121 protein-coding genes and 2 pseudogenes (1 of these 123 running past the window's edge) are annotated in these 109,548 nt (G+C 56.9%); 71 read left to right on the top strand and 52 right to left on the bottom strand.

Annotation, left to right across the window (positions count from 1 at the left end):
- Window positions 1-41: 41 nt before the first annotated feature.
- Window positions 42-1,242 (bottom strand): annotated as a pseudogene (locus KHQ24_RS06550) (HD domain-containing phosphohydrolase).
- A gap of 303 nt (window positions 1,243-1,545) precedes the next feature.
- Here KHQ24_RS06550 and fraE point away from each other — a divergent pair.
- The 4 genes from fraE to KHQ24_RS06570 all read left to right on the top strand — a co-directional run bounded on the left by fraE (window position 1,546) and on the right by KHQ24_RS06570 (window position 5,299).
- Window positions 1,546-2,589, top strand: coding sequence for a fructose-asparagine asparaginase (fraE, locus tag KHQ24_RS06555; protein WP_135683072.1), 1,044 nt, complete (start codon window positions 1,546-1,548; stop codon window positions 2,587-2,589).
- A 673-nt stretch (window positions 2,590-3,262) separates the two neighbouring features.
- Window positions 3,263-4,177 (top strand): kdo(2)-lipid IV(A) palmitoleoyltransferase, encoded by a 915-nt coding sequence (gene lpxP, locus KHQ24_RS06560; protein WP_017898648.1) that lies wholly within the window; start codon window positions 3,263-3,265, stop codon window positions 4,175-4,177.
- An 89-nt stretch (window positions 4,178-4,266) separates the two neighbouring features.
- Window positions 4,267-4,905 carry a leucine efflux protein LeuE gene (leuE, locus tag KHQ24_RS06565; protein WP_004203730.1) on the top strand — a complete coding sequence of 213 codons (639 nt, stop codon included), beginning with the start codon at window positions 4,267-4,269 and terminating at the stop codon, window positions 4,903-4,905.
- Between the two features lie 130 nt (window positions 4,906-5,035).
- Window positions 5,036-5,299, top strand: a complete 264-nt coding sequence (locus tag KHQ24_RS06570) for a DUF2534 family protein (RefSeq protein WP_004203731.1) — start codon at window positions 5,036-5,038, stop codon at window positions 5,297-5,299.
- Window positions 5,300-5,358: 59 nt separating this feature from the next.
- On the opposite strand, the gene KHQ24_RS06575 is transcribed toward KHQ24_RS06570, so the two are convergent.
- From KHQ24_RS06575 to KHQ24_RS06600, 6 genes are all read right to left on the bottom strand, one after another.
- Complete coding sequence (locus tag KHQ24_RS06575; protein ID WP_004203733.1) at window positions 5,359-5,484, bottom strand: hypothetical protein; 126 nt, start codon at window positions 5,482-5,484, stop codon at window positions 5,359-5,361.
- Between the two features lie 118 nt (window positions 5,485-5,602).
- Window positions 5,603-5,677 carry a protein YoaJ gene (gene yoaJ, locus KHQ24_RS24540; protein WP_137910537.1) on the bottom strand — a complete coding sequence of 25 codons (75 nt, stop codon included), beginning with the start codon at window positions 5,675-5,677 and terminating at the stop codon, window positions 5,603-5,605.
- The gene (locus KHQ24_RS06585; protein WP_004150782.1) at window positions 5,677-5,778 is read right to left on the bottom strand and encodes a YoaK family small membrane protein; all 102 of its coding nucleotides are present in this window, start codon (window positions 5,776-5,778) and stop codon (window positions 5,677-5,679) included. The genes yoaJ and KHQ24_RS06585 overlap by 1 nt, the downstream gene beginning before the upstream one ends.
- Window positions 5,779-5,835: 57 nt before the next feature.
- A complete protein-coding gene (locus KHQ24_RS06590) occupies window positions 5,836-6,849 on the bottom strand; it encodes a sensor domain-containing diguanylate cyclase (RefSeq protein ID WP_017898645.1) in 1,014 nt (337 codons plus the stop codon).
- Window positions 6,850-7,082: 233 nt separating this feature from the next.
- Window positions 7,083-8,096 (bottom strand): tyrosine-type recombinase/integrase, encoded by a 1,014-nt coding sequence (locus KHQ24_RS06595; protein ID WP_032414463.1) that lies wholly within the window; start codon window positions 8,094-8,096, stop codon window positions 7,083-7,085.
- A gap of 115 nt (window positions 8,097-8,211) precedes the next feature.
- Window positions 8,212-8,511, bottom strand: a complete 300-nt coding sequence (locus KHQ24_RS06600) for a helix-turn-helix domain-containing protein (protein WP_038423230.1) — start codon at window positions 8,509-8,511, stop codon at window positions 8,212-8,214.
- A gap of 122 nt (window positions 8,512-8,633) precedes the next feature.
- Here KHQ24_RS06600 and KHQ24_RS06605 point away from each other — a divergent pair, with 122 nt between their 5' ends.
- From KHQ24_RS06605 to KHQ24_RS06650, 10 genes are all read left to right on the top strand, one after another.
- Window positions 8,634-8,912 (top strand): regulatory phage cox family protein, encoded by a 279-nt coding sequence (locus KHQ24_RS06605; RefSeq protein ID WP_020806130.1) that lies wholly within the window; start codon window positions 8,634-8,636, stop codon window positions 8,910-8,912.
- 20 nt (window positions 8,913-8,932) lie between these two features.
- A complete protein-coding gene (locus KHQ24_RS06610; protein ID WP_004131515.1) occupies window positions 8,933-9,151 on the top strand; it encodes a hypothetical protein in 219 nt (72 codons plus the stop codon).
- Window positions 9,152-9,166: 15 nt separating this feature from the next.
- Entirely contained in the window at window positions 9,167-9,544 is a 378-nt protein-coding gene (locus KHQ24_RS06615) for a hypothetical protein (RefSeq protein ID WP_124990248.1), read from the top strand.
- Between the two features lie 15 nt (window positions 9,545-9,559).
- Window positions 9,560-9,832, top strand: coding sequence for a hypothetical protein (locus KHQ24_RS06620; RefSeq protein ID WP_004213097.1), 273 nt, complete (start codon window positions 9,560-9,562; stop codon window positions 9,830-9,832).
- A 67-nt stretch (window positions 9,833-9,899) separates the two neighbouring features.
- On the top strand, window positions 9,900-10,124 hold the full coding sequence (locus KHQ24_RS06625; protein WP_004213098.1) for a hypothetical protein: 225 nt from the start codon (window positions 9,900-9,902) through the stop codon (window positions 10,122-10,124).
- An 8-nt stretch (window positions 10,125-10,132) separates the two neighbouring features.
- Window positions 10,133-10,687: a 3'-5' exonuclease gene (locus tag KHQ24_RS06630; RefSeq protein ID WP_228297970.1), complete on the top strand. Its 555-nt coding sequence runs from the start codon at window positions 10,133-10,135 to the stop codon at window positions 10,685-10,687.
- Between the two features lie 232 nt (window positions 10,688-10,919).
- A complete protein-coding gene (locus KHQ24_RS06635) occupies window positions 10,920-11,855 on the top strand; it encodes a DNA adenine methylase (protein WP_211777170.1) in 936 nt (311 codons plus the stop codon).
- 37 nt (window positions 11,856-11,892) lie between these two features.
- Window positions 11,893-14,442: a replication endonuclease gene (locus KHQ24_RS06640; protein ID WP_211777171.1), complete on the top strand. Its 2,550-nt coding sequence runs from the start codon at window positions 11,893-11,895 to the stop codon at window positions 14,440-14,442.
- A gap of 192 nt (window positions 14,443-14,634) precedes the next feature.
- Window positions 14,635-15,246: an ion channel gene (locus KHQ24_RS06645; RefSeq protein ID WP_211777172.1), complete on the top strand. Its 612-nt coding sequence runs from the start codon at window positions 14,635-14,637 to the stop codon at window positions 15,244-15,246.
- A 280-nt stretch (window positions 15,247-15,526) separates the two neighbouring features.
- A complete protein-coding gene (locus KHQ24_RS06650) occupies window positions 15,527-16,651 on the top strand; it encodes a DUF4238 domain-containing protein (protein WP_211777173.1) in 1,125 nt (374 codons plus the stop codon).
- 430 nt (window positions 16,652-17,081) lie between these two features.
- Here KHQ24_RS06650 and KHQ24_RS06655 read toward each other — a convergent pair whose 3' ends face one another.
- Entirely contained in the window at window positions 17,082-18,143 is a 1,062-nt protein-coding gene (locus KHQ24_RS06655; RefSeq protein ID WP_211777174.1) for a phage portal protein, read from the bottom strand.
- Entirely contained in the window at window positions 18,137-19,864 is a 1,728-nt protein-coding gene (locus KHQ24_RS06660; protein ID WP_211777175.1) for a terminase large subunit domain-containing protein, read from the bottom strand. Before KHQ24_RS06660 ends, KHQ24_RS06655 begins: the two co-directional genes overlap by 7 nt.
- Before the next feature lie 156 nt (window positions 19,865-20,020).
- On the opposite strand from KHQ24_RS06660, the gene KHQ24_RS06665 reads away from it, so the two are divergent.
- The 17 genes from KHQ24_RS06665 (at window position 20,021) to KHQ24_RS06745 (ending at window position 32,256) form a co-directional block, all read left to right on the top strand.
- Window positions 20,021-20,860 carry a GPO family capsid scaffolding protein gene (locus KHQ24_RS06665; RefSeq protein WP_004213106.1) on the top strand — a complete coding sequence of 280 codons (840 nt, stop codon included), beginning with the start codon at window positions 20,021-20,023 and terminating at the stop codon, window positions 20,858-20,860.
- A gap of 9 nt (window positions 20,861-20,869) precedes the next feature.
- Entirely contained in the window at window positions 20,870-21,904 is a 1,035-nt protein-coding gene (locus KHQ24_RS06670; protein WP_047694575.1) for a phage major capsid protein, P2 family, read from the top strand.
- 49 nt (window positions 21,905-21,953) lie between these two features.
- Window positions 21,954-22,811 (top strand): phage terminase small subunit, encoded by an 858-nt coding sequence (gene gpM, locus KHQ24_RS06675; protein ID WP_211777176.1) that lies wholly within the window; start codon window positions 21,954-21,956, stop codon window positions 22,809-22,811.
- A 112-nt stretch (window positions 22,812-22,923) separates the two neighbouring features.
- Window positions 22,924-23,439 carry a head completion/stabilization protein gene (locus tag KHQ24_RS06680; protein ID WP_048024509.1) on the top strand — a complete coding sequence of 172 codons (516 nt, stop codon included), beginning with the start codon at window positions 22,924-22,926 and terminating at the stop codon, window positions 23,437-23,439.
- Window positions 23,439-23,639, top strand: a complete 201-nt coding sequence (locus tag KHQ24_RS06685) for a tail protein X (protein ID WP_211777177.1) — start codon at window positions 23,439-23,441, stop codon at window positions 23,637-23,639. Before KHQ24_RS06680 ends, KHQ24_RS06685 begins: the two co-directional genes overlap by 1 nt.
- Entirely contained in the window at window positions 23,630-23,914 is a 285-nt protein-coding gene (locus tag KHQ24_RS06690; RefSeq protein WP_020324103.1) for a hypothetical protein, read from the top strand. The genes KHQ24_RS06685 and KHQ24_RS06690 overlap by 10 nt, the downstream gene beginning before the upstream one ends.
- Complete coding sequence (locus tag KHQ24_RS06695) at window positions 23,911-24,456, top strand: lysozyme (protein WP_032445027.1); 546 nt, start codon at window positions 23,911-23,913, stop codon at window positions 24,454-24,456. Before KHQ24_RS06690 ends, KHQ24_RS06695 begins: the two co-directional genes overlap by 4 nt.
- A 20-nt stretch (window positions 24,457-24,476) precedes the next feature.
- Complete coding sequence (locus KHQ24_RS06700) at window positions 24,477-24,797, top strand: DUF2570 domain-containing protein (RefSeq protein WP_223226889.1); 321 nt, start codon at window positions 24,477-24,479, stop codon at window positions 24,795-24,797.
- Window positions 24,787-24,978, top strand: a complete 192-nt coding sequence (locus tag KHQ24_RS06705; RefSeq protein WP_228297971.1) for a peptidase — start codon at window positions 24,787-24,789, stop codon at window positions 24,976-24,978. Before KHQ24_RS06700 ends, KHQ24_RS06705 begins: the two co-directional genes overlap by 11 nt.
- On the top strand, window positions 24,979-25,446 hold the full coding sequence (locus KHQ24_RS06710) for a phage tail protein (RefSeq protein WP_032411298.1): 468 nt from the start codon (window positions 24,979-24,981) through the stop codon (window positions 25,444-25,446).
- Complete coding sequence (locus KHQ24_RS06715) at window positions 25,443-26,078, top strand: phage virion morphogenesis protein (RefSeq protein ID WP_211777179.1); 636 nt, start codon at window positions 25,443-25,445, stop codon at window positions 26,076-26,078. Before KHQ24_RS06710 ends, KHQ24_RS06715 begins: the two co-directional genes overlap by 4 nt.
- Window positions 26,075-26,662 (top strand): phage baseplate assembly protein V, encoded by a 588-nt coding sequence (locus tag KHQ24_RS06720; protein ID WP_040228480.1) that lies wholly within the window; start codon window positions 26,075-26,077, stop codon window positions 26,660-26,662. Before KHQ24_RS06715 ends, KHQ24_RS06720 begins: the two co-directional genes overlap by 4 nt.
- Window positions 26,659-27,009, top strand: a complete 351-nt coding sequence (locus tag KHQ24_RS06725; protein ID WP_211777180.1) for a GPW/gp25 family protein — start codon at window positions 26,659-26,661, stop codon at window positions 27,007-27,009. The genes KHQ24_RS06720 and KHQ24_RS06725 overlap by 4 nt, the downstream gene beginning before the upstream one ends.
- Window position 27,010: 1 nt before the next feature.
- Window positions 27,011-27,934 (top strand): baseplate assembly protein, encoded by a 924-nt coding sequence (locus KHQ24_RS06730; protein WP_211777181.1) that lies wholly within the window; start codon window positions 27,011-27,013, stop codon window positions 27,932-27,934.
- Window positions 27,924-30,950 (top strand): phage tail protein I, encoded by a 3,027-nt coding sequence (locus tag KHQ24_RS06735; protein ID WP_211777182.1) that lies wholly within the window; start codon window positions 27,924-27,926, stop codon window positions 30,948-30,950. Before KHQ24_RS06730 ends, KHQ24_RS06735 begins: the two co-directional genes overlap by 11 nt.
- Window positions 30,947-31,159 carry a hypothetical protein gene (locus KHQ24_RS06740; protein ID WP_065520901.1) on the top strand — a complete coding sequence of 71 codons (213 nt, stop codon included), beginning with the start codon at window positions 30,947-30,949 and terminating at the stop codon, window positions 31,157-31,159. Before KHQ24_RS06735 ends, KHQ24_RS06740 begins: the two co-directional genes overlap by 4 nt.
- Window positions 31,159-32,256: a phage tail protein gene (locus KHQ24_RS06745; RefSeq protein ID WP_211777183.1), complete on the top strand. Its 1,098-nt coding sequence runs from the start codon at window positions 31,159-31,161 to the stop codon at window positions 32,254-32,256. The genes KHQ24_RS06740 and KHQ24_RS06745 overlap by 1 nt, the downstream gene beginning before the upstream one ends.
- 246 nt (window positions 32,257-32,502) lie before the next feature.
- Here the strand turns inward: KHQ24_RS06745 and KHQ24_RS06750 are convergent, their stop codons facing one another.
- The 8 genes from KHQ24_RS06750 to KHQ24_RS06785 all read right to left on the bottom strand — a co-directional run bounded on the left by KHQ24_RS06750 (window position 32,503) and on the right by KHQ24_RS06785 (window position 40,492).
- Window positions 32,503-33,189, bottom strand: coding sequence for a retron system putative HNH endonuclease (locus tag KHQ24_RS06750; RefSeq protein WP_228288882.1), 687 nt, complete (start codon window positions 33,187-33,189; stop codon window positions 32,503-32,505).
- A 64-nt stretch (window positions 33,190-33,253) separates the two neighbouring features.
- The gene (locus KHQ24_RS06755) at window positions 33,254-34,492 is read right to left on the bottom strand and encodes an AAA family ATPase (protein WP_211777184.1); all 1,239 of its coding nucleotides are present in this window, start codon (window positions 34,490-34,492) and stop codon (window positions 33,254-33,256) included.
- 322 nt (window positions 34,493-34,814) lie between these two features.
- Window positions 34,815-35,306, bottom strand: a complete 492-nt coding sequence (locus KHQ24_RS06760; RefSeq protein WP_211777185.1) for a phage tail protein — start codon at window positions 35,304-35,306, stop codon at window positions 34,815-34,817.
- Window positions 35,307-35,321: 15 nt separating this feature from the next.
- The gene (locus tag KHQ24_RS06765; RefSeq protein WP_211777186.1) at window positions 35,322-38,297 is read right to left on the bottom strand and encodes a phage tail tape measure protein; all 2,976 of its coding nucleotides are present in this window, start codon (window positions 38,295-38,297) and stop codon (window positions 35,322-35,324) included.
- Window positions 38,284-38,442, bottom strand: a complete 159-nt coding sequence (locus tag KHQ24_RS06770; protein WP_032440702.1) for a GpE family phage tail protein — start codon at window positions 38,440-38,442, stop codon at window positions 38,284-38,286. The genes KHQ24_RS06765 and KHQ24_RS06770 overlap by 14 nt, the downstream gene beginning before the upstream one ends.
- Window positions 38,442-38,759, bottom strand: a complete 318-nt coding sequence (locus KHQ24_RS06775; RefSeq protein ID WP_004131585.1) for a hypothetical protein — start codon at window positions 38,757-38,759, stop codon at window positions 38,442-38,444. Before KHQ24_RS06775 ends, KHQ24_RS06770 begins: the two co-directional genes overlap by 1 nt.
- Before the next feature lie 45 nt (window positions 38,760-38,804).
- Entirely contained in the window at window positions 38,805-39,320 is a 516-nt protein-coding gene (locus tag KHQ24_RS06780) for a phage major tail tube protein (protein WP_211777187.1), read from the bottom strand.
- Window positions 39,320-40,492, bottom strand: coding sequence for a phage tail sheath family protein (locus KHQ24_RS06785; protein ID WP_038989712.1), 1,173 nt, complete (start codon window positions 40,490-40,492; stop codon window positions 39,320-39,322). Before KHQ24_RS06785 ends, KHQ24_RS06780 begins: the two co-directional genes overlap by 1 nt.
- Before the next feature lie 154 nt (window positions 40,493-40,646).
- Here KHQ24_RS06785 and KHQ24_RS06790 point away from each other — a divergent pair, with 154 nt between their 5' ends.
- The 3 genes from KHQ24_RS06790 (at window position 40,647) to KHQ24_RS06800 (ending at window position 42,586) form a co-directional block, all read left to right on the top strand.
- Window positions 40,647-41,786 carry a phage late control D family protein gene (locus KHQ24_RS06790; RefSeq protein WP_040227680.1) on the top strand — a complete coding sequence of 380 codons (1,140 nt, stop codon included), beginning with the start codon at window positions 40,647-40,649 and terminating at the stop codon, window positions 41,784-41,786.
- A 43-nt stretch (window positions 41,787-41,829) separates the two neighbouring features.
- Window positions 41,830-42,081, top strand: a complete 252-nt coding sequence (locus KHQ24_RS06795; protein WP_004213128.1) for an ogr/Delta-like zinc finger family protein — start codon at window positions 41,830-41,832, stop codon at window positions 42,079-42,081.
- A 265-nt stretch (window positions 42,082-42,346) separates the two neighbouring features.
- The gene (locus tag KHQ24_RS06800; RefSeq protein WP_004203736.1) at window positions 42,347-42,586 is read left to right on the top strand and encodes a DUF333 domain-containing protein; all 240 of its coding nucleotides are present in this window, start codon (window positions 42,347-42,349) and stop codon (window positions 42,584-42,586) included.
- Here the strand turns inward: KHQ24_RS06800 and KHQ24_RS06805 are convergent.
- The gene (locus KHQ24_RS06805) at window positions 42,576-42,914 is read right to left on the bottom strand and encodes a DUF488 domain-containing protein (protein ID WP_075201758.1); all 339 of its coding nucleotides are present in this window, start codon (window positions 42,912-42,914) and stop codon (window positions 42,576-42,578) included. The two genes, KHQ24_RS06800 and KHQ24_RS06805, sit on opposite strands and share 11 nt — an antisense overlap.
- Before the next feature lie 4 nt (window positions 42,915-42,918).
- The gene (locus KHQ24_RS06810) at window positions 42,919-43,428 is read right to left on the bottom strand and encodes a DUF523 domain-containing protein (RefSeq protein ID WP_004203740.1); all 510 of its coding nucleotides are present in this window, start codon (window positions 43,426-43,428) and stop codon (window positions 42,919-42,921) included.
- A gap of 145 nt (window positions 43,429-43,573) precedes the next feature.
- Between KHQ24_RS06810 and KHQ24_RS06815 the strand changes: the two genes are divergently transcribed.
- Complete coding sequence (locus KHQ24_RS06815; protein WP_004203741.1) at window positions 43,574-44,266, top strand: CTP synthase; 693 nt, start codon at window positions 43,574-43,576, stop codon at window positions 44,264-44,266.
- Window positions 44,267-44,297: 31 nt separating this feature from the next.
- On the opposite strand, the gene KHQ24_RS06820 is transcribed toward KHQ24_RS06815, so the two are convergent.
- Window positions 44,298-45,473, bottom strand: coding sequence for a CynX/NimT family MFS transporter (locus tag KHQ24_RS06820; RefSeq protein WP_162921973.1), 1,176 nt, complete (start codon window positions 45,471-45,473; stop codon window positions 44,298-44,300).
- Between the two features lie 107 nt (window positions 45,474-45,580).
- On the opposite strand from KHQ24_RS06820, the gene KHQ24_RS06825 reads away from it, so the two are divergent.
- A complete protein-coding gene (locus KHQ24_RS06825) occupies window positions 45,581-46,375 on the top strand; it encodes an AraC family transcriptional regulator (protein WP_072140428.1) in 795 nt (264 codons plus the stop codon).
- Here the strand turns inward: KHQ24_RS06825 and KHQ24_RS06830 are convergent.
- From KHQ24_RS06830 to KHQ24_RS24395, 3 genes and pseudogenes are all read right to left on the bottom strand, one after another.
- Window positions 46,359-46,805, bottom strand: a complete 447-nt coding sequence (locus KHQ24_RS06830; RefSeq protein ID WP_004203746.1) for a DUF441 domain-containing protein — start codon at window positions 46,803-46,805, stop codon at window positions 46,359-46,361. The genes KHQ24_RS06825 and KHQ24_RS06830 overlap by 17 nt on opposite strands.
- 117 nt (window positions 46,806-46,922) lie before the next feature.
- On the bottom strand, window positions 46,923-47,423 hold the full coding sequence (locus KHQ24_RS06835; protein WP_048294505.1) for a YbaK/prolyl-tRNA synthetase associated domain-containing protein: 501 nt from the start codon (window positions 47,421-47,423) through the stop codon (window positions 46,923-46,925).
- Window positions 47,424-47,518: 95 nt separating this feature from the next.
- A pseudogene (locus KHQ24_RS24395) lies at window positions 47,519-47,675 on the bottom strand (hypothetical protein).
- On the opposite strand from KHQ24_RS24395, the gene KHQ24_RS06840 reads away from it, so the two are divergent.
- Window positions 47,670-48,806 (top strand): glycosyltransferase family 9 protein, encoded by a 1,137-nt coding sequence (locus KHQ24_RS06840; RefSeq protein ID WP_072500806.1) that lies wholly within the window; start codon window positions 47,670-47,672, stop codon window positions 48,804-48,806. The pseudogene KHQ24_RS24395 and the gene KHQ24_RS06840 sit on opposite strands and share 6 nt — an antisense overlap.
- 189 nt (window positions 48,807-48,995) lie before the next feature.
- Here the strand turns inward: KHQ24_RS06840 and KHQ24_RS06845 are convergent, their stop codons facing one another.
- Complete coding sequence (locus KHQ24_RS06845) at window positions 48,996-49,238, bottom strand: DinI family protein (RefSeq protein WP_004203750.1); 243 nt, start codon at window positions 49,236-49,238, stop codon at window positions 48,996-48,998.
- Window positions 49,239-49,508: 270 nt separating this feature from the next.
- On the opposite strand from KHQ24_RS06845, the gene KHQ24_RS06850 reads away from it, so the two are divergent.
- Together KHQ24_RS06850 and KHQ24_RS06855 are read left to right on the top strand one after the other, a co-directional pair.
- The gene (locus KHQ24_RS06850; protein WP_004203751.1) at window positions 49,509-49,928 is read left to right on the top strand and encodes a translesion error-prone DNA polymerase V autoproteolytic subunit; all 420 of its coding nucleotides are present in this window, start codon (window positions 49,509-49,511) and stop codon (window positions 49,926-49,928) included.
- A gap of 2 nt (window positions 49,929-49,930) precedes the next feature.
- On the top strand, window positions 49,931-51,196 hold the full coding sequence (locus tag KHQ24_RS06855; protein WP_004203752.1) for a Y-family DNA polymerase: 1,266 nt from the start codon (window positions 49,931-49,933) through the stop codon (window positions 51,194-51,196).
- Between the two features lie 6 nt (window positions 51,197-51,202).
- Here the strand turns inward: KHQ24_RS06855 and KHQ24_RS06860 are convergent, their stop codons facing one another.
- Window positions 51,203-52,108, bottom strand: coding sequence for a LysR family transcriptional regulator (locus KHQ24_RS06860; protein ID WP_017898609.1), 906 nt, complete (start codon window positions 52,106-52,108; stop codon window positions 51,203-51,205).
- Between the two features lie 166 nt (window positions 52,109-52,274).
- Here KHQ24_RS06860 and KHQ24_RS06865 point away from each other — a divergent pair, with 166 nt between their 5' ends.
- The gene (locus KHQ24_RS06865; RefSeq protein WP_023317977.1) at window positions 52,275-53,024 is read left to right on the top strand and encodes an SDR family oxidoreductase; all 750 of its coding nucleotides are present in this window, start codon (window positions 52,275-52,277) and stop codon (window positions 53,022-53,024) included.
- Window positions 53,025-53,112: 88 nt separating this feature from the next.
- Here the strand turns inward: KHQ24_RS06865 and KHQ24_RS06870 are convergent, their stop codons facing one another.
- Window positions 53,113-53,706 carry an ester cyclase gene (locus tag KHQ24_RS06870; protein WP_043522480.1) on the bottom strand — a complete coding sequence of 198 codons (594 nt, stop codon included), beginning with the start codon at window positions 53,704-53,706 and terminating at the stop codon, window positions 53,113-53,115.
- A gap of 2 nt (window positions 53,707-53,708) precedes the next feature.
- Entirely contained in the window at window positions 53,709-54,818 is a 1,110-nt protein-coding gene (locus KHQ24_RS06875) for an alkene reductase (RefSeq protein WP_094311584.1), read from the bottom strand.
- Window positions 54,819-54,919: 101 nt separating this feature from the next.
- Here KHQ24_RS06875 and KHQ24_RS06880 point away from each other — a divergent pair, with 101 nt between their 5' ends.
- The 8 genes from KHQ24_RS06880 (at window position 54,920) to KHQ24_RS06915 (ending at window position 62,168) form a co-directional block, all read left to right on the top strand.
- Window positions 54,920-55,828, top strand: coding sequence for a LysR family transcriptional regulator (locus KHQ24_RS06880; protein WP_004203758.1), 909 nt, complete (start codon window positions 54,920-54,922; stop codon window positions 55,826-55,828).
- 123 nt (window positions 55,829-55,951) lie between these two features.
- On the top strand, window positions 55,952-56,809 hold the full coding sequence (locus tag KHQ24_RS06885; RefSeq protein ID WP_004203760.1) for a MurR/RpiR family transcriptional regulator: 858 nt from the start codon (window positions 55,952-55,954) through the stop codon (window positions 56,807-56,809).
- A 128-nt stretch (window positions 56,810-56,937) separates the two neighbouring features.
- Window positions 56,938-58,266, top strand: coding sequence for an aspartate aminotransferase family protein (locus tag KHQ24_RS06890; RefSeq protein ID WP_135683077.1), 1,329 nt, complete (start codon window positions 56,938-56,940; stop codon window positions 58,264-58,266).
- Window positions 58,263-58,817 carry a carboxymuconolactone decarboxylase family protein gene (locus KHQ24_RS06895; RefSeq protein ID WP_023317981.1) on the top strand — a complete coding sequence of 185 codons (555 nt, stop codon included), beginning with the start codon at window positions 58,263-58,265 and terminating at the stop codon, window positions 58,815-58,817. The genes KHQ24_RS06890 and KHQ24_RS06895 overlap by 4 nt, the downstream gene beginning before the upstream one ends.
- A 127-nt stretch (window positions 58,818-58,944) precedes the next feature.
- Window positions 58,945-59,697, top strand: a complete 753-nt coding sequence (glnH, locus tag KHQ24_RS06900) for a glutamine ABC transporter substrate-binding protein GlnH (RefSeq protein ID WP_017898602.1) — start codon at window positions 58,945-58,947, stop codon at window positions 59,695-59,697.
- Between the two features lie 51 nt (window positions 59,698-59,748).
- Entirely contained in the window at window positions 59,749-60,405 is a 657-nt protein-coding gene (gene glnP / locus KHQ24_RS06905) for a glutamine ABC transporter permease GlnP (RefSeq protein WP_004203767.1), read from the top strand.
- A gap of 2 nt (window positions 60,406-60,407) precedes the next feature.
- Window positions 60,408-61,130 (top strand): glutamine ABC transporter ATP-binding protein GlnQ, encoded by a 723-nt coding sequence (gene glnQ / locus KHQ24_RS06910; protein ID WP_004203768.1) that lies wholly within the window; start codon window positions 60,408-60,410, stop codon window positions 61,128-61,130.
- Between the two features lie 21 nt (window positions 61,131-61,151).
- Entirely contained in the window at window positions 61,152-62,168 is a 1,017-nt protein-coding gene (locus tag KHQ24_RS06915) for an acyl-CoA--6-aminopenicillanic acid acyl-transferase (protein WP_043522477.1), read from the top strand.
- Here the strand turns inward: KHQ24_RS06915 and KHQ24_RS06920 are convergent.
- On the bottom strand, window positions 62,165-63,355 hold the full coding sequence (locus tag KHQ24_RS06920) for an MFS transporter (protein WP_135683078.1): 1,191 nt from the start codon (window positions 63,353-63,355) through the stop codon (window positions 62,165-62,167). The two genes, KHQ24_RS06915 and KHQ24_RS06920, sit on opposite strands and share 4 nt — an antisense overlap.
- Before the next feature lie 175 nt (window positions 63,356-63,530).
- Between KHQ24_RS06920 and KHQ24_RS06925 the strand changes: the two genes are divergently transcribed.
- A complete protein-coding gene (locus KHQ24_RS06925) occupies window positions 63,531-64,412 on the top strand; it encodes a LysR family transcriptional regulator (RefSeq protein ID WP_017898598.1) in 882 nt (293 codons plus the stop codon).
- A 70-nt stretch (window positions 64,413-64,482) separates the two neighbouring features.
- Here KHQ24_RS06925 and KHQ24_RS06930 read toward each other — a convergent pair whose 3' ends face one another.
- Window positions 64,483-64,602, bottom strand: coding sequence for a hypothetical protein (locus KHQ24_RS06930; RefSeq protein WP_032425956.1), 120 nt, complete (start codon window positions 64,600-64,602; stop codon window positions 64,483-64,485).
- A gap of 67 nt (window positions 64,603-64,669) precedes the next feature.
- On the opposite strand from KHQ24_RS06930, the gene KHQ24_RS06935 reads away from it, so the two are divergent.
- Both KHQ24_RS06935 and KHQ24_RS06940 read left to right on the top strand, forming a co-directional pair.
- Window positions 64,670-64,981: a hypothetical protein gene (locus tag KHQ24_RS06935; RefSeq protein WP_004203773.1), complete on the top strand. Its 312-nt coding sequence runs from the start codon at window positions 64,670-64,672 to the stop codon at window positions 64,979-64,981.
- Window positions 64,982-65,227: 246 nt separating this feature from the next.
- Window positions 65,228-65,668 carry a VOC family protein gene (locus KHQ24_RS06940; RefSeq protein WP_004203774.1) on the top strand — a complete coding sequence of 147 codons (441 nt, stop codon included), beginning with the start codon at window positions 65,228-65,230 and terminating at the stop codon, window positions 65,666-65,668.
- A 147-nt stretch (window positions 65,669-65,815) separates the two neighbouring features.
- On the opposite strand, the gene KHQ24_RS06945 is transcribed toward KHQ24_RS06940, so the two are convergent.
- The 3 genes from KHQ24_RS06945 to yeaG all read right to left on the bottom strand — a co-directional run bounded on the left by KHQ24_RS06945 (window position 65,816) and on the right by yeaG (window position 69,853).
- A complete protein-coding gene (locus KHQ24_RS06945; protein WP_136023027.1) occupies window positions 65,816-66,298 on the bottom strand; it encodes a glutathione peroxidase in 483 nt (160 codons plus the stop codon).
- Window positions 66,299-66,549: 251 nt separating this feature from the next.
- A complete protein-coding gene (locus tag KHQ24_RS06950; protein WP_012968476.1) occupies window positions 66,550-67,833 on the bottom strand; it encodes a YeaH/YhbH family protein in 1,284 nt (427 codons plus the stop codon).
- Window positions 67,834-67,918: 85 nt separating this feature from the next.
- A complete protein-coding gene (gene yeaG, locus KHQ24_RS06955; RefSeq protein WP_004203779.1) occupies window positions 67,919-69,853 on the bottom strand; it encodes a protein kinase YeaG in 1,935 nt (644 codons plus the stop codon).
- A gap of 416 nt (window positions 69,854-70,269) precedes the next feature.
- Between yeaG and KHQ24_RS06960 the strand changes: the two genes are divergently transcribed.
- Together KHQ24_RS06960 and KHQ24_RS06965 are read left to right on the top strand one after the other, a co-directional pair.
- Window positions 70,270-71,016, top strand: a complete 747-nt coding sequence (locus KHQ24_RS06960; RefSeq protein ID WP_004203780.1) for a MipA/OmpV family protein — start codon at window positions 70,270-70,272, stop codon at window positions 71,014-71,016.
- A 91-nt stretch (window positions 71,017-71,107) separates the two neighbouring features.
- Window positions 71,108-71,962 carry an aldo/keto reductase gene (locus KHQ24_RS06965; RefSeq protein ID WP_023317989.1) on the top strand — a complete coding sequence of 285 codons (855 nt, stop codon included), beginning with the start codon at window positions 71,108-71,110 and terminating at the stop codon, window positions 71,960-71,962.
- A 60-nt stretch (window positions 71,963-72,022) separates the two neighbouring features.
- Here KHQ24_RS06965 and KHQ24_RS06970 read toward each other — a convergent pair whose 3' ends face one another.
- Window positions 72,023-72,907, bottom strand: coding sequence for a D-hexose-6-phosphate mutarotase (locus tag KHQ24_RS06970; protein ID WP_004203783.1), 885 nt, complete (start codon window positions 72,905-72,907; stop codon window positions 72,023-72,025).
- Window positions 72,908-72,981: 74 nt separating this feature from the next.
- Window positions 72,982-73,977 carry a glyceraldehyde-3-phosphate dehydrogenase gene (gapA, locus tag KHQ24_RS06975; protein WP_004203784.1) on the bottom strand — a complete coding sequence of 332 codons (996 nt, stop codon included), beginning with the start codon at window positions 73,975-73,977 and terminating at the stop codon, window positions 72,982-72,984.
- A gap of 338 nt (window positions 73,978-74,315) precedes the next feature.
- Here gapA and msrB point away from each other — a divergent pair, with 338 nt between their 5' ends.
- On the top strand, window positions 74,316-74,729 hold the full coding sequence (gene msrB / locus KHQ24_RS06980; RefSeq protein WP_004203786.1) for a peptide-methionine (R)-S-oxide reductase MsrB: 414 nt from the start codon (window positions 74,316-74,318) through the stop codon (window positions 74,727-74,729).
- 43 nt (window positions 74,730-74,772) lie between these two features.
- Window positions 74,773-75,051: a YeaC family protein gene (locus tag KHQ24_RS06985; RefSeq protein ID WP_004203787.1), complete on the top strand. Its 279-nt coding sequence runs from the start codon at window positions 74,773-74,775 to the stop codon at window positions 75,049-75,051.
- Between the two features lie 93 nt (window positions 75,052-75,144).
- On the opposite strand, the gene yajD is transcribed toward KHQ24_RS06985, so the two are convergent.
- The 5 genes from yajD to sppA form a co-directional block, all read right to left on the bottom strand.
- Window positions 75,145-75,489: an HNH nuclease YajD gene (yajD, locus tag KHQ24_RS06990; protein ID WP_002901254.1), complete on the bottom strand. Its 345-nt coding sequence runs from the start codon at window positions 75,487-75,489 to the stop codon at window positions 75,145-75,147.
- Window positions 75,490-75,652: 163 nt separating this feature from the next.
- A complete protein-coding gene (locus tag KHQ24_RS06995; RefSeq protein WP_211777188.1) occupies window positions 75,653-76,906 on the bottom strand; it encodes a glycoside hydrolase family 18 protein in 1,254 nt (417 codons plus the stop codon).
- Window positions 76,907-77,076: 170 nt separating this feature from the next.
- Window positions 77,077-77,718, bottom strand: coding sequence for a bifunctional nicotinamidase/pyrazinamidase (pncA, locus tag KHQ24_RS07000; RefSeq protein ID WP_048323857.1), 642 nt, complete (start codon window positions 77,716-77,718; stop codon window positions 77,077-77,079).
- A 9-nt stretch (window positions 77,719-77,727) separates the two neighbouring features.
- A complete protein-coding gene (gene ansA, locus KHQ24_RS07005) occupies window positions 77,728-78,747 on the bottom strand; it encodes an asparaginase (protein WP_004203791.1) in 1,020 nt (339 codons plus the stop codon).
- 138 nt (window positions 78,748-78,885) lie between these two features.
- On the bottom strand, window positions 78,886-80,739 hold the full coding sequence (gene sppA / locus KHQ24_RS07010; protein WP_211777189.1) for a signal peptide peptidase SppA: 1,854 nt from the start codon (window positions 80,737-80,739) through the stop codon (window positions 78,886-78,888).
- 166 nt (window positions 80,740-80,905) lie between these two features.
- Here sppA and KHQ24_RS07015 point away from each other — a divergent pair, with 166 nt between their 5' ends.
- Window positions 80,906-81,457 (top strand): NAD(P)H nitroreductase, encoded by a 552-nt coding sequence (locus KHQ24_RS07015; protein WP_004176531.1) that lies wholly within the window; start codon window positions 80,906-80,908, stop codon window positions 81,455-81,457.
- Between the two features lie 736 nt (window positions 81,458-82,193).
- On the opposite strand, the gene phoC is transcribed toward KHQ24_RS07015, so the two are convergent.
- The gene (phoC, locus tag KHQ24_RS07020; RefSeq protein WP_211777190.1) at window positions 82,194-82,940 is read right to left on the bottom strand and encodes an acid phosphatase PhoC; all 747 of its coding nucleotides are present in this window, start codon (window positions 82,938-82,940) and stop codon (window positions 82,194-82,196) included.
- 225 nt (window positions 82,941-83,165) lie between these two features.
- Here phoC and selD point away from each other — a divergent pair, with 225 nt between their 5' ends.
- The 3 genes from selD to KHQ24_RS07035 all read left to right on the top strand — a co-directional run bounded on the left by selD (window position 83,166) and on the right by KHQ24_RS07035 (window position 87,310).
- Window positions 83,166-84,209 carry a selenide, water dikinase SelD gene (selD, locus tag KHQ24_RS07025; protein WP_004203794.1) on the top strand — a complete coding sequence of 348 codons (1,044 nt, stop codon included), beginning with the start codon at window positions 83,166-83,168 and terminating at the stop codon, window positions 84,207-84,209.
- Window positions 84,210-84,213: 4 nt separating this feature from the next.
- Window positions 84,214-86,154 carry a DNA topoisomerase III gene (locus tag KHQ24_RS07030; protein ID WP_004203795.1) on the top strand — a complete coding sequence of 647 codons (1,941 nt, stop codon included), beginning with the start codon at window positions 84,214-84,216 and terminating at the stop codon, window positions 86,152-86,154.
- Window positions 86,155-86,329: 175 nt separating this feature from the next.
- Window positions 86,330-87,310, top strand: a complete 981-nt coding sequence (locus KHQ24_RS07035) for an NAD(P)H-quinone oxidoreductase (RefSeq protein WP_100051321.1) — start codon at window positions 86,330-86,332, stop codon at window positions 87,308-87,310.
- A gap of 43 nt (window positions 87,311-87,353) precedes the next feature.
- Here KHQ24_RS07035 and gdhA read toward each other — a convergent pair whose 3' ends face one another.
- The gene (gene gdhA / locus KHQ24_RS07040) at window positions 87,354-88,697 is read right to left on the bottom strand and encodes an NADP-specific glutamate dehydrogenase (protein ID WP_004203797.1); all 1,344 of its coding nucleotides are present in this window, start codon (window positions 88,695-88,697) and stop codon (window positions 87,354-87,356) included.
- Window positions 88,698-88,879: 182 nt separating this feature from the next.
- A complete protein-coding gene (locus KHQ24_RS07045) occupies window positions 88,880-89,290 on the bottom strand; it encodes a pyrimidine (deoxy)nucleoside triphosphate diphosphatase (protein ID WP_025999077.1) in 411 nt (136 codons plus the stop codon).
- Between the two features lie 86 nt (window positions 89,291-89,376).
- Here KHQ24_RS07045 and KHQ24_RS07050 point away from each other — a divergent pair, with 86 nt between their 5' ends.
- On the top strand, window positions 89,377-89,991 hold the full coding sequence (locus tag KHQ24_RS07050) for a CDP-alcohol phosphatidyltransferase family protein (RefSeq protein ID WP_043521277.1): 615 nt from the start codon (window positions 89,377-89,379) through the stop codon (window positions 89,989-89,991).
- Between the two features lie 48 nt (window positions 89,992-90,039).
- Here the strand turns inward: KHQ24_RS07050 and KHQ24_RS07055 are convergent, their stop codons facing one another.
- From KHQ24_RS07055 to KHQ24_RS07085, 7 genes are all read right to left on the bottom strand, one after another.
- Window positions 90,040-91,347 (bottom strand): sulfurtransferase, encoded by a 1,308-nt coding sequence (locus tag KHQ24_RS07055; protein WP_004203802.1) that lies wholly within the window; start codon window positions 91,345-91,347, stop codon window positions 90,040-90,042.
- Between the two features lie 93 nt (window positions 91,348-91,440).
- The gene (locus KHQ24_RS07060; protein ID WP_004203804.1) at window positions 91,441-92,073 is read right to left on the bottom strand and encodes an ATP-binding cassette domain-containing protein; all 633 of its coding nucleotides are present in this window, start codon (window positions 92,071-92,073) and stop codon (window positions 91,441-91,443) included.
- The gene (locus KHQ24_RS07065; protein WP_065904699.1) at window positions 92,073-93,608 is read right to left on the bottom strand and encodes an ABC transporter permease subunit; all 1,536 of its coding nucleotides are present in this window, start codon (window positions 93,606-93,608) and stop codon (window positions 92,073-92,075) included. The genes KHQ24_RS07060 and KHQ24_RS07065 overlap by 1 nt, the downstream gene beginning before the upstream one ends.
- Complete coding sequence (locus KHQ24_RS07070) at window positions 93,581-94,759, bottom strand: ABC transporter substrate-binding protein (RefSeq protein WP_087832792.1); 1,179 nt, start codon at window positions 94,757-94,759, stop codon at window positions 93,581-93,583. Before KHQ24_RS07070 ends, KHQ24_RS07065 begins: the two co-directional genes overlap by 28 nt.
- Before the next feature lie 2 nt (window positions 94,760-94,761).
- Window positions 94,762-95,322, bottom strand: coding sequence for a carboxymuconolactone decarboxylase family protein (locus tag KHQ24_RS07075; protein ID WP_117130110.1), 561 nt, complete (start codon window positions 95,320-95,322; stop codon window positions 94,762-94,764).
- A complete protein-coding gene (locus KHQ24_RS07080; protein ID WP_065802431.1) occupies window positions 95,319-96,029 on the bottom strand; it encodes a TVP38/TMEM64 family protein in 711 nt (236 codons plus the stop codon). Before KHQ24_RS07080 ends, KHQ24_RS07075 begins: the two co-directional genes overlap by 4 nt.
- A complete protein-coding gene (locus KHQ24_RS07085; RefSeq protein ID WP_226680448.1) occupies window positions 96,016-96,654 on the bottom strand; it encodes a TVP38/TMEM64 family protein in 639 nt (212 codons plus the stop codon). Before KHQ24_RS07085 ends, KHQ24_RS07080 begins: the two co-directional genes overlap by 14 nt.
- Here KHQ24_RS07085 and KHQ24_RS24400 point away from each other — a divergent pair.
- Window positions 96,586-96,729 (top strand): hypothetical protein, encoded by a 144-nt coding sequence (locus KHQ24_RS24400; protein ID WP_224222643.1) that lies wholly within the window; start codon window positions 96,586-96,588, stop codon window positions 96,727-96,729. The two genes, KHQ24_RS07085 and KHQ24_RS24400, sit on opposite strands and share 69 nt — an antisense overlap.
- Before the next feature lie 156 nt (window positions 96,730-96,885).
- On the opposite strand, the gene xthA is transcribed toward KHQ24_RS24400, so the two are convergent.
- Window positions 96,886-97,692 carry an exodeoxyribonuclease III gene (gene xthA, locus KHQ24_RS07090; protein WP_004203811.1) on the bottom strand — a complete coding sequence of 269 codons (807 nt, stop codon included), beginning with the start codon at window positions 97,690-97,692 and terminating at the stop codon, window positions 96,886-96,888.
- A gap of 438 nt (window positions 97,693-98,130) precedes the next feature.
- On the opposite strand from xthA, the gene KHQ24_RS07095 reads away from it, so the two are divergent.
- The 6 genes from KHQ24_RS07095 (at window position 98,131) to spy (ending at window position 104,983) form a co-directional block, all read left to right on the top strand.
- Complete coding sequence (locus KHQ24_RS07095) at window positions 98,131-99,351, top strand: aspartate aminotransferase family protein (RefSeq protein WP_064183083.1); 1,221 nt, start codon at window positions 98,131-98,133, stop codon at window positions 99,349-99,351.
- Complete coding sequence (astA, locus tag KHQ24_RS07100) at window positions 99,348-100,382, top strand: arginine N-succinyltransferase (RefSeq protein WP_211777191.1); 1,035 nt, start codon at window positions 99,348-99,350, stop codon at window positions 100,380-100,382. Before KHQ24_RS07095 ends, astA begins: the two co-directional genes overlap by 4 nt.
- The gene (astD, locus tag KHQ24_RS07105; RefSeq protein ID WP_211777192.1) at window positions 100,379-101,857 is read left to right on the top strand and encodes a succinylglutamate-semialdehyde dehydrogenase; all 1,479 of its coding nucleotides are present in this window, start codon (window positions 100,379-100,381) and stop codon (window positions 101,855-101,857) included. The genes astA and astD overlap by 4 nt, the downstream gene beginning before the upstream one ends.
- Complete coding sequence (gene astB, locus KHQ24_RS07110) at window positions 101,854-103,179, top strand: N-succinylarginine dihydrolase (protein ID WP_049116283.1); 1,326 nt, start codon at window positions 101,854-101,856, stop codon at window positions 103,177-103,179. Before astD ends, astB begins: the two co-directional genes overlap by 4 nt.
- A gap of 9 nt (window positions 103,180-103,188) precedes the next feature.
- Window positions 103,189-104,154, top strand: coding sequence for a succinylglutamate desuccinylase (gene astE / locus KHQ24_RS07115; RefSeq protein WP_004203816.1), 966 nt, complete (start codon window positions 103,189-103,191; stop codon window positions 104,152-104,154).
- A 343-nt stretch (window positions 104,155-104,497) separates the two neighbouring features.
- Window positions 104,498-104,983, top strand: a complete 486-nt coding sequence (gene spy / locus KHQ24_RS07120; protein WP_075205488.1) for an ATP-independent periplasmic protein-refolding chaperone Spy — start codon at window positions 104,498-104,500, stop codon at window positions 104,981-104,983.
- An 87-nt stretch (window positions 104,984-105,070) separates the two neighbouring features.
- Here the strand turns inward: spy and cho are convergent, their stop codons facing one another.
- Both cho and nadE read right to left on the bottom strand, forming a co-directional pair.
- Window positions 105,071-105,934 carry an excinuclease Cho gene (gene cho, locus KHQ24_RS07125; RefSeq protein WP_017898663.1) on the bottom strand — a complete coding sequence of 288 codons (864 nt, stop codon included), beginning with the start codon at window positions 105,932-105,934 and terminating at the stop codon, window positions 105,071-105,073.
- 99 nt (window positions 105,935-106,033) lie between these two features.
- Entirely contained in the window at window positions 106,034-106,861 is an 828-nt protein-coding gene (gene nadE, locus KHQ24_RS07130; RefSeq protein WP_004203821.1) for an ammonia-dependent NAD(+) synthetase, read from the bottom strand.
- A 282-nt stretch (window positions 106,862-107,143) separates the two neighbouring features.
- On the opposite strand from nadE, the gene osmE reads away from it, so the two are divergent.
- The 4 genes from osmE to chbC form a co-directional block, all read left to right on the top strand.
- Window positions 107,144-107,482: an osmotically-inducible lipoprotein OsmE gene (gene osmE / locus KHQ24_RS07135; RefSeq protein ID WP_049116281.1), complete on the top strand. Its 339-nt coding sequence runs from the start codon at window positions 107,144-107,146 to the stop codon at window positions 107,480-107,482.
- A 278-nt stretch (window positions 107,483-107,760) separates the two neighbouring features.
- The gene (gene chbB, locus KHQ24_RS07140) at window positions 107,761-108,081 is read left to right on the top strand and encodes a PTS N,N'-diacetylchitobiose transporter subunit IIB (RefSeq protein ID WP_002901547.1); all 321 of its coding nucleotides are present in this window, start codon (window positions 107,761-107,763) and stop codon (window positions 108,079-108,081) included.
- A 19-nt stretch (window positions 108,082-108,100) separates the two neighbouring features.
- The gene (locus KHQ24_RS07145; protein WP_032425961.1) at window positions 108,101-108,217 is read left to right on the top strand and encodes a hypothetical protein; all 117 of its coding nucleotides are present in this window, start codon (window positions 108,101-108,103) and stop codon (window positions 108,215-108,217) included.
- Between the two features lie 11 nt (window positions 108,218-108,228).
- Window positions 108,229-109,548: the 5' portion of a PTS N,N'-diacetylchitobiose transporter subunit IIC gene (gene chbC, locus KHQ24_RS07150; RefSeq protein ID WP_004203823.1), read on the top strand. The gene runs 39 nt beyond the window's last position; the window shows 1,320 of its 1,359 coding nt (coding positions 1-1,320); it begins with the start codon at window positions 108,229-108,231; the stop codon falls past the right edge of the window.

Raw genomic sequence — 109,548 nt, forward strand, 5'->3', positions numbered from 1 at the left:
TTAATTATAGAACCCGCCCCCGGTTATGACGGCGGCCCGCTTCAGGGACGGTGCTCGCTGCGGGGGTGTTCAAGGGTCTGAAGAATGATGGCGTGTAGCGTTTCCGCATGGTGGCGTAAAACGAGAAAGACATCGCGATCCAGAGCGCCATTTATAACATCCGTTTCCATAATCTGTAAGGCCTCCTGCCAGGCCATCCCTTTACGATAAGGGCGATTTTCGGTCAGGGCGGTGAAAATATCGGCGATGGAGATAATCCGGTCGGCGAGGGTCAGGTGATCCTTTTCGAGATGCAGAGGGTAGCCGCTGCCGTCCAGTTTTTCATGATGATTCGAGGCCCAGTTGATAATGTCGCCAAGCTCGCTGTAGTCGCTCAGGAGATCTCCGGTCATGTAGCTGTGCTCGCGTACCTGACTCAGCTCGTCGTCATCCAGCTCCCCCTCTTTTTCCAGAATAGAAAGAGGGATATAAACCTTACCAATGTCATGCAGATAGCCGGCAACCTGTATTTGCTGGCAGGTGGGCTCTGGCAGCTGCATCCAATGGGCAAGCTGGCGGGCGATTTCCCCGACCATAATACTGTGGCTGGCGGTAAAGCTGCTGTAGGTGTCGACAATTTTGGCAATCAGCAGGCAGACATCTTTCAGACCGTCAATATCCAGATATAGCGTGTTGATGGGGGCAATAATTTCCAGCAGCCGTTGAATATGCCCGGGATGCAGGTGCTGCCAGAAGCTCGCATTTTCAGCGACCTCGCACAGGGTATCGCAGAGCAGCGGATCGATCTCCCGGTGCAGGGTGACGAACTGCTCCACCACTGCCCGCGTGGGCCACGCGGCTATCCGCCGGCAGCAGCCGTTCAAAGGCATCGGCGAAATAGACAATATGCTGTTCGCGGCTGCCGCGGTGCTCCGGGCTAAAGTGGTGGTCGCGAATAAAGGGGACGATGGGCTGGAAGGTTGCTAACCCCTCAAGCATCGCCGCCCCCTGGCGCTGATGCGGATCGTGGATATTATCGATGGCATCCAGCGAATGGATGGTGCGTCTATCACCCAGTACGCCGATATCGTGCAGCAGCGCGGCGCAAAAAATGGTCTGCTGACGCTCGGCAGGCAGCCCCAGCCTTTGCGCCAGCGTCAGCGCGATTAAGGCCGTTCGTTGCATATGCCGGTGCAGTTCAGGGTTAATGATCTGAATGACGTTGGTGGTCAGCATCAGGGCCGACTTCAGGGCAATGCGCATTTCTGTTCTCCGTTCGCGTCACCTGGCGGGCATAAATGACCTCGAGGGTGACGGAAGTGTCGATAATCTGATCGCAATGCGTGTTGTGTGTTGCTGAACGAGTAAAATCTCATAATGTATGGGGTCATGGCGCCTGCCCGGTTCAGATCCAGTCATGCACCAGATTTGGGCGATGTTGAGGCGAGAACCTTATTATTGTCTGATAGTTAACCATTTACCCCCCGTAAAAGATATCAATTCTGGCAAGCCCTTTGCATTAAGCAAGCGTAAGTTTGATTAATGTCTATGAAGGGAGTGACCTGTATGAATTTTAGAGCATTACTTGCCATTGCGTTACTGACGATAAGCAGCCTGGCGTTTAGCGAGACGCGTTTACCGCATATTGTCATTTTAGCCACCGGCGGGACGATTGCCGGCTCGGCGGCCAGCAATACCCAGACGACGGGCTATAAAGCCGGGGCAATTGGCGTGCAGACGCTGATTAACGCCGTGCCGGAAATCAGTAAAATTGCCCACGTCGAAGGTGAGCAGGTGGCGAATATCGGCAGTGAGAATATGACCAGCGATATTATTCTGCAGCTCTCGAAGCGGGTGAATGCGTTATTAGCCCGGGATGATGTCGATGGCGTGGTGATCACGCATGGCACCGACACCCTCGATGAAACCCCTTATTTCCTCAATCTGACGGTGAAAAGCAATAAACCGGTGGTCTTTACCGCCGCGATGCGTCCGGCGACGGCGATCAGCGCCGACGGGCCGATGAATCTGCTGGAAGCCGTCACCGTCGCCGCCGACCCGGATGCCCGCGGGCGCGGGGTAATGGTGGTGCTTAACGACCGCATCGGCGCGGCGCGCTTCGTCACCAAAACCAATGCCACCTCGCTGGATACTTTCCGGGCGTCGGAGGAGGGTTATCTTGGCGTCGTGGTGGGGGGAAAACCCCAGTTTGAAACGCGGGTGGATAAGATCCACACCCTGCGCTCGGTCTTCGATGTGCGTCAGCTGAAGGTCCTGCCGAAAGTGGTGATCATCTATGGTTACCAGGACGACCCGGAGTATATGTACGATGCGGCGATCGCCCATCATGCCGACGGTATTATTTACGCCGGCACGGGGGCAGGTTCGGTGTCGGTACGTAGCGCCGCCGGTATTAAAAAAGCGCAGCAAGCGGGCATCGTGGTGGTGCGCGCCTCCCGCACCGGCAGCGGCGTGGTGCCGCCGGACGACAGCCAGCCCGGGCTGGTGGCCGATTCCCTCAATCCAGCGAAAGCGCGTATTCTGCTGATGACGGCGCTGACGCAAACGAAAGATCCGCTGCTGATCCAGCAATATTTCCACACCTATTGATCCTCTACGGCCAGAGCATTGTTCGCGCCCTGGCCGTGCTGTTCTCGCAATGACCCGACGCGAGTGCATACCGGCGCCGGGTCATTGTCCGTCATTCATCCCGCCTATTTTTGCGCGCGGGAGGTAAAGAAATATTTTTTTATCAGCCGGCGAGGGCGGCATTAAAATGCCTGCGCAAGGGAAGACGATTATTTTTAAAGCAGGCTTAAATAAGCCTATTCTTAATTATTCTCTTAAGGCGAATTTAATCTTCCTTATGCTGATTGATTACACATGATGCATTCCGCGGCACACGCGCTTTATTTATCGCGTCCACAAACGACGACGCAACATGATGCGCCACGCCGCTGTCCGCGCGGTTTGGCGGACGACAACGCCCCGTAGACAGGGCGTCGCCGGCGAAGGATTCGGTTTTTTCTGCTAGTAACGCTGATGATTAGCGTGAAAATGATATGCACGATGAATATATTAAGAAGAGGATAAGATTTAAGTTTACATTTAGTAACATTTGTGCCGCAATTATGTTTTTTTGTCAGCACGTTGTTTTTTACTTGCCGGAGGGAATTTCAGCGGATTAGTATTGTCCTACTTGCTGTACGTACCGCCTAATGATGATAAATGGATTCTGTTTTCCTTAAGCGTTACCACATAATTAATGTTTACAGGAAAAATCATGGCCTGCGTATTTAATAAACAACTTTTACACCCGCGCAACTGGCTGACCTGGTTTGGGCTCGGCATCCTCTGGTTGATTGTACAACTGCCTTATCCGCTGCTGCATTTTATCGGCACCAGTGCGGGTCGTCTTTCCCGACGTTTTCTCAAACGCCGCGAACATATCGCCCGGCGCAATATTGAACTCTGCTTCCCGGAGATGTCGCCGGCGGCGCGCGAGACCCTGATCGATCAAAACTTTATGTCGCTGGGAATGGGGCTGATTGAAACCGGCATGGCCTGGTTCTGGAGCGACGAACGGGTCAAAAAATGGTTTGATGTCGAGGGCTTTGCCAATCTTAATCATGCGCTTAGCGGCGGGAAAGGGGTGATGGTCGTCGGCGTGCACTTTATGTCGCTGGAGCTGGGCGGGCGCGCCATGGGGCTGTGTCGTCCAATGATGGCCACCTATCGTCCGCATAACAGTCCGCTGATGGAGTGGGTGCAAACCCGCGGTCGCCTGCGCTCGAACAAAGCGATGATCGATCGTAACAACCTGACCGGCCTGGTACATGCCTTAAAATCAGGCGAAGCGGTATGGTTTGCTCCGGACCAGGATTACGGCCCCAAGGGCAGCGTGTTTGCGCCGTTTTTCTCCGTTCCGCAGGCGGCAACCACCAACGGCACCTATGTGCTTTCCCGCTTATCGGGGGCGAAAATGCTGAGCATCAGCATGGTGCGCAAGCTGGATCGCCAGGGCTACAGCTTGCACATTAGCGAAGTGATGAATGACTATCCGGGTGAGGATAAGCAGATCGCCGCCGGCTATATCAACAAGGTGATTGAGCGCGAGATCCTCCGCGCCCCTGAGCAGTATCTGTGGGTGCATCGCCGTTTTAAAACCCGCCCGCTGGGTGAACCTTCCGTCTATTAACCTTCCCGCACAGGCTGCGCTTTCAAAATCCCGACAGTTGGGGTAACGTGAGCCGGATCATGTTTTAGTCGTGCGCGAAGGAGTGCAGAGTGTTCGCTGAGTTTGGTGTTCTGAATTATTTGACTTACCTGGTCGGGGCGGTGTTTATCATCCTCGTCCCTGGTCCTAATACGTTTTTTGTGCTGAAGACGGGCATTGCCCACGGCGTGAAGAAAGGCTATCTGGCGGCGGCGGGCGTCTTTATTGGCGACGCGGTGCTGATGTTTCTGGCCTTTGCCGGCGTGGCGACGCTGATTAAGACCACGCCGGTGCTGTTTAACGTCGTCCGTTACCTCGGGGCGATTTACCTGCTGTGGCTGGGGGGCAAAATGCTCTATGCGGTGCTGACCCAGCGTGACGGCCAGGCCGACGCCAGCGCAGAGCCGGCGAGCGCGATCCTCAAGCGTTCCCTGACCCTGAGCCTGACCAACCCGAAAGCGATTCTGTTTTATGTGTCGTTTTTCGTGCAGTTTATCGATGTCAACGCCAAAGCCCCCGGGGTGGCGTTCTTTATTCTGGCGCTGACCCTTGAGGTGATTAGCTTCTGCTATATGAGCTTTTTGATCCTCTCCGGCTCGTTTGTCACCCGCTACGTCAAAACCCGCAAGAAGCTGGCTAAACTTGGCAACAGCCTGATTGGCCTGGTTTTCGTTGGGTTCGCCGCGCGCCTGGCTACCCTGCAGTCCTGATCCCCACGGGCCGGTTACCCACAGACCGGCCCGCCGCCTCTTATTCTGTCCTGTAACAAAAACCCTTCATTTTTTATTGCATTGGTGTTACATATACAGCCGTTTATCGCTCAGCAAAAAGGAAGCCCGGATGATTCTGCAAAAACTCCTCAGCAATAAAAACTGCAAAAAATACTGTCTGTCGCTCGCGGCGGTGTTTGCTATCGCGCTGGCGGTGGTGGGACGGGCGACCTTTGGCGGCGTGGTGAGCGAGTACAATATGCCGTACTCGGAGTGGACGACGTCTATGTTCTTCCTGCAGGGGGCGATGGTGACAGTTTACAGCATCGTCTTTACCGCGCTCTTCGCTATTCCGCTCGGCTTTATTTTCCTCGGCGACGAGCGTCAGGATTAAGCGTCAACGGGCGAACCGCGGTTCGCCCTGTCTTATCGGCTCATCAACAGCGTGAAGCATTAATCATCGTCATGATAGTGGTGATGGTGGTGGTGGCGATGGTGGTGATACCCATCGTCAACAATGCATCCCGATAACAGCGTGCACAGCGCGATAATCAACGGTAACACGATCGGCTTTTTCATCCTTACTTCTCCCGCTATTTTTCTTTCCCCGTGGCCGAGAATGCCGCGGCGGATAACGTGAGTGTAAAGCGTTAACTTATTGATGGGATAGGACAACTCCGCAATATCGTCGCGGCGATCACCACCAGCCGAACTGGGCGCCGGCCACCGCCACGATGGCGACAACCAGCATAATAATGGTGCTTTTTTTCATTATGCCCCGCCCGGCGCCGCATAGCCGCCGACAAAAAACCAGCCGAGAAAGACGACGGCGATGATAAAGATCGCCACCGGGAAAAGAATACCCAATTTCATGATAGTGTCCCTGTACCCACGAATGATGCCCTGCATGATACTGGATATCGCGTGACTTTAGTCAATATGAATAAAATTCTCCTGCCGGCGAGACTTCTTATCCTGATACATCGCCTCATCGGCAGCGCGTAAGGCCGCTTCAACATCGATACTCTGCGGATCGCAGATGACCACCCCGAAGCTGGCGCCCTCATAGTTGATACGCTGTTCGCCGAGGAAGTAGACCCCGCACAGGGCCTGGCGCAGGGTGGTGACATACGCCTGCTGCGCTGCAGGCGGCTGGGCGCTACCGACGATCAAAAACTCATCGCCGCCAAGGCGGCCAACGATATCTTCACGGCGCGCGACGGCGGTGAGTCGTTCACCGACCTGCACCAGAAAGCTGTCGCCGCACGGATGGCCGAACCGATCGTTAATGGCTTTGAAACCGTCGAGATCGATAAAAATGAGCGCGACCTGTTGCTGCTGAGCGCGGGCGGAGGCAAAGCGTAGCGCCAGCTGCTTAAACAGCGCGCGGCGATTAGGGAGCTGGGTGAGCTCATCGGTCGACGAATGCAGCTCCAGCGCGACGTTTGCCGCCTGCAGTTGTTGCACCAGGGTGTCTTTTTCCACGTAGTGGGAAATGAGCTTCGCGAACAGGCCCATGACCTGTTCACCTTCAAGGTTATAAGGCTGTTGTTGCCGGCTGGTGGCGCAGAGGGTACCGAACAGAGAGCCGTCGGCCAGGCGCACAGGAATGCTTAAAAAGGTGGCGATCCCCAGCTCCTGGGCGGCGATGCAGGAGTGCCAGCGACGGGCGACGTCATTGCTAAACGTACACTGATCCTCAAGGGCGCGTTTGCACAGAGATTCATCCCAGGGGACGGAAAATCCTTCCGGGATCTGCATTTCGCTGCTGTTGTGGGCGAACATGATCTGCTGCCGCTGGGCGTTAATATCGATGCGGGTAAGGTAGGTGGACTCCATTCGCGTCACCGCCTCCAGCATCTCCAGCAGCTGGCGCACCAGGGTTTCCAGGGACTGTTCCGTAGCGAGGGTTTGCGACACCCGGGCAAGAATAAAATCTGACATGAATAATACAGCTCCAGCACGCCAAACGTCACCCCAGCATATTGGGCTGCAAACGGACATCAGCGTCGAATAAACAGTGATATTTTTAAATTTATCACATCTTTCTGGGGAATACTTGTCGGCTCGCCGGGAAAAAAGCCCCGTCGGGTGCGTTAGCCATCCCAGATATAACGGCTTTCAACGGTGCAATGCGGGATTGCGCGGCACGCAAGACCGTTGAAAGCCATAACACATTACCCATCTGTGGACATTATGTGGACATTTCGCACATCAGCGCCACCTCGCAGCGGGTTAAGTGAGATCGCGTCCTGAAGGTATTCCGGCGCAAAATGAGCGTAGGCCATAGTTTGCTCAATTCGCGCATGCCCAAGGATCCTCTGTAACGTAATGATGCTTCCCCCATTAATCATAAAGTGCGTCGCGAAACTGTGGCGTAGTGCATGCGTCGCCTGGCCGGTCGGAAGATCAGGTTTTACTTCCCTGAGTATCTGCCTGAAGTCAGAATAAGACGCCTTACCAAATAACAACCCTCGCTTACCATCAGCTATGAGTTTTGCCACTTCCGCTGAAACAGGAACAGTCCGCTGCTTGTTACTCTTGGTTTTAACGAACGTCACACGGTTCTGTATGATGTGTTCCGCCTTGAGTCGAGCCGCTTCGCCCCAGCGAGCACCAGTACTTAAACAGAGAACAGCTATCTTCTTGTTGTCACCATCCAGTTTAAAGAGCAAGTGTTTGATTTCGTCCTCTGTCAGATAGCCAGTTTCGGGGACATCTTCTTTCAACTTCTTCCGCCCTCTGATCGGATGTTCACCTGAAAACAACTCGGCCTCGATAAGAGCTGTGAACATACCACTGATGCTGTTGAGATCACGGTTAATGGTGGAAGCTTTGATGCCCTGGCTTCTTCTTGCCGCGTAATACTGACTAATCAGCGCTTTTGTAATCTGAAAAGCACAAGGATCGTCGGTAATCCTGCAAAAAATATCTAACTTGTTGCGGTTTATCCGACCGTGCTCCTCATGCTTGCCTTTCAAATTCCACCAAAGCTGTATCAGTTCAGACAGATGCCGCTTATCCGTCGGTTTTGATAACCATTCTTTGGTGTGGTGGTTGAACTGGGTATGCTTCTCGAAAGCTACCGCTTCACTTTTCTTATCAAACTTCCTGCGGATACGCTTTCCATTGCGACCAGCAGGCCTGATGTCCACTTCATATCGACCATCATCGAGTTTCTTAATAGTCATAAGAAAACCCTCCGATGGGTGCGTTTGCCTTTCGGCCTCAACGCGTTGTAATTATGTGATGAATACTTTTCGACCAATAATAGACATTTGAAATGTATGTAATACCGGTTAATTGTTAACCAGTCTTTTGGTCTGAGTGCTGCGAGGTTGTTAAGTCTTGCCCAAAGTGTGCGAGGGCCGGTGCGATTTGACCGGATTCAGGCGAAACCTGATCGGTCATAAACCACAGTGTGTATTTGATAAAGCGGGGGTGCTGAAGGATTTTCATAATTGGTTCTATCCCTGGCTTTTTATCTCCAGCCTCGTAGCTACAAAATGAACCATATACAAGGCCTGTTAAGTCGCTGAATTGCCTTCTGTTTAACCTTTCTGACTCTCGAATGAGCTTTATCTTTTCATGGATCGGTGTTGACATGAAATCACCTATAGTAGAATATTAAACCTATCGATGATATTTTTAATCGATAGATGAATAACCAATAGGAGCAACTATTGCCCATTAAGAGCAATTAATTACCCCAAAGGAGAATGTAACAGATGAGCAAACAGCTTGTAAGTAGCACGGATGCTGTGCCTTATCAGGAGTTCGCCAGACTCATCGGGAAAACCCCTGCTGCGGTGAAGGGCATGATCGAAAAAGGGAAGCTTCCTGTAATCGAGATGACCGATCCCCAGTCTACTTCTGGCCGTGCCGGCGAATACTGGGTTTACCTTCCAGCCTGGAACAACGGCATGAAACTGGCCTACGAAAGTCGTCCAAAGGAGATCAGGGAAGGGTGGTTGATGTGGCTTGGTCTCGGTGAGCCAGGTCGATAGCCGGTTTCAGGAGAGGAAACATGAAGAACGGTAGCCGCGGATCAGTATCACAGCTCAATAGCAAAACCAGCCTCTACTGTGGTTTTACTATTCTGAAACTCCCACGCAAAAAACCGTACAACCGCCAGCGCTATCAAATTACGCACACAGGCCATTATTACGGCATTGACTTTGCTTTATCAGAAGCATGCCGAACGATTGACAGAATCATGAGTAAAAAGCGGTTTATTGCTTTTTAATCTCTGGGGGCGAAAATGAAACTCGAATATGCAGACAAAATTAACTCGCTTTTACAATGCTTCCATTTCAATAAAGAGTTTCTGGAATGGAATCATGATTACTCTCTCCAGCTTTTACGCCATGGCGTATCCCACCTTTATCATTTCGCAATGCTTCAAGGCGAGAATGATGAATGCACTCTTGAAGAACTCCGCAACATCATTATTTCCGTGACCGATGGTGATATCCCTAAACCATACGACCTTCTATCTCTGGACGCTGAGCAACTGAAGAAGGCTATGAAGTTTGTTCAGCCGCAGGCTGTAACCGTAGAGGTTACACCGAAGATCCTGGAACACCTGAAACTGGGAGCTAGAGCCTCCTGGCGGCTAGAGCCCCCTCGCTTTAACTGATCATCGGAGTACGCCATGTTCACCGAAGAAAAAACATCTTGGGAACAGGAAATGCTGATTCGAGAAGCAGTGGAAAGTGCCGAGCAGGGGTTCACTGTACATCTAAAAAATGGTGCTCGTATCACCATTAGTTCAAAAAGCCCGTCTAAAGATTTAATAATTTACGGGCTCGAAAAAGCAATTCGCGGTAATCACGATCGCGCGCGAATGACATTTATTGATTTCATGTATTACTGGCATGAAAGGATATTTAAGCAGATTAAAAGAAAATCGCGTCCAAACAATTAATTAACCCGCTTTAAAAATAACGGCATTCACTTTGCCGGGGATTCGTTTTGCTTTTTTAGGAGGTTGCATGTCGGTTACGTCAATAAAGCCGGAAGGCGGAATAAGCGATCCAGAGTTTATGGGAATCAGCACCAATGCGCGCAAAGGCGAGCGCGCCCACTTACTCGGATTGCTGCGCATCCGTATGGGCCTGCTGAAAGAGCAAGGCCTTACCCCCGAAGAGATTTATTCAGCACTTGAGCAGTGGATAGCCAACCACGAAACAATCACCAGCGAGGGCAGTAGACCATGAATCACTTAATGATCGATTTGATTAACGTTAATAAGAAACCGTCATCACCTCTGTGTGCCATTGAAGCTGTATTTTTTGAGCCCTCAACAGGGCAGATCGGAAAGGTTTTTTATTCTTCGATAGACATTCGTAAATCTGAAAGCTTGAAGGGCCGTATCAGCATTAGTACGGCATTCGATTGGATGAAAAAAGACTCTCACTGGCGCGCCGAAGTAATGAGCGCAACCGAAGCTGAAGATGATGCACTTTGCAGCCTTGCTGCTTTCATCGCCGACAATACCTGTCCCCGGAACGCGGCGTTATTCGTATGGTTCAAAGATGCCCCGGAAAAACTGGTTTCACTTCGTTATGCCGTGGATCGCTTAGAGGTGTCAGGCATTTTCCCTGAAGGCACAAAATACCGCTGCATTCGTTCACTTCTCGACCTTGCTGCTGCCACAGACTATGCGCCTCATGCGAGAAGCGCCCTGGCACGTTACACGCTCACTGACGCGCGATATCAAGCAGAGCAAGTCTGCGAAATCTGGCAGCGCTTGACCTCTCCACACACTGGATCGCTATGAGGGCCGCCATGCATTCGCATCTGTCTGTTGTTTGTAACGCGCCGTTGCCGATTTGTAAGAGGGCGCTTGCCGCCCTGAATTGCTTTGCTCGTGGACAGCGTAATTACACTCGCGTCAAGCCACACGCCTATCTCGTGATCCGCATTGGCCTCCGTTGGCGTTTGCTCAGCAAAAACGGTGGTAAGCAGTGGCGACTGATGACCCATGAAACCTATAACCAGGAATGCCGCAAATGATTAAGTCACCTCTTAAGTGGGCTGGCGGTAAAACCCGCGTGTTGCCGGAGTTGCTGAAGCACTTACCTAAAGCCGATTGTTTGATTGAGCCCTTTGTAGGCAGTGGCACAGTCTTTATGAATACGGAATACCGCCGCTATGTGCTTTGTGACAGCAATCGCGCATTGATCAATTTCTTCCTCGCGCTCAGGGAAGACCCTGAAAGATTGATACTGATCGCCAGGAACGTATTCAGAAATGGCAATAACGAAGATAGCTATTACGAAGAGCGCAAGTTGTTCAACCACCTGTCGTGGGATGACGAGTGTGCAGATGATTACGTTGTACGGTGGGCTGCATCATTTTTATACCTGAACCGCCACTGCTTTAACGGGCTTTATCGCACCAACAGTGATGGCGGTTTCAATGTTCCCTTTGGCAGCTATAAGGCGCCTTATTTTCCAGAAGCAGAAATGCGCCTATTTGCCGAAAAGGCGCGGGATACTCACGCGCTCTTTCTTTGTAATGATTTTCGTACTTCCATTCCGTACGTCGCCAGGAATCGCCTGGACTCCGTGATTTACTGCGATCCACCGTACATCCCGACTAGCAAAACAGCCAATTTTACCGCTTACGGCAAGCCATTTACCCTGGATGATCACCGCGCTTTGGTTACGGCGTTGCTGGACGTTAATCGCCAGCATGGAACGCGATCGGCTATCTCGAATAGCGAGACACCAGAAACACGCCAGATCTACTCCGCTTTCAATCTCCACGCCTTCAGAGTTCGACGTTCCGTTAGCGCCAAAACCCGCGATATGGCCGGTGAAGTGATTGGCGTTCTTCGCGTGTGTGGTGGTTGCGGTCGTTCTGGTGGTGGAGGTTGCCCGGACTGTGGGGCGGTGATGGGTGATGCGACATATGCCGAAATGTTTGGCGCGCCGGCTTGTTAAAGCGTTGGCTTTGCAAAATAAGATTCGAAGGTGAGTTATGCCTGACTCCACATCCCTGGCATGGAGCTGGAATGCCAGAAAGCAGCCAGTAAACCCTTATGCTGTTGATGTGCCTGCACGGAAACCCTCTGCGCTGGCCGTCTGGATTGCGCTTTATGAGCAGGATAAAAGCGATCAACGCGAGCAGGCTGAAGCAATGAGTCGTGCAGCAGAAGAGTACCTCTTTTCTGTTGCACATTGCGAGCCCTGGCACTATGACGAATTGAATGATGCGCTGATTGAGAAGGCTAAGCGACATGCAGAACTCCATCGTGTTGATCCTCTTACCCTGATTCGTGATGACGTCGCCAGCTTGCCTGGTTTCCTGCGCAAGCCGCTGGAAACAAGGATTAAGTATTTGGAAAAATCAGAAGATCCGCGCCATTTGCCTACCTATCTGAATGAGGTCATTACTCCCTCATTAGTGAGAATTGACAAGGTCCGTGCTAACCAGGCGTCGCTGTCATTCCAGGCCATGGCTGGCAGGGATAGCCTTGATCAACTCCTTCGACTTGCTGAACTGAATCAGCGGGAGGTTAAGCGGCTTTCAACGCTGGTCGCAGCGCACATTGATATGATTTTTATCCAGCTTTGCGGTGAGATGCTGACCGATGAATTAGCTTCTCCCATCGTAATACTGGAGCTCTATCGTCGTGTGGCAGCCGAAGTGTCACGCCTTGATGTTATCCCGCCGGGTTATGAAGCGCTCCGCAGCAAACATAATCGCCGCAACCCGATTAATTACGAGCTGATACCGGGCGCGCTTGCCCGTATGCGTTGTGCTGACTGGTGGCAACGTAGGCTGTGGCAACTCCGCAACGAATGGCGGGAAGAGTTACTTCGGGCTGCGTGCCTTGTTCATCGGCACGCATCACCTTATGTCAGCCATGACATTCTGTTGCAGAAGCGGGAACAACGCCGTAAGGCGATGGATTTTTTCCGCAACCATGATCTGATTAACGAAGATGGCGACACGCTCAGCATGGAGGATGTGGTGCTTGCAAGTGCCAGCAATCCAGCGCACCGTCGTAATGAGATGATGGCCTGTGTCAAAGGCCTGGAATTGATAGCTGAAATGCGTGGCGACTGCGCCATGTTCTATACCATCACCTGTCCTTCTAAGTACCACGCCACACTGATGAACGGGAAGCCTAATCCTACATGGGATCACTCGACAGTTAGGAAAAGCAGCGACTATCTGGTTGATACGTTTGCGGCATTCCGTAAGGCAATGCACAAAAAAGAGCTGCGCTGGTACGGCGTCCGCGTAGCCGAACCACATCACGATGGAACTGTGCACTGGCATTTATTGTGTTTTATGCGCAAAAAACATCGACGTGCAATCACAGAGCTGCTGCGTCGTTTCGCTATCCGAGAAGATCGCGCCGAACTTGGCAATAACACTGGCGCTCGTTTCAAGTCAAAGCTGATAGACCCGCGAAAGGGGACTCCGGCCAGTTATATTGCAAAGTACGTCAGTAAAAACATCGATGGGCGTGGGCTGGGTGACACCGTCAGCAAGGAGACGGGTAAATCACTACGTGATAGTGCCGAGTACGTCACTGCATGGGCATCGTTGCACCGTGTTCAACAATTTCGTTTTTTTGGGATTCCAGGCCGCCAGGCGTACCGCGAGTTACGATTGTTCGCATCGCAGGCAACTCGTGCAATGAAAACCAGCAAACCGGGTGCTCCGGTACTTATGGATCCAAAACTGGACGCTGTGCTCGCAGCTGCTGATGTTGGCTGTTTTGCCACTTACATCATGAAGCAGGGCGGTGTACTTGTTCCCCGCAAAAATTACCTCATTCATACCGCCTACGAGCCGACAGTCGAACCAGGAACCTATGGCGATCACGGGATTCGTATTTATGGCATTTGGTCGCCAATCACCGGTAAGGAAAACAAAATATGCACGCATGTCCATACCTGGAAGATGGTGAAGAAGGCTCCCGCTAACCCAGGCGCTGAAAGCGCCGCCCAGGGCGACACCGTCGCCCCTTGGACTCGTGGCAATAACTGTCCCCCATACCAAACAATCCGCAAAAAAGAGATGGTAACTGACGTTGCTATACCCGAGATAATGACCCCTGATGAAGGAACTGGATCGCTTGATGTGAGTAAACTATCCGCAAAAGAGCGCCGGGTTGTACTGAGAAGGATTACAGAGGAGATCTATGACAAGAAGAAAGCGCAGGGCCACGTAGAATCACGCAATTACTCTCCGCTTGAGGTCTTGTTGAGCGATTTTGCTTCATCTATTGGCATCGAACTTAGAGAATCCCAGGTTAATCATTTACTTAATGGTAAACGCATACGTTATGGTGATCGCATTTACTACGCGACTCACGATGGGGCGCTGCGCAGTATGGAACCAGAGAATTCATATGTTCAGATTCGGAACGTGTGGAAACTGTTGAAAAAACACAATAAAGTAGATGTAGGTCACATCACAGTTAATCCAGTAGGGCATTATTCCGACATGCTCAGGAAACTGGACCCTAGGGGATGGACGGTACTCTTTGGGGGAGATAAGAACGGGGGGTGAACATGTATGACGATTATGATCAGCGAGAGGCGAATATTGTATTTTTCAATGGTACTGTTAATATAAGATGCAGAACAGGTGAATTATGTAAAAATGGCCTCACCTGCTAGAAGCAAAGATACATAGCTCTGAGGAGTATCATGTGTATCTGGCTTTCGAAAAAACATACTCTGCTCAAAATGGATATATTTTATGCTATTCAATTCGATTTTTATTTTCGTTGCTGGAATATTATCTATTTTTTATCTTTTTATTCTACCACCTTTGGTAGCAACAGGAGTAATTGAATTATCTGCTTTAAGTATCGCTTTTGCAGCGTTCATGCTTTTTCAAGCATGGATATTGATTGCTGAATTTGCTTATGAATCAGCTGCTGCTGCTTTTGGATTTAAACGTAAGCAATTGATTAAATTTATGAGTATGCAAAGGTATACTAAAGAAAATGTTAAAGAGATGTCTGGTTTCTCAGCTCTTTTTACAGCATTTCTTTCATATTTTTTCATGATTTATGCGTACGGTGTAATCTATATGTTCATGTCAAGCATCTCTGTGGATGCCTTCTCTTCTAGTAAGCTTGGTATTGTAGATGGTTTATATTTTTCATTAGTAAATTCCTCTACGGTAGGGTTTGGAGATATTACACCCAAGAGTTCAGCTGCCAAACTAGTGGTAATGTCACAAATAATCATGAGTATGATGTATATGATCATGCTATTTTCTTCAGCTGTAAGTTATATTAGAGATGAAATTAATAACTCAAACAATTTAAATCAAGATGACATCAATAATCCCAATGATGATTAAATTAATAACACCTATAGAATGAGTATTACATAAAATGCTTTTAAATGAAAATCATTTCATATTTTCTTTGGGGAATAATTAACCCCGCGCTACGGTTTTTTTCTGATTGGCCAAGTTATCACAGACTCGAACTTGTATAAGCCGCAAACCAAGCTACTGTGTAAGATAATCTCTGCCACTTATTAATAATTTAGCTTTAGATAATTATTTGAATTCCATTATTCATGTCTTATGATAAAGTTAGTGAAAGAAATCGTGACTATTACTGAGAGTGTAAAACATGGCGATGAAAAAAAATCAACATTTAGTTCCAGTTTGTTACTTGAAAAATTTTCAATGCCGTATTACTAATGAGAGTGATAATAGGAAAGGGTCTGATGGTGCCATATATGTTAGCAATAATAAGCTGTCTTCAGGTTGGAGAATGAGAGGCTTAAAGCATAATTCGTTTGTCAAGTCTTATTTCTATAATATAGAAGGCGATGACCCAAATCATCCTCAAATAGAAGACTTCTTGGCAAAGGTGGAATTTAATTACCCGCGTAACTTTAAAGAAATCGAGAATGGTAAAATTGATAATGATAACATGTCATTCATGTCTTATTTTACTATGATTCAACTTATAAGAGTTGAAGTCTTTATCAAATCAATGCAGGATGCCTTTGATAAAGTGGCGATGTATATTGATGGTTTCCGTGGTAAGAACGAATATAGCTTGTTATTCAAGGATATTGTTAAAAAACAAATAGTCAGTCTGGATCTTGGTGGGATTATTCATCCGTATTCAACCATTGTATATAACGACACTAATTTTCCGTTTATTACATCTGACAACCCTGTTGTCAAGAGGGATGTCAATGTTAAAGACCTTTTAAAAGTGATTCCTAAAGAATACGTGGTGGATCATGGAAATAGTTCGGATGAATTTAATTTCATTTTTTTTCCATTGAGCCCGAAAGTTGCTTATGTATCATGCAAGTTACTATCCACAAAAGATAAAATAATTATAAGTGAAGCATCTATTGCTAATGTATTTTATCTTAATCTATTTTCAATTTATAATTCCCACAAGAATATATACTCACCCATTGATGAGCCGATAAAAGGTGAGCTAGAGTTGTCTATATATCTTTCATCCGAGAGGGGTTTTATTGTTAAAATTTTCACTGCCAATGAGAGGGTTATTTCAAAAGGGGTGATTTTAAGTGACACTGACATGACGTTAACTGTTAAGGTTGATGACTTAGATGCAATCGAAAATATAAAAAAAGACGACTTCATTAAACTTATTGAGATAATTAAAAATGGAGAATCTATTAGAGGGATAAAGAATAGTAGAGTTTCATCTGTAAGTCATAATAATGGAATAATAACATTTAAGTCTAATTTACCCTTTGGGATTTGATGTTTGTTTTGATTTTACTAATTATCATCTGCTCTAAATATGAATCGTTATATGGCACACTACGCGCGACAGTGCACCAATCTGCACAATTTTTTGATGCACTTTATCCCCTTTAAGCCTATGCGCGGCGCGGCCTGGGACCGGTTTTGTGCATGCACGAAAAACAACATGTTCACTGCGCGCAGGTGACGGGGGGCAAGCCCCCGCAAGCAGGTCAGGGTAGGGAAGGCGGCAGAATACGCAATTTCTCGGTTTCTGCGTCACGGTGAGTGGTCGTTTTGGGTGGAGGCATGCCCTTATGCAGGGAAAAGCAGCGACGCGCAGAGAGGCGCTGATGCGGGATTCTTTAAGCAGAAAAGTTGAGGCCCGCGAAAACGCTGGCCTGTTATACATGGCTGATGTTGTTTAAAGAAACTGAATTTTCTGGCGGTTATTTCTCAGGGGTAAGCAACGCGTAAGGGTTAAAGCGGATCACTTCTTCTCCGATCCACTCGTTCACCACCTTCAGCGCCTCCATCACGGGTGTCAGTTCGTTGATAGCGTACACCCGGGCGGCTTTCTCGATATCCCCAAATGATCCGTTTCCCTCTGGCATGGCGCCCATCAGCTGGGGCGGGATACGGTGCGCTGCGAGTATGTCGTCACGTGTGGCGTTCTTAATGTTGATAAACTCATCTTTCGCCGTGATCTGCTGGAAGGGGAGGATTTGAACGCCGTCTTTGCCGCCGCCTGGGGCATGCAGCAGCAGGTTTTTAAATGCGCCTTTACCGCGCGCACCGGTCAACGTCTCTTTGACTGCCTTCATGCTTTTATCGTCAACCTGTCCGGCGCCAATATAGACAATGCATCCAGCATGCGATCCGTTGTCGTAGTACAGCTTACGGAACATGTCAGCGGAGTGGGCCAGGCTGGCGGCCAGCAGTGCTGCCATATATTCCGGCATACCGTAGACCTCCTGATTAATATCAGGGTTGAGAACGTGACAAACCGTTCCTGATTTGAACGTGTGCTCTTCTTTCCAGCGACGGATGAACCAGTATTGATCGAGGTCCGTACTCCCGCGCCGGGTGTATTTCGCCAGTGAATGCCGGAAGGGAAGTGGCCCGCCCAGGCGATTGCGTGGGAGTTCAAGGTAGGCATTGCCAAACGTGAACCAGTCCAGCGCGAAGGCCGAGAAGGTCTGACGGTTGAGCAGCTTGTGTGGGATAAAACAGCCGGTGAGCACATTACGTTTGAAGTACAGGGCAGACTCATGCCAGGCGCTCTGGCGCGGAGCTTTAGCCAGCCCATAAAAATCTACCGGTGTTTCATAGTATCGCCCGTTATCCAGGCAATAGAGATTGTCAAGCAAATCGGCCATATCCCGCACGGGATAAGGACCGTCAAAGCTGAACGCTGTCAACGCGGGATCGGCCTTCAGTGACTCTGCAATGTCAGAACCGGCGGTGCTGGCTATCGGCTTTTTACCGTATTTCTTTTTCAAAGTTACCATCCCATTGCGAAACCACCACCGCCACTTTCCTGGCCCAATGGTTCATTAATAATCGAAAGCATGGTTGCCCATGCCATATCACCGTGACTCACGCCGCGCGAACGGTCCGTTTCGTAAGTGATGAAGCCGCCGGGCGTAACGACTTTGCGAACAGCATTAAAGGCTCTGACCAGACCCTGCTCGCTGCGGTCATATTCCCAGCGGCCAGCTCGTATGACCTGCAACATTTTGAGGACAAGGGCGCGCTTGGAAGAGAGGCTCATCTGGTAGCAAATAGCCGCCGGGAACAAGTTTTTAACAATCTGCCAGACCGCTTCCCCGACGCCTTGCCCGTCAATGGCGATGTGAGTGACGTTGTAGCGCTCGGCAGCCTCTTTGATGACCGCCGCCTGTTGTTCAAACTCAAGCCCTCGCAGTTGCTTCAATTCAACCGTGCGAAACCGACCGCCAGCCACAAGGGGAGGGACCGTCACGGACAGAGCACCGGCATCACCATTGCCGCTGCCGCCGTTGGCGTCGTAGCCCAGCCACACCTCACGTTGGCCCATAGGGCGACTGGCGAACGGTTTCCAGTCGGGCCAGTCGTCATACCCGTCAGCACCGCACCCCAGTAACTGGCTAAGATTGAACGCGCTTTCGCCGTCTTTGACGAACTCGCACATGTACAGGTTTTCAAATTCGTCAGGGCTGTTTTCTTCCCTGATTTCATCAATGTCGGTGTAGTCCCAGCCGTTGTTGATAGCGTCCTGAATAGTGACGATCTGCCGCCAGGTTTTGTCCGGATAAAGCACGCCGCTATGCGTTTTCTTCCATGAAACGTCAAAGTCAATGCGCTGCGCTTTAGGCCGTTTCGCATTCCACCGATCGCCGGTCCAGAACTGATAGGCTTCATGGCTTTCGCTGGATGGCGTGGAGAAGTACGTACGCGTTAAGCCTTTGAGGGTTGCCATGGCTCCGGCAACCTTGCGCAGGTTGATAAAGTTTCCTGTCCAGAAAAACTCATCAAATCGCAGGTGCCCCGTGTAGGACTGCGCGGTCGCCGCCGATGTCCCGAGAAAATGCAGCTCCGCGCCGTTTGACAGCGTGATTTGCTCGCCGCCTTTAAGTTCGACATCCACCTCTTCAGCCGCTTTGCGGATGAAGTTGCGGAACTGGAGCGCCTGCTTGCGGGACGCTGACAGAAAAATTTGGTTGCGCTGGTAGTCGTGCTTAACGTCCGTTCTTAGTGCGCCCAGCAATGCCTCGCGGGCAAAGTACCAGGTTGCCCCAATCTGCCGTGATTTGAGGATCATCCGGTTACGCTGATCTCGTTGTTCGTACCAGCCGCGCTGGTGCCATGCGAGAGAGTCGAGAATTTTTAAGCGCAACGCCTCGATCTGCTCCTCGGAGAAGTGATTTTTCTTCTTGCGACGACTGGTTTTTTTAACGCCTGTTGTAGTGGAGGCCTGCCCGGTATCCAGCTTTTTCAACTGCCGGGTTAACAGGTCAATCTCTTTGAAATCGCCACTAGTTTTATTGTCTTTCGCGCTCAGTTGGCAGAGACGGGTATCAATGGATTGCGTTACCCGTTTGATAGGCGTTGTGTCGTCCCACTCGTCACGTTTTTTCCAGGAATAAACCGTGTTTGAGTTGATACCCATGAGTCGCGAAATTTCGGCGGGCGGGTAACCCTGCCAGTAGAGCTGCTTTGCCCTTAATCGAATAAACGCATCCTGAATCATCACTTCCCCCTTTTGAGCAGGGAGATTACCTGCGCGCGATCCCCGCGGCTCGGGCTTTCAGGTCTGGCCGTTCTCCGACAACAAAACTGCGTGGCGCCGGGCTTTCAGGCTCTGCCATGATGCAGCGACTGACATTAATCAACAGGATAAAACGACATGGCCAGCACGACTAAACCCGCCCGCAAAAAGTTTCGCGTTGCGGTTTCCGGCGCCACCGTTGACGGGCGCGAGATCCAGCCGCAGCACCTCCGCGATGCGGCGGCGAGCTACAACCCGGCCGTTTACGGCGCCCGCGTGAATGTGGAGCATTATCTCTCCATGCTTCCTGATAGCAATTTTGGCGCCATGGGGGATGTTGTTGCTTTAAGCGCGGAGGATATCACCGAAGGGCCGCTGGCCGGTCGTACGGCGCTCTATGCCGAGATCGACGCTTCGGCACGAATGAAGCAGCTCACCGATGAAGGAAAAAAAATCTATTCCAGTATTGAGCTGCATCCGCAGTTTGCCCTTAACGGTAAGGCGTATGTGGTCGGCCTGGCGATGACGGACACCCCGGCAAGTCTGGGGACTGAGCGCCTTAAATTTGCCGCGCAGCAGCGCGCGCAGGTGATGGCCTTCAATAACCAGCAGATCGAGGCGCCGCTGTTCTCTGATGCGCTTGAAGCTGAAGTGATCGAACTGGCCGCTCATCGCAGCGAGGAGGGCGTCAACTGGTTCAACCGCGTGATGGGCATCCTTGGTAAAGGCCAGAAAACCGACGATCAGCGGTTCAGTCAGTTGCATCAGGTTGTTGAAGCCGTTGCTCAATCTCAGGCAGACCAGATTGACCGGTTCAGTGCCCTGGAACAGGACCGCCAACAGGATAAAGCCACCATTCAGCAACTGACCAGCGAACTTAACGAGCTGCGCGGTCAGCTTCAGCTCCAGCCCGCAGAAAATTACAGCGCACGACCGGCGGCAACCGGCAACAGCAGCGCGCAGCTTGCAGACTTCTAAGAGGTAACCATGGAAAACCAGACCCGCGAACTATTTGATAAGTACATTGTGCGCCAGGCACATCTGAACGGTGTCTCACCCTCAGCCGTTGCCAATCGTTTCAGCGTCGATCCGACTATCCAGCAAAAACTGGAACAGGCCGCCATGGAGTCGGATGACTTCATGAAGCTGGTTAACCACTTTGGGGTTAAAGAGCAGGAAGGGCAGAAAGTAAAAATTGGCAGTAAGGGACCGATGGCGAGCACCAATAACAGCTCGGACGGCACCAACCGCCGTAACCCTGCACCGAACCATAACAAAGAGCCGCAGAACTACCACTGCCGCAAAACCAACTATGACTATGCGCTTTCGTATGCGGAGCTGGACGCGTGGGCCGGTCACCCTGAATTTCAGTCATTAATCAGTAATGCGATGGCTCGTCAGCTGGGGTTGGATCGCCAGATGATTGGCTTTAATGGCACGCATTACTCTGAAAACTCCGACCGCACGACCTACCCGTTATTGCAGGATTGCGGCGTTGGCTGGCTGCAAAAAATCCGCAATGAAGCGCCGCAGCGCATTATGCCGGGTATCACGCTGACCTCCCGTGATGAGAATAACGCGATAATTGCGTCAGGCACCTACGGCAATATTGATGCCGCCGTGCTTGATGCGCGTCACAGCCTTATGGATCCCTGGTTCCGCCGCGCTCCCGGCCTGGTGACTGTGCTCTCGTCCGATCTGCTGCTGAAAGTGAACCTGCCGAAAGTGAACGCGCTCAGCCAGACCAATCCGAATACCGAACTACTGGCCGCGCAGCTCATTGTCAGCCAGGAAAAGATCGGCGGTCTGCCGACGGTCTTTGTCCCGGGCATTCCTGAAGATGTCGTGCTCATCACCAACCTGAAAAACCTCTCTGTGTACTACCAGAAAGGCTCCCTGCGTCGCTCTATCCGGGAAGAGCCGCACTACAACCGCGTGGCGACTTACCAGTCCAGCAATGATGACTATGTCATTGAAGAGTACGGCATGATTGCCATGATCGACGGCGTGACATTCGCCTGATAATCCCCATCACATGGCGGGCAGCAAGCCCGCCCAGGAGAATGAACCCATGTTGACACCGGCACAAAGACACTTTCAGAAGGTCATGGCAGAGAGGCGGGGCATCAGTGATGAGCGTGACGCGGAGACGCGCACCGCGCATGAGCAGATCCTCTTTCGCCTGCATATGCATAAATCTTCGCTAAGCCAAATCCAGTCCCGCCAGGCGAAGGCCGCTGTAAAGGCCAGCATCCTTCCTGAGTTTCAGGGATGGATTGACGGCACGATCGAGGGCGACAGCGGGCGCGCGGATCCGGTCATCACCACGCTGATGGTGTGGGCGGTGGACTGCTCCGACTATGCGCTGGCGCTGCGTATCGGGCGCTATGTCGTTAAGCATGGCCTGAGCATGCCGGATGACAACTATCGCCGCCCGGCACCCACGGTACTGGCCGAGGAAATCTGCAATCCCATTCTGAACCTCGCCACCACGGACGCCGGAGCCGATTTGTCAGGCTATATCCCCATGCTGGACGAGCTGGCCGAAATTGTGGCTGACAGTGATATGCCGGATGAGGTCCGCGCGAAGCTGTGCAAGGTGAGGGCGTTTTGCCGTCGCGGCACGGAAGACGCGGAAACCAAAGGCGAAGCGCTGAAACTCTTCCGGGAAGCCATGAGCCTGAACCCGGGGGCCGGTGTGAAACGGGAGATCGCTTCTCTGGTCAGCGCTTTGAAAAAGGCGCCGCAGACCAGCGCGGCAAGTGGTGATGCGGAAGATGAGATTTCATCCAGCGATACAGCAGCAACCGAAACACCCGCAACAGAAAAAGCAACACGAACGCGCAAGCAGACGAAAACGGCGGCCGGCACTCAAAAAGCCACCCGCAAAACGGCGGCAAAAAAGACAACGAAAACCGCCACAAAGTAAACGCCAAAGCGTAATGAACTGGCCCCGCGCCACAGGCGGCGCGCCCGGCGATCTGCCCGTAATGCGGTCTTTTTACCGGACGCCCACCGCCTGACCTACCGGAGAAACGACGATGAGTTTTATCGCACAGCGCCCCGTCAGACCTGCTGAAAGTGATGTGACAGACGTGGACGACGGCGGCGCTCAGATTGCCATCGGCACTTTCTGGCCGACGGTAAAACTCCACGATCTGCGCCTCGCTGCCCGCATCGCCGGTGACATTACAACATCCCGATTAATGCATATGGCAACGGAGGCCGCGCTGCATGTCGCGGATCAGCTGAAAGACTGGCGTAAGCAAAGAGAAGCGGAAGGCGCTGAATCGCTGGCTTCTGTACTGCTGACTTCCGCCGGTGAACCTGTCGAGCAGATTAACGGCGAAAGCGCAAAAGTTTATCGCTTCCGGCGCGCGGTCTACTCCTTCACGCGCGCCAGCGTACTGGAAGGTTACAGGGACGTCGGCACCACGCCAAAGGGCGACAAGGATGCGGAGGCCCTGGACAGGCAAATAGACGATCTCTGGCGGGACGGGCGCTGGAGTATTTCAGATATACGGGAAGAAGCCCGTATCTATGCGGAGTTGTTCTGATGAAAGTCAGGGCGCTGCAAAACGACACGGTTGATCAGCTCTGCTGGCGTCATTACGGCAAAACCGCAGGTGTCACGGAGAAGGTGCTCGAAGCCAATCCGGGACTGAGCAACCAGGTTTTTTTGAATGCCGGGCAGGAGATCGACATGCCCGTGATAACCAGCGAGGTGGAACGGGTAACCGTCCAGTTATGGGAATGACTCTGGATCGTATTAACGAATATTTTGCGTTTGCAACATCCGCCCTGGTGACCGGTGTGGGCGTGATGACCGTCAGCGAAAAGCTGGCGCTGGCTGGCCTTCTTCTGGGGATTGTTTCCGCCGTCCGGCTGGCGATTCATCGCCGCCGAATTGAGCAGGCCAGCCAGCGCCGCAACGACTTGATCGAGCAGATTCTCCGCCAGGCGGAAACCCGTAACCTGTCGGACCGCGAGCGGCAGCTGCTGGAGCAACTGCACGGGGACAACCCGGCATGAAGAACATCATCAAAAAATGTTCGATTGCGGTGATTGTGGCCTTGGGCATTTCGCTGGCGCCCGGGAGCGTCAGAACGTCGAAAGAAGGGCAGCAGAAAATTGCAGGTTGGGAAGACTGCCGCAGCACGCCTTATTACTGCACGGCGGGTGCTCTGACCATTGGTATCGGCTCCACGGGCGGCGTGGAAAACCGCGAATACAGCAACCAGGAAATAGCGCGGCGCTGGATCAACGATCTGCAACGGGCAGAAAACTGCATCAATAACAATTTCCACGGCGCCGACATGCCGCAGCTCACCTTTGAGGCCATGACGGATGCCGCCCTGAATCTGGGCTGCACCGGGCTGATGTGGTTCACCGATAAAAACGGACGCAAGCAGAGAACTACGATCTGGAAGCATGCTCAGGCCAGACAATGGCCGCAGATGTGCAACAGGCTGACTGATTTTGTCAATGCGGGCGGTAAGCGCTCCCCCGGACTGGTTAACCGGCGCAACGATTTTAAAGCTTGGTGCCTGTTGGGCCTGAGTACGCCGTCATGAGGGCGGGCAGCGTGATTGTGATGCTTGTCCTTTTGGCTGCTGTCTGGTGGCAGACCGACCAGCTGAGCGAGGCCCGGACCCGCAACAAGCTGCTGACCGAAACGGCGACCGGCTACGACCAGGTTATCCAGGAAGTGAAGGCGACCGCCATACAAACCCATAAGTTACTGGCAGAGGTAAAAGTCCGTGAGCAACAGCGTAATGCAGAAGGGGAGCGCCGACGTGAAGCAATGCAGGCCGCGTTCAATGGTGACACGTGCGCTGTTACTCCTGTGCCTGACGCTGTCAGCCGTAGCCTGCAAAAACGCACCGCCCGCGCCGATCATTCAGTTGGTCCGTGAACCCGTCCCGGAGAGCCTGACCGAAGAGACGCCACGTCCGGCGCTGGATAAGCCAGTGACCTGGGGCGCGGTGGCAATATTCAGCGACAGGCTGATGGATGCGCTTGATGCCTGCAATGCTGACAAAGCGGCGATCCGCCAGTGGGACAACCTGCGCCAGAACACCCGTAAGGAGCCATAAATGCTGAAGATAGACACCCTCCGTGCCGCCATTGAGAAAGCAAACACCTGGTGTCGGGCGAACCCGGAAGCCTGGACGGTGTTCGTTGAAGAGGGTGGCATTGAAACCACCGGTGAAACGCCGTCTTTCATGTATCGATATTCTCTGGTGCTGTTCGTCATGAACTACGCCGGGAGCATTGACGACTTCACGCTGCCGCTGATGGCCTGGCTCTGGTTTAATCAACCCGATCTGCTGCTGAACCCGGATAAAAACCAGCAGATTAAATTCACCACGCTGATTAACAACGATGACACCGCCGATCTGATGTTTGAGCTGCCGGTGAGTCAGCGTGTACTGGTTCAACTGGATGAAAACGGCGTGCCGTGCGCCGAGCATTTGCCGGAGCCTCGCCCGCGCGTGCTGGCCCCTCACGCCGCAGGCTGGGGGCTGGTATTTGAAGGCATGCTTCAGGAGGGCGGAGCGTGAGCGATCGCATGTTCAGCGAGCTGGATCAGGTCTTTCAGGACATCCTCGACGGCGTCAGCCCGGCGGGGCGCACCCGTACCGCGCGCAAAATTGGTCTGGCACTGCGCCGCAGTCAGCAGCGTCGCATCGCGTCACAGAAAAACCCGGACGGCAGCGGCTATGCCGTGCGCCGCCGTAAGGTTTACCGCACCCAGCAGGGGATCAAGTTCTTCTGGAATAACGAGGTGCGGGCGCTGAAAAACTGGCGCGGTGGGCGCGGTAAATATGGCCGGACAATCACGGGTTTTGACGAGAAGCGCCGGGATATCCGCACCTTCTACCGTGCCGATATCGAGCGGTATCTGGAAATCAAAACGCAATCAGCTACGCATTCAGAGACAAAAAAAGCACCGATGTTTACCCGCCTGCGCACCCTGCGTTTTATGAAGCTCAGGCCGGACGCGGGCGGCGTCACCGTAGGATTTGACGGCATCGCTGCGCGCATTGCCCGTATTCACCAGTGCGGCCTCCAGGATGAAGTTGGCCCGGGAGCTTACGCGCAGTATCCAGCGCGCGAACTGCTGGGCATGACTCCGGCAGACCTTATCGCTACGGAAAACGCCGTTATCAGCAGTTTGGGCGGTGCGTCATGAATGCCGAACTGATGCGCCTGCTGGAAAACATTCTGCGCCAGGGGGTGGTGGAGCAAATCAGCGCCGACAAGAAAGCGGTGCGCGTTCGCTCCGGCAGACTGCTGACCACCTGGATCCGATGGAACGTCACCCGCGCCGGGGCATTCAGCATCTGGCTGCCGCCATCGATAGGGGAGCAGGTCTGGATCGGTTGTCCGGGCGGCAACCCTGAAAACGCGTTTGTGATTGGCTCTGCATACAGCGCAGATAATCCGCCAACGGGCAGCAGCCTGCTGGAAATCATCATCACCGCACCGGATGGCGCTCGCCTGCATTACGACGCCACCGACGATGCCGGAGCACTGGCCGTGACCGGCATTAAAACCGCGCATATCCAGGCCGAAACCCGCGTCACGCTTGACACGCCGGAGGTGGAATGCACAAACCACCTCAAAACACGCACTTTCGAACTGACCCACGGCGGCACGATGGCCGGTGACGTGCTCCATTCCGGCGGCGTGTTGCAGTCAAACGGGATCACCGTACATGAACATAAACACGGTGGCGTGCAGTCTGGCGGGAGTACCACGGGAGGTCCGCAATGACAGCCAGTTATACCGGGATGAACCCGGAAGGCACCGGCGCGCTGACCGATCACGATCAGCTCTGGCAGTCCGTGACAAAAATCCTCACCACGCCAACAGGCTCCCGTGTGATGCGCCGGGACTTTGGCAGTGTGGTACCTGATTTACTCGATGCGCCACAGAACAACGTCACCCGCATGCAACTGATGGGCGCCACCGCTATTGCGCTGGCGCAGTGGGAGCCGCGGATCAGTCTGACCAGCGTCAATGTGGTGTTTTCAGAAACAGGCGCGGTGACTGCTGAACTGGCCGGCACTATCACGGAAACCATGACAGATACCAGCAACACCATCAGGTTAAGGAGCTAGCGTGCAAACGTCCGTCGATTTATCTCAGATCCCGCAGCCTGATATCGTCGAGGTGCCGGATTTTGAAACGGTGCTGGCTGATATCCGGGCGCTTATCGTGGCGGCCATGCCTGCGGAACTTAAGGCTTCTGTGTCTGCTGCGCTGTTGCTTGAATCTGAACCGATGGCCGCGCTGGCTCAGGCATTCACCTATCGCGAGATCAATCTGCTGCAACGTATCAATGAAGCCGTGCGCGCGGTGCTGCTTTCCAGCGCCCTGGGGGCGGATCTCGATCAGGTCGCGGGTAATTTTGACACTGAACGTCTGCTGATTACTGAAGCCACCGACGAGGCAGACGCTGTATACGAAAGCGACGAAGAGTTGCGCGCCCGCGCGCTGCTCTCATGGGCGCGCCTGAGCACGGCGGGCGCCCGTAATGCCTATCACTATTTTGCGCGCGGGGCTGATGCGGATGTGCTCGACGTGCGCGCCTATGGCCCTGAAACACATAACCAGGAGGGCCGCGTTTTCCTCTACGTGCTGTCACGCACCGGGGATGGAACCGCCCCGCAGGCTCTGCTCGATAAAGTCCTGGCAGCGGTGAACCCGGAGGACGTGCGCCCGATTACGGATTATGTGACTGATTATGTCCGTTCCGCCGTGATTGTGAATTATCAGGTGGTTGCTGACATTTACGTCCCTTACGGCGTGGACACCGCCACGGTGCTGGAAAAAGCCACCGCAGCACTGAACGAATACACCGCCTCTGTGCATCTTATCAACGCCACCGCTGCACGGTCGGGCATAGACGGGGCGCTGCATCAGGACGGCGTTGTTACCGTCGATTTGCATTCACCGGCCGCCGACGTCGTTGCGACGATGGGCGAAGCGCCTCATTGCACCTCTGTAAAAATCAATCTTGTGGTGATGGACTATGACCGCTAATTATCCCGCCAGCATTTTGCCACCCAACGCCACCGCCGTGGAACGGGCCATCGACAGGGCCAGCGCCGCCGCACTGGAGAGGTTGCCGGTATATCTGATCCGTTGGGTTAAAGATCCGGACAGTTGCCCGCTGGCGCTGCTGCCGTGGCTGGCGTGGGAATATCAGGTTGATACCTGGAATATTAACTGGTCAGAACAAAAGAAACGCGATGCGATCAAGCGCGCCCACTACATCCACCGCCATCGTGGTACGGTCGCCGCCGTCCGTCATGCCCTGGTGGACAGTCCTTTCGGGACGGATATTGTTGAATGGTTCAATCAGAACCCGAAAGGGGATCCGTATACCTTTCGCCTGAACGTGTATCAGAACGATTTGCCGGTGACGGAATACGACCAGCAGGATCTAAAACTGGCGGTGCTGCGCGCCAGGAATCTGCGCAGCTGGTTTTCCGTTCATGTATTTGGCCGACTTCAGGGAACCTCGTATGCGGCCGGTTACATGTACGCCACGGAGAAAATCACGCCGCGCTTTGTCCCGTTGCAGGTGATTTTATCCCGCTACGAGCTGAATCTGGCCCCTGGTGACGCGGAAACGGTCACGGTGACAATTCTCCCCGAATACGCGGAAGATAAAACCTTTACGGTAACTACATCGGATCAAACAATCGCGACCGCCCGGATAGTAAACGGCGATATTCTGGTTACGGGCATGAAGCGAGGTACCTGTTCGGTCACCGTTACGACGACTAATGGCGTCAGTGCGGTGATCAGCATAAAAGTGGTCGCGGTAATGAAGTTCATTACCCGCATCGACAGTGCAACCAGGCCAATATTCTTTGCTCATATGGACGAGGGTTTCACGGTTGACTATGGCGACGGCATTGACAGCCGGGACTACCGTTTCGATCCCGCCAGTGAAGCTTCAGGTTGGGTTATTCCTACACGTGAATTAGTACAGGGAAAGGAATACACCATCACGGTTAAGAACACGGAAACCGCCTGTCTGCGCAGCCGTTTATCTAACTATTCTTCGAAACTGAACCCTGTTGTGGAATTGATTAGTGTTACAGGGGAAAGAGGTCATCTTTCAGGGTTCGCTTTGGATACCACCGGATTAATGGCTATTCGTCCCGGAGCATTTGACGATTTGCCAAACGTGAATAACTGCAAAAATATTTTTACCAACTGCTCGTCGCTTGCAGGTATTCCGGCATCGTTGTTTTCTCGCATGAAGATAGAGGATTTTTCAGATGCATTCAGAGGGTGTACATCGATTACTGAGGTTCCATCGGGGCTATTTGCAAACCAGCCTGATGCGATCGACTTCTCATCGGTATTTGCAGGCTGCACCGGCCTGATCAGTATCGGCAATAATCTGTTCCACAGCTGTGTATCTGCGGTGAATTTCAGTTACGCGTTTGATGGTTGCTCAATGCTTGCAAATATCGGCACGGGAATATTTACAGGATGCGGTTCAGCAGGGACATTCTCTTATAGCTTCAGGGCGTGTAAAAATCTTCTTGCCTTGCCTGCTGATATGTTTGCGGATATTCCGGGCGGCGCATTCACCGGCGTATTCCAGAATTGCGCGGCACTGACAGCAATCCCCGCAAACCTGTTCAAAACATGTTCTGAAGCGAATCATTTTGGTGGTGCATTTACTGGCTGTTCGCAGCTTCTTTCTGTTCCTGCCGGCCTGTTTGCAGGTCTGGCGAAAGTCACCTATTTCGGGACAGTCTTTTCTGGTTGCAGTTCACTGAAAACGGTCGGCGCGGGTTTATTTGCCGGGTGTAGCCTGGCGCAGACATTCGCCTCTGCATTTTACAGCTGCCGCTCTCTTGAAACTGTAGCGAAAGATATTTTCAGCGGCTGCGGAGAGGTGACGACCTTTGCCAGTACGTTTTATGGGTGCAGCAGCCTGACGGCGCTCCCGTCTTTTACTGACTGCGCGAAAGTCACCACTTTCTCATACGCTTTTGCTAACTGTGGATCGCTCACGAAAATTGATGCTGACGCTTTTGCTGAGAAAGCGCTGATAACGACATTCACATACGCTTTTGTAAACTGTACTTCGCTGGTTTCTGTGGGGAACGGCGCATTTCGGGGATGTAGCGCGTTAACCAGCCTGGGCTATACGTTTTCAGGTTGCCGCTCTCTGGTTTCTCTCGCGGGAGATATGTTTGCCGGTTGCGCCAAAGTGACAGCCGTCGATTTCTTGTTCGAAAAGTGCTCCGCGCTGGCTGGACTGCCAAAACAACTATTCAGCGACATGGTGTCCCTGAAAGGCATGGGATCGACATTCCGGGATTGTACTGCACTCATCGCGCTACCATCCGGCCTGCTTGATGGTTGCATCAATCTCACTTCGTTAACGCTGACATTCTCGGGCTGCACCTCACTGGCGGTATTACCCGGCGATTTACTGAAAAACAACACCTTGCTGACCAGTGCCGGATCGACGTTCTACGGTTGCTCCTCACTGATAAATATTCCCCCGACGCTGTTCGCGTCCTGTTCGCTTATTACCTCTTTTGGCGCCACGTTCCAGAATACCGGCGTGGAGGAGATACCGGAAAACCTGTTCAGCGGCAACCCGCTGGTGACCTCTTACGGCCAGACTTTCAGGGGCTGTAAAAACCTGCGCTCAGTGCCAGCCGGTCTTTTTGCCGCCAGCATAAGTGCCACGGTATTCACGAATGTCTTTTCGGAATGTAGTGCGCTGGAAATCGTCGGGGCGGGATTACTCAACACCACGGCGGTCACGACGGTGGGGTATCTGTTTGACGGCTGCGCGTCATTACGCAGCGACGTTAACACGATATTTAATCTTGCGAGTTACCCGGAGATTGTCACCACAACGGCAATATTCAGGAGCTGCGCATTACTGACCGGCAAAGGCCTGGTATTTATGGGTAAGGTGCCGAACGTCACCGCGCACTATTACGCGTTTTATGCCTGTGCAGGTCTGGACGATTACGACGATTTACCCGGCAACTGGATAACGAACAAATTATGAAAACATTCAATCAATTAAAAAGCCTGATCGACTTTTGTCAGACCGATGCGTTTTTCCTGGAACACCTGAACCGACTTCAGATCGCTGGCGTGATTTATCTTGATGAAGGCGATATCGATGCTGACCGCAAGACCGTAAGTGATGATTTTTATGATCGACTTGCCAGCGTGTACGGCATTGAGCCAGAAACAAAAAGTGAGGAGGCATAATGGCCACGGGACTGACACTAACCACGGCGGGTGCCGCCGAAATCGAGGCCGCGTATCAGGCGGGGGAGGTTGTGCATATTACCTCCGTGCTGATCGGCGATGGTGGCGGCGTGACATTGCCGACTGATCCCGATGAGCTGGCGGCGGTGACGGCGCTTTTTGGTCAGTTTGGCCGTGAAACCTTTGACTCTGATTCAAGCTATGAGGGCTTTATCAGCGGTCAGATCGTTATCAACTGCCAGGATTATCCAGGTAAAACGCTCAGAGAAGCGGGGCTGGTTAGCGCTAAGGGGACGCTCATCGCTTACGGCACATACCCGGCGACATACCTCCCGGCGCAATCGGATTCCATTATCAAAGAGATCATTCTGACGCTGGTGTTGACGCTGACGCACAGCTCAAATGTGAATCTGGTTATTGATCCGGCGCTTGCCACCATCACGCAGGAAAAGGGCGATAAACGCTATCTGCGGCGAGCGCAAAACCTTTCTGATTTAAACGATACCGAAGAGGCCCGGGAGAATCTGGGGCTGGGGAATTCAGCCACGCGGGACGTGGGCACCGAGGTGGGAACGGTAGCCGCAGGAAATGACTCGCGCATCGACGGCGCACTGCAAAAAGAGAAAAACTTGTCCGATCTGAGCAATCCATCAGAGGCGCTAAAGTCGCTGGGGCTGGACAGAGATGGAGTCGGATACAAGGCTATTGTTGACGCCATTTTTTACGTCGGGATCATCATCTCTGGAGAACAAAGCCCGGCGACTCGCTTTCCCTGGCAGACATGGGTCGACTTAAGTGAAACCTTTGCTGACAGAGTGGTACGGATTGGTTCTCAGTATGGTAGGACCGGCGGCAATAACGAGGTAATACTGAAAGCCGATAACCTCCCCCCCCACTGGCATCGTTCAGGCGACAGATCACCCGGGGCCACGTGGGATCCTAATACTACCCACGGAACAGATAATCAAAAAAGCGGTCCACTCGCCCTCACTGAAGGGACTTATACCGATATGGATGGTCAGACAGAATCCTCGAACGAGTCGATTGATGTGACTAACGAATACGTTACCCTTTGTATGTGGAAGCGAACGGCATAAAAAAACAAGGTCAATAATGACCTTGTTTACTAGTATAGTGTATCGTCATATATTACTGCTTAAACTAGTGCTAACGGTCTCTTCCGTTGGCGCTCATCATTTTAACAACGATAATCGTTAGTAAAGCCTAAGTATTTCACTGCGTCTATACACCGTTATTATTTTTTTTACCTCTCTAATAAAAACGGAAACCGAGAAATCACTCTCCGCAATTCGGATCTACATCGTACTCGAACCTAGATATCTTCATAAGTTCTCTCTCGTGTATTCATGAAGACGTTGCTTGGCTTTTTGATATATTTCTGAATTAGCAAGCAGATAGGCACAAAAGCTTGAGAGTCTCGCTTTAGGTTGCGCCAGTTCTTCAATCGTGCGAAGCGCATCGTTTATCTTTCCTGCACGTTTCTGTTTATTTGACGAAGTACGTGCCAGGTCAAATTCTTCCATCGCCTCACGGATGTCAGCCTCAAAAATACGGAAGCTTACGAGAATGTCGCCTCTTGCTGAAAAAAGCCTTTTATCAGACAAGCCACATACTTCAATCGTTTTTTTTGCGATATCATGGTTAGCCCCCTCTTTGGGCTCAATCATGATATCTGTATATGTAAAGCAATCACTGGGATCAAGATCGTAAGGGTTTATTATGGGGTGCTGCTGAGTATCATGATTAAGTTTTTTGTTATTACAAGCCTTGCAACTATAAAGGAGATTTGTCCATTCAAAGGCTTTATTAGTATATATAGATTTCGGATGAAAATGTTCAACCTCAGCAAAGCCAGTCTCGGCTGGAATACCTTCACAGAAAGCGCATTTGTGAAAAGAACTTTCTTTCAGTGCGTTACGAATATCGTCATGACGATAATGCTTTAATGCGGCCTCTTTTTCAGAAGCAGGTATTTTTTTGTACTCATTGTACTTATCGACCAGTTCCATAATACACCGGGTCCACTCTGCACGATTATCGCATAAAACCTGGGGTTCAGGGGGGCGAGTTAATTTAATCATTTACTTTCGCCTCCATGCCTGCTATGCGCGTCTTGAGTATGATTAACACCGCATCACCCGGATGGCAGATAGATTCTAGACGGGCATAGTTTTCTTTGAGAGCATCAAGGTTATTATTCTTAATGTTTTCATAACAAGACTTTACCAGTGTTTCATAATCTTTGTTGTCAAGGCTTGTCACACCCATGAGCTCAGTCAAAATTAAATCTGTACTCCACCCTGAATATGCTTTATCCGAAGGTTGGAATTCATATTTTTCATCAGGGTATGATGATGGAAGCATGATGATCTCATTTTTTTTTGCCGAGGCTAAAAGGTGGGGGGAATGAGTTGTTACTATAAATTGTATATTAGGGAATATAGCTGCAATTCCCTCCCTTACAGTCAGCTGCCATTCCGGATGTAGGTGGTTGTCCAACTCATCGATCAACACAGTTCCGCACGCTGTTGTTACATTTCGCTCTCCTACGGGTAAACAAGCTTCCACCCATTCAAATATTGCAATAATAATATACAAAATAGCCTGAAACCCTGATGAAAGTTCCTCAAGGAAACAATTTTTATCATAAATTGAAAAAACAGGCTCAAGATCGCGCCCTGTTTCTATATACTGGAATTCACTATTGAATGGTCCAATTACTGGTAACGATTTGATCAAATGGTCCCAGTTTGTTTTCTCCTCTTTTGCCCATGGTTTATCTATTATAAAGTATCTGTTGATAAGCCATTGCTTTACATCTCGTGAGGAATTATTGTAAAGAGAGTGTAGAGCTTTGTTACAATATTCCCTAATACTTGCTTCGCTGTCTTGTTCTCTGGTAACACCGTTTATAGATTTATAACCTATTTTTCTCTGTGCACCAATAACTAAAGGGGGCAATTTGTATCTCGTTTTAACATCACTCAGATCAAATGAGTTACGACCCTCTTCAGAAGGAGGTGTGACAAACGTCTGTATTTGGTCTTGCCTATATTTTATTGTCCTTAAAAATCCCGGACCAGAACCGAATCTAAATTTTTCACCATATTCATTAACATCTATCCAGTACTCACTGTTATCTTGATGTCTAGAATATTCACCATTCCAGCTCAAACAGTGAGCAATTGCTGCAAGAATAGATGTCTTACCGCAACCATTGGGGCCTGTAATAAAGTTAAAATTGTCATTGAATTTAACGTTAACTTCCGGGAATCGTTTAATGTTTTTAACATGCAATCGTTCTATTGGCATTATTTTCTCCTTAGAGAAGGTAACATAATAAGTTTTAATAAAATTCTAAGGTACGATGTTTCTTAGATGTTAACTTAGAATATTTTACACTAAAACACTCCTTCATGCCTGTGCTGAAATGACTGAGAACACATATATACTATGTTGGTCTTTGTTACTCAAGAAGGTTGATATCAATCTGCTCCCTATTGATTAACAAGGCTAAAGTTATGATTGACCTCACCTTACATAAAACTACCTGTCAGGTTAAGTTCAGATCTGCGCAATAGATATGTTAGGTTGAATTTTAGGCAGCGCACATTAAAAATGACCGTTCTGTCGCTTAGAATGTAAGGCTACCTAGTGTCTTTTGGGTCGTATTTAAAGCAGTATCAACGCCGTCGTACAAAGTTTCCATCAGGCGGCTAGCAGAGGCACTTTGTAGTCGTTCCCTGATATCTTCATCAACCCGCTGCAACGAGAGTGTGAATTCTATTTTTTTTGCTTTGCCGTAGCGATCGAACTCCTGATGCGTCTCCTGCAAATCCGTGATGACATACATTCCGTAAATGGACCCGACGCCATCGATCAGCGGCCAGGCCAATCCTGTGTAGGCCATCGTTGAAACTGCACCCAAAGACAGGTTGCCGCCGGTAATTTCAGGGTACAGCAGCCCACCCAGCGTCAACTGGTTCTCGCCGGCGCCAACGTACTGCCATTTTGCGCTCCGGCCCACACGGTCATTCTTTACGTGCCGCCAGTTACGGGACAACTGTAATTGCTGATAGGGCAGTGTCCTGAGTTCAAATACAAAAAGTCCGAATACCATCATCATAGTTATTACTCCTTATTAATCGTTATCCCGGAACGAACCCCGGGCAGCACGTTGCCTTTTATCAATTTCCGCGCGGACAGCCTCGCCAACAAGTCGCGCCAGTTCGCGCGGATTGCTGCTCTGAATGTCATGCAAATGAACATGAATATCACCGGAAAAACTATCACCTGAAGCCGCAGCCGCCGTGTGGGCGCGTTGATTTCGGCGTACTGGTTGCCATGCCTGCGTCTGTTTGATCAATGGTTCGCCAGCGGCAATAACCGGGCGAGCGCTGACAGACTGGCGGACAAGCCTCGATTCCTGCCATTCACCACGCACCGCAAAGGCTGGGGGGAGATTTTTAAATACAATGTCACCCGGCCCGATACGTTTTCGCTTTTCCTCATCTAAAAGGCCTTTAGTGTTATCCGCGATTTGGCCCAGCCGCCGCTCTGTTCCAGAGTTTCCCCCCAGCACATTAGGCGGCGGGGCGCTGCCTTTGCTTGCAGGCTTTTCAGATGACCATTGCCACTCCCTTTTAACCATGCGCTCGGATTTTTCATCCCATTCCCACATAACCGGAATAGCCCTGAGTCTGGCTGCTTCCAGCCTGGCTCTTTCAATGCCATCGGGGATGAGATCGAGCTTCTCCAGTAACCAGCCGACGCCTTCCATTAACTTCTGAAGGGGCCAAAGCAGAACGCTAAGTGCGGTCCCCAGGACCTCGCCAAAGGTCTGCCCGGCGCTGGCGCACTTGTTTAGCTCTTCACGACTCTCCTCAACGGGCGTTAATACTTTTTTAAACCAGTTCCAGACGTTTTTGACGCCATCCCCAATGGCCCCGAAAACGGGCGCCAGCCGGGAAAATGCGTTATAAACAGGCGCTAACCCCTGGATGACACCTGTAAAAAAACCGCTAAAGAAGGCCTTAATTGGTCCCCAGTATTTCCAGATCAGTACCCCAGCAGCTACAAACGCAGCACCCACTAAACCGATTGGGCTCAAGAGCATTGATAATCCGCCGCCCAGTGTCGTAATTCCACCTTTCACAATACCGAGCAGAGCAGGGATCCCGGTTAGCCGCAGCGCCAGCCCGCCAACGCCTTTTGACAGGGCGCTTATCGCCGTCCCCGGAGAGGAAAAGGCGCCAAGTAACGCGCCGCGCAGGGTTACCATCAACCCGGTTAATACGCTGGCGCGTCCAGCCAGACCGCCGAGTAAGGCACGCCATCCGCTGATTTTTGCCAGTGAACTGCCGCCCACAGCACTCAATATGCGGAACGCGGATACCGTACCTCCGATGCCGCTCCCGCCGGACAGCAGCGCAAACCCCAGCCTGAGCTTTGCAAGCGGCCCTAAAAGTAGACCAGCAGCTAATGACATACCGCCAATTACTGCGGTTAATGCCAGTGCAGTACCACCGGCGAGTAACAACGTTTGTGAAAGTCTGGGGTTTTCTTCTACCCAGCTTTGAACAGTGCCAATAACCCGGCTAAGCCCCTGTGTCAGTCTGCGCAATGTGCCGTCTACTGTCTCAGCCACAGAAATGCGGAACGCCTCCCACGCGCTGTCCAGCTCCTTCAAATCGCCGCCAAGGTTGTCTTTCTTCTTGTTAGCGACGGCGAACGCCTCCTGATTTTTATGTGCTTCTGCAATTTGTTCATAGAGTGACTGGAGGTAGCCATCACCTGCGCCGTTGACCAAAGACTGGAGGCTCGTAAAACCCTCTTCTCCGGCGATATCTTTGAAAAATGAAACCTGATCCACCTCGCCAAAGCGGGAAACGCGTTTTTGTAGATCGAGAAGAATATCGAACGGACGTCGCATCTTTCCGCTCGCGTCGGCAGTCTCCACTCCCAGCTCTTTGAGTGCCTTTTTGGCTGCCGTAGTGGGGGAGGCCAGGCGGGAGAGGGAGCGACGCATTGCCGTACCGGCCTCGCTACCGCGAATACCCACGCGCGCCAGCGTGCCGGTCATCGCTGCGGCTTCTTCCAGGCTAATCCCAAGTCCCGCCGCTACCGGCCCGACAACTTTCATTGTCTCGCCGAGGCTGCTAAGCGTGGTATTGGTACGGGTAAATGTACCTGTCAGCACATCGCTGACGCGGTCCATTTCTCCGGCGTCGAGGGCGAACTGTGAAAGAATGTTTGAGCCGATGTCTGCCGTTTCACCCAGTTCCATGCTGCCTGCCAGCGCCATATTGAGCACGCCGGGCAGTGCGGCACGGATAGCATCTGGTGTGAAGCCCGCCATTGCCAGAAAGGCCTGGCCGCTGGCGGCGTCACGTGTGGTGAAGGCGGTTTCAGCACCGAGTTTTTTTGCCTGAGCACGCAGGGCGGCTAGTTGTGAATCGCTTTTATCGAGCCGCGTCAGCGCCTGGACGTTTGACATTTCCTCATCAAAACCAACAGCAGGCGACAGGAAGCGTCCTGCGCCATACCCGGTAGCGGTTGCTGTACCTAATGCTATGGCACCGCCAGAGCGCAACTTCCCGGCCATCTGCTGCGCACCCTCGTAACGTTTACGAGCTTGAGTGACCGCAGCAAGTTGCCGTTTTTCCCGTTCAAGGGATTGGTTGTATTGTTCTGTGCGGCGTATTGCGTTGCCTATGGTGGCGCTACTACCGGAAAGCATGACGCCATGCTGGCGCAGGGCTGATGCACTCTCACGGAGGCGGGCCACTTCCGTCACACGTTTTGCGGTCAACCGATCAAGCCGCTCACCCAGTCGTGACATTAGTATTTGCTGTTTTTCCGTCAGCGTCCCGTTTTTACGTTGCGCTTCTGACAAGCCATCAAAGCGGGCGCGGGCACGTGAGATGGAACGATCGGTTTTGCCGACGGCTGCGGTCATTCGCTGAAAAGTGGCACTGCTCTTATCGAGCCCTTTCAGGGTGGATTGTGTTTTTCTGAGGGAGTCGGAAAGGCCGCCCGCACTCTGGCGGGCAGCATTAACGGGGCGGGTAAATCTGTCGATCGCGCTGAAAGCAACGCGTATATCAAGACTCTTCATCACTGGCACCACTTCGAAGCGCCGCCCGCTTGCGCCAGGCTATCACCTCGCCAAGATCCATGCCGAAAACTTCAGAGGGCGGCCAGTTAAAAATAACGGCAATATCAGCAACCAGATCGTCGATCTGGTCAAACGCGACGGTGATTACTCGCTCTCCGTCTCCGCCACGTTCGACGCTCCAGGCTCCGGCGGATTCAAGAAAGGGACCAGAAGCTCTGCCAGCCCGATAAAGTCCAGGGTGTGCATTTCGTTGATTTCTTTTTGTGTCAGCGCAGGCGCGGTGACTCGCGTCAACAGCGTGGCAATTGAGTCTGCATCCATATTGGCAACGCGGATAAGATTCAGGCCGCGCAATGATCCGGCCTGACTGATGGCGCCAGTGATTTCCACCTGACCGATCTCACTGTCTTTACGAACTACCGGCTGCATCAGCGTGAACAGGTTTTTAGTTTTTTTAGCCATGTTTAAAATCTCCGGGCGGCATCTTTGCCACCCTCTTAAAGGTTATCAATTGCCCATGCCAAGGGCAGAGGTGATGCGGTCCGGGAACATGTTCTGACCGTTCTTTTTGTAGATGAAATTCAGCAGATCGATTTCGATAATGGGCTGATCATCAATGGAGAATTTGTAGTAGGTGGATTTAAAGGTGTAGCTTTCCTCCGTATCTTCCCCCTGTTTTGAATCTCCACCATCGAGTTCAGTAAATCGCCCGCGCAGCTCCACCTCGATAAGCTGGCTTTCGCCATCAGTGAAATATTCACCCGCAAAGCGCAGTCGCGTGCCGTCAATTTCTGCTCCGTATTCGAGAAACAGAGCCTTAATGACGCCGCCAAAAACAATGGTGGAATCCAGCGCGCCAGCCTCAAGGCCGAGATCAACACCGACCGCACCCAGCATGCCACCGCCCTGATAGTCCTCTACCTTTCGTGACAGTTTGGGGCGAGTGAAAGAGGTTACTTTTCCCAGATAGTTGTCGCCGTTAACAAAGCAGCTAAAAAGCCGCAGTTTGTGAGGAATAGCCATTATTCACCCCCGAGCGACGCGAACGCCGGTTCGTAAAAATCATCAGTAAAGGTCTGGTATAGCGTCAGATCTTCAAGCGGTGGGACCGGGCTGTAGCTATAGCGCACAATCAGTTTTCCCTGGCGCAAATCCGTGGTGCCGTTGTCCAGCGTGTCATACCAGCAGTCAGCGCCGATAAGCTGGCCGGCAGTGACTTTTTTGCTGAGAGCAGAGCGGATGCCGCTTACCACATCTTTCACGTTGGCCGGATTGAGCGGGCTGTCAACAGAGGTAAATTGCGCCTCCGCAATACTGTCCGCCAGGATCTGCGCGGTACGGGTAAACACCTCAAAAGTGTAGGTTTCGGTGTCCGTGGTGCGGTTACCCCAGAAGCGGAAACCGTCACGCTTGATAAGCGTCGTGATTTCGTTGTTGTTCAGCTCGTTAGCGTCGCTGTCTTCTGCTTGCAATGCCCAGAACACATCTTTCGAAATACCCAGAACGTTATTCACCACAACATTCGACAGCGATTTGTGCCAGCCCTGGCTGTTATCAATAGCGGCGCGCAGGCCGCAGGCGTAAGCCGGGGCGGGAAACGTTTCGTTATCATCCGTCAGGGGGTTGTAAGCGATGAAGTCCGGCCAGATCAGCATCAGCTCGCGGTAAGCGAAGGTTTTGCGATAAGCAATAGCCTCCGCCATGGTCGCGCAGCCGTTACAACCGGCATAAACAAAAGCCCGAAGATTCTGGGCAATCACGCAAAGCTGTGACGTTACCTCCTCGGTGTCGTAGTCCGGTACCGCCAGGATGCGCGGACGATAGCCGGTTTTGGCTTCCGCCGTCAGCAGGGCATACATTCCCGTATAGCTGTCGCCATCTGTTCCGCCAATAACGGCCTGGGATTGGCTGGCGCCGTTACCGGAAGCCTCTTCCACCCGGACAATCACAACGCGCGGGCTGCACTGATCGGAAATGGCTTTGAGGGCTTTGTAAAGTGACCCGGTTTTACCTGCCTTGCCGAGGACGTTACGTACCCGTGTCAGCAGAACCGGCGTATTGAGCGGGAAGGTTTCCGGATCGGCGTCATCAGCAACCGCAACAATACCGATCACGCTGGAATCAATGTCATTGATTGCCTGCTGTAGGTCGGTATTTTCGCGAGAGCGGACGCCGTGAAAACGAGTTTCAGACATAAGTTCACCATCATGTTGCTCTTTGAGTTCAGGGCAATATTCAACGTTAAGTCTGCTGGCGTCGCCTGGTTGCCGGTCTGCCCGTTCGCTGACAACAAAAAGGGATTCAGCCCCGCGCGCGAGCATGGAATCATCAGCAAAAAACGGGGGAGTTATGTCGATAGCAGACACGCTGACAACAGCAGCCGAAGCGTATGTAGAAAAATTAAGTGAGGTCGTAAAGACACCTGATTTTAGTATCACGCTGGGTGGGGTTGCCCTGACCGAACTGGCCGACCGCATCACCTCGCTATCTGTTACAGATAACAACGGTTTTGATGCTGATCAGCTAACTCTGTCAGTAGATGACTCTGACGGAGTAACGGATTTACCCCCACGCGGTGCGGAGCTGGCGGTGTCCATCGGCTGGCTGGGTGAGGCGTTGATCTACAAAGGTCTCTACACCGTTGACGAGGTGGGGCATAGCGGGCCGCCGGATGTAATCGACATCACCGCGCACAGCGCTGATTTTCGCGAAGAGATGAACGTCAGGCGGGAGGTGTCCTGGCATGATGTGACGGTAGAGCGGGTGGTATCGGCCATAGCCCGGCGTTATGACCTGAAGCCGATGATTAGCGAGGCCCTGATCGACATTGAGATCGACCATGCGGATCAGACCGAAGAGAGCGACATGTCGTTTTTAACGCGCATGGCGGAGATGTTGGGGGCCATTGCCACCGTGAAAAATGGCTGTCTGCTGTTTATCCTGCCTGGGGGCGGCGTCAGTGCATCCGGTAGGGCGCTGCCATCGGCTGAGATAACCCGTGCCAGCGGAGATCGTCACAGGTTCCGCATTGCCGATCGTGATGCTTACACTGGTGTGCGGGCGTACTGGCTGGATCTTAATTTCGGCAAGAAAAAACCGGTCAAGGTCACTAAGCGCAAAACAAATACTGCCAGAAAAAAGGCTGAGGAGAAAAGCAGCCGGCCGGAGGGGGATTACATGGAAGGCGCTGAAGGTAACGTGTATGTTTTGCGTAAAACCTATCAGAACGAAACGGCGGCCAGGCGCGCAGCTGCGGCAAAATGGATACAACTCCAGAAAGGCGCAGCACAGTTTTCGATAACCCTGGCGCGCGGCCGCGCCGATTTATACCCGGGTATGCATCTGACCGTGTCGGGCTTTAAGCCTGAAATCGATACTCAGGATTGGATCATTGCCAGAGCGGAACATGTAATCGGTGATAACGGATTTACCACGAAAATGGAGCTTGAAGCGAAAATAAGCGACTGGATTGCAGAAACTGAACAGTAGCGGCCATAATAGCCGTGAGTTCAACTCCCTATGGGAGATCATCATGTTTGTTTGTCCCTACTGCGGCGCAAACGCCCGCACCCGCACCAGCCGCCGGTTAAGCGAGTTCACCATCCGGCAATATCATCAATGCCAGAATCTTGAATGCAGCGAGTCATTCACGACACTTAACACCGTAGAGCGCAGAGTAACGAAGCGCTCAACCAGCGCAGATCCTTTGCCGCCAGGATTTATCCCCGGCGATGCTTTCCCGGCTTCTCATTACGGGAACAGTCAACTTAGTCTTGCAGTATAAAAATAGCCCCCTGGAAAGGGGGCTATTCTTGTCAATGTGGTCGATATGTGGACACTCTTGAAATAAATCCTTTTATTTCAATTTATTAAATCCCCAAAAAAAGCCCCGTCGGGGGCGACGGGGAAAAACTCATTGATTATGGAATGATCTGTTCTCTGGTCAGTTCGAGAACAGGGGCTACTCTACGGGGGAAAAGTGCAGGCAAGATGGAGAAACCATGGAGATTCAGGCTAAAATCCCCGGGAATTGGAGAAAGGGAGAAAAGATGAAAAAGTTACTGGCTATTTTGCCCCTGGCGCTGGCCGGCTGTGCCCAGCCGCAGCCCACCGCGCCGACGAAAACCATCGGCATGCCCAATCCCGCGGCGGTCTACTGCCAGCAATCCGGCGGCACCCGGGTGCCGGTGCAAACGCCGCAGGGCGTCAGCACCCAGTGCAAGCTGCCCAGCGGCGAAACCCTCGATGAGTGGGCGCTATGGCGCCGGGACCATCCGGCTAAATCGTAACCGGCAGGGCCGCCAGCCAGGCGGCCAGCACCCGGGCATGATTCTGCTCGGTGTTCTTCGCGGCGTACAGCAGCGTCAGCGTCTGGCGCTGCGCCAGCGCCGCCAGCCGCAGGCCCGTGTCGCGATGGGCGTCGAGCTCCTGAAGATAGCGCTGGCTGAAGTGGTCGAAATCGATCGCCTCGCCGTGAAAGGCTTTTCGCAGCTCAGCGGACGGCGTTAACTCTTTACACCACTCATCACAGGCCAGCGCCTCTTTTTTAATCCCCCGCGGCCAGAGACGGTCGACCAGCACCCGGTAGCCGTCGCTGTTTTCCTGCGGATCGTACACCCGTTTACATTGAATCATCATCCTGCTCCCTCTGTGCCATCCAGGCGAGCAACTGCGGGATCTGCCCGTCGGAAAATACCGTGATGCCGTGGGCGCGCAGCAGCTCGGCGGCCACGCCGGCGCCCGCTTTGCGCCGCCCGCGAAAGGAACCGTCATAGATAAACTGACTGCCGCAGGTGGGGCTGCCGTCGGTGAGTAACGCCGCCTGACAGCCCGCTTCCCGGGCGGCGCTGAGCGCCAGCCAGGCAGCCAGCTGATAATGTCCCGTGACGTCGCGGCCGTCGCTTTCCACGATCCGCGCCCGCCCGGCAAGCACATCGCCGCCGGCGCCGTCGACGATCTCCGCCGGCAGGCGGGGCGTCGGCAGACCGGCCGCCAGCTCCGGGCAGTGGATCACCAGACGATCCGCCTGCTGCCAGCGGGACAGGGTCGCCGCCAGCTGCGCTTTCTCGCTACCGTTATATCGCACCTGGAATCCCATCAGGCAGGCGCTGACCAAAAGCTTACTTTTCATCCTCTCTCCCTTTTGCGCTTGCTCCAGTATACCTCACCCGCCGGCCACGGCGGTGGGGTGAAAATAAGGATTGTGTTCCACAGAGGGGATCGCTATCCTGACGTGCCTTGTGCTGCTCGTCTCGTCCAGACATAAGGAACCTGCTATGAAAACCCCTTTACGCCTCGCCCTTGTCGGCGATTATCACCCCGATATTGTTGCCCATCAGGCCATTCCCCTGGCAATAGACGATGCTGCCGCCGTGCTGGAGCAGCCGGTGAAATATGACTGGCTCGCCACCCCGTCGATCGCCTCCGGCGACGCGCTGGCGGAGTACGATGCCGTCTGGGTCGTTCCCGGCAGCCCGTATCGTCACCCGGAAGGCGCGTTTACCGCTATCCGCTATGCCCGTGAAAACAGCATTCCTTTCCTCGGCACCTGCGGCGGCTTTCAGCACGCGGTGATTGAATACGCCCGTAACGTGCTCGGCTGGCAGGATGCCGGTCATGCAGAAACCGACAGCGAAGGGCGGATGGTGATCGCGCCCCTCAGCTGCTCGCTGGTGGAGGCTTCTGCCGTCGTCGAGCTGCGGGCGAATACGCTGATTGCCCGCGCCTATGGTCGGGAGAGCATTGAAGAGGGCTACCACTGCCGCTACGGTGTGGACAGCGCGTTTGCCGCGGAGCTGGAGCAGGGCGATCTGCGCGTCACCGGCTGGGATGAAGAGGGTGAGATCCGCGCCGTCGAGCTGGTGACGCACCCGTTTTTTGTCGCCACCTTGTTCCAGCATGAGCGCCACGCGCTGGACGGGCGTCCTGCGCCGCTGGTGCAGGCGTTGCTGCGCGCCGCGGCACAATAACCCTACCGGCAGCGCCCGCTGCCGGTCATCTTCAGGGATGAATCTCCCGGTCGCGCCCGGCGAGGGCGCCGCAGATCGCCATCACCAGCGAAATCAGCGCCACCGCCAGCAGCGGAATATGCCAGTCGCCATTGGCATCGTGGATCCTGCCCATCAGCGGCGGCCCGCAGGCGGCCAGCAGATAGCCGACGCTCTGCGCCATCCCCGACAGCGCCGCGGCCTGGTGCGCCGAGCTGGCGCGCAGGCCGATAAACGTCAGGCCGAGGATCATCGTGGCTCCGGAGCCAAAGCCGAACAGCAGCGTCCAGCCGATCGCCAGCCCTGGCTGTAGCCACAGCCCGGCGGCGCTGATGGCGCACATCAGGGCGACCAGCACCGCGATCCCGCGCTGGTCGCGCAGCCGATGCAGGATCAGCGGTATCGCCAGGCCGGGCGCAGCGGTTGCCAGCTGCAGCAGGCCATGCAGCGAGCCGGCCTGCGCTTCGCTATAGCCCATACTCTGCAGAATCGACGGCAGCCAGCCGATAATCACGTAATAGACCAGCGAGTTGATGCCGAGGAACAGCGTCACCTGCCAGGCCAGCGCCGACCGCCAGATCCCCCGGTTATGCATGGCGCCTGAGCCGGTCAGCGGGGCCTCCGCTTGACGCCGGGACTGCGGCAGCCAGCTGAGGAGCGCCAGCAGCGGAAAGATCATCAGCAGCAGCAGCGCCCCGCGCCAGCCGAATCCGGCCATCGCCACGGGGACCACCAGCGCCGAGCCTAGCGCCGCTGCGCCGCCCATCGTCAGGGAATAGGCGCCGGTCATCCGCGCGACATGCTGCGAGAAATCCCGTTTAATCAGCCCGGGCAGCAGCACGTTTCCCAGCGCAATGCCGCAACCGATCACCGCCGTGCCGATAAACAGCCATGCAGCGGAGGGCAGGGAGCGCAGGGCAATGCCGGCGCAGATCAGCAGCATCGCCAGCAACAGGCTGCGCTCCATGCCGAACCGGCGGGCAACCCCTGCCGCCAGCGGCGAGACAAGGCCAAAGGCCAGCAGCGGCAGGGTGGTGAGCAGCCCGGTCTGCGCGGTGGTCAGGCCATAGTCGCTACGAATCGCGTCCAGCAGCGGCGCCGCGCCGGTAAAGACCACGCGCAGGGTGGTGGCGATGAGCAGGATACCGGCAATCAGCAGCGCGGAGCGGCGGCCGGTGGAGGAGGTCACAGAAGACATATCATTCTCAAAGTAACTAAAGAGGGGGGTTACGATAGCGACTTTGTCCTCTGTTTAAATCAAGCTAAAATGACAGATTATCGCTAATATCGGACAACATGATGATCGGACTGGGTCTGGATGGTTATGAACCGGACAGTGGCCACGAATCGGCCATTGCCTTTCGTATTCGGGTGGTGGAGGCGGAGCAGTATATTCCGGCGCATTCCCACCGTAAGGGGCAGCTGATCCTCGCCCTGCACGGCGCCTTAACCTGCGAGGTGGAGAACGCGATGTGGATGGTGCCGCCGCAGTATGCGGTGTGGGTCCCGGGGCAGCTTTCCCACAGTAACCGCGCCACCCCCGGCGCCCAGGTGTGCTTCCTGTTCATCGAGCCGGGCGCCGCGCCGATGCCGGACCGCTGCTGTACGTTAAAGATTTCCCCGCTGGTGCGGGAGCTGATCCTCGCCCTGGCGGAACGCGGCGGGGAGTCGCTGGCCGCCCCCGCCACGGCCCGGCTGGTGCAGGTTCTGTTTGATGAGCTGCCCCGTCAGCCGCAGGAGCACCTGCAGCTGCCGGTATCGAACCACCCGAAAATTCGCCAGATGGTGACGATGATGGCTGAGGATCCGGCGCGCTGGCAGACCCTGAACCAGTGGGCGGCGGAGTTCGCGATGAGCGAGCGCAATCTGGCGCGGCTGGTGGTGCGTGAAACGGGGCTGAGCTTTCGCCGCTGGCGCCATCAGCTGCAGCTGATCCTTGCACTGCAGCTGCTGATCCGCGGGCAGACGGTACAGCAGACGGCCCAGGCGCTGGGCTACGATTCCACCACCGCCTTCATCACCATGTTTAAGAAAGGGCTTGGGCAGACGCCGGGCCGCTATCACGGCAGCCTGGCTACGACTTCCCAATAAACAGCGAGATGATCCCGGCGGCAATCAGCGGCCCGACCGGGACGCCGCGAAACAGGGCGACGCCGAGCACCGTACCGACCAACAGCCCGGCCACCAGATGCGGCTGGGAGCCCATCAGCGAGACGCCGCGTCCGCCAAGCCACGAGACAAACACCCCGACCGCAATCGCCAGCAGCGATTTCCAGTTCATAAAGGAGTGGATCAGCGTCGATGGCGGCAGCGTGCCGCTGGCGATGGGCGCCATCACGCCGATAGTCAGAATGATGATCCCGACGGTCAGGCCCTGCTTCTCAATCCAGGGAAAGAAGGCGTTCAGCGGCGTGACGCGCACGATAATCAGCACGAGGATGGAGATTGCTACGGTGGTGTTATGACTGATAAAGCCGAGCGCCGCCAGACCCAGCAGGATCAACAGGGTGGTATCAAACATGTACAGAGGTCCTTGCCAAAAAAAGAATGCCAAAAAATATCCTGCTGACTCTACGCATCGTGGCGTGAATAAACAGGATTTTTACGCCATGCGGCGGAAATCAGGGCCGATGCCCGGTTAGCTAAGACGGCGAAAGGTCGCGATCTCCGGTCGGGCGATATGTAAATAGTCTTCGGTATCGAGAATGATCGATCGGTCCAGGCGCCCGGCGTTAAAGGCGATTTGTGGGAAGCGCTCAAACAGCAGCGGGTCGGCCACCAGCCGCAGCGCCGGATGGAAACTGAAGGGGGGAATGGCGCCGAACGCGCAGGCGGTGAGCGCTTCCACTTCCGCCGGGCTGGCCAGCGAGGCTTTGCTGCCGCCGATATGCCGGGCCAGGCTGGTGAGGTCGGCCTGCCGATCGGCGGCGAGGATCGCCAGCACATGCTGGTTGACGCCGTTTCCTTTGACTTTACAGACTAACGCTTTCGCGCCCTGGCCAAGCGCGGTGCCGCGGATCGCCGAGACGGCTTCGCACTGGCCGACCGCCTCGTGCGCCATCACCCGATAGCGCGCCTGATGTTCGTCGAGCAGCGCGCACAGCCGCTGATGGATATTACCTTCTACTGCTTCAAGCATAGCGTCCTCCTGACTTCATAAAGCAGCCAGCTTAGCGCTGTTGCGCCGGCCTGCCAACGGTGGGCCGGCAAATTCACTATTCACTCATTATTGCTTCACAGTGCTGTGGTGCAATCCCGCAGGGCTGGATGAGTTTTGTAAATAAAAAAAAGAATGATTTTCATTTTCAATCGAACTTTTTTTATTTCGCTCAGTCTCTATCGGACGACACAGAATATTAATGATTGCCGTAATGAGGTTAGGATGATGCACGATGCAACCATGCAGGGCTCCCCACGCAAGAAGTTTAATAAAATAAGGGAGCTCAACAGACGGCGAAATTACTTTACTAAGAAAGTACGTAATGCCCTGCGGGTGGGCGTGGCGAAAGCGCTCTGGGATCGCCGACGCCGTCAGCCGGTGGATTTGTCGTCCGCGAAAACCGTCTTACTGATGCGCAATGAGGGGGCGGTCGGCGATGTGGTGGTGGATTCCGCGCTGGTGAAATGCCTGCATCAGTCAGGCTATATCGTTGATTTCCTGCTGACGACCTCTAATAGCCAGGTGATGCGTTATAACCCGCGGATCCGCTATATTTATGAAGCTGAACCGGTTACGTCCGCCGATTTTTTGCGAAAATTTAATCATAACGTTCCCCGCGATGTTATTAATGAACTGGCTAATAATAAGTACGATATTATTATTGACCCTTCGCTGTTCGATATTCCCGTGCATCGCCTGCGGCTTTTCCGACAAATAAAAGCGAAATCGGTGCTCGGGTTTAATAAATGGCCGTCGATTAAGCATTATTCCCACTCTTTTGATTTTGACTGCCAGCGCTGGCACGTGACGAAAACGTTCGAGCTGATCGCCGATTATCTCAAACTGGACACCCGCGGGCTGGACGCTTACGACCTGGCGGTGCCCGGGCCGATTATGCAGGAGGTGGCGCAGTATCTGGCGTCGCTGAGCAGAAAAGCGGTAGTGATTAATATTTTTGCCGGCCATGGCGACCGCAGTCTCTCGCAGACGCAGTTGGCCGAACTGCTCGACAAGCTGCTGGCTCGCCATCCGGGGATCGCGGTTATTCTGCTCGATCACCGGCGTGAGATCCGCATCCCGCTGCCGCCGGAGGTGGTGATTAACCCATTTAACACGTTACACCATGCGATGGCGCTGATCGCCCTGGCGGAGCTGATTATCTCCCCGGACACCTCGGTGGTGCACATGGCGGCGGCGTGGAACAAACCGCTGATCGCGGTCTACAAGGACGTTCTGCTTAATAATCGGCTGTGGGCCCCGGGCTATGACAACGCCAGACAGATTATTGTTAAATGCGGGAAGGTGCATGAGCATCGCGAACTGGCGGATAGAATTATAGCGGCGCTACCGGAGACGCTGTGAGGGCGATGAGGAAAGGCCGGCAGGCATGCCCGGGAAGCTCACCTGCTGGCCGTATGCAAGAGCCAGCAGGTGAGCGAAGGTTGCATTGCCAGTCTGCAACCGCCGCTATTGTACTGTTGCCCGTGGCTCTGCCACATCCGGGAAAGCTCTTAAAGAGGGGGGGGGGGGCGCCGCGACTAACGGGCGGCATTACTCTTCAGTGAGCCACATGTCCGCCTCTTCAAACATCTCCTGCACCGTGCGGCTGATCAGCTCTTTTTCATGCTTGCTGGCGTCGGTGTTGATCGCCGGCAGCGTCATCATCGGCTTCACGCGCACTTCCGCCTCCGGGAAAATGCGCTGCATGCGTTTGGTCAGCTCGTTAAGAATGGTCTCTCTGGCGCCCGGCAGCCCGGCAAAATTGCGCTTGTCATAAATCAGTTCCACAAACATCTTCTGTCCTCTGTATGCTGATCGCGGGCGTTAGTTTTACTGTATTAATGTACAGTATCAAGCGAATGCCGCGGCGCGGCGCATCTACCCCCTCGCGCGGCGGGCGGGCTGCGCGCAAAAGCAGCAAACGGTTCGCGGGCGCTGAAGAGGACCCCCATTGACATCAAGGAGTTATTTCAGTGCTGGCGATTGATAGCTGGAGCCGATATTGACCGGCAAAACAGGCAAAACTACTGTATATATATTCAGTATTATGTGGTGGGTTAAAAAATGAACTTTTACACGCCGGTTGAGCTACGTCAGATTGTCTCCTTTCCCTTTTTTGCCGACCTGGTGCAGTGCGGCTTTCCCAGCCCGGCCCAGGACTATGTCGAGAAGCGAATCGACCTCAACGAGCTGCTGGTGCAGCATCCCAGCGCGACCTATTTTGTCAAAGCCGCAGGCGACAGCATGATCAATGCCGGCATTGACGAAGGCGATCTGCTGGTGGTGGACAGCGCGCGTAAAGCGGAGCATGGCGATATCGTCATTGCCGCCGTCGGCGGCGAATTTACGGTAAAAAAGCTGCAACTTCTGCCCCGGGTGCAGCTTAACCCGATGAACCCGGCCTATTCGCCCATCGTGGTCGGCCGCGAGGAGACGCTCGATATTTTCGGCGTGGTGACCTACATCATCAAGGCGGCGGGTTGATCATGTTCGCGCACTGTGATGTGAACGCCTTTTATGCGAGCTGCCAGACTGCATTCCGGCCAGACCTGAAGGGGCGGCCGGTGGTGGTGCTGTCGAACAACGATGGCTGTGTGATCGCCCGCTCGGCGGAGGCGAAGCCGTTTGTGAAAATGGGCGAACCCTACTTTAAGCAGAAGGCGGCGTTTCTTCGCCACGGCGTCGTGGCGTTCAGCAGCAACTATGAGCTGTACGCCGACATGTCCAACCGGGTAATGACCACCCTGGAAGAGCTCGCCCCGCGCTGCGAAATTTACAGTATCGATGAAGCCTTTTGCGATGTCAGCGGCGTGCGCCACTGCAAAGATCTGACCGACTTTGGCCGGGAAATCCGCGCCACGGTGCAGCAGCGCACCCATCTGACGCTGGGCGTCGGGATCGCCCCGACCAAAACCCTGGCGAAGCTGGCCAACCACGCGGCGAAGCAGTGGCAGCGGCAGACGGGCGGGGTGGTGGATTTATCCTGCCCGCAGCGGCAGCGGAAGCTGATGGCGCTGTTGCCGGTGAGTGAGGTCTGGGGCATCGGGCGGCGGATCGGTAAAAAGCTCGAGGCAATGGGGATCGGCACGGTACTCCAGCTGGCGGAGAGCGATATCCGCTTTATCCGCAAGCACTTCACGGTGGTGCTTGAGCGAACGGTACGGGAGCTGCGCGGCGAGCCTTGCCTGGCGCTGGAGGAGTTTGCTCCCGCTAAGCAGGAAATTATCTGCAGCCGCTCGTTCGGGGATCGCATTACGGCCTATGAGGATATGCGCCAGGCGATCTGCAGCTATGCCGCGCGGGCAGCAGAAAAGCTGCGCGGTGAGCATCAGTACTGCCGGTTCGTCTCCGCCTTTGTCAAAACCAGCCCCTTCGCGCTGAATGAACCCTATTACGGCAACAGCGCCTCACTGAAGCTGCTGACGCCGACGCAGGATTCCCGGGATATTATCGCCGCGGCGACAAACTGCCTGGACGCCATCTGGAAAGCGGGGCATCGCTATCAGAAGGCCGGGGTGATGCTCGGCGATTTCTACAGCCAGGGCGTCGCCCAGCTGAACCTGTTCGACGAGCTTGCCCCGCGGCAGAACAGCGCCAGGCTGATGCAGGTGCTCGACCAGCTGAATGCGAAAAACGGCAGGGGGGCGCTCTATTTTGCCGGCCAGGGGGTCCAGCAGCAGTGGCAGATGAAGCGAGAGATGCTATCGCCGCGCTACACCACGCGATACGGCGACCTGCTCCGCGTCAGATAACGCGCGCTATCCCTGCACCGCAGACGGAAAAACCGCCGCCAGCCAGTCAATAAAGACGCGGAGCCGGGGCGGGACGTGCCGGTGCCGGGCATAGACAACGTGAAAAGGATAGGGGGCCGGGCGCCAGGCGCTGAGGATCTCCACCAGCTTGCCGCTCGCCAGCGCCGGTTTCAGCGAATAGGTAAAGGTCTGCACAATGCCTAAGCCCGCCTCGCCGGCGGCAATATGCGCGTTGCTCTCATTGATGCCGAGATGGTGCTCCGTCTTCAGCTCGGTGCTGACGCCGTGACGGGCAAAACGAAACGGAAACGCTCTGCCGCTGGCCGGCGACAGGTAGCTGATGAGCCGGTGGCCATGGTTCAGTTCATTCGGTGAGGCGGGCGTACCATAGCGCTGAAGATAGCCCGGGGTGGCGCAGGTAACCAGCGCCGCCTCGCCGATTTTACGGGCGATCAGCGTCGAGTCTTCCATCGGTCCGCCGCGGATGGCGCAGTCAATATTGCCGCCGATCAGGTCCGAGGGCTTATCGGCCACTTGCAAATCGATACGGATATCCGGCCAGGTGGTCATAAAGTCCGCCAGCAGCGGGATCAGCACATCGCGCGCGGTCGACCCGCCGATGGCGATCCGCAGATGGCCCTTTGGCTTATTGCGGGCGGTATTGAAGGCGGCGTCGATCTCTTCCAGGTCTTCCAGCAGGCGCCGGGCCTTTTCATAGTATTCCCGTCCTTCCGGCGTCACGGTGATACGCCGCGTAGTGCGCTGCAGGAGAGAAACCCCAAGATGCGCCTCCAGTTGCTGAATGGTTTTGCTGAGGGTGGCGTTGGGCATATTCAGCGAGTCCGCGGCGCGGGTAAAGCTGCCGGCTTCGACAACGCGGGTGAAGGCTTTAAGAGCTGAAAACCGGTCCATTATTCGCTTTATCCTGGTTACTGGAGGTCATTATCCACCGAGGGGAAGAGTGTTTTTCAGATTAGGCCATTTTTCCGCCTCGCCGGGACGATTACAGTGCTTTCCATACCCGGCGGGGCGCTTTCGCGAGCCTGGCCTGTTTATACTCTAACCAAGGAAATGCACCATGAGCAAAAAACTTGCGGATAAAGTGGCGTTAGTCACCGGCGGCAGCGCCGGGATTGGCCTGGCGTCGGCGAAAGCGCTGGCGGAGCAGGGCGCGAAGGTGTACATCACCGGCCGCCGTCAGGAGGAGCTGGATGCGGCGGTAAGATTCATCGGACCCGCCGCCCGCGGGATCCGCGCTGATGCCGGCGTGTTAAGCGACCTTGACGCGGTATTTGCGACCATTGCCGACGAGTCCGGCCGGCTGGATGTACTGTTCGCCAATGCCGGCGGCGGAGACATGCTGCCGCTCAGCGCCGTTACCGAAGCGCACGTTGACCGGATTTTTGCCACTAACGTGCGCGGGGTGGTGTTCACCGTGCAGAAAGCGCTGCCGCTGCTCACCGACGGCGCCTCGGTGATTTTGACCGGCTCTACGGCGGCGGTAAAAGGGACGGCTAACTTCAGCATCTATAGCGCCAGTAAGGCCGCAGTACGCAGCCTGGCGCGCTCCTGGGCGCTGGAGGTTAGCGACCGCGGGATCCGCATTAATGTGGTCAGCCCGGGGCCGGTACGTACCCCGGGTCTGGGAGGGCTGGTGGCGGAGGCGGACCGCCAGGGCTTGTTCGATGCTCTGGCCGCCGGCGTACCGCTCGGGCGGCTGGGCGAGCCGGAGGAGATTGGCCGGACGGTGGTGTTTTTAGCGTCGGATGAGTCGAGCTTTATTAACGCCGCAGAGATCTATGTCGACGGCGGGCTGGCGCAAATCTAAGCGCCGGCTGACGCCAGGCGAGCCGTCCCAGCGGAGACCGGGGCGGCTCGCCGTGTTGGCGATCGCTGACGCACCCTCCGGGGGCGGCTTATTGCGCGCCCAGCTGTTTCATCAGCGTCAGGTTATCTTCAATATGCCAGTTGGCGGTAATTTTACCGCCGCGGATCTGATAGATATCGGTGGCGATAAAATCGATATTTTGTCCCTTACCCTGCCGGGTGCCGAAGGTCCCGGTAAAGTGGCCATGAAAATGTAAGTGTGAGACCACCCGGTCACCGGCCACGATCATTTGTTCGACATCACAGCGTAAATCCGGCACCGCCTGGCGAAACGCTCTGGAGGCGAGGATCGCTCCTTCCGGCCCCTGTCGGCGGCCTTCCGGGGGCGTTTTATCGATAAAATTCTTCGCCAGCGCCGCCCGGGCCAGCGCGGCATCACCGGTATTCCAGAACGTGGCATACTGCCTGGCGACATATTCATTGGCGGCGCGAGTGGCCGCGGGAAGGCTGCCGTCAGCGATGAGTTGCGCCGGCTTCAGCAGATCCTGTTGGGCTGCATACGCGGAGCCGGACATTGCGACAAGCAGCAGCGCGGTGGCGCAGCGACGGCGAATGAGGCCGCGTCTGGCCAGCGTGCGGGCAACCGCGACACCACGGCCGGCAGGTAACATTTTGCGGGTCATTTTCACTCTTTATGCTCCGTATAGAAGGGATAGTCGGTATAGCCCGCCGCCGTGCCGCCAAACAGCGTGCCGGGATCGCTGACGGTCGCCAGCGGCCAGCGGTGCAGAAGCCGCTGCGGCAGGTCGGGATTGGCAATAAACGGCCGGCCGAAAGCCACGAGGTCGGCGAGACCGGCGTCAAGAATGCGCTCCGCCTTCTGCTGATCGTAATTCCCGGCCACGATCAGCGTGCCGCTGAAGGTCGCGCGCAGCGTGTCGCGGAAGCGTCGGGGAACGACTGGGGCATCGTCCCAGTCCGCCTCCGCCAGATGGATAAAGGCGATGCCCTGCTGTTCGCACCAGGCCGCCAGGGCAAGGATGGCATCGATCACCTGCGGGTCATTCATCCCGCGCTGGGTAATGAAGGGGGAAAGGCGGATGCCCGTCCGCTCGCGGCCGATTGCGTCGCCGATGGCGGTCAGCACCTCCTGGGCAAAACGGATCCGGTTGTTCAGGCTGCCGCCGTACTCATCGGTACGCTGGTTGGCGGTCCGCCGCAGGAACTGGTCGATCAGATAGCCATTGCCGCCGTGTACTTCCACGCCGTCAAACCCCGCCGCGATCGCATTGCGCGCCGCCTGACGGTAATCGGCGACAATACGCTGGATATCCGACCGGGAGAGCGCCCGCGGCGGTGAACAGTCCACCATCTGGCCCCGGCCCTGCTCATCCACCACCCAGACCTGGGCGTCCGGCGCCAGCGCCGAGGGGGCCACGGGTTGACCATCCGCATGAAAACGGGCGTGCGACATGCGTCCCACGTGCCAGAGCTGAGAAAAAATAACGCCGCCGGCCTGATGTACGGCTCGGGTCGTCAACTGCCAGCCGGCAATCTGGTCTGCGGAATGCAGGCCGGGCGTCCAGGAATATCCCTGTCCCTCGGGAGAGATTTGCGTCGCTTCCGTAACGATCAATCCCGCGCTGGCGCGCTGGCGGTAATACTCCGCCATCAGCGCGGAGGGGATATTTCCCGGCTGCAGCGCGCGCGCCCGGGTCATGGGAGCCATGACGATACGGTTTTTCAGCGGCAGCGTACCGATGCGATGACGATCAAAAAGTGAGAGCGTGTTCATAGTGGTGTCCCTTGCGAAGTGGAATGGAAATCACTTTACAGTCGGGAGCTGATTTTGATAATTAGACGAAAAATAGATTCACTTTTCGGGATATGCGAAAAATGGGCAAGCTGGAAGATATGGCGCTGCTGGTGGCAGTCGCCGAAGCGGGGGGACTCTCCGCCGCCGGCAGACGGTTGTCACTTTCGCCGGCCACCATGACGGCCCGCCTGAAGGCGATGGAAGAGCGTTACCAGACCCGCCTGTTCCATCGCTCCACGCGCGCTATCACCCTGACCAACGCGGGGGAAGATTTTTATCATGCCGCGCGGCGCGTACTGGAGGAGGCGCGCCACGCCGAGTCGTTGCTGACGCAAAAAGAGGGCGTCCTGAGCGGCGATATTCGCCTTTCCGCCCCCTCCGACTTTGGCCGACAATACCTTAGCCCGGCCATCGTCGACTTTACCCGCCGTCACCCGGAAGTGACCTTTTCCGTCTACTTAGGCGAGCGCGTGGAGGATCTGGTCGCCAACCGGCTGGATATGAGCATTCGCGTCGGTAATCTGCCGGACAGCAGCCTGGCCATCCGCCACATCCGTCCTAACCACCGGGTGCTGGTGGCCTCGACGGCTTACCTTGCCGCCCGTGGAACGCCGGCTTCGCCCGAGGCGCTGCATCATCACCGCTGCCTGGCGCTGGAGCGGCATGGTGTGGTGATGAACGAGTGGCGCTTTGAGGAGGCGGGAAAAGAGCAGATCATCCGGGTGACGCCGGCGATGGTCTGCGACGATGGGGCGCTGCTGCGGCAGTGGGCGCTCAGCGGGTCGGGGATCGCCGGTAAATCATGGTGGGATGTGAAGAGGGATGTCGAGGAGGGGCGGCTTCAGGTGCTGTTTGCCGATCGCTTCACCGGATTTAGCCCTTTAGACCGCAAGGAGGTTGGGCTGCAGTTTGTCTTTCCCCAGCGAAAGCTGCAACCGCCGCAGGTGTCGGCGTTTATGGCGTTTTTTATCGACTGGCTGGAGAAGTGACGGGCAGGCGGTTCGCCATGCTCAGGAGCGCAAAGGATGGCCCCCGGGTGTTAGACCAGCCTATAGAGTCTTGATCTCAAATATGATTAGATAGCTTTCACTTAAAACCAGTCAGTGGCTGCCATGAATCTCAGGGAAAAAATCATTAATGAATTCGGCGGGTTGTCGCCCGAGCTGCAACGCGCCGCCGAGTTCTCACTGCAAAATGCCAGTCAGCTGGTGGTGTTATCAATGCGTGCCTTCGCGGCGGAAGCCGGGGTAAAACCGGCGACGCTGCTGCGTCTGGCGCAGCGACTGGGCTACCGCGGCTGGAGCGAGCTGAAAAGTGATTTCATTGACGATCTGGGGCTGCGCAATGATACATACGTATCAAAAGCGGAAAAAATGATGGCCCGCGGAACGCAAACGCAGCTGTATAAAGAGGTTTTTCAGGCGCATCAGGCGAATCTGACCTTTACGCAAAATGAAAATGCCCAGGAGATGGAGCAGGCGGTGACCTTGCTCGATAGCGCGGAGAATGTCTATATCTGCGGATTCCGCGCCAGCTTTCCGATCGCGTGGTCGCTGTTCTATGTCTATCGACTGTTTAACCGCCAGGTGTCATTGATCGATGGCCTGGCCAGCAATATCGAAGTCTTTACCCGCGAACTAACCGCCCGGGACTGCGTCTTACTCACCAGCTTTGCTCCCTATTCACGCGAATCACTGGATGTTTTACAGGCAGCCCGGCAGGCCGGGGCGAAGATCCTCGCCATTACCGACTCGCCGGTTTCCCCCTTAGCGCAGGCGGCAGACTGCACGCTGCTGTTCTCCATCGACAGTCCGTCATTTTTCCCTTCCGTGGTCTCCGGCATGGGCCTGGCGGAGTGCCTGCTGGCGATGCTGGTGGTGCGCCACGGCCGGGAGGCGGTGAGTAAAATTGAAAATGCCGAACGCTATCTTATTGAGTCTGGCGCCTACGTGATCCCCGGTAAGTCCTGATAAATGATTCAAATGTATCAATTATAAGAATAACGGATGCATTTATATCTTTAATTCGTTGACGTGATCCAAATGGATCCTGCAAGATACGCTCAATTCATGTAGCGGATTCAGGAGCAGAACCCAGTATGAGTCATGTCATTCACCGCAGCCTGCGTGGCACGCCGATGGTGGCTTCACGTGCGCAAGGGGCCTATATCTTTGATGCCCAGGGAAAACCGTATCTTGATGCCTGCGGCGGGGCGGCGGTTTCCTGCCTCGGACACGCGCATCCTGATGTGCTGGCGGCGATGCACCGCCAGATCGATCGGCTGGCCTATGCGCATACCAGCTTTTTCACCAGCGATGCCGTCGAGCAGCTTGCCGAACATCTCACCCGCACGGCGCCCGGCGAGCTTAACTACGCCTACTTTGTCTCGGGCGGTTCTGAGGCGGTTGAGACGGCGCTGAAGATGGCGCGGCAGTACTTTGTGGAGATCGGCCAGCCATCGCGCACCCGCTTTATCGCCCGTAAACAGAGCTATCACGGTAATACGCTGGGCGCGCTGGCGGTGGGGGGGAACGAATGGCGCCGTCGTCAGTTTGCTCCCTTATTAATGGATGTTATCCGCGTCTCCGCCTGCAATGAGTACCGCGATCGTCGGGCTGACGAGACCCAACAGCAATATACCGAGCGCCTGCTCAATGAGCTGGAGCAAGCCATCCTTGAGGCCGGCCCGGAAACGATCATCGGTTTCTGTGCCGAAACCGTGGTGGGGGCGACGACGGGAGCCACGCCGCCGACGCCGGGCTATCTGCAAGGGGTCCGCCGCCTGTGCGACAAATACGGCATCCTGTACATCGCGGATGAGGTGATGTGCGGTATGGGGCGGACCGGGACGCTGCATGCGTTTGAACAGGATGACGTGGTGCCCGATTTAGTGACCATCGCCAAAGGACTCGGCGGAGGCTATCAGCCGATTGGGGCGGTGCTGGCGAGTGAGACTATCGTCTCCGCGCTAAAGGCGGGCAGCGGGTTGTTCCAGCATGGTCACACTTACATTTGTCATGCCACCGCCGCGTCGGCAGCCCTGGCGGTGCAGCAAGTGATCGCGCGGGATAATTTGCTGGACGCCGTCAAACAGCAGGGCGCCTATCTGCACAAGGCGCTGCGCGAGGTGCTGGGGGAGTTACCGCATGTCGGTGATACGCGCGGACGCGGCCTGTTTGCGGGGGTCGAGCTGGTGCGTGATAAAGACGACAAAACGCCGTTCGATCCTTCCCTGAAGCTGCACGCTGCGATCAAAGCAAACTGCATGGCGCGTGGACTGATGGTCTATCCCATGGGCGGCACCATCGATGGCCAGTCTGGCGACCACATTCTGATTGCACCGCCGTTTATCATCACCCCGGCGCAGCTCGATTTTGTGGTCGATACCCTGAACTGCGTGATCCGTGAAGAGACGGGGAAATTATGAGCAATCGTTTACCGCCCCTGGCGGAACAGGAATGGGACGTTCAGCAGCGTCAGTTAGCGGAAGAGATTATCAACGGACCGCGCGGCGCCTTGCTGCCGCCCTTTGAACCGCTGCTGCGGAGCCCCGAGCTGATGGCCCATGCCCAGCGTATGGGGGAGTACCTGCGCTATCGCAGCGCGCTGGGCCAGCGTCTTTCTGAACTGGCGATTTTGCTGACCGCGCGGCACTGGTCGCAGCCGGTTGAGTGGGCGATCCATGCGCCGATAGCACGCGAGAAGGGGATTGCTGCCGCGGCGGTGCAGGCGATTAAGGAAAGGCGCCGGCCCGTGGATCTCCGGCCCGATGAGCAGACGGTCTATGACTTCTGTCAGCAGCTGCATCAACAGCAAAAGGTCAGCGATGAGACCTGGCAACAAGCCATTGAGTTATGGGGCGAGAAGGGCGTGGTGGATCTGATTGGAATAAACGGTTATTACAGTTTTCTCTCCATGGTGATGAACAGCGCCCAGACGCCAGCACCGGCTACCTCTGACTCTCTGTTTTCTGCATAAGTTATCGTTTTTATTCGGGCGCATAAAACTGCGCCCGGTATATCAGCTCTTGTTATTGATTCTTCCGGCGAGATATTTCGCAGGGTGACGTTCGTTGTAGGCTATTTCACTGACGCTGAGGGTAATTATGAGTGGATTATTTAAGAAATTAAAGCTGACGCTGGCATTAGTTATTTGTTCAGCCAGTTTTGTTACAGCAGCAGAAGATAAAATAACGGTGGGTGTCGATACTGCCTTTGTTCCATTTGAATTTAAACAAGGCGATAAATATGTCGGCTTTGATATCGATCTGTGGGACGCGATTGCGAAGAAAATGCATATCAGCTACGAATTAAGGCCGATGGATTTCGGCGGCCTGATCCCCGGTCTGCAGTCGCGTAATCTGGACGTGGCGATGGCGGGAATAACGATTACCGATGCGCGCAAGCAGGTCGTGGACTTCAGTGAAGGATATTATAATGCTGACCTGTTAATAGCCGTGAAAAGTACCGACAATTCCATTGTTAAATTCAGTGATTTGACCGGGAAAAAAGTCGGCCTTAAGCAGGGGACGGCGGCAGCCAGCTTTATGAAAAGCAAATATAAAGCGAATTACATCGAGTTCCCGAATATCGATAACGCTTACCTTGACCTGCAGGCCGGTAATCTCGATGCCGTCGTTCATGATTCGCCGAATGTCCTTTACTACGTGAAGACGGCGGGTAATGGCAAGGTCAAATCCACTGGTGAGACGGACAGCATTCTGCCACAGCAGTATGGCTTTGCGATGCAGAAAAACAGCAGCCTGACGCCAAAAGTCAACCAGGCCCTGCAGGCCCTGCGCGCCGATGGTACCTACGACAAGATTTACGTAAAGTGGTTTGCTAAACAGCCGAAATAACCCTGCCAGGTCGGAGCGATCCGACCTCATATTTTCTTTACGGGTAGAAGCATGAATTTTGACAGTCGCTATATTTGGGATGCATTGCCGCTGCTGATGCAAGGCTTGCAGCTGACGCTAATTATTTCGTTATCAGGTTTGTTAGGTGGATTAATCATTGGTTTGCTGGCCGGGACCTGCCGCGCATTAGGTGGGACAATATCCAAAACGGTATCGCTGGTGTTTGTGGAATTAATCCGCGGGACGCCAATTATGGTGCAGGTGATGTTTATTTACTTCGCCCTGCCGATGGTGTTGCCGGTGCGTATTGACCCGGTTCCTGCCGCCATTATCACCATTGTGATTAACTCCGGGGCTTATATAGCGGAGATCACCCGGGGCGCGATTCTGTCGATCAATAAAGGATTTAAAGAAGCCAGCCTGGCGATGGGATTATCGCCGCGCAGCACCCTGTGGCATGTCATTATGCCGCTGGCTTTTCGGCGGATGATCCCGGCATTAGGCAATCAATGGATTATCAGTATTAAAGATACGTCGCTGTTTATTGTGATTGGCGTGGCAGAATTAACCCGTCAGGGACAAGAGATTATTGCCGGCAACTTTCGGGCGCTGGAGGTGTGGACGGCGGTGGCGATGATTTATCTGTTTTTGACATTGTGCCTGAGCTTCCTGCTAAAACAAGTTGAGAAAAGGATCCATATTTTATGAGCATGGTTGAATTTAGCGCGGTGGCGAAAAACTTCGGCGCCACTCAGGTGCTGCACGATATCAATTTAAAGATTGAAGCGGGCGAGGTGGTGGTGATCATCGGTCCTTCCGGCTCGGGAAAATCGACCCTGCTGCGTTGTATTAACAAACTGGAAGAGATCTCCTCGGGCACGCTGCTGGTGGCGGGCATGCATATTACGGATCCGCACGCGAATGAGTGTGATATTCGCCGCGAAGCCGGTATGGTGTTTCAACAGTTTCATTTGTTCCCGCATCTGACCGCCCTGGAGAATGTCATGTTCGGTCCGCTTCGCGTGCGCAAGCAGAGCAAGGCCACAGCGCGGGAGCAGGCGCTGGCGTTGCTGGATCGCGTGGGGCTGCGTGAACGCGCTAACCACTATCCTGCCGAGCTCTCGGGCGGTCAGCAGCAGCGTGTGGCGATAGCTCGCGCCCTGGCGGTGAAACCCAAAATGATGTTATTTGATGAGCCAACATCCGCCCTCGATCCTGAACTGCGGCATGAGGTGTTAAAGGTCATGCGCTCGCTGGCCGAAGAGGGCATGACGATGGTGATTGTGACCCATGAGATTGGCTTTGCCAGAGAGGTGGCTTCCCGGTTGATCTTTATTGATGGCGGCACTATTGCCGAAGATGGTTCACCTGAGGCGCTGCTCACGGCCAGCAGCAATCCGCGTCTGCAAGAGTTTTTGCAACACGTATCCTGAACATAAGTGAATAATGACAATATGAAAACAATCGCAATCCGTGGTTCCGCCTTTGCGGTCGGTCAGCAGCTTGGCGCGTTTGGTCGTGAGGCCTGGCAGACAAAAATCAGGCAAACGGCGCTGTGGCAAACGGTGGCCGCCCTGAAAACGACGGAACAGACCCAGCGCATGCGCGCAGCCGTGCAGGCTCAGTTCCCGCTGATCTGGCAGGAGCTGGAGGGCATGGCGGAGGGGCTGCAGGCGCCGGTGGATGAGGTGTTCGCCTGGAACTGTCGCGGCGATCTGGTACGTTCGACGTCGGATGGCTGCACCACTCTGGCGGGGAGAAGCGCAGAGGGCGAGTTGATCATTGCGCACAATGAAGACGGCTTCCCGCAGCTGCGTGAAGACTGCGCCATCGTCAGCATAACCCCGGACGTGGGCCTCGCCTTTACCAGCTTCGCCTATCCCGGCTCCCTGTGCGGACATACCTTCGCAGTGAATGAGAAGGGGATAGTCAATACGGTCAACAATATTCGCGCCGTGCATCGTCCGGACGGGATGCCGCGCCAGATTCTGGCCCGCGCCTCGCTGAACGCCACCACCTTAGAGGAAGCCGTCACTCTGCTGAGCGCCACGCCTCGCGCGGGCGCGTTTCACCACACCCTGGGCCAGATGGGCGATAGCCGTCTGTTTAGCGTGGAAGCCACCGGCTCCGGCAGCTCGGTGCTCGCGTTGTCCGCCACCAGCGGGCATGCCAACCATCTGATCCATCCCCAGCTTGCGGCTATTGAACAGATCGTGACCGGCAGCTCCGGCTCGCGCCAGCGGCGCCTGGACGCGTGGCTGGCGACGAACCCGCCGCTGGATGGCGTGACAGCGAAAGCGATGCTCTCCGACCAGCAGGATCCGTTGTTACCGATTTACCGGCTTTCTCCCGACGATCCTGATGAGGAAAATACGCTGGCGACGGCCATTTTTACCTTGAGCGCGACCCGCGTCGTGTGGCAGGTCTTCACGCTGGACCGTGAAAACGCGGTTTTACAGGGCAGCGTTTAGCGGCCCGAGGGCGCTTTCAGCAGAGCGATCAGCAGCGTACTGCCCACCATGGTCCCCGCCGCCAGCCACACCATTCCCGACAGGCCAGCTGAGGCGATCAGCTGGCCGCCGACAAGCGCCCCGGTGCCGATGGCGGCATTAAAAATGGCCACGTAAATGGCTGACGCTGGCTGGGCGACCGCGCCCGCGCTGCGCAGTAGCCAGGTCTGTAAGCCGACGAACACAATCGCGATGCCGGCGCCCCACAGGGCTAACAGTAGCCCGCTAAAACAGAATGGCAGTGGCGCAAAACGGGCGGAGCCAAGGATCGCCAGCGCGCCCCCGCTCAGCATCAGCGCAGCGAAAATCAGCCCCTTCAGATGACGATCGATGAGCTTCCCCGCGATAACGTTACCCAGCAGCCCGGAAACCCCTGACAGCAGCAGCAGGCCGGAAAGGGCGGTCGTCGGGACTCCCTGCAGATTTATCAGCAGCGGTTCAATGTAGGTGAAGGCGGCAAAGTGAGCGGTAATGATGCATGCCGTGGCGCCATACAGGCCACCGAGCAGCGGATTGCGGAAAATATCACGATAAACGCGCAGCCTGACGGGGGCTGGGGCGGCCAGCGCGGGCAGCGTCGAGCACAGCACCGCAGCGGCGGCCAGTGACAGCAAGGCCATCGCCATAAACGCGTATCGCCAGCCCGCCAGGGTGGCGATAAAGCTCGCCAGCGGCACCCCCACTACGCTTGCCGCCGACACGCCGCCAAAAATGATCGCCGTGGCCAGCCCCAGCCGGTGCGGCGGCACCATCTGCGCGGCGACGATGCCAATTAAGGCCCAGAAGGCGCCATGCGCCAGGGCGCCAATCATGCGGGCGCTCATCAGGGCGAACATCGAATAAGACCGGGTTGCGGCGAGGCAGGAAAGCGCGAGGATCAGCATCAGCCCGACCAGCAGCGCCTTGCGGGAAATACGCGCCGGCATTGCGCCGGAAAGCAGAGCCGCCAGGGCGCCCACCCAGCCATAGGCGGTGACGGCGAGACCCATGCCAGATTCAGTCTGGTGAAAATCCGCCGCCAGGGCGCTGAGCATGCCCACCGGCGCCAGTTCGCTGGTGACGATTGAAAAGGCGCAGATCCCGAGTGCAACGACGGCTATCCAGACGCGCGCCGGCGCCGGGTGGAGGGGTAAAGCAATCTCTTTCATATCAGGCGTATCCTTAGGAAAGGAGCGTTCCGCGCGGTACACGGACGTTCAGGTGAGGAGAGAGCAGGCGACCGGATGGCCTGGTTGTCTCCGCGAGTGGCGTGCAGTATCATCCCTGCGAAACTGATAAAAAATAGCGGAAAACGGAGAGTCGTTTTCCATAAATGGAAAACAGATGACCGCAGAATTTAACTGGGATGATGCGCGCATATTCCTCGCCATCGCCCGGGCGGGAACGCTGAGCGGCGCCGCCGACAAGATGAACATGGGGATAGCCACGGTCTCCCGCCGGCTGGATCGGCTGGAGCAGGCGTTGAACGTTCCGCTCTTCAGCCGCCATCAGAGCGGCTATCGCCTGACCGATGATGGCGAAGCCCTGCTCGCGCGGGCCGAGGCGCTGGAATACGCAGGCCTGGCGTTTGGCGAAGCGGCGCAACTGCAGGGGCATGTCGCCGGGGTTGTCCGCCTGGCCACCTCGGATAACCTGGCCACGCATTTTATTCTGCCCTCCCTGAAAGGGCTCCTGGACCATTATCCCGAGCTGCGGGTGGAGGTGCTGAGCGGCGTGCAGCCGGTGAACCTGCACCGTCGGGATGCCGATCTGGCGATCCGCATGGTCAAGCCTGAGGCCGGGCATTTGACGTTAAAGCGACTGGGGACGGTGGGGTTTGGCGTCTATGGCGCCGCCGGCTATCTGGCCGGTGCGGACGGCCTGTCGCTGAGCGAGGCGGACTTTGTGGGGTGGCCGGAAACTCACCAGCACCTGCCGGCCGCCCAATGGATCGCGCGCACCCTGAGAGGGCGGCCGTGTAAAGTCGAAGCCAATACGCTCGTGGCCCAGGTTTCCGCGGTATCCGCGGGCCTCGGACTGGGCGTTCTGCCGCACTTTATGGCCCGGGCCAGCGGCCTGCAGTGCCTGCAGCCGGAGATCGGCGCGGATCAGACTCTCTGGCTGGTGATGCATTCCGACCTGGCCGGGTCCAGACGCGTGCGGGTTATCGCCGACCATCTCATCACCCTCTTTGCGGCCCATCAAGATCGGCTGGCGATGCCCTGAAGGGGCGCGGCTTGGGCGTGTAACGATACGACTGCCCGAGGCTGACGAGCCACGATTTTTTCCGCGCCAGCTAACAGCGATACTCGCCGCGCAATATTCGGCCCAATGCTGCTCCGCAGTCAAAAATAGTGCAGAGTGAGAGGATATCCCCGTCCGGCAAAATAATTTTGTGTTGTGGCCAGCGCCGCATTGTTGCGCTCCCCCAGAAATGCCTGTCGATGTTAGGGTGAGATGTTTATCACCACAGGAGAATGCAAATGATTGTCAGGACCTGGCACGGCTGTGTGCCATTGCAGCATGCTGAGGGGTTTGCCCGCCACCTCGAGCGGACCGGCGTGGAACACGCTCAGAGCATCGCCGGCAACAGAGGCGCCCTGGTGCGCCGGGAAAACCAGGGCGAATGGGCGCATTTCTTTCTCGCCACCTACTGGCAGGATCTCGCGGCGGTCAAAGCCTTCGCAGGCGAAGACTATCACGTCGCGGTCACCTATCCGGACGATGAAGTATTCGAACTCCTCTCCGACCCCTACGTGTTTCAGCATGAAGTTGAGGCCGTGTCGCCGCTGTAGACTGATGACCGGGCAGGTGGAAGATCGGCCAGCAACAGACGGTTGCTGGCCGCGTGAGATCGACTGACGTCACCGGTTAATTAACCCTGGACCGCTCAACTGCGCCAGCGTTTAACAGGTCGGGCTATGTCGAAACCGCCGATGCTCAGACGGCAAACGGCGTCAGGCGCATCAGAGGAAATCGTTTATTGTTACGTTAAGAGGTATCCTGCCTGTTCTGGGAAACGGCAAAGAGGATGTCATAAGATGCTGGCTTATATCACGATAGGTACCAATGATTTTCAGCGCTCAGTAGATTTTTATGACGCTATTTTTAATGTTCTTGGCTACTCACGTCTGCCTGCCTGGACAGACAGCTGGGCAATGTGGGGAGATAAAAATAATCCGGATAAGGCGTTCAGCTTTTGTATTTGCCCTCCTTTTGACGGACATTCCGCAACGGCGGGAAACGGGACAATGTTTGCATTCCAGGCTGATAACGCAGAGATTGTCAGACAGTTCCATGCCGCAGGCCTTCTTGCAGGAGGGCAAAATGAAGGCGCACCGGGCACACGCCCCGCCTATGGCCCCGACTTTTATGTGGCCTACCTGCGCGATCCTGACGGGAATAAGCTGGCATGCGTTTGTCAGCATTATTCTCCCGCAACTGATAAGTTCGTCAACCAGAAACAGGCGCTTCGCATATAGCATCTTACGGTTTTGCGCGTTTACAGCCCCTGACGTGAAATAGGGCGTTCCGGCGACAGCTGGCGCGGTCGGCTACAGGCCAGGAACCAACATCTATCTTGTATGGGCAGACAGCCACCGTTGGGTGAACGTGGAATGACTGCACACTCAGCGCTTGAGGGCGGCAACAATGGAAGCCTCCATTTTCTCCGGCGTCGTGAACGGCGCAAAACGCGTGAGGGGTGTGCCGTCGCGACCGATGAGGAACTTGGTGAAATTCCACTTGATCCGTCCGCCTAGCACGCCGGGCAACGCTTGTTTCAGATAACGAAACAGCGGGTGTGCAGCGGGGCCGTTGACGTCCACTTTCGCAAACATTGGGAAGCTCACACCGTAGTTAACGTGACAGGTCTGCTCGATTTCATCCGCACCGCCGGGTTCCTGCTTGCCAAACTGGTTGCACGGAAAACCAAGCACCACCAGCCCCTGAGCCGCGTACTTTTTGTAGAGCGCTTCCAGGCCAGCATACTGTGACGTGAAGCCACAATGGCTGGCCGTATTCACCACCAGAACCACCTTGCCAGCATAGTCAGCCATGGAGAGAGGTTGGCCGCGCAGGCGGGTGGCGGTCAATTGATAAAAACGGGTCATAGCAGGCTCCTGAGAGTGGAAACAGTGCAACGCTGACGATCGCGTGAATGTTTGAAGCAGATTAGGCAGTTATAATACACAGGGTTAGGGATTTGTACCTGGAATGTACAACATGGGGGAAAGAAGCATTTTGCGATGAGGCAGCTGCATCTATTCTGCACAAAAAATGGGCGTATTGATTAATAGAGAAATAACAGCATTTAAAAAATAAATCAGCCAGCAGGTGACGCTAACTGGCTGATTTTATTTAACTACGCTTCACTTTTAGAGGACTGCTTGTGAAACAGTTCGCGGAATACCGGGTAGATATCCTCCTGGTCGCGAATATGCTGCATGGCGAAATTATCAAAGGTCGCCTGCAGGTGTTCATACTCGCGCCACAGGGTCTGGTGCGCCCGGCGGGTAATTTCGATATAGCTGTAATAACGCACCACCGGCAGAATTTTCTTCGCCAGCAGTTCGTGGCACAGTGGGGAGTCATCGGCCCAGTTGTCGCCATCCGACGCCTGGGCGGCGTAGATGTTCCACTGCGCCGGGTCATAACGCGCCTGCACCACCTCATCCATCAGCTTGAGGGCGCTGGAAACGATGGTGCCGCCGGTTTCCTGAGAATAGAAGAATTCGTGTTCATCCACCTCTTTCGCCTGGGTATGGTGGCGGATATAGACCACATCGACGTTTTTATAGGTCCGGCTGAGGAACAGATACAGCAGGATATAAAAGCGCTTGGCCATGTCTTTGGTGGCCTGGTCCATCGAGCCTGAGACGTCCATCAGGCAGAACATTACCGCCTGGCTGGAGGGCTCCGGCCGTTTTTCGTAATTTTTGTAGCGTAAGTCAAAGGTGTCGATAAACGGCACCCGTTCAATTTTAGCCCGCAGCTCGGCAATCTCTTTGCGCAGGCGCTCCTCCTCCAGCAGCTGCACCGGCTCGCTGCGGCTGATGGTCTCCAGATCCTCCTCCAGAGCGCGCAGTTCACGGCGCTTGCCGGCGGTCATCGCAGTCCGACGGGCCAGCGAGTTCTGCAGCGAACGCACCACGCTGATGTTGGCCGGCACCCCGTTAGAGGTAAAACCCGCGCGATGGGTTTTAAACTCGTTTAGCTGCCGGTGCTGATTTTTCTTCAGGTTCGGCAGGGCGAGATCTTCAAACAGCAGATCCAGGTACTCATCTTTTGAAATCTGGAAGACAAACTCATCCTTCCCTTCGCCATCGGCGCTGGCTTGCCCCTGACCGCCGCCACCGCCGCCGCCGCCCCCTTGCGGGCGTTCGATCCGATCGTTTTGCACGAAATGGTCATTGCCCGGGTGGACGCGGTTGCGTAGTCCGCCGCGACCCTGATGAAACATCGGCTCGTTGATATCGTCCGTCGGGATCGAGACGGATTCTCCGCTCTCAATATCGGTCACCGAGCGCTTGTTGATGGCCTCGGAGATTGATTGTTTAATCTGCGCCTTATAACGGCGCAAAAAGCGCTGACGATTGACGGCGCTTTTGTTTTTCCCGTTCAGGCGTCGGTCTATGAACCAGGTCATATGCCCTCCTGTACTGCATTAGCCAACTTTACTTATCATCATTCAGCTGCAGTTGACCCGGCGGCGCACCGCCGGGCTGGACGCATCAGGACGATTTACGAACCCGCAGGTACCACTCGCACAGCAGGCGAACCTGTTTGCGGGTGTAGCCTTTCTCCATCATGCGGTCGACAAAGTCGTCGTGTTTTTTCTGCTCATCGGTTGAGGTTTTGGCGTTAAACGAAATGACCGGCAACAGCTCTTCGGTATTGGAGAACATTTTCTTCTCAATAACCGTGCGCAGTTTCTCATAGCTGGTCCAGTTCGGATTACGTCCGCTGTTGTTGGCTCTGGCGCGCAGCACAAAGTTGACGATTTCATTACGGAAGTCTTTCGGGTTGCTGATCCCGGCCGGCTTCTCAATTTTCTCCAGCTCGGCATTCAATGATTCACGGTCAAACAGCTGGCCGGTGTCCGGATCGCGGTATTCCTGATCCTGGATCCAGAAGTCAGCGTAGGTGACATAGCGATCGAAAATGTTCTGCCCATACTCGGAGTAGGATTCCAGATAGGCGGTCTGGATCTCTTTGCCGATAAACTCGGCGTATTTCGGGATCAGATAGCCTTTGAGGAACTCCAGATAGCGCTCGGCCTGCTCCTGCGGGAACTGTTCGCGCTCAATCTGCTGCTCCAGGACATAGAACAGATGCACCGGGTTGGCCGCCACTTCAACATGGTCGAAGTTAAACACCCTTGAGAGGATCTTAAAGGCAAAGCGGGTGGAGAGCCCGTTCATCCCTTCATCCACCCCGGCGTAGTCGCGATACTCCTGATAGGACTTCGCTTTCGGGTCGGTATCTTTCAGGCTCTCGCCGTCATAGACCCGCATTTTCGAGTAGATACTCGAGTTTTCCGGCTCTTTCAGGCGCGACAGAATCGAGAAGCGCGCCAGCGTTTCCAGAGTGCCCGGGGCGCATGGCGCATGAGTCAACTCGCTGCTGTTGAGCAGTTTTTCATAGATACGGATCTCTTCGGAGATCCGCAGGCAATAAGGCACTTTGACGATATAGACGCGGTCGAGGAAGGCCTCATTGTTTTTGTTATTACGGAAGGTCACCCATTCCGATTCGTTAGAGTGGGCAAGGATGATCCCGTTAAACGGCAGGGCGGAGATCCCTTCGGTCCCGTTGTAGTTACCTTCCTGAGTCGCGGTCAGCAGCGGATGCAGCACCTTGATCGGCGCTTTAAACATCTCGACGAACTCCATGATCCCCTGGTTGGCGCGGCACAGCGCACCGGAGTAGCCGTAGGCGTCCGGGTCGTTCTGCGCATAGTGTTCCAGCTTGCGGATATCCACTTTACCCACCAGCGCCGAAATATCCTGGTTGTTTTCATCGCCCGGTTCGGTTTTGGCGATGGCGACCTGTTCGAGAATCGATGGCCAGACTTTGACCACGCGGAATTTCGTGATATCGCCGCCAAACTCATGCAGGCGTTTGGCCGCCCATGGCGACATAATAGTGCCGAGATAGCGGGTAGGGACGCCATACTCTTTCTGAAGGATCTGCGCATCCTCCTGCGGATTGAACAGGCACAGCGGGTGATCGTTAACCGGGCTGCGCTCGCCGTTGGCGCTCAGCACATAGATAGGCACGCGCTGCATCAGGGCTTTCAGCCGTTCAGCCAGCGATGATTTACCCCCGCCCACCGGTCCCAGCAGATAGAGGATCTGTTTCTTCTCTTCCAGCCCCTGGGCGGCATGCTTGAGGTAGGAAACGATCTGCTCAATGGCGTCTTCCATACCGTAAAACTCTTCAAACGCCGGATAGCGTGCGATAACCCGGTTTGAAAAGAGACGGGATAGCCGCGGCTCGAGAGCCGTATCAACCATGACGGGTTCACCAATGGCCATCAACAGACGTTCTGCCGCATTGGCATAGGCACTGCGATCTTGCCGGCAGATGGTAAGAAACTCCTGCAGTGTGAACTCTTCGTCCTTGGCAGCTTCATAGCGCTGGCGATAGTGATCGAATATATTCATGGCATGCCGTCCTTTCGTTTTTTAGCACAGGTTGAGAGCCGTTCATATGAATAGTGGGGGCCCCCGGAAGACATAAGCTGAACATCGCTCTCCTGGTATCCAGCAACCCTTATGCCAGGTTGCGGGTGGGGTAGCGTGAATGTGCCCTGCAATTACACCTTCTAAATTTAAGCGTAGATGCATTTAGAAATCTTGCATGACGCAGAAAATCAATTTCAATGACATATCAATAACTCATCCTGAAAAAGACGCTTTTTGCTTCGCCGGGACGTGAAGCTGTCATCGGGCTGTCACCAGATGGTAAGAGAAGGGTGGGAAAGTGAACGATTTGTGTCATATCGGGTAAAGAATTTGAGGCATGAGACCTACGACGGTAAACTGCACGGGCTGATTATTTGACAACGGGAATATGGATTGTGACTAAAATCAAACTTCTGGCACTCGGCGTGCTGATTGCGACCTCCGCCAGCGCGGCGCATGCCGATGGGAAGTTCACGCTTGGCGCTGGCGTCGGCATCGTTGAGCATCCGTACAAGCAGTATGATGCGGATGTTTATCCGGTGCCGGTCATTAGTTATGAGAGCGATAACTTCTGGTTCCACGGTCTGGGTGGGGGTTACTACCTGTGGAATGACACCAATGATAAGCTGTCGATAACGGCTTACTGGTCGCCGATGTACTTCAAGCCGGGCGACAGCGATAGCGAACAAATGCGTCGCCTGGATAAACGTAAATCAACCGTGATGGCCGGTCTTTCTTATGTCCACAACACGCCCTATGGTTTCCTGCGCACGACGATTGCCGGCGATACGCTGGATAACAGCAACGGCATCAACTGGGATCTCGCCTGGCTGTACCGCTACACCAACGGGAACCTGACGCTGACACCGGGCATCGGCGTGGAGTGGAACAGCGACAATCAGAACGAATACTATTATGGCGTCTCGCAGCACGAGTCCCGTCGTAGCGGCATGCGCAGCTACGATCCGGACAGCAGCTGGAACCCGTATCTGGAGCTGTCGGCCAACTATCGCTTCCTCGGCGACTGGAGCGTATACGGTATTGCGCGCTACACCCGTCTGTCGGATGAAATTACCGATAGCCCGATGGTGGACAAATCCTGGAGCGGTCTGATCTCAACCGGGATCACTTACACCTTCTGATTGTGCATTATTACAGTGCGCTTTATGCATCAAAACAGGGCTTCGTGCCCTGTTTTGCTTTATGGTGGTGCAGGGCGCTAAGTAGGAGACGATGGTGAAAAAAACAGTATGCTTTGGCGAGCAGGCGGCAGTTCCGGCCATCGGGCTGGGGACCTGGTATATGGGCGAGAACGCGGCGCAGCGTCAGCAGGAGGTGGCTGCACTGCGCGCGGGCATCGACCATGGCCTGACGGTAATCGATACCGCTGAGATGTATGCCGACGGCGGGGCGGAGGAGGTGGTGGGCCAGGCGGTCCGCGGCCTGCGCGACCGGGTGGTGCTGGTCTCCAAAGTCTATCCCTGGCACGCCGGCGGCGCGGCGATGCGCCGCGCCTGTGAAAACAGTCTGCGCCGGCTGCAGACCGACTATCTGGATATGTATCTCCTGCACTGGCGGGGCGATATCCCGCTAGAGGAGACGGTCGAGGCGATGGAAAGGCTGGTGGCCGAGGGTAAAATCCGCCGCTGGGGCGTCTCCAATCTGGACACCGACGATATGCAGGCGCTGTGGCGCACGGCGGGTGGCGAACGCTGCGCCACCAATCAGGTGCTCTATCATCTCGCGTCGCGGGGCATTGAATACGATCTCCTGCCCTGGTGCCAGCAGCACACCCTGCCGGTGATGGCCTATTGTCCGCTGGCGCAGGCGGGGCGCTTACGCGATGGACTTTTTCAGCATACCGATATCATCAAAATGGCTAACGAGCGGGGCGTGACGGTGGCGCAGCTGCTGCTGGCCTGGGTGATTCGTCATCCGGGAATGCTGGCGATCCCGAAAGCGGCCAGTATTGAACATGTGGTGCAGAATGCCGCCGCGCTTGATCTCGTTCTCAGCCCGCAAGAGCTTGCGCAGCTGGACCGCCTCTATCCACCGCCGCCGCGGAAAACCCGGTTGGATATGGTTTAACCCACAGCGCATCCTGGTGGAGAAGAGAAAAAGCCCCGTGATAAACGGGGCTTTTTGCGCTTAGCGTTTTTTCACGCTGATGGTTTGCGCCAGGCGAGACGGGGTCTCTTCACTGGCTTTCTGCGGCTGGGTCACGCAGCAGGTTTCGACGCACACGAAGGTTTTGTAGCCATCGTCCGGCATGTCGCCCATGCTGACGGACAGCGCCGGGCCCGGGTTCCAGGCCACCACGTTGTGCTGATGATGATGCACCACGTCGATAGTGCGGCTGAGCGCGTCGTCGTGGATCACGCTGCAGCCTTCGGCGTCGAGATAGACGCGGTCGGTACGATCCGGGAAGGTCTGCACGCCGTTGCTCAGAACGCCTTCTTCGGCATTTTTCACTTTATCGATATAGCGCTCGCCAAGACCGCTCACTTTCACCGCCGCGATATCGCCGACGTTGAAGTAGCTGTGCAGGGCAGAGGTGGTCTCAAATTCGCCGTGGGCTTCCAGTTCGATTTCGCAGGTCTTGCCCAGCTTGAAGCGGGCATAGAGGGTGAACTCATGCGGCCACAGCTTCATGGTTTCGGCGCTGTTCTGCAGCGCAAAGGTCAACATCACGCCGCCGTCGTCTTCATCATGGCCTTCCAGGGTCCACGGCAGGTTGCGGGCAAAGCCGTGCGACGGCAGGCCCTGCTGCGCCGATGGGCCAAACCAGGGCCAGCAAATCGGCACGCCGCCGCGCAGGGCGACGCCCTGTTTAAACGGGGTGTTGTTGCTCAGCCACAGGACTTCTTCTTCACCGGCGGGTTTCCAGGAGAGCAGATGCGCCCCCTGCAGCGCCACAGAGGCTTTCACCTGCGGATGGTCGATGACAATCAGCTCCAGGTCGTCCAGCTGGCGACGGGAGATAACGGGCGAAATGGTTTCATTCACCGGGAGAGCAAAAATTTTATTTATCATTGTGCAATCCTATCTCTGCAGACAAAAAAAAGAGCGACCGAAGTCGCTCTTACAGATTACTTTTTCATCTCAACTTATTTGGAGATGTGGGCAATCAGGTCCAGAACTTTGTTGGAGTAGCCAGTTTCGTTGTCGTACCAGGAAACCAGTTTAACGAAGTTGTCGTTCAGTGCGATACCCGCTTTAGCATCGAATACGGAAGTGCAAACTTCGCCGTTGAAGTCGGTAGAAACAACGTCGTCTTCGGTGTAACCCAGAACGCCTTTCATTGCGCCTTCAGAAGCGGCTTTGATAGCTTTCTTGATTTCTTCGTAGGACGCTGCTTTTTCCAGACGAACGGTCAGGTCAACAACGGATACGTTCGGAGTCGGAACGCGGAACGCCATACCGGTCAGTTTGCCGTTCAGTTCTGGCAGTACTTTACCTACTGCTTTAGCAGCGCCGGTAGAGGACGGGATGATGTTCTGAGCTGCGCCGCGGCCGCCGCGCCAGTCTTTGTGAGACGGGCCATCAACGGTTTTCTGGGTAGCGGTGGTAGCGTGGACGGTGGTCATCAGGCCTTCAACGATACCGAAGTTGTCGTTGATGACTTTAGCCAGCGGCGCCAGGCAGTTGGTGGTGCAGGATGCGTTGGAAACGATGTCCTGGCCAGCGTAAGTGTCGAAGTTAGCGCCGCGAACGAACATCGGGGTGTTGTCTTTGGACGGGCCAGTCAGAACGACTTTTTTCGCGCCAGCGGTGATGTGTTTACGAGCGGTTTCGTCGGTCAGGAAGATACCGGTTGCTTCAGCAACAACGTCAACACCAACTTCGTCCCACTTCAGGTTAGCCGGGTCACGTTCAGCGGTAACACGGATTTTTTTACCGTTAACGACCAGATGACCGTCTTTCACTTCAACGGTGCCGTCGAAACGACCGTGAGTGGAGTCATACTTCAGCATGTAAGCCATGTACTCTGCGTCTAACAGGTCGTTGATTGCAACGATCTCGATGTCAGAACGTTTCTGAGCAGCACGGAAAACAATGCGACCGATACGGCCAAAACCGTTGATACCTACTTTGATAGTCATATATTCCACCAGCTATTTGTTAGTGAATAAAAGGTTGCCTGTAAAATTACAAAAACCTTACGCAGCGTCAAGCGGAATCGTGTCAATCATTGCGACAAATCAATCCTGAGCAGACCTTTGCGCGATTGATTTGCCTCACTCTCCCTTTGAGCCCAATTCCATATGGGGGCTGCGCGCGGAATTTTAAAGGGCATTTAAGATAAAAACGTGATTTAAGTCACAATTATCTGGCTGCCTGTGGGCACCGGATAAGTTTAGAACAAAAGTGTACGCTTCATTGTTAATGTTTTGTTAGAATTGGGGCGAAAGTTGTCCATTGCAAAGCGAGATGTAAGCCCATGGCAAATAAACCCTCCCCGGAAGAGCTGAAAAACGGCTTGAGCGAAATGCAGTTTTACGTGACCCAACATCATGGTACCGAACCGCCTTTCACCGGACGGCTGCTGCACAACAAGAAAAATGGCGTGTATCACTGCCTGGTGTGCGATGCGCCGCTGTTCAACTCCCAGACCAAGTACGACTCCGGCTGCGGCTGGCCGAGCTTCTACGAGCCGGTAAGCGAAGAGGCCATTCGTTATCTGGACGACAGCTCCCACGGCATGCAGCGCATAGAGATCCGCTGCGGAAATTGTGATGCCCACCTCGGTCACGTGTTTCCGGATGGCCCGCAGCCGACCGGCGAGCGCTATTGTGTGAATTCGGCGTCGCTCAGCTTCACCGATGAGCAGAACGGCGAGCAGATCAAGGGTTGAAGAAACGATTCAGCAAATTATTCCAGGTGGAGATGAGCAGAAGATGGATATTGAGCAAATTATCGACAGCATGACCCCGGAAGTGTATCAGCGTCTGGCGACGGCGGTGGAGCTGGGAAAATGGCCGGATGGCGTGGCGCTGACGCCGGAGCAGAAGGAAAATAGCCTGCAGCTGGTGATGCTGTGGCAGGCCCGGTATAACACCGACGCCCAGCATATGACCATCGATACTCGCGGGCAGATGGTGATGAAGAGCAAACAGCAGCTGAAGGAAGATTTCGGTATCGTGCCGAAGCCGATCGCCACCGTGAAGCTGCAATAAACCGCCGGCCGGCGGGGAGAGGTTCCGGCGTCGGGTGATCCGGCGCCGGAAGGGTTAGCGTCTACGACCGCGCTCGACGGTCAGCCGCTTTGCTTACTTTTTGTTCATCATCGCTTTCAGGTCGGCAAACGGATTGTAGGTGGCCTCGCCGACGCTCTTTTGCGCATCTTCGCCGGCCACCACCGTGGAGCCATACTGATCGGCTTCGGTGTACTTGGAGTGTTCGTGATCGTGACAGTAGAGGCACAACATCTCCCAGTTACTGCCATCTTCCGGGTTATTGGAGTGGTCGTGATCGATATGGTGCACCGTCAGCTCGCGCAGATTGGAGTAGACAAACTCCCGCGAGCAGCGTCCGCATACCCAGGGAAAGAGCTTGAGCGCCTTTTCGCGATAACCCACTTCCAGACGTGCGTAATTTTTGGGGATATAGGCCATGGCCCCCTGCCTCCTGTCAAACGGTTAAGCTGCGCCAGCCCCTGGCGCAGCGGATAACAGGCATCATAACCTATCCCGGGCGGCGCGATATACCTGCATTGCAGGCGATGCTGCCTGCGTCACGCCGCCCGGCGGAGACGATGCGGCGGAGGAACAGCCGCGATTAGTGTTTGATCCCCAGGGATTCCGCCAGCTGGCGGGCCAACTGGTTCTGGTCATCGGCGCCATACTCCCAGAACATCGCCCCGGCGAGGCCCTTCGCCTTGATGTAGTCCGCCTTAATGGCTACCGAGCGCGGGTTCTCATAGGAGAGGGCGAACAGCGGCTTGCCCTCTGCGGACTGCACCGACAGCCACGGGACTTTCGCCTCATCGTCCCAGTGCTCGGTAAAGCGTTTCTGCGGATCGTTGAGCAATTTGCCCACGATATCATTGTATTTCACGTAGGTGTCTTTGCTCAGGTCATAGCCCAGCGAGGCAAACAGCGCGATCTGCTGTGGACCAAAATAGGGCTGGGTGACCGGGTTCTTTTGCGCATCCGCTTTACTCCAGTCAATCCCCGGCTCGACCGCCCGTTTCGGTACCCGGCCATAAAAACCAATCCCGAGGTTCATCTGGCTGGGTTTAAGCCCGGCGGCCAGGTAATTGTTGACCACAAAATCGGCGCTGTATTTATCCGCCGCGGCGACCGTCGGCCAGTGGCTGGAGTCATACAGGTTCGAGTTGAAGTACTGCGTGCCGTAGGCCATGTCGTAGGTCATCAGGTTGATGTAGTTCAGCACCGGGGCCACCGCTTTGACATCCACCCAGCTTTTCGGGCTCTCGGCGTTGGCGCCCACGGCAATAGTAACCAGTTTCTTCGTACCAAACGCTGCGCGCAGCTCTTTTAACAGCGCGGTGAAGTTATCGCGATCGGTCGGTTGACTGGCAACCAGCCCCCACGCGCCGTTGACCGGAAACTCCCAGTCGAGGTCAATCCCATCCAGACCATATTTTTCAACAATTTCCTGCGCAGACTGAATAAACACCTTACGGGTTTCTTTGCTTGCCGCCGCGCCGGAGAAACCGCGCGCCCCCCAGCCGCCGACCGACAGCAGGACCTTGAGGTCCGGGTTCTGTTTACGCAGGGCAGGGAGCTTTTGCAGATCCGCCTGCACCTTTGGCGACAGCCAGATCTCGTGCAGATGGTCAGGATCCTTCAGGGCCGCATTGGTCTCGTCTTTTTCATCGTTATAGATAAGGCCAAACGAGTAGTTGAGATGGGTGATCTGCCGGACGTCCAGCTTGTCGATATCCCCGCCCGGCCCGGCAGTGACGTCGCCGCCGCCGTTGAAATAGCCGACGGACATCAGCGGTTGGGCAGAGAGCGCGGAAGCGCAAAGCAGGGGCAAGGCTGCCAGCAAGGGCAAACATTTCATAGTGGTTCCTCTTTGACATAAAAAAATAACCGCGCCACGGAAATGGCGTGGCGAAAAAACAGCCTTGCCAGACTACCAGCAATAACTTGTTGAAACTGCGAGAGAGTTCAATTTATGGACGATAACGAAGCGGCAGAAGAAGACCCGGCGCGGAAGCGCCGGGTGAAGGATCAGGCGTGGGTTTCCCGCCAGTCATCAAGGGTATAGAGCGTGGCGCCTGCGGCGGCCATCTCCATAAACGCCTGGCTGCTGTCCTGCGGCTGAAGGTTCACCCCGCGGCAGCCGTCGGTGATGACGTTGACCGCGTAGCCGAGCGCCAGAGCATCCAGCACGGTGAACTTGACGCAGTAATCGGTGGCGAGGCCGAGAACGGTCAGCTCCACGATCCCCTGACCACGCAGCCAGCCGTCCAGTTCGGTTTTCTGCCGGTGACCGTTGTCAAAAAAAGCGCTGTAGCTGTCGATGACCCGGTTTTGCCCTTTGTGGAACACGGCGGCGATCGCCTGCTGCTTGAGCAGGGGATGCAGCGCCGCGCCTTCGCTGTGCTGAACGCAGTGATCCGGCCAGAAAGTTTGCGCCAGGCCGTCCAGGTCGCCCACGGTGTAGGGCTCCACCTGGTGCTGGCTGGCGAAGCTGCCGTGATCCGCCGGATGCCAGTCCTGACTGGCGACGATGGGCTCGCCGCGCGCCAGGCTCCAGTCGATAAGCGCGTTGGCTACGTCGACGGTGCTGTCGCCTTCGGGAACCGCCAGCGCGCCGCCGGCGCAGAAGTCGTTCTGCAAATCAACCAGTAACAGCGCTCGATGTGCCATACGTCCTCCTTAAGCTTCGTCAGGGGTCAGTTCGCCACGCAGATTCTGCTGCATCGCCGCGCGAATGGCGTCAACGTCCAGCTGCTGGCTCAGCAGATAGTGTAGCTTGGTCAGCGTCGCTTCCACCGTCATATCGAAACCACTGATGACTCCCGCCTGGGCGAGGGCGTTGCCGGTGGCATAGCCGCCCATGTTCACTTTGCCGGACATACACTGCGTCAGATTGACCACCACAATGCCGCGCTGGCTGGCTTCCGCCAGCACCTGAATAAACTCGCCATTCTGCGGGGCATTGCCGACGCCGTAGGAGCGGAGGATCAGCGCTTTCACCGGCTGGCGCAGGAAATTACGCACCACGTCGGCGGAGATGCCGGGGTAAATCGTCACCACGCCAATCGGCTGCGGGGTGATGGGGTGGACAATCAGCTCCCCACGGCCCTGCGGCGCCGGCGGGGTACCGAGACGGCGAATATGGATCCCGGCCTCCAGCAGCGGCGCGAGGTTGGGCGAGGCGAAGGCGTCAAAGCCGTCGGCATGGGCTTTAGTGGTACGGTTGCCGCGGAACAGTCGATTGTTGAAGAACAGCGCCACTTCGTTAATCGGATAGTTGGCGGCGACGTACAGGGCATTGAGCAGGTTGATCTGGCCGTCGGAACGCAGCTCGGCCAGCGGAATTTGTGACCCTGTCACAATCACCGGTTTGCCGAGATTTTCCAGCATGAACGACAGCGCTGAGGCGGTAAACGCCATGGTGTCGGTACCGTGGAGGATCACAAAGCCATCATACTCCGCGTAATGGCTGCGGATATCGTCGGCGATGTGCTGCCAGTCCTCAGGGGTCATATCGGATGAATCCATCAGCGGATGGTATTCATGGATCGTGAAGTCCGGCATCTCCGGACGATGGAACTCAGGCATCAGCGCCAGCTGACGCTGCAGATGGCCGGAAACGGGTACATAGCCGTGTTCTGAGCGCTGCATACCGATGGTCCCACCGGTGTAGGCAACGTAAATCGATTTTTTTTGCATAGCATCGCTTAGGTTGGTCGTAGACAGGCGCAGTATAAAGAGACGGAGGAAAAAATACAGTGTTGGCCGCTCGCTTTGTGGCGGCGCTGGCAGGTGCGGAAAAAAGGCTGCCCCGTGAGACGGGGCAGCCGCTGCGTATTAACGAATGTTGGCGCAGGTCAGGCAGAAGGCATAGCGGTTCTGCGGGTCGTTGAACGCCGCCAGCTTGTCGCTTTCCGCTTTCACCGTCTCGGCCGCCGCGGCCACCGGCGCAGGCAGCCAGGCCTGAATGGCGGCCGGCAGCGAGGCGCGTACCGAGCCGGTCAGGCTGTCCAGCACCATCGAGAAGAAGGTTGGCTCTTCCTGATAGTAGTTAAGGTGCCAGGTTTTCAGCTTCGCCAGCTCGGCGGCCTTGGCCACCGCGTCGTCAAAATCGCCGAGGCTGTCGACAAGACCGTTGGCTTTGGCATCTTCCCCGGTCCAGACGTGGCCCTGGGCTATCTGGTCGATTTTCTCCGGCGTGCTCTTACGGGCGTTAGCCACCAGGGTGATAAAGCGCTGATAGCCGTTCTCAATACTCAACTGCATCAGCTGCTGCACTTCCGGCGGCAGCGCTTTGGTGCTGGAGATATCCGCCAGCGGCGACGTGGCGACGCCGTCGGTGTGGACGCCAATCGACCCGAGGGTATTTTCCACGGTGTTGATCACCCCAAAGATGCCAATGGAGCCGGTGAGGGTGCTTGGGTTCGCCACGATGTAATCCGCGGGGGTGGAGATCCAGTAGCCGCCGGACGCCGCCATGCCGCCCATTGAAACGACCACCGGTTTACCCGCGGCTTTGGCTGCCGCCAGCTCTTCACGAATGATTTCCGAGGCGGTCACGCTGCCGCCAGGGCTGTTCACGCGAAGAACGATGGCCTTAATTTTCGGGTCGAGGCGCGCATCGCGAATTTGCGATGCGGTGGTGTCACCGCCGACGTTGCCCGGGGTCTCCTCGCCGTCCATGATGGCGCCGTTGGCGAAGATCACCGCGATAGCGGAACCCTGGTCAGACGGCGTCTTCACGTTGTAGTCGTAATAGCTAATCGCCCGATAATTGTTATCCGCTTTGCTCCAGCCAAACTGTTTGGTCAGCGCTTTTTCCACTTCCGTGGAGGTCGCCAGCTCATCCACCAGCTTATTGTCCAGCGCATATTTCGCCGTATCGCCGCCCACTTTACGCAGGCCATCGATAATGCCCTGGGCGCCCGGGAAGAGCTGCTGGGCGGTGATCTGCCGGTTGGCGGCAATGGTGTTGAGGTAGTTCTGCCACAGTTCGCCAATCCAGCGGCTGTCCGCTTCGCGGGCGGCAGGGGACATGTCATCGCGAATGAAAGGCTCGACGGCGGATTTATAGGTGCCGACGCGGAAGACATGGGTGGAGACTTTCAGCTTATCCAGCAGCGACTTGTAATACAGCCCGTTGGTGGCGAAGCCGTGGAGGTCTACCTCGCCCTGCGGCGAGAGCCAGATTTTGTTGGCAAAGCTCGCCAGGTAGTACTGGCCCTGGCTGTAGCTGCTGCCGACGGCATAGACCGGTTTGCCGCTGTCGCGGAATTCGCGCAGCGCTTTACCGATGTACTGCATGGACGGCTGATCGCCGCCGACGAAGTTTTTCAGATCCAGCACAATACCGGTGATATTACGATCATCCTTCGCCTGACGGATGGTCTGCACGATATCGAACAGAGAATTCTCCTGCAAACGGTCTGAGCTGGCGCCAAACAGCTGGCGGCCTATCACGCCGAGTTTGCTGCTGGCGGAAGGTTTATCCACCACCACGCCGGTAATATCCAGGAGCAGCGCGCCGCGCGCGGCATGTTCGCTGGTGGTGCTGCTGAACTGGCTCCAGATGCCGATACACACCAGCACCAGTACCAGGAAGATCGCATTGAGGGCCAGTTTGCGAATAAAGTTGAGTATCCGCCACGTCCATTTAAAAAAGCTGGCAATCAGTCGCCAAAGGGTTCGCATGTCTTCTCCCTAACGTTATCTAAAAATGGGCAGGCCGCAGGGGCCGCCGCGTCTGGCTATCCTAAAGAGTGAGCCGTCGGTTGTCAGCAGGAATCACCGACCGCGCTGTAACAAAATCCTTGTGCATGTTAATTTTATGAAAAATGACATCACAGGAGTTATACAGATGGATGCTCTCGACCTACTGCTTAATCGCCGCAGCGCTTCCCGCCTGGCGGAACCGGCCCCGGCCGGCGAACAGCTGGAAAACATTCTGCGCGCCGGGCTGCGCGCCCCGGATCATGGCACCCTGCAGCCGTGGCGCTTTTTCATTATCGCCGATGACGGCCGCGAACGCTTCAGTCAGCTGCTGGAAAAGGGGGCCAGGGAGGCCGGTCAGGATGAGAAGGGCATAGAGAAAGCCCGAAATGCGCCGTTCCGCGCGCCGCTAATCATTACCGTCGTGGCGCGTTGTGAAGACCACCCGAAGGTGCCGCGCTGGGAGCAGGAGATGTCCGCTGGCTGCGCGGTGATGGCGATGCAGATGGCGGCCCTGGCTCAGGGATTCAACGGCATCTGGCGCAGCGGAGCATTGACCGAGAGCCCGGTGGTGCGCGCCGGTTTCGAGTGCCGCGAACAGGATAAAATCGTCGGTTTCCTCTATCTGGGCACGCCGCAGCTGAAAGCCTCAACCACCATTGCCCTGCCGGATACCGCGCCGTTTGTGACGCGATTCTGAGTCAGCGGGTGTTATGCCGGGCTGCGGCTTGCGCCTTACCCGGCCAACGCATCCGGCTCTGACTGTCTGTAGGCCCGCGCAAGCGCAGCGCCGCCGGGCAAGGACAGCGGGTACGGAGCCGATTTTGTGCCGGGTGGCGGCTGTCGCCTTACCCGGCCTACGTTCGTACGACCTGTCGTTAATTTATTCACTTTTCTTGCTGAAACTGCCGGTGCTGGCGGCCTCAAAATCGCTGAGACGTTCCCGGCAGGCCGGGGCAGCCCGCATGGATGCGGGCTGAGGGCCGTGTTTTGCATGGACGCTGCCTCGGCCCGACCCGAAGCCTGCAGGGATAAGTCGAAGGGACCGCGCAGCGGCGATTTTGCTGGCCGGAGCCCGGGGGTACAGGGGGCGGCGGCGACTGGCCGCCCCCTGTGCGCTCCCGGCGCCATGAGTGACATAACGCAGACGATTAACCGGGAGCGCAAACTACGCTGAAGCCACCGATAACATAAACAACCACACTGCAGTGCTTCCCCTCACCCTGGCCCTCTCCCGGAGGGAGAGGGAACCGTCCTGCTGGCCGCGCAAGCGCAGCGCCGCCGGGCGACGGCAGCAAGCTCGGAGCCGCATCTATGCCGGGCGGCGGCTGGCGCCTGACCCGGCCTTCAAACCCTACCCTTCGAATCAATCGCGGTTTTTGTCGCCCGGACAAGGCGCGCCAGGCGCCGTATCCGGGAGTTCAACGGTGATGACGTTACTTCTGCGTTTTGGCGAATTCGTCTTTGGCTTTCTGCAACTGCTGCTGGAAGGCCGGGTTGGTGTGCAGCGTGGCGACCACCGCGGAGCCGACGATGCGCGCCGCATCGACATCGCTCTGCCAGTGATAGCCGCAGATCACCCGGCTCTCGCCAAGCTCATAGCCGCGCTTCAAAATTTCGTTCTGCCGCTGCGGGTTGATCTCCGCCAGCACCAGGGCGGTGGCCCAGCCGATGGAGGTATGCCCGGACGGGTAAGAGCCGTTTTTCGCCAGCTTGTCCTGCTCGGTGGTGTTGCAGGTGGAGACGCCGTAGAAGGCAAACGGGCGAATGCGCATATACTTCTCTTTCGCGCCGCGGGTCGCCAGATCGCCGGCGTCTTCAATCATATTGGTCAGCAGCTTATGGAGCTGCGGCGCGTCTTTTTCGGTGATCGGCGAACCAAAGGCGCTGGAGAAGGCGTTAGCCACGCCGCCCGCGCTGAGGTTGGCATCCTCTGCCGCCAGCTTCCCGCGCTCGGAGTTGCGCAGCAGGCGCCCCTGCTCATACATCGCCTGATCGTTTAAGAACGCGATACTGCCCACCGCCGGCGGCGGCGGCAACAGCGCCAGGCTGTCGATGGCCTGGGCATTGGTCAGATAGTAGAGATCGGGCTTGGTGGTGACATCGTTACCGGGGGGAACCAGTGCGAAGGCGTTAACGGAGAAGAAACTGGCCAGGCAAAGGGCAAGAACACGCTTTTTCATTAGAATTTCCTTACGTCATAATCATTCCAGAGAAGACAGTCCTGTGTTGTCACATTTCTGTCATCTTTAAGTAAAAGTGAAAATGGTCGGGAAAAAATTGCCGCGTCTCGCAAAAACGGCTTTTTGTCTGCTTAATGAGCAACCATACGCGATTTCAGACTGTCGTACTTACCACCCTGGCGTTTGGGCGCTAACATAGCGGGATTGCAATGACAGGAGATGTCCATGAGCGAGCAAGCCATTCGTTTAACGCAATACAGCCACGGAGCCGGTTGTGGTTGTAAAATTTCCCCGAAAGTGCTGGAAACCATCCTGCATAGCGAGCAGGCGAAGTTCGTCGACCCGAACCTGCTTGTCGGCAACGAAACCAGCGATGATGCCGCCGTTTACGATCTCGGTAATGGCACGTCAATCGTCAGCACCACCGACTTTTTTATGCCGATTGTCGATAATCCGTTCGACTTTGGCCGCATTGCCGCCACCAACGCCATCAGCGATATTTTCGCCATGGGCGGGAAACCGATTATGGCGATTGCCATTCTCGGCTGGCCGATCAACACCCTGGCGCCGGAAATCGCCCGCGAAGTGGTGGAGGGCGGGCGCTTTGCCTGTCAGCAGGCGGGGATCGCGCTGGCGGGCGGCCACTCCATTGACGCCCCGGAGCCGATCTTCGGTCTGGCGGTCACCGGCGTGGTGCCCACCGAGCGCATCAAGAAAAACAGCACCGCGCAGGCGGGCTGCAAACTGTATCTCACCAAACCGCTGGGGATCGGCGTGCTGACCACCGCAGAGAAAAAATCGCTGCTCAAGCCGGAGCATCACGGGCTGGCGACGGAGACCATGTGCCAGATGAACCTCGCCGGCGCCGCGTTTGCCGCTATCGACGGGGTGAAGGCGATGACCGACGTCACCGGCTTTGGCCTGCTCGGCCACCTCAGCGAAGTGTGCCGCGGAGCCGGCGTGCAGGCGCAACTGCGCTATGCCGATATCCCGAAACTGCCGGGGGTGGAGGAGTATATCGCCGCCGGCGCGGTGCCGGGCGGCACCGGGCGCAACTTTGCCAGCTATGGCCATCTGATGGGCGAGATGCCGACGGAGTGGCGCGATCTGCTCTGCGACCCGCAGACCTCCGGCGGTCTACTGCTGGCGGTGACCCCGGAGGCGGAGGCGGAAGTGCAGGCTGCCGCAGCGGAGTTCGGTATTAAGCTGGCCGCCATCGGCGAGCTGGTGACCGCCCGCGGCGGACGACCCATGATCGAGATCCGTTGATTCGATGCGGTTGTTTATTGCAGAAAAACCGAGTCTCGGTCGGGCTATCGCCGATGTGTTGCCTAAACCGCATCGCAAAGGCGATGGCTTTATTGAGTGCGGCAATGGGCAGGTGGTCACCTGGTGTATCGGTCACCTGCTGGAGCAGGCGCAGCCGGACGTCTATGACAGCCGCTATGCCCGCTGGAATCTCACCGATCTGCCGATTGTGCCGGAGAAATGGCAGCTGCAGCCAAAACCTTCGGTCACCAAACAGCTGAATGTCATCAAGCGCCTGCTCGGCGAGGCCGAGGAGGTTATCCACGCCGGCGACCCCGACCGTGAGGGGCAGCTGCTGGTGGATGAGGTACTCGACTACCTGCAGCTGGCGCCGGAGAAGCGTCAGCAGGTGCAGCGCTGTCTGATAAACGATCTCAACCCGCAGGCGGTTGAGCGGGCGATCAACCGCCTGCGCGCTAACAGCGAGTTTGTGCCGCTTTGCGTGTCGGCGCTGGCGCGGGCGCGCGCCGACTGGTTGTACGGCATCAATATGACCCGGGCCTATACCCTGCTGGGGCGCAACGCCGGCTATCAGGGGGTGCTCTCCGTGGGGCGGGTGCAGACCCCGGTGCTCGGCCTGGTGGTGCGCCGCGATGAAGAGATTGAAAACTTCGTCGCCAAAGACTTCTTCGATGTCAAAGCGCATATCGTCACGCCGCAGGAGGAGCGCTTTGTCGCGACCTGGGTGCCGAGCGAAGCCTGCGAACCTTACCAGGATGAAGAAGGGCGCCTGCTGCATCGTCCGCTGGCCGAGCACGTGGTTAAGCGTATTGAAGGCCAGCCGGCGCTGGTGACAGGCTATAACGATAAGCGCGATTCCGAACCCGCGCCGCTGCCGTTTTCGCTGTCGGCGCTGCAGATTGAGGCGGCCAAACGTTTCGGCTTCAGCGCGCAAAACGTGCTGGATATCTGCCAGAAGCTGTATGAAACCCACAAGCTCATCACCTATCCGCGTTCGGACAGCCGCTACCTGCCGGAAGAACATTTCGCCGGCCGCCATGCGGTGCTGAATGCGATTGCCGTCCATGCGGCGGATCTGCTGCCGCAGCCGGTGGTGGATCCGGAGATCCGCAACCGCTGCTGGGATGATAAAAAGGTCGACGCGCACCATGCGATTATCCCGACCGCCCGCAGCAGCCAGGTCAAACTCACCGATAACGAAGCGAAGGTCTACACCCTGATCGCCCGCCAGTATCTGATGCAGTTCTGCCCGGACGCGGTGTTCCGTAAATGCCAGATTGACCTCGAGATCGCCAACGGTAAGTTTGTCGCCAAAGCGCGTTTTCTGGCCGAGGCGGGCTGGCGGACGCTGCTTGGCAGCAAAGAGCGCGATGAAGAGAACGACGGCACGCCGCTGCCGGTGGTGGCCAAAGGCGATGAACTGCTGTGCGAGAGGGGCGAAGTGGTGGAGCGCCAGACGCAGCCGCCGCGCCACTTTACCGACGCCACGCTGCTGTCGGCGATGACCGGGATTGCCCGCTTCGTGCAGGATAAAGATCTGAAGAAGATCCTCCGCGCTACTGACGGCCTCGGCACCGAAGCAACCCGCGCCGGGATTATCGAGCTGCTGTTTAAGCGCGGTTTCCTGACTAAAAAGGGGCGCTATATCCACTCCTCGGAGGCCGGAAGGGCGCTGATTCATTCCCTGCCGGAGATGGCCGGTCGACCGGACATGACCGCCCACTGGGAGTCGGTATTGACGCAAATCAGCGAGAAACAGTGCCGCTATCAGGACTTTATGCAGCCGCTGGTGGGCACGCTGTATCAGCTAATCGAGCAGGCGCGCAGCACGCCGGTGCGCCAGTTCCGCGGTCTGGTGGCGCCGGGCGGGGCGAAAAAATCGTTCAGTAAAGGCAAAGCGAAAGGCAAAAAAGCGGCAGAGGATGCCGCGCCGCCGCCGCAATAACCTGCCCGGCGGCCGTGAGGAGGCCATTCCCCACGGACGCCGTTTCTCCGCCAGACTGGTCAATGGTCTACACTAAACAGCCGGGAAGGGGGGGACGATCGCCCCGCAGAACGGGGGCGCCCATTGCCCTTCCCGATGCCTTGCTTAATTCTCTGACAGGCGATAAGGAGGACCCGTGAAATATATCGCTATCAGCCAACCAGGTGGCCCGGAGGTTTTACAGATCCGCGAAGGTGAGATCCCCACTATCGGGGAGCATGAGGTGCTCATCGAGGTGAAAGCGGCGGGCGTCAACCGGCCGGATATTCTGCAGCGCCAGGGTCTGTATCCCATGCCTGAGGGGGTTACCCCCGTGCCCGGCCTCGAGGTGGCGGGCGTGGTCGTGAAGGTTGGTGCGCAGGTTGCGGCCTTTGCCCCCGGGGATCGCGTCTGCGCGCTGACCAACGGCGGCGGGTATGCCGAATACTGCGCCGTCCCGGCAGGCCAGACGCTGCCGATCCCGGCTGGCCTCAGCTTTAGCGAAGCGGCCGCCATTCCGGAAACCTTCTTCACGGTGTGGGCGAACGTTTTCCAGCTCGGTAAGCTGCAGCCCGGCGAGAGCATTCTGATCCACGGCGGCGCCAGCGGGATTGGCACCACCGCGATCCTGTTGTGTCACGCGCTGGGGATGACCGTCTATGCCACCATCGGCCAGGACGAAAAAATTGCCGCGCTGCGGCCCTACGCCACGGCGATCAACTACAAAACCGAAGATTTCGCTGAGAAAATTCATCAGCTGACCAACGATGAAGGGGTGGATGTCATTCTGGATATCGTGGGCGGCCCTTACTTTAACCGCAACCTGGGGCTGCTGAAAAAGGACGGGCGGCTGGTCATCATCGGCTTTATGGGCGGGCGAATGGCCCATGAGGTCGACATTCAGACCCTGATGCTCAAGCGGGCCACCGTCACCGGCTCCACCATGCGCGGCCGGACGGCGGCGGAGAAACAGGAGATTGCCGAGGCGCTGCGGCGCCACGTCTGGCCGCTGCTTGAGGCTGGGAAATGCAAGCCGATGATCTACGCCAGCTACCCGATGGCGGAAATTGCCGAGGCGCATGCCTGTCTGGACAGTGGTCAGCATCTGGGGAAAGTGGTGATCACGATGACGTCGTGAGAGACATCCCGGCGGGCAGCCGCCGGGATGGCGTGAGGGGAGGTTAAATCACGCCCTGGGCCAGCATGGCGTCCGCCACCTTGACGAAACCAGCGATATTGGCGCCGCGCACGTAGTTGGTCTGCTTCGCTTCACCGCCGTACTGCACGCAGGCGTGGTGGATATCCAGCATGATGTGATGCAGACGGGCATCCACTTTTTCCGCTTTCCAGCCCATGCGCGCGGCGTTCTGCGCCATCTCCAGACCGGACGTCGCCACGCCGCCGGCGTTGGCCGCTTTGCCCGGGGCAAACAGCACGCCAGCTTCAAGGAACAGATCGGTCGCGGCGATGGTGGTTGGCATGTTGGCGCCTTCCGCCACGGCCTTCACGCCGTTGGCAATCAGCTGGCGAGCGGCGTCGGCATCCAGTTCGTTCTGGGTGGCGCAAGGCAGAGCGATATCCACCGGCACTGACCACGGCTGCTGGCCTTCGAGATAGGTGAGGCCAAATTCGCGGGCGTAGTCGGCCACCCGGCCGTGGGCACGCTCTTTGATGTCGATCAGGCGGGCCAGTTTTTCTTTGGTGAAGCCCGCTTCGTCAACGACGGTGCCGTTGGAGTCGGAGGCGGTGACCACCCGCGCGCCAAGCTCCATCGCTTTCTCAATGGCGTATTGCGCGACGTTGCCGGAGCCGGAAACCGCCACGCGAGCGCCTTCGAAGCCGAGGCCGTGACGTTTGAGCATCGCTTCGGTGAAGTAGATCAGGCCGTAACCGGTGGCTTCCGGACGGATCAGGCTGCCGCCGAATGAGAGGCCTTTACCGGTGAAAACGCAGGCGCTGTTGTTGGAGAGCTTACGCATCATTCCGGCCATAAAGCCGACCTCGCGGCCGCCGACGCCGATATCGCCCGCCGGTACGTCGGTATCCGGGCCCAGATGGCGATAAAGCTCGGTCATCAGCGCCTGGCAGAAGCGCATCACTTCGCCATCGCTCTTGCCTTTAGGATCGAAATCGCTGCCGCCTTTCCCGCCGCCCATCGGCAGCGTGGTCAGGGCGTTTTTGAAGGTCTGCTCGAAGCCAAGGAATTTGAGAATCGACAGGTTTACCGACGGGTGGAAGCGCATTCCGCCCTTATACGGGCCGATGGCCGAGTTGAACTGCACGCGCCACGCGCGGTTGACCTGGACCTGATTGCGGTCGTCCACCCACACCACGCGGAACTGGATCACGCGCTCCGGTTCCACCAGACGTTCCAGCAAAGCAAGCTGACGATAGCGCGGATTTTCCTCAAGGAAAGGCCACAGGGTGGTCATGACCTCCCGGACGGCTTGAGCAAATTCGGTTTGATGGGGATCGCGCTGTTGAACGCGGGTGAGAAAGCCTTCCAGAGTGCACGTCTGATCCATAGATATAAGTTCCCCTTATGGTTGTGGTTGCATGTATTTATTATGATTCGGTCCTTGAAAAAACCGATTTTCCGACTATAACACCGCTAATCCTTAGGCAAGCAAGGAAAAATTAAGCCGTCAGCAAAATTTATAATTGCCCGCCCGTCATAACTAAAAACGATGACGAGGCGGCGAGCGGATCAGCGGAGGGAAAGGGACGGGCGCCGGGCGATAAAGGCGTGCAGGAGGGGGATATCGGCCGGGGCGAGATCGAGGGTTAAGGCGTCGGCAGGAAGGCACCAGCGCAGCTGGCTGTGATAGTGGGCCAGCGGCACGCCCTGAAAATCCGGCACCCACCAGGCGTGCAGATGGATCTGACGACCGGAGACTTCCCGCTGATGGCTGGCGATATAGCATGCCGGGTGGGCGATGATGCCCATTTCCTCCTGCAGTTCCCGGGTCAGCGCCTGCGGTTGGCTTTCACCTGGCTCCACTTTGCCGCCGGCGAACTCCCACATTCCCGGCTGGTCGGCGTGGGGCGGGCGCTGCGCCAGCAGAATTTTGCCATCCTGTTCAATAATGGCGGCGACAACTTCAATCATTTTTAGCATAAGCATCAACGTTAATAAGGCCAAACTGGCCTATTATCACCGCCATAGACCTTCACTGACAACCGCCAACTCTGCTGGAGATCCTCGTGCTTGATAGCCACCTGCATCCTCGCCTCAAACCCCTCCTTAACGCTGTCGCCGGCGCGCTTGACCGCCCGGGTATTTCACCAGACAGGCTGACGCTGCTCGGGTTTGCCATCGGCGTGCTGGCTCTGCCATTTCTGGCATTAGGGTGGTATGGCGCGGCGCTGGCGGCCATTCTTCTCAACCGCCTGCTGGACGGCCTGGACGGCGCCCTGGCGCGGCGGCGCGGGCTGAGCGACGCCGGCGGTTTTCTCGATATCTCACTGGATTTTCTCTTCTATGCCCTGGTGCCGTTCGGTTTTATCCTGGCGGATCCGCAGAATAACGCCCTGGCGGGCGGCTGGCTGCTGTTTGCCTTTATCGGCACCGGCAGCAGCTTTCTCGCCTTTGCCGCGCTGGCGGCAAAGCACCAGATCGCCAATCCCGGCTATGCCCATAAATCGCTGCACTACCTCGGGGGGCTGACGGAGGGGACGGAAACCATCCTGCTGTTTGTCCTCAGCTGCCTGCTTCCGGCACATTTTGCCTGGCTGGCGTGGCTGTTTGGCGCGCTATGCTGGCTGACGACGGCGACGCGTATCGCCAGCGGCTACGAGACCTTAAAGCGGGTGGCGTGAGCGGGAAAGCGCGCGTCGCCGGCTGGGGACGCGCGCTGGTGGGGTGTGTTACTGACTGCTTTCCGGGCCGCGCTCGCCGCGGGCGACCGGATTGTGCGGGTTGCTGCTCCATTCGTACCAGCCGCCGTCATAGACAGCGACGTGCGGCCAGCCCATGGCCCGGGCATACATGAAGGTTTCCGAGGCCCGCCAGCCGGTCCCGCAATAGAACGCCACCTGCTGGTTCGGCAGGATGTTCCACTGGCGCCACAGGGCAGCGATATCGTCGGCGCTGCGCATGGTGCCGTCCGGGTTATGGAAGTCTTCCATGTGCGTGGAGTCGCTTCCGGCATGGCCCCAGCGGGCGCCGGCGATATCGCCCTTCGGTTTGATATAGCTGTAGCCGCTGGTGGTGCCGATAAACTCCGGCCACGAGCGGACGCTGACCAGCGAGGCGTCCTGACGGTGGAGCAGGCCGCGGGCCTGCTCGGTATCCAGCATCAGCTGCGGCTGGCCGGGGATCGGCGCGCCAAAATCTGGCGCCGGCTGCGGCGTCGGCGGCATGCCGCGCTCCACCGGCAGACCGGCGTCGGACCAGGTCTGCCAGCCGCCGTCCAGCAGGCGCACGTCTTTGACGCCGGCGTACAGCATGATCTGCGCCACACGCGCCGCGGCGTAAACGTCGCGACCGTAGAGGATCACCGTGGTGTCATGGCGGATGCCGTGCTTCGCCAGCATCGCCTTCAGCTGCGCATCGGACACTTTATTCCACAGCGGTTCGCTCTCCACCTCATTGGTATCGATATAGCCCGCGCCCGGGATATGGCTCAGCAGATAGAGCTTCGGCGCCCCCCAGGCGGCCTCAACTACTTTCCAGTCGCCGGCCGGGGCGGCGGCCACGCTTTTCCCTTGCTGCAGGTCGTGCAGCCATTGCGGATAAACCAGCTGTTCAAAGTGCGGCAGCTTTTGCAGACGGTCTCCCTGGCTCAGGGCGTCGCTCAGGGTGTTGAGCCGGGTGAAGCCCGCTTGTTTCAGTCGCGCCGCGACGCTGGCGTTATCCTCAGGACTGCCGTACAGCGCAAGGGGGGTATCGGCCTGGAGCTGGTGCTGCTTAGCCCAGCCGCGGAGCTGCTCGTCGCTCATGGCGCCGAGCCAGCGGGCGGAAAGATTCAGCGCCTGCGGCTCATGCCCTTCCGGGCCGTTGGCGCGCTGCGGCCAGCCGTTGTAATAAGCGCTCAGGCGGGTGTCGATGGCCACGCCGTGCTGCTGTTGCAGGTGGGAAAGAGTGAGCGCTGGCATGGTTTCAGCGGCGAAGGTGGTGGAAGCAGCAAGCCCCATGAACAGGGCGAGTGCGGTCAATTGAGAAACACGTTTCATCGAAATGCCCGACGGTAAAAAGTGGAGGGCGTATTCTCCGCTTGCCAGGCGTTGATTTCTTTGCGGTAACGCAGGTTTGCACGCTATTGCTCTTCATTGCCAGCGCTCCATCGTCAGGCAGCGCCCCGTCGGCGGACAGTCCTCGCGATCGTGGGTCACCAGGATCGCCGGAATGGCCTGGCGGGCCAGTTCCTCAAATACCCAGCGGCGGAACGCGGCGCGCAGGGCGGCATCCAGGCGGCTGAAGGGTTCATCCAACAGCAGCGCCTCGGGGCGCGCCAGCAGGGCGCGCAGCAGACTCACCCGCGCCCGCTGTCCGCCGGAGAGCGTGGCCGGGTCGCGCGCGGCGAAGCCATGCAGCCCGGCGCGACTGAGCGCCTGCTCCACCGCGGCTTTTCGCGCCTCGCCGCGCACGCTTTCCGGTAGCGCCAGCTGTAAATTTTGCCCGACGCTGAAATGGTCGAACAGCAACGGGTCCTGAAACAGGATGCCGATGCGCCGGCGCTCCGTGGGCAGCGTATCGCACCGCCGCCCGTTGAGCCACAGCTCGCCCTCGGCGCGGAAGTCGCCGGCCAGGGCGCCAATCATCCACGCAAACAGCGTCGATTTTCCGCTGCCGGAAGGGCCCATCAGCGTCAGCACTTCACCCGGGGCCACCGAAAAGTCGACCTCCCGCAGCAGCGGCTGACGGTTCACGCTCAGGGTCAGATGGTTTACGGTTAGCACTAGCGAAGTCCTCGTCGATAGCGGCCTGCCAGCCAGGCCAGCAGGGCCGTCAGGATAAAGCATACCGCCGGCAGCAGTAATTGCCACAGCGCCTGGGCGGCAAGCGTCTGCGCCTCGCCGCCGCTGCTGAGCGCCACCGCCTGGCTGGTGAGCGTCGGGATACGGCCTGCCCCCAGCCATAGCGTTGGCAGATACTGCGCGATGCTCACCGAGAAGCCCACCGCCAGGGCGGTCAGCAGTGGGCGGGTCAGCGAGGGCAGAGTCAACAGCCAGAAAATACGCGTGGGTCCCCAGCCGAGCGTGCGGGCGATCACCGTCATCCGCGGATCGTGCTGGCGCCAGGCCGGGCGCAAAATAAATAGCATCCACGGCACCACCCACAGCAGATGGCCCCACAGGACGGTCCACCATTCGCCGTCTAGCCAGGCGTACAGCGCCAGCCGGTACTGGCCATCGGCCAGCGGCAGGGCCGGCAGCACCAGCGGCAGCCAGACCCAGCCATCTCCCCGCTTCGGGCCGCAGGCCAGCCACAGCAGGCAGACGGCCGCGCCGAGGGCGCAAGCCATCAGCGCGAGGCCAAGGCTGTTGCCCAGGGCATCCATCTGCGGCGGCGCCGAGCGCGCCAGCCCCGCCAGCAATAGCGCGCACAGCAGGCCGCTCAGCGGCAGGGCACTCGCCAGCAGGCGGCCGGGCAGGGCGTGGGGATGGGGATGCCGAATGCCGCGCAGATCGGGCAGACGCCGACGCTGTAGCCGCCATCCGCCCCAGGCGACCAGCGCCAGCCCGCCGAGGATCGCCAGCAGCAGCAGGCTGGCCAGCGCCCCTTTCGCCTGCTGCATGTCATCGCCCTGGCTTAACCACTGCCACGCCAGAACGGCGAGGGTGGGTGGATTGCCGGGCCCCAGCACCAGGGCGACGTCTACCGTCGACAGGCTCCAGGCCGCGGCGGCCAGCAGCACCATGCCGAGGGCAGGCAGCAGCGCAGGCAGCACCAGCCAGCGCAGGCACTGCCAGCGGCCGTAACCGAGGCTCTTTAGCGCTGTCGCCTGGTCGGCGAGGCGCGCCTCGCCCAGCAGGCCGTAGATCACCCATAGCACAAAGGCGCTCTCTTTAAGGGCCATCGTCAGGCCAAGCCCGATGCCGTACCGGTCGACCGGCGGCGTCAAAAACGGCAGTCGCTGCCAGATCCAGCCGCCTTCGGCGAACAGCAGCAGCGCCGCCGTCGCCAGGGCAAGATGGGGCACCGCCAGCAGCAAAGGCAGGCGGGAAGCCAGCCGCCGCCAGCGGGCCGAAGGCCAGAAAGCGGCGACGATGGTCAGGGCGATCAGTAGCGCACCGCCGACGGACAGCAGCGTGGAAACAAGGGTGGCGGCCAGCGCCTGGCCCAGCTGCGGGTCGGCGAACAGCGCCCGCCAGTGGACCGGGGAGAGCGCCGGCCACATCAGCCCTGCAGCGGCGGGGAATAAGGGCAGATAGATGGCCGCCATCGTCCCCCAGGCCAGCAGGATCAGTGGGTACCGTAGCGGCGCAGCCATTCCTGCTCCAGCGCGTCAACCCACGCCGCATGTGGCTCGGCAAGCACCGGCGGCAGATCCTGCGGCAGGGTGGCCGCCAGCGCCTGACGCTGTTTGTCAGGCAGACGCTGCGGGTCCAGTACGCTTGGATCGCCCCAGACGGCGGCATCCGCCTTGCGCAATTGCGCCTCAGGGGAAAGCAGGAAATTGGCGACCACTTTGGCCGCGGCGACGGCGCGTGCGTTGGCCGGGATGGTAACGAAATGGACGTTGCCGAGGGTCCCTCCGGTAAAGCCGAAGCTGTAGCTGTCCGCCGGTAACTCCCCGCTGACGGCCTTCTGGCGGGCATGGAGCGGGTTAAACGTCAGCGACAGGCGGAGGGTGCCCTGGTTGAACATGGCGTCCATCCGCGCCGGCGACGCCGGGAAATCCTTACCCGCCCGCCACAGCGTCGGGTGCAGCGCATCGAGATAGCGCCACAGCGGGGCGGTGACCGCCGAGAAGGTCGCCGTCTCCGGCGGCTGGCGCAGGGCGGCAGGCTGGTCGGTGAGGGCGATCAGCAGCTGCTCCAGCAGGGCGGTACCCGTAAAGTCCGGCGGCCGCGGGTAGGTTACGCTGCCGGGATGGGCTCTGGCGAAGGCCAGCAGCGCCTGCGGGCTGGTGGGTGGCTGCGGCGTTTGCCCGCGGCGGGCGATAAACGTCAGCTGGGCGCTGCCCCACGGCGACTCCGCGCCCTCGGTGGCGACAGAAAAATCTTCCTGAACCGGTTTTTGCAGATCGACATAGCGCCAGTTGGGCAGCGATTCTGCCCAGCCGGTGAGCAGCAGGTTGGCCTGTTTTAGGGTGTGAAAGTTCTCGCCGTTGATCCACAGGAGATCCACCGACCCGCCGCGGCGACGGCCGGCCTGCGCCTCAGTCTGGATGCGTTTCACCGCGTCGGCGGCATCGGCGATAGGGACAATACGCAGGTCGATCGCGTAGTGGCGTTTGACCTCCTCGCTGACCCACGCCAGATAGCGGTTCACGGCCGGGTCTCCACCCCAGGCGTTAAACCAGACGGTCTGGCCGCGGGCTTCCGTCTGGGTCTGCCGCCAGCTGTCGTCGGCTTGAACCACCAGCGGCCAGAGCAGCAGCAGGCACAGACAGAGGCTGAAATCACGCAAACGGCGCATCGTTACTCCTTATGGTGCGGGGAAGAACCAGGTATCTTGCACAGCCCCTGGGCAGGGATCGCCATCGCGGCATTGAACCGCGCCGATAAATTTTGCAGGCCAATCAGGGCGGTCAGCTCGGTGAGCGCCCGGGCGTCAAAATGCGCGGCCATCGCGCTACGCAGGGCATCATCCACCTCCGGCGGCGTCTGGGTGGCGGCTTCGGCATAGGCCAGCGCCAGACGCTCTTTTTCGCTGAACAGCTTACTGCTGCGCCAGTCGGCGACCGTCAGCAGCTTGTCCTGGCTCCCGCTCCGCGCCGCGAGGGTCATGCTGGTGATATCGATGCAGAATTCGCAGTGGCACAGCTGGGCGATACGGGCGCTGACCAGCGAGCGCAGCACCGGATCCAACGGCGAGCGGCGGCGTTCAATATAGCCCACGAACAGCGAAACCAGGTAAAACAGCCACGGGATCCGTCCCCACCAGCGAATGGGGCTCAGCACCTGGCCGTAATGCCGGCGGTGCAGCCAGGCCTGCGGACGAAGGATCAGGGGGACAGTATCCAGCGGGGGTAAGCTCATGGCGACGATCTCTTATGACGTTCACGGTAAATATTTTTGGCGATGGAGATGACCACCGCCAGGGCCAAAAGCAGCGAAAGGCCGGTGGCCAGCCAGAAGGCGCCTCCGGTCAGCAGGCTCCCGGCCCAGGAATAGACGATGGTCGCCGGCAGCTGGCCCACGCCGGTGGCCAGCATAAAGGGCCAGAAGCGCAGCGAGGTCAGTCCGGCGGCATAGCTGACCGGATCAAAAGGGACAAACGGCAGCAGGCGGCAGACCAGGATAGTCTGCGCGCCATAGCGGGCGAAATAGCCGTCGACGCTGCGCAGCACCGTGCGGCCGGTGAGCTTCTCCACCATCTCGCGCCCCAGCGCTCTGGCGATGCAAAAGCAGAGCCCGGCCCCGACCATGGCGCTGAACCACGACAGCATGCCTCCCCAGAAGGCGCCGAACAGCGCGGCGTTCGCCAGGGTGATCAGGAAGGCCGGCAGCGGGGCGACGATCGCCTGGAGGATCATTAGCGCAAAAGAGACCAGCGCCGCCTGCGTCCCCCAGGCGGCGATAAAGTCTTTGACATACTGGGGATCCAGCGACGCTAACGCCGTCAGGCTGTGTTGCAGAAAGGCTCGCCCGTCGGGGAACCACAGCCAGGCGGTCAGCCCGGCGACAGCCACCACGGCAAGGGCCAGCCTGGCGCGGCGCAGGTGACGGCGATCAGGTCGGGTCATGGCGCACCTCCTCGCCGGGCGTTGCCACACGGCGGGCGCGGGCAAACCGTTTGCCCATCTGCACCAGGGCAAACAGCAGCCCGCCGGCGAGGCTCAACTTGAGCGCGAAAGCGAGGGTCGCTCCTTCGCGAGCCAGTTCGCTGGCCATCACCGAATAGATGACCAGGCCCGGCAGAGTGGTCACGGCGGAGATCACGGTAAAAGGCCAGAAGGGGATCGCCGTCAGGCCGTAGGCGTAATTCTGAATGTTGTAGGGAAAGAGTGGCACCAGGCGGGTGAGGATCAGGAAATCGCTGCCGCTGCGGGCGATACCGCGCTCAATGGCCTGGAAGACGGCGGTATGGCCCACATAGCGCTGCAGCAGATCGCGCCCCAGCCAGCGGGCGATCAAAAACGACAACGAAGAGGCGACGGTGGCGGCGGCAAACGAGAGCAGAGAGCCGGTCAGCGGGCCGAAAAGCACCCCGCCGGCGATCACCAGCAGGCTGCCGGGGATCAGGCACAGGGTGGCAATGATAAATAGCGCAACATAGACCAGATAGCCCCAGGCGCCATGATGGCGGAGGGTCTCCTGCAACAGATGCAGGTGAGTCAGCAGATCGTGGAGACCAACGCGGTGGCTGATAACGGCCAGCGTGGTCGCCAGCGCGAGAAGTACCAGCCCTTTACCAATGGCCGGATGATGGCTTCTTTTTCATGAAGGGGTCTCCTGTACAGCCTGGACGCGATGGACGTCGAAAAGTGCGCGCGACAGTATCCTGTTCCGACGACGGTCACAATGGTTTACCGTCGCTTTGTTGATTTTGCTCAGGAAATTCTGCCCCCCGCGCGGCGGGAGGCGAGAGAAGGACGTGACTTACGGCCGGAAGGTGGCCCACACCGGCGCGTGGTCGGATGGTTTTTCCATCCCGCGGATCTCATAATCGATCCCGGTCTCCACGCAGCGCTGGGCCAGAGGCTGACTGGCCAGCAGCAGGTCGATGCGCAGCCCACGGTTATCGTCAAAGCCTTTGGAGCGGTAATCAAACCACGAGAAGTGCTCATGATTGTCAGGGTTAGCCTGACGCCAGGTATCTACCAGGCCCCAGCCCAGCAGGCGATCCATCCATTCCCGTTCTTCCGGCAGGAAGGAACATTTGCCGGTGCGCAGCCAGCGTTTGCGGTTCTCTTCACCGATACCGATGTCGAGATCGGTAGGGCTGATGTTCATATCGCCCATGATCAGTACCGGATTCTCTTTGTTGAGCTCGCTCTCCAGGTAGTTCTGCAGATTCTGATAGAACGCCGCTTTGGCCGGGAATTTGGTCTCATGATCGCGGCTTTCACCCTGCGGGAAATAACCGTTAATCACCGTGACGTTACCGAAGGGCGACGGGATCTCCGCCATGATGATGCGGCGCTGAGCCTCTTCGCCATCGTTAGGGAAACCGCGGCGGACGGCAATCGGCGTCTCTTTGGTCAGCAGCGCGACGCCATAATGGCCTTTCTGGCCGTGATAAAAGACGTTATAGCCGAGTCTGGCGACCTCTTCGAGAGGGAACATGTCGTCGTGAACTTTGGTTTCCTGCAGGCCAATCACGTCCGGCTGGTGTTTTTCGACGATGGCGGCCAGTTGGTGTGGGCGGGCGCGCAGGCCGTTGATATTAAAAGAGACGAATTTCATAGTCGCTGCCACTGTGCAAGGTGAATAGTGCAGGGATGGTAGCAGAAATTCGCCAGGCTGGCTGCCATCCGATGCGTCATTCTGCCAATCGCTGCGCATGATCGTGCCGTGGGTGCCCCTTTTGCGGGCACGCCGCGCCAAAAAAGGGCAAATATCTACGATAAATTTCGCAGAAGATCACAATTACAGAATTATATCTTACCGTTGCATAACTTATCTTCTTTAATCACTGTTCATCCCCCTTTATCGGATAGTTATTCACTAAATATGCATTTTATATGAATAGCGTTAGGTTGTAACTCGTTGATATTGCGTTATCTCATCCGGTTTATGCATTTTTATCGCTGGCTGGCACGAACCGTGCAATCTACATTTACAGCGTAATAACTCATATTTATTAACATTATTGCTACTTTTAATTTACCGGAAGAGGTCGATATGTCTCAGTCAATTACGCGTAACCACTTTGATGAATGGATGATGCCGGTCTACGCGCCAGCGGCGTTTATTCCGGTGCGGGGCGCCGGGTCGCGGCTGTGGGATCAGCAGGGCAAAGAGTATATCGATTTTGCCGGCGGTATCGCCGTGAACGCGCTGGGGCATGCGCATCCGCGTCTGGTGCAGGCCCTCACCGAGCAGGCGGGCAAGTTCTGGCATACCGGCAACGGCTATACTAATGAGCCGATCCTGCGGCTGGCCAAAATGCTTATTGATGCCACTTTCGCCGATCGGGTCTTCTTCTGTAACTCCGGGGCCGAGGCTAATGAGGCGGCGCTCAAGCTGGCGCGTAAATATGCCCACGATCGCTTTGGCAGCGAGAAAAGCGGCATCGTCGCCTTTCAGAACGCTTTCCACGGGCGGACGCTGTTCACCGTTTCGGCGGGCGGTCAGCCGGCCTACTCCCGGGATTTTGCTCCGCTGCCGCCGCAGATCCAGCATGCGGTGTTTAACGATCTCGAGTCGGCAAAGGCCTTAATCAATGACCAAACCTGCGCGGTGATCGTCGAGCCGGTGCAGGGTGAAGGGGGCGTGGTGCCGGCCAGCGTCGAGTTTTTACGCGGCCTGCGTCAGCTTTGCGACCAGCACAACGCCCTGCTGATTTTCGATGAAGTGCAGACTGGGGTCGGGCGCACCGGCGAGCTGTACGCCTATATGCACTACGGCGTGACGCCCGATGTGCTGACTACCGCCAAAGCGCTGGGCGGCGGCTTCCCCATCGGCGCGCTGCTGGCCACAGAGGCCTGCGCCAGCGTGATGACCGTCGGCACCCACGGCACCACCTACGGCGGCAACCCGCTGGCGGGGGCGGTGGCCGGCGAGCTGCTGTCGATCGTCAACACCCCGGAAGTGCTCTCCGGCGTCAGACAGCGCCATCAGTGGTTTTGCGAACGTCTGCAGGCGATCAACGTCCGCTATGGCCTGTTCAAGGAGATCCGCGGCCTGGGGCTGTTGCTCGGCTGCGTGCTGAACGACGCCTGGGCCGGGAAGGCGAAAGCCCTCAGCAACCTGGCGGCGGAAGAGGGGGTGATGATCTTGATCGCCGGCGCCAACGTGGTGCGTTTCGCTCCGGCGCTGAACGTCAGTGAAGAAGAGGTGAACAGCGGTCTGGATCGCGTCGAGCGGGCCTGCGCGCGTTTCCTGGCGGGAGTCTCATCATGATGGTTATTCGACCGGTGGAGTCGGGCGATCTGCCCGGGCTGCTGAAGCTGGCAGCGGAGACCGGCGGCGGGCTGACCTCGCTGCCGGTGGATGAAGCGACCCTCGCGGCGCGGATCGCCCGCTCGCAGCAAACCTGGCGCGGCGAGCTGCCGAAAAGCGAGCAGGGCTATGTCTTTGTGCTGGAGGAGAGCGAGAGCGGCACGGTGGTGGGCATCTGCGCGCTAGAGGTGGCGGTGGGCCTCAACGATCCCTGGTACAACTACCGGGTCGGCACTCAGGTCCATGCCTCGAAGGAGCTTAACGTCTACCAGGCGCTGCCGACGCTGTTTCTCAGTAACGACCACACCGGCAGCAGTGAGCTGTGCACCCTGTTCCTCGACCCGCAGTGGCGCAAAGAGGGCAATGGCTATCTGCTGTCGAAATCGCGCTTCTTATTTATGGCCGCTTTTCGCGAGCGCTTCAATGAGAAGGTGGTCGCCGAGATGCGCGGGGTGATTGACGAGCACGGCTATTCCCCGTTCTGGGAGAGCCTGGGCAAACGCTTTTTCGCCATGGAGTTTTCCCGCGCCGACTACCTGTGCGGCACCGGACAAAAGGCTTTCATTGCCGCCCTGATGCCCAAGCATCCGCTGTATATCGATTTCCTCACCCCCGAGGCGCAGGCGGTGATCGGCAAGGTCCATCCGCAGACCGCCCCGGCCCGGACGGTGCTGGAGAAAGAGGGATTCCGCTACCTGAACTACATCGATATTTTCGACGGAGGCCCGACCCTGGAGTGCGATATCGACCGGGTGCGGGCGATCCGCAAAAGCCGTCTGGTGACCACCGAGGCCGGCGAAACGCCACCCGGCGACTGGCCGTTGTGCCTGGTGGCGAACGAACAGTATCACCAGTTCCGCGCCCTGCTGGTGCATGCCGACCCGGATGGCGACACCCTGACCCTCAGCGCCCGCGAGCTGGATATGCTGAAGTGTCATGCTGGCGACCAGGTGCGCATGGTGCGCTTGATCCCTGAGGAGAAAACCGCATGAGTCTGTGGATTAACGGTGAATGGCGGCCCGGCGATGGGCCGCGCTTCAGCAAACAGGATCCGGTCAACCTGAAGATTGTCTGGCAGGGCGAGGCGGCGGATGCCGGGCAGGTTGCCGAGGCGGTCGCGGCTGCCCGCCAGGCGTTCCCGGCCTGGGCGCGGCTGCCGTTTGCCGACCGCCAGGCCATCGTCGAAAAGTTTGCCAGCCTGCTGGAGGCCAGCAAGGCGGAGCTGACGGCGATTATCGGCACCGAGACCGGAAAGCCGCGCTGGGAGGCGGCCGGGGAAGTGACGGCGATGATCAACAAGGTGGCGATCTCGGTGAAGGCGTATCACACCCGCACTGGTGAACAGCACAGCGATCTGCCCGATGGCGCCGCGACGCTGCGTCACCGGCCGCATGGCGTGCTGGCGGTCTTTGGTCCCTATAACTTTCCCGGCCATCTGCCGAACGGGCATATCGTGCCGGCGTTGCTGGCGGGCAATACCGTGGTCTTTAAACCCAGCGAATTAACCCCGCACAGCGGCGAAGCGGTGGTGAAGCTGTGGGAGCAAGCTGGCCTGCCCGCCGGCGTGCTCAACCTGCTGCAGGGCGGTCGGGAAACCGGCGAGGCGCTCAGCGGCCAGGCGGACATCGACGGGCTGTTGTTTACCGGCAGCTCGACCACCGGTTTTCATCTGCATCGCCAGCTGGCCGGGCAGCCGCAAAAGATCCTCGCGCTGGAGATGGGCGGCAATAATCCGCTGATCGTTGACGACCCACGGGACGTCGATGCCGCGGTGCATCTGACCATCCAGTCCGCCTTTATTACCGCCGGCCAGCGCTGCACCTGCGCCCGACGTCTGCTGGTCCGGCGCGGAGAGGCGGGGGATGCCTTCCTCTCCAGGCTGGTGACGGTCAGCCAACGGCTGATCCCCGCGGCGTGGGACGCTGAGCCGCAGCCGTTTCTCGGCGGGCTTATCTCTGAACAGGCCGCGCAGAAAGTGCATCAGGCCTGGCTGCAGCGGGTCGCTGCTGGCGCGGTCACCCTGCTGGAGCCGCGGTTATTGCAGGCCGGGACGTCGCTGCTGACGCCGGGGATTGTCAACATGAGCGACATGGCCCAGGTCGAGGATGAAGAGGTGTTCGGCCCGCTGCTTGGGGTCTGGCGCTACGATACTTTCGAAGAGGCGATTGCCCTGGCCAACGCCACCCGCTTCGGCCTCTCCTGCGGGTTAATCTCCCCGGAACGAGAGAAGTTCGATCGGCTGCTGCTTGAGGCGCGGGCCGGGATAGTCAACTGGAACAAACCCCTGACCGGGGCGGCGAGTACCGCGCCGTTCGGCGGCACCGGAGCCTCAGGCAATCATCGCCCCGGGGCCTGGTATGCCGCAGATTATTGCGCCTGGCCGATGGCCAGTCTCGAATCGCCGACCCTGACGCTGCCCGCCAGTCTCAATCCGGGGCTCGACTTCCGGGCCGGGGAGGCGTTATGACCGCCCGCGAAGTCAACTTTGATGGTCTGCCCGGACTGACCCATCACTACGCAGGGCTCTCCTTTGGCAATGAGGCCTCCACCCGGCACCGCTATCGGGTGTCGAACCCGCAGCTGGCGGCGAAGCAGGGGCTGAAAAAAATGAAAGCCCTTGCCGACGCCGGCTATCCGCAGGCGGTGATCCCCCCTCAGGAACGACCCAACGTGTCGCTCCTGCGTCAGCTGGGCTTTAGCGGCAGCGATGAGCAGGTGGTGGCCCGTGCGGCCCAGCAGGATCCGGATCTGCTGTCGGCGGTGAGTTCGGCCTCGGCGATGTGGGTGGCGAACGCCGCGACGGTTTGTCCCTCCGCCGATTCGCTGGATGGCCTGGTGCACCTGACGGTGGCGAATCTGCAGGATAAATTCCACCGCGCCAGTGAAGCCCCCACCACCGGGGCGCTGCTGCAGGCGATATTCCCGGACCGCACGCGATTTGCCATCCACCCGGCGCTGCCTGCCTCTGCCTGGTTTGGCGACGAAGGGGCGGCGAACCATAACCGTCTCGGCGGCGAATATGGCGCCCCCGGCGTCCAGCTATTTGTCTATGGCCGCCGTCGGGGAAGCGAGGAGGCGCCACGTCGCTATCCGGCGCGGCAAACCCTTGAGGCAAGCCAGGCGGTGGCGCGCCTCAATCAGGTCAATCCCCGCCAGCTGATCTTCGCCCGCCAGCATCCGGAGGCGATCGACAAGGGGGTTTTTCATAACGACGTCATCGCGGTGAGCAACCGTCAGGTCCTGTTCTGCCATGAGCAGGCCTTTGCCGACCAGGACGCGGTTTTGCAGCAGCTTGCGCAGCAGGTGCCGGGCTTTACCCCGTTGGTGGTTCCCGCCAGCCGGGTCACGGTGGAAGAGGCGGTTGCTACCTATCTGTTCAACAGTCAGCTGTTGAGCCGGGCGGACGGCAGCATGGCGCTGATCCTGCCCCAGGAAGCCCAGGCGCATCCGGGCGTGTGGAACTATCTTAATGAGCTGCTGGCCGCAGATAACCCCATCGCCGCGCTGCAGGTGTTTGATCTGCGCGAGAGTATGGCCAACGGCGGCGGTCCGGCGTGCCTGCGCCTGCGGGTGGTGTTGACGTCCGAGGAGTATCAGGCGGTCAATCCGCACGTCCTGATGAACGATACGCTGTTTGCCACCCTCAATGACTGGGTGGATCGCTACTATCGCGACCGCCTCACCCAGGCCGACCTCGCCGACCCACAGCTGCTGCGGGAAGGGCGCGATGCGCTGGATCGGTTGACCCAGATCCTGCAGCTCGGTTCGGTTTATCCATTTCAGCAATAAGGGGACGCGGTGGAACACTTTCTGGCATTAACCCTGGCGGGGCGATTGCCCCATCACTTTCACGGCGAGACGGCCCATTTCCGCTGGCACTGGCTCGGCGAGGGGATCCTCGAGCTGACGCCGCATGCGCGCTGCGAGCGCGGGCTGGTGCTTTCCTGCGCCATCCATGGCAACGAAACGGCGCCGGTGGAGATTGTCGACCGGCTGGTGCAGCGGCTGGTCCGGGAGGCTCTCCCCCTGCGCTGGCGGCTGCTGGTGATCGTCGGTAACCCGCCGGCGCTGCGGGCGAATAAACGCTATCTGCACAGCGATATGAACCGGATGTTTGGCGAGCGCTGGCGGCAGTTCCCGGCCAGCGAGGAGACGCAGCGGGCGCAGCGGCTGGAGCAGGCGGTGGCCCGTTTCTATCGCGACCATGATGGTCCGCGCTGGCACCTCGATCTGCATACCGCGATCCGCGGGTCGCTGCATCCGCGCTTCGGCGTGCTCCCGGCCCGCGATACGCCCTGGGAGGAGGATTTTCTTCACTGGTTGGGCGGCGCCGGGCTGGAGGCGCTGGTATTTCATCGCCAGCCGGGCGGGACCTTCACCCATTTCAGCTGCGAACGGTTCGCGGCGCTGGCCTGCACTCTTGAACTGGGTAAAGCGCTGCCGTTGGGGGAAAACGATCTAACGCAGTTTGCCGCCGCCGAGGGGGCTATCTCCCGGTTGCTGGTGGGGGATCTGGCCATTGCCGACGCCCCGGCGCCGCTGCGCTACCGGGTGGTGCAGCAGATCACCCGCCATAGCGATGATTTCCGCTTGCATATGGCGGAACAGACGCTGAACTTCACCCCCTTCGCCCCAGGCACGCTGCTGGCGGAGGAGGGGGAGACGCGGTATGTGGTGGGGGCAGAGCCGGAGTATGTTCTGTTTCCCAATCCGGCGGTGGCCAGGGGGCTGCGCGCTGGCCTGATGCTGGAAAAATTATCCTGAGGGCAAGCCGTCCGCCGGGCGGCCTGCTTTATTTCGCGCGTCGTTGTTCATCTTCTTATTTTTTCGTGCGCCAGTGTAAATTTGCAGATTATTCCTGGTAAAATGCTTTGTTTTTAATCGTCGCTCCTTTATACTCTCCATAATTCCTGTGCAAAACAGCAAGTTATTTATTTTTTATTGCAATTCTTCGTTCAAATTCCTTATTTCCTCCATAATTGGTGAGAAACTGTTTTTTACACTTTCATTGTTTTACTCTTGCTCTGACTAATTGACGATAAACGTCGTAAAGTTAATCTCGTCAACACGGCAACGCGCCGTAAGAATAACGTAAAGTAAGGATTGAATGATGAAGAAACTCACTGCACTGTTTGTTGCCTCTACTCTGGCTCTGGGCGCGGCTAACCTGGCACACGCCGCCGATACCACCACCGCGCCGAGCGACAGCAAGCCGATGATGATGCATCATAAAGGCGGCCCGGGTCAGCATGACATGATGTTTAAAGGCCTGAACCTGACCGATGCGCAGAAGCAGCAGATCCGCGAGATCATGAAGAGCCAGCGCGAAAACATGAAGCGTCCGTCCCTTGACGAACGCCGCGCGATGCACGAGCTGATCGCCAGCGATACCTTTGATAAGGCGAAAGCGGAAGCGCAGATCGATAAGATGGAAGCGCAGCATAAAGCGATGGCGCTGTCCCGCCTGGAAACGCAGAACAAGATCTACAACATTCTGACCCCGGAGCAGAAAAAACAGTTCAATGCCAATTTTGAGAAGCATCTGACAGAACGCAACGCGCCGGCAGGTAAAATGCCTGCACCCGCTGAATAATGTAGCGCACTGAATCAAGACCGCCGGTCTTGCCCAATAATGCCATCAGGCGTTGGGCAGGGCCGGCGGTTTTTTGTTTCTGGTCTTTCAGCCAAGCGGATGCAACGGGTAGTTGCCGCTGAGCAGAGGCTTACAGAGGATTTTGTAACCATCCTGGTCGAATCCGGCGGGCAGGCGGGTCAGCGCAGCGGCCTCATTGAGCGAGTCGACGGCTCCCAGCCACAGCCAGTTATGAATGACATGATACTGCGTCATATCCGGGCCGCGCTCCTCCAGCGCCACCGGTCCTGCCCACGGCCAGCACACCAGCTGCAGCTTGCTCATCTGCGCCAGCAGACGCTGACGGTGCGCCTCCACGCTCTCCTTTCCACAGCAGGCGCCGGCGCAGCGGCCCAGTGCGGATCGAAAGCAGGCGCGGCCGCGGCTGAGCGGCTCCAGACCGAGCAGGCCGTAACAGAGGCGCTGTTCGTCAGCAAGGCTCTGCAGCATCTGCAGCGCCGCCCGCCGGTTGGCGAACAGACCATAGAGATGCTGCTGGTGCGAGAAATCAACCTCGCGGGCATAGACAATCTGCGGCCGGTCGTCCGCAAGCAGCCAGGCGCAGAGTTGCTTGTTACGCCGTAGCCGCTTGTTAAACAGCGGCTGCTGCTCTTTAATCAACCGCGCCTCCAGCAGCAGCGCTCCCAGCTCGCCAGCGGTGCGCTGCCAGGTGATACGCCGGGACTGACGCAGCATCGCCGCCTCTTCAGGGGTGCGCAGGTGGGAGAGCACCCGGCTGCGGAGGTTGACGCTCTTGCCGATATAGAGCGGCATCGTGTCGCTATCGCCGTGAAACTGATAGACGCCCGGCAGCTTCGGCAGTGTCTCCAGCCACGGGCGAAGGTGTTCGGGATATTCATAGATCGCCGCCGCCTCAAACTCCAGACGCGGGGCAGATTGCTTTCTGGCCACAATAACTCCTGATACTGTCTATCTATCCAGTATAGCAGGCGGTTTTTGCGGCGAAAAGCGCAAAAAACAACCCCGGCGCGGGCCGGGGCGGGGGAGGGACTATTTTTTCCAGAAATCGTCAAAGACGGTGATCGGTGGCCGACGCTTGTGTTCGGTTTTCAGATACCAGCCTTCGATCGTTTTGGCGATGCTGGGGTCCAGCGTTTTGCCTTCCAGATAGTCGTCGATATTCTCATAGGTCACCCCCAGCGCCACTTCATCCGGCAGGGAGGGGCGATCGTCTTCCAGATCGGCTGTCGGTAACTTCTTATACAGATGTTCCGGGCAGCCGAGATGGGCCAGCAGCTGTTTGCCCTGACGTTTGTTCAGCCGGAAGATCGGGTTGATGTCGGTGCCGCCGTCGCCATATTTGGTGAAGAAGCCGGTAATCGCCTCCGCTGCATGGTCGGTGCCGACTACCACCCCTTGGGTCATCCCGGCGATGCTGTACTGGGCTTTCATGCGCTCACGGGCTTTTTCGTTGCCGCGAACGAAGTCGCTCAGTTCGATCCCCGCTTCGCGCAGCGCCTGTTCGCTTGCCAGTACCGAGGCTTTGATATTCACCGTCAACACCCGGTCAGGCTGAATAAAGGCGATGGCATCCTGGCAGTCCTGCTCATCCGCCTGCACGCCGTAGGGTAAACGGACGGCGATAAACTGCAGGCTGCTGTCGCCCGTTTCGGCGCGCAGTTCATTGATCGCCATCTGGCACAGTTTCCCCGTCAGGGTCGAGTCCTGGCCGCCGCTGATACCCAGCACCAGTGATTTAATAAAAGGGTAAGTCTGCAGATAGGATTTCAGGAAATCGACGCTGCGACGGATCTCGTCTGCGGCATCGATCTGCGGCTTCGCGCCCAGCGCCTGAATAATCTCTTGTTGTAGCGTCATCGCGCCCTCCGAAAGTGAATCTGTTTGGCAACCTGTTGGCTTAAAGCTACCTCTTTGCCGCTGAAACGACAAGGACCGGGGTTTTGACTGCCGGAAAAGAAGGCAATCAATGACATAGGATTTCATTATAGATGCCACCGCGCAGGAGAAAGCGCCGGTCGGCGGCGGAGCGTCAATCCTGTTTACGTAATAACACACTCAGACATGATTTCGCTGTTCGGCTTGAAAAATAACACTATTTATTCCAGGCTTATCGTTACACAGTGGAAGAGAGGAACCAAAATGAAGAAAAGCTTAGCAGGAATACTGGGCGTCACCGTCGCGTTAACCTTACTCGCGGGCTGTACCGCTTACGATCGTACCAAAGACCAGTTTACCCAGCCGGTGGTGAAAGATGTGAAGAAAGGGATGTCGCGTCAGCAGGTGATGCAGATCGCTGGCAAACCTTCAACGGAAGTGACGATGGTCCATGCCCGCGGCACCTGCCAGACCTATATCCTCGGTCAACGAGATGGTAAAGTGGAGACCTACTTTGTGGCCCTCGACGAAACGGGGCACGTGATGAACTCCGGCTACCAGACCTGCGCCGAGTATGATACGGATCCGCGCAACGCTAAGTAAGCGCCTTACTGTTGACTGAGTTGTACGTAAGCCCGACCACTGGTCGGGCTTTTTTGTGAGTCCTGATGCTTATTTAATTGCGCGAATTATTTGGGTGAAAATGTGAGGGTAGTCAAAACCGGAGGTCAATGAGAGACAATTCTGTTCAACAGGGAATTATCACGACGGCTCAGCTTGCCGTATACTCAACCCATAAACAGAATTAACCGGATGTTACCAGTCTTACCGGCTCTCAGCGGTTACTGAAGGCCCTGGTCTCACACATTGAGGAAGCGTTCATGGAAAAGAAACACATTTATCTGTTCTGCTCGGCAGGCATGTCCACGTCACTGCTGGTCTCCAAAATGCGGGCGCAGGCGGAAAAATACGAAGTCCCGGTCATTATTGAAGCCTATCCTGAAACTCTCGCGGGTGAAAAGGGACCAGAAGCCGACGTTGTATTATTAGGGCCACAAATTGCGTATATGTTACCGGAAATTCAGCGCCTGCTGCCAAATAAACCGGTAGAAGTCATCGATTCTCTTCTGTATGGCAAGGTGGATGGTTTAGGGGTATTGAAAGCCGCCGTCGCGGCCATTAAGAAAGCTGCAGCACAATAATTTTAAATTTTAAAACTCGATGTATTTTGACGCCTGGCGGCATTCTGTTGCCGGCCGTCAAAAAATAAAGAGTTTATTTTCCCGTCAAAGAGTAATTTCATACATCATCGCCGTAATAGTTTATTGCGGCTTTTAAGGGTATTGACTATGAGTAAAGTGATCGACTCGCTTGAAAAGGTACTCCTTCCTTTTGCAGTGAAAATAGGAAAGCAGCCGCATATTAATGCGATTAAAAATGGATTTATTAAACTCATGCCGTTGACCCTCGCCGGGGCCATGTTTGTATTAATTAACAACGTTTTTCTGAGCTTCGGCGAAGGCTCTTTCTTTTACTCCATGGGCATTCGCCTGGATGCCTCTACCATTGAAACCTTAAACGGTTTTAAGGCTATCGGCGGCAACGTCTATAACGGCACCCTCGGCATTATGTCGTTGATGGCGCCATTCTTTATCGGCTCCGCGCTGGCGGAAGAGCGCAAAGTCGACCCGATGGCCGCTGGCCTGCTGGCGGTAGCGGCCTTCATGACCGTGACCCCGTACAGCGTGGGCGAAGCCTATGCCGTCGGCGCCAACTGGCTGGGCGGGCAGAACATCATCTCCGGTATGATTATCGGTCTGGTCGTCGCGGAACTGTTCACCTTCGTGATCCGTCGCAACTGGGTGATCAGACTGCCGGACAGCGTGCCGGGATCGGTATCGCGCTCTTTCTCTGCGCTGATCCCTGGCTTCTTGATCCTCTCCATCTTCGGCATTATCTCGTGGGCCCTGTCGAGCTACGGCAGCAACTTCCACCAGATCATCATGGACTCCATCTCCACGCCGCTGGCGGCGATGGGCAGCGTGGTCGGCTGGGCATACGTCATCTTTAACTCCCTGCTGTGGTTCTTCGGGGTGCACGGTTCGCTGGCGCTGACCGCGCTGGATAACGGCATCATGACGCCGTGGGCGCTGGAAAACATCGCCCTGTACAACCAGTACGGATCGGTTGATGCAGCGATCGAAGCGGGTAAACAGTTCCACTTCTGGGCCAAGCCGATGCTCGACTCCTACATCCTGCTGGGGGGTTCCGGGGCGACGCTGGGTCTGATTATCGCCATCTTTATCGCTTCCCGCCGCGCTGACCATCGTCAGGTCGCGAAGCTGGCGCTGCCGTCAGGCATCTTCCAGATTAACGAACCGATTCTTTTTGGCCTGCCGATCATCATGAACCCGGTGATGTTCATCCCGTTCGTGCTGGTCCAGCCGATTCTGGCGGCCATTACTCTCGCGGCCTACAGCCTGGGGATTATCCCACCGGTGACCAACCTGGCGCCGTGGACCATGCCAACTGGCCTGGGGGCGTTCTTTAACAGTAACGGCAGTGTCGCCGCTCTGCTGGTCGCCCTGTTCAACCTTGGCGTCTCCACCCTGGTCTACCTGCCGTTTGTGGTGCTGTCGAATAAAGCGCAGACCGTTATCGAGCAGGAA

Origin of the sequence: Klebsiella sp. 54 (assembly GCF_018223875.1) — a bacterium.
In the GTDB taxonomy this organism is placed as follows: domain Bacteria; phylum Pseudomonadota; class Gammaproteobacteria; order Enterobacterales; family Enterobacteriaceae; genus Klebsiella; species Klebsiella quasipneumoniae.

What these genes read in the sequence shown, in the direction of transcription:
- fraE (WP_135683072.1), top strand. Translation starts at nt 1,546, where the DNA reads ATGAATTTTAGAGCATTACTTGCCATTGCGTTACTGACGATAAGCAGC.
- lpxP (WP_017898648.1), top strand. Translation starts at nt 3,263, where the DNA reads ATGGCCTGCGTATTTAATAAACAACTTTTACACCCGCGCAACTGGCTG.
- KHQ24_RS06570 (WP_004203731.1), top strand. Translation starts at nt 5,036, where the DNA reads ATGATTCTGCAAAAACTCCTCAGCAATAAAAACTGCAAAAAATACTGT.
- KHQ24_RS06575 (WP_004203733.1), bottom strand. Translation starts at nt 5,484, where the DNA reads ATGAAAAAGCCGATCGTGTTACCGTTGATTATCGCGCTGTGCACGCTG.
- KHQ24_RS06585 (WP_004150782.1), bottom strand. Translation starts at nt 5,778, where the DNA reads ATGAAATTGGGTATTCTTTTCCCGGTGGCGATCTTTATCATCGCCGTC.
- KHQ24_RS06590 (WP_017898645.1), bottom strand. Translation starts at nt 6,849, where the DNA reads ATGTCAGATTTTATTCTTGCCCGGGTGTCGCAAACCCTCGCTACGGAA.
- KHQ24_RS06595 (WP_032414463.1), bottom strand. Translation starts at nt 8,096, where the DNA reads ATGACTATTAAGAAACTCGATGATGGTCGATATGAAGTGGACATCAGG.
- KHQ24_RS06600 (WP_038423230.1), bottom strand. Translation starts at nt 8,511, where the DNA reads ATGTCAACACCGATCCATGAAAAGATAAAGCTCATTCGAGAGTCAGAA.
- KHQ24_RS06605 (WP_020806130.1), top strand. Translation starts at nt 8,634, where the DNA reads ATGAGCAAACAGCTTGTAAGTAGCACGGATGCTGTGCCTTATCAGGAG.
- KHQ24_RS06610 (WP_004131515.1), top strand. Translation starts at nt 8,933, where the DNA reads ATGAAGAACGGTAGCCGCGGATCAGTATCACAGCTCAATAGCAAAACC.
- KHQ24_RS06615 (WP_124990248.1), top strand. Translation starts at nt 9,167, where the DNA reads ATGAAACTCGAATATGCAGACAAAATTAACTCGCTTTTACAATGCTTC.
- KHQ24_RS06620 (WP_004213097.1), top strand. Translation starts at nt 9,560, where the DNA reads ATGTTCACCGAAGAAAAAACATCTTGGGAACAGGAAATGCTGATTCGA.
- KHQ24_RS06625 (WP_004213098.1), top strand. Translation starts at nt 9,900, where the DNA reads ATGTCGGTTACGTCAATAAAGCCGGAAGGCGGAATAAGCGATCCAGAG.
- KHQ24_RS06630 (WP_228297970.1), top strand. Translation starts at nt 10,133, where the DNA reads ATGATCGATTTGATTAACGTTAATAAGAAACCGTCATCACCTCTGTGT.
- KHQ24_RS06635 (WP_211777170.1), top strand. Translation starts at nt 10,920, where the DNA reads ATGATTAAGTCACCTCTTAAGTGGGCTGGCGGTAAAACCCGCGTGTTG.
- KHQ24_RS06640 (WP_211777171.1), top strand. Translation starts at nt 11,893, where the DNA reads ATGCCTGACTCCACATCCCTGGCATGGAGCTGGAATGCCAGAAAGCAG.
- KHQ24_RS06645 (WP_211777172.1), top strand. Translation starts at nt 14,635, where the DNA reads ATGCTATTCAATTCGATTTTTATTTTCGTTGCTGGAATATTATCTATT.
- KHQ24_RS06650 (WP_211777173.1), top strand. Translation starts at nt 15,527, where the DNA reads ATGGCGATGAAAAAAAATCAACATTTAGTTCCAGTTTGTTACTTGAAA.
- KHQ24_RS06655 (WP_211777174.1), bottom strand. Translation starts at nt 18,143, where the DNA reads ATGGTAACTTTGAAAAAGAAATACGGTAAAAAGCCGATAGCCAGCACC.
- KHQ24_RS06660 (WP_211777175.1), bottom strand. Translation starts at nt 19,864, where the DNA reads ATGATTCAGGATGCGTTTATTCGATTAAGGGCAAAGCAGCTCTACTGG.
- KHQ24_RS06665 (WP_004213106.1), top strand. Translation starts at nt 20,021, where the DNA reads ATGGCCAGCACGACTAAACCCGCCCGCAAAAAGTTTCGCGTTGCGGTT.
- KHQ24_RS06670 (WP_047694575.1), top strand. Translation starts at nt 20,870, where the DNA reads ATGGAAAACCAGACCCGCGAACTATTTGATAAGTACATTGTGCGCCAG.
- gpM (WP_211777176.1), top strand. Translation starts at nt 21,954, where the DNA reads ATGTTGACACCGGCACAAAGACACTTTCAGAAGGTCATGGCAGAGAGG.
- KHQ24_RS06680 (WP_048024509.1), top strand. Translation starts at nt 22,924, where the DNA reads ATGAGTTTTATCGCACAGCGCCCCGTCAGACCTGCTGAAAGTGATGTG.
- KHQ24_RS06685 (WP_211777177.1), top strand. Translation starts at nt 23,439, where the DNA reads ATGAAAGTCAGGGCGCTGCAAAACGACACGGTTGATCAGCTCTGCTGG.
- KHQ24_RS06690 (WP_020324103.1), top strand. Translation starts at nt 23,630, where the DNA reads ATGGGAATGACTCTGGATCGTATTAACGAATATTTTGCGTTTGCAACA.
- KHQ24_RS06695 (WP_032445027.1), top strand. Translation starts at nt 23,911, where the DNA reads ATGAAGAACATCATCAAAAAATGTTCGATTGCGGTGATTGTGGCCTTG.
- KHQ24_RS06700 (WP_223226889.1), top strand. Translation starts at nt 24,477, where the DNA reads ATGCTTGTCCTTTTGGCTGCTGTCTGGTGGCAGACCGACCAGCTGAGC.
- KHQ24_RS06710 (WP_032411298.1), top strand. Translation starts at nt 24,979, where the DNA reads ATGCTGAAGATAGACACCCTCCGTGCCGCCATTGAGAAAGCAAACACC.
- KHQ24_RS06720 (WP_040228480.1), top strand. Translation starts at nt 26,075, where the DNA reads ATGAATGCCGAACTGATGCGCCTGCTGGAAAACATTCTGCGCCAGGGG.
- KHQ24_RS06725 (WP_211777180.1), top strand. Translation starts at nt 26,659, where the DNA reads ATGACAGCCAGTTATACCGGGATGAACCCGGAAGGCACCGGCGCGCTG.
- KHQ24_RS06735 (WP_211777182.1), top strand. Translation starts at nt 27,924, where the DNA reads ATGACCGCTAATTATCCCGCCAGCATTTTGCCACCCAACGCCACCGCC.
- KHQ24_RS06740 (WP_065520901.1), top strand. Translation starts at nt 30,947, where the DNA reads ATGAAAACATTCAATCAATTAAAAAGCCTGATCGACTTTTGTCAGACC.
- KHQ24_RS06745 (WP_211777183.1), top strand. Translation starts at nt 31,159, where the DNA reads ATGGCCACGGGACTGACACTAACCACGGCGGGTGCCGCCGAAATCGAG.
- KHQ24_RS06750 (WP_228288882.1), bottom strand. Translation starts at nt 33,189, where the DNA reads ATGGAACTGGTCGATAAGTACAATGAGTACAAAAAAATACCTGCTTCT.
- KHQ24_RS06755 (WP_211777184.1), bottom strand. Translation starts at nt 34,492, where the DNA reads ATGCCAATAGAACGATTGCATGTTAAAAACATTAAACGATTCCCGGAA.
- KHQ24_RS06760 (WP_211777185.1), bottom strand. Translation starts at nt 35,306, where the DNA reads ATGATGATGGTATTCGGACTTTTTGTATTTGAACTCAGGACACTGCCC.
- KHQ24_RS06765 (WP_211777186.1), bottom strand. Translation starts at nt 38,297, where the DNA reads ATGAAGAGTCTTGATATACGCGTTGCTTTCAGCGCGATCGACAGATTT.
- KHQ24_RS06775 (WP_004131585.1), bottom strand. Translation starts at nt 38,759, where the DNA reads ATGGCTAAAAAAACTAAAAACCTGTTCACGCTGATGCAGCCGGTAGTT.
- KHQ24_RS06780 (WP_211777187.1), bottom strand. Translation starts at nt 39,320, where the DNA reads ATGGCTATTCCTCACAAACTGCGGCTTTTTAGCTGCTTTGTTAACGGC.
- KHQ24_RS06785 (WP_038989712.1), bottom strand. Translation starts at nt 40,492, where the DNA reads ATGTCTGAAACTCGTTTTCACGGCGTCCGCTCTCGCGAAAATACCGAC.
- KHQ24_RS06790 (WP_040227680.1), top strand. Translation starts at nt 40,647, where the DNA reads ATGTCGATAGCAGACACGCTGACAACAGCAGCCGAAGCGTATGTAGAA.
- KHQ24_RS06795 (WP_004213128.1), top strand. Translation starts at nt 41,830, where the DNA reads ATGTTTGTTTGTCCCTACTGCGGCGCAAACGCCCGCACCCGCACCAGC.
- KHQ24_RS06800 (WP_004203736.1), top strand. Translation starts at nt 42,347, where the DNA reads ATGAAAAAGTTACTGGCTATTTTGCCCCTGGCGCTGGCCGGCTGTGCC.
- KHQ24_RS06810 (WP_004203740.1), bottom strand. Translation starts at nt 43,428, where the DNA reads ATGAAAAGTAAGCTTTTGGTCAGCGCCTGCCTGATGGGATTCCAGGTG.
- KHQ24_RS06815 (WP_004203741.1), top strand. Translation starts at nt 43,574, where the DNA reads ATGAAAACCCCTTTACGCCTCGCCCTTGTCGGCGATTATCACCCCGAT.
- KHQ24_RS06825 (WP_072140428.1), top strand. Translation starts at nt 45,581, where the DNA reads ATGATGATCGGACTGGGTCTGGATGGTTATGAACCGGACAGTGGCCAC.
- KHQ24_RS06830 (WP_004203746.1), bottom strand. Translation starts at nt 46,805, where the DNA reads ATGTTTGATACCACCCTGTTGATCCTGCTGGGTCTGGCGGCGCTCGGC.
- KHQ24_RS06835 (WP_048294505.1), bottom strand. Translation starts at nt 47,423, where the DNA reads ATGCTTGAAGCAGTAGAAGGTAATATCCATCAGCGGCTGTGCGCGCTG.
- KHQ24_RS06840 (WP_072500806.1), top strand. Translation starts at nt 47,670, where the DNA reads ATGCACGATGCAACCATGCAGGGCTCCCCACGCAAGAAGTTTAATAAA.
- KHQ24_RS06845 (WP_004203750.1), bottom strand. Translation starts at nt 49,238, where the DNA reads ATGTTTGTGGAACTGATTTATGACAAGCGCAATTTTGCCGGGCTGCCG.
- KHQ24_RS06850 (WP_004203751.1), top strand. Translation starts at nt 49,509, where the DNA reads ATGAACTTTTACACGCCGGTTGAGCTACGTCAGATTGTCTCCTTTCCC.
- KHQ24_RS06855 (WP_004203752.1), top strand. Translation starts at nt 49,931, where the DNA reads ATGTTCGCGCACTGTGATGTGAACGCCTTTTATGCGAGCTGCCAGACT.
- KHQ24_RS06860 (WP_017898609.1), bottom strand. Translation starts at nt 52,108, where the DNA reads ATGGACCGGTTTTCAGCTCTTAAAGCCTTCACCCGCGTTGTCGAAGCC.
- KHQ24_RS06865 (WP_023317977.1), top strand. Translation starts at nt 52,275, where the DNA reads ATGAGCAAAAAACTTGCGGATAAAGTGGCGTTAGTCACCGGCGGCAGC.
- KHQ24_RS06870 (WP_043522480.1), bottom strand. Translation starts at nt 53,706, where the DNA reads ATGACCCGCAAAATGTTACCTGCCGGCCGTGGTGTCGCGGTTGCCCGC.
- KHQ24_RS06875 (WP_094311584.1), bottom strand. Translation starts at nt 54,818, where the DNA reads ATGAACACGCTCTCACTTTTTGATCGTCATCGCATCGGTACGCTGCCG.
- KHQ24_RS06880 (WP_004203758.1), top strand. Translation starts at nt 54,920, where the DNA reads ATGGGCAAGCTGGAAGATATGGCGCTGCTGGTGGCAGTCGCCGAAGCG.
- KHQ24_RS06885 (WP_004203760.1), top strand. Translation starts at nt 55,952, where the DNA reads ATGAATCTCAGGGAAAAAATCATTAATGAATTCGGCGGGTTGTCGCCC.
- KHQ24_RS06890 (WP_135683077.1), top strand. Translation starts at nt 56,938, where the DNA reads ATGAGTCATGTCATTCACCGCAGCCTGCGTGGCACGCCGATGGTGGCT.
- KHQ24_RS06895 (WP_023317981.1), top strand. Translation starts at nt 58,263, where the DNA reads ATGAGCAATCGTTTACCGCCCCTGGCGGAACAGGAATGGGACGTTCAG.
- glnH (WP_017898602.1), top strand. Translation starts at nt 58,945, where the DNA reads ATGAGTGGATTATTTAAGAAATTAAAGCTGACGCTGGCATTAGTTATT.
- glnP (WP_004203767.1), top strand. Translation starts at nt 59,749, where the DNA reads ATGAATTTTGACAGTCGCTATATTTGGGATGCATTGCCGCTGCTGATG.
- glnQ (WP_004203768.1), top strand. Translation starts at nt 60,408, where the DNA reads ATGGTTGAATTTAGCGCGGTGGCGAAAAACTTCGGCGCCACTCAGGTG.
- KHQ24_RS06915 (WP_043522477.1), top strand. Translation starts at nt 61,152, where the DNA reads ATGAAAACAATCGCAATCCGTGGTTCCGCCTTTGCGGTCGGTCAGCAG.
- KHQ24_RS06920 (WP_135683078.1), bottom strand. Translation starts at nt 63,355, where the DNA reads ATGAAAGAGATTGCTTTACCCCTCCACCCGGCGCCGGCGCGCGTCTGG.
- KHQ24_RS06925 (WP_017898598.1), top strand. Translation starts at nt 63,531, where the DNA reads ATGACCGCAGAATTTAACTGGGATGATGCGCGCATATTCCTCGCCATC.
- KHQ24_RS06930 (WP_032425956.1), bottom strand. Translation starts at nt 64,602, where the DNA reads ATGCGGCGCTGGCCACAACACAAAATTATTTTGCCGGACGGGGATATC.
- KHQ24_RS06935 (WP_004203773.1), top strand. Translation starts at nt 64,670, where the DNA reads ATGATTGTCAGGACCTGGCACGGCTGTGTGCCATTGCAGCATGCTGAG.
- KHQ24_RS06940 (WP_004203774.1), top strand. Translation starts at nt 65,228, where the DNA reads ATGCTGGCTTATATCACGATAGGTACCAATGATTTTCAGCGCTCAGTA.
- KHQ24_RS06945 (WP_136023027.1), bottom strand. Translation starts at nt 66,298, where the DNA reads ATGACCCGTTTTTATCAATTGACCGCCACCCGCCTGCGCGGCCAACCT.
- KHQ24_RS06950 (WP_012968476.1), bottom strand. Translation starts at nt 67,833, where the DNA reads ATGACCTGGTTCATAGACCGACGCCTGAACGGGAAAAACAAAAGCGCC.
- yeaG (WP_004203779.1), bottom strand. Translation starts at nt 69,853, where the DNA reads ATGAATATATTCGATCACTATCGCCAGCGCTATGAAGCTGCCAAGGAC.
- KHQ24_RS06965 (WP_023317989.1), top strand. Translation starts at nt 71,108, where the DNA reads ATGGTGAAAAAAACAGTATGCTTTGGCGAGCAGGCGGCAGTTCCGGCC.
- KHQ24_RS06970 (WP_004203783.1), bottom strand. Translation starts at nt 72,907, where the DNA reads ATGATAAATAAAATTTTTGCTCTCCCGGTGAATGAAACCATTTCGCCC.
- gapA (WP_004203784.1), bottom strand. Translation starts at nt 73,977, where the DNA reads ATGACTATCAAAGTAGGTATCAACGGTTTTGGCCGTATCGGTCGCATT.
- msrB (WP_004203786.1), top strand. Translation starts at nt 74,316, where the DNA reads ATGGCAAATAAACCCTCCCCGGAAGAGCTGAAAAACGGCTTGAGCGAA.
- KHQ24_RS06985 (WP_004203787.1), top strand. Translation starts at nt 74,773, where the DNA reads ATGGATATTGAGCAAATTATCGACAGCATGACCCCGGAAGTGTATCAG.
- yajD (WP_002901254.1), bottom strand. Translation starts at nt 75,489, where the DNA reads ATGGCCTATATCCCCAAAAATTACGCACGTCTGGAAGTGGGTTATCGC.
- KHQ24_RS06995 (WP_211777188.1), bottom strand. Translation starts at nt 76,906, where the DNA reads ATGAAATGTTTGCCCTTGCTGGCAGCCTTGCCCCTGCTTTGCGCTTCC.
- pncA (WP_048323857.1), bottom strand. Translation starts at nt 77,718, where the DNA reads ATGGCACATCGAGCGCTGTTACTGGTTGATTTGCAGAACGACTTCTGC.
- ansA (WP_004203791.1), bottom strand. Translation starts at nt 78,747, where the DNA reads ATGCAAAAAAAATCGATTTACGTTGCCTACACCGGTGGGACCATCGGT.
- sppA (WP_211777189.1), bottom strand. Translation starts at nt 80,739, where the DNA reads ATGCGAACCCTTTGGCGACTGATTGCCAGCTTTTTTAAATGGACGTGG.
- KHQ24_RS07015 (WP_004176531.1), top strand. Translation starts at nt 80,906, where the DNA reads ATGGATGCTCTCGACCTACTGCTTAATCGCCGCAGCGCTTCCCGCCTG.
- phoC (WP_211777190.1), bottom strand. Translation starts at nt 82,940, where the DNA reads ATGAAAAAGCGTGTTCTTGCCCTTTGCCTGGCCAGTTTCTTCTCCGTT.
- selD (WP_004203794.1), top strand. Translation starts at nt 83,166, where the DNA reads ATGAGCGAGCAAGCCATTCGTTTAACGCAATACAGCCACGGAGCCGGT.
- KHQ24_RS07030 (WP_004203795.1), top strand. Translation starts at nt 84,214, where the DNA reads ATGCGGTTGTTTATTGCAGAAAAACCGAGTCTCGGTCGGGCTATCGCC.
- gdhA (WP_004203797.1), bottom strand. Translation starts at nt 88,697, where the DNA reads ATGGATCAGACGTGCACTCTGGAAGGCTTTCTCACCCGCGTTCAACAG.
- KHQ24_RS07045 (WP_025999077.1), bottom strand. Translation starts at nt 89,290, where the DNA reads ATGCTAAAAATGATTGAAGTTGTCGCCGCCATTATTGAACAGGATGGC.
- KHQ24_RS07055 (WP_004203802.1), bottom strand. Translation starts at nt 91,347, where the DNA reads ATGAAACGTGTTTCTCAATTGACCGCACTCGCCCTGTTCATGGGGCTT.
- KHQ24_RS07065 (WP_065904699.1), bottom strand. Translation starts at nt 93,608, where the DNA reads ATGGCTGCGCCGCTACGGTACCCACTGATCCTGCTGGCCTGGGGGACG.
- KHQ24_RS07070 (WP_087832792.1), bottom strand. Translation starts at nt 94,759, where the DNA reads ATGCGCCGTTTGCGTGATTTCAGCCTCTGTCTGTGCCTGCTGCTGCTC.
- KHQ24_RS07075 (WP_117130110.1), bottom strand. Translation starts at nt 95,322, where the DNA reads ATGAGCTTACCCCCGCTGGATACTGTCCCCCTGATCCTTCGTCCGCAG.
- KHQ24_RS07080 (WP_065802431.1), bottom strand. Translation starts at nt 96,029, where the DNA reads ATGACCCGACCTGATCGCCGTCACCTGCGCCGCGCCAGGCTGGCCCTT.
- KHQ24_RS24400 (WP_224222643.1), top strand. Translation starts at nt 96,586, where the DNA reads ATGGCGGAGGGTCTCCTGCAACAGATGCAGGTGAGTCAGCAGATCGTG.
- xthA (WP_004203811.1), bottom strand. Translation starts at nt 97,692, where the DNA reads ATGAAATTCGTCTCTTTTAATATCAACGGCCTGCGCGCCCGCCCACAC.
- KHQ24_RS07095 (WP_064183083.1), top strand. Translation starts at nt 98,131, where the DNA reads ATGTCTCAGTCAATTACGCGTAACCACTTTGATGAATGGATGATGCCG.
- astA (WP_211777191.1), top strand. Translation starts at nt 99,348, where the DNA reads ATGATGGTTATTCGACCGGTGGAGTCGGGCGATCTGCCCGGGCTGCTG.
- astD (WP_211777192.1), top strand. Translation starts at nt 100,379, where the DNA reads ATGAGTCTGTGGATTAACGGTGAATGGCGGCCCGGCGATGGGCCGCGC.
- astB (WP_049116283.1), top strand. Translation starts at nt 101,854, where the DNA reads ATGACCGCCCGCGAAGTCAACTTTGATGGTCTGCCCGGACTGACCCAT.
- spy (WP_075205488.1), top strand. Translation starts at nt 104,498, where the DNA reads ATGATGAAGAAACTCACTGCACTGTTTGTTGCCTCTACTCTGGCTCTG.
- nadE (WP_004203821.1), bottom strand. Translation starts at nt 106,861, where the DNA reads ATGACGCTACAACAAGAGATTATTCAGGCGCTGGGCGCGAAGCCGCAG.
- osmE (WP_049116281.1), top strand. Translation starts at nt 107,144, where the DNA reads ATGAAGAAAAGCTTAGCAGGAATACTGGGCGTCACCGTCGCGTTAACC.
- chbB (WP_002901547.1), top strand. Translation starts at nt 107,761, where the DNA reads ATGGAAAAGAAACACATTTATCTGTTCTGCTCGGCAGGCATGTCCACG.
- KHQ24_RS07145 (WP_032425961.1), top strand. Translation starts at nt 108,101, where the DNA reads ATGTATTTTGACGCCTGGCGGCATTCTGTTGCCGGCCGTCAAAAAATA.